The following is a 109660-nucleotide window of genomic DNA, read 5'->3' as shown; positions in this document are numbered from 1 at the left end:
GTAGAATACAAGGTCGGCATCTACTCCACGCGCAATGCCTGCTCGAGGATCTCGGAGATGGGCCTCGCTGAAGCCGTCTGGGTGAGCGGCATGTCGTCGGGCTACTCGGGGAATCTCGGGTTCCCCATGCCGAAGGGCTGGTGGTACAACCAGATCCTCGAGGTGAAGGCCTCGAACATCGACCGGAACGCCGTCTCCGTTCGCGCACGACCGACCACGCGGGACATGGTGATCCGCACACCTGATGCCACGGTTCGAAGTCGGTCACTGCATTGGAGCATCGTCAATCAGGAGGTGCTGGCAGAGCGCGCCATGGCAGCGCACATGACCGCCACGCCTCGAGGGGCGAGCACCCTGGTCCTCTTCTACCTCATGAGGACCAAGTACGCGTACGGCCCCTTCTTGAAGTACACGCCCTACTCGGAGTTCCTCGCTTACTCGTCTCCGACCATGCAGGCCCTGTACACCGCCGCGCGCACCGACTACTTCGCCGCTTCAGGCCTTCCGGCGACCATCGTCAGCGACTACGACGGCGACCTCGAGCACCTGGCAGTGGTCGCGCAGGGAGTCAACTACTGGGGCGCGTGCGCCGGGGATGGTGCGATCGGCATCGGAGACCTCGGCGGTTGGGCTCTGGACGTCGTGCAGCTGTGGGCCAACTTCAGGAAGTTCGCCGGCGGGTTGTCCATCGACGACTTCGTCTCCGCGAATCTGGGCGGGAGCGACGGCGAGACCTCGGAGTGGCAGCTACCCGATCTCATCTCGGACGCCGATGGGTGGCTCGTCGGGCGCGATGTCCTGGGCGGCATCTCCATGTCGGAATCGATGGCCCATTGGTTCGGGTCGAGGCCCGAATCCGTCGACAGGATCGCGGACTTCCTCCGCGCCAGATTCGCGCGGGCCGGCGTGGGTCTCGCAGATGCCATCGGCCAGAACATCGAGTCAATATTCGCGGGCGGCTGGCCATGGCCGTCTTACGCTCGGAGCGCATTCGGCGAAGGGCAGGCCGATCCCACGAAGGACGAGCTGACCCTATTCGTGAACGCATGCACCACGACCCTCCTGTCGCGCGCGGGACTGCCGGCGACATCGTGAGCAGGCTCGGGCGGCTCCTCCTTCCGCATCTCGTGGCGGCGGTCGTCACGGTCACAGCGGTCGCCGGTGCGCTCCTGGCGGGACGAGCGTCCTTCGCCTCCGCGAATGCCCTGCGGGCCGCGGACGCCTCCGGCCTGCTCGCCGCTTCCGCTCAGTACGGCATCATCACCGTCGTCGCGGCATCCGCGTCCGCGATCCTCGCCGCCCTGAGGCACCCGCGGGATGGCCGGAGGCTCTGCGCTGTCTGGGGCCCCGCCCTCGGGTTGGCCTGCCTCGGCTCCATCGCCCTCATCGTGCTCTGGTTCTTCGGACTGGGCGAGGGCCTGGACCATGGCACGGGAGAGGCCCGCCAGCTGGCGGTCATCGTCGCGTTCGCTCTCCCCTCCGTCACCCTGGTGATGATCGCGGCCGCGCTGGCATGGGGGCTCCTCGCGCCGAGGGCGCCGATGGACCTTCGGCGATCCGCTCGCCGGTGCGCTGGCACGGTCGCCGCCTTCGCCACCCCCGGCGCGGCGGTCGCCATCTGGCTCGCGTGCCAGGCGGATCGACTCTCGTGACATCCAGCGCATTCACGCGCACGACGACCGCGCCGCCCTCCGCCCCGAGGCGGATGCGATCGCATGTCGGCGTGATCGCGTCGAGGACGACGCTGCTGGAGCTGGAGGGGCGGTTCTGACCCGGCTCCGCCATCCGGCGGACGCGGCGGGCGCGGGCCCGCGCCTAGCGTGAGGGCATGGACGATGCGACGACACCCGGCGAGCGCGCGGCGACGGGCGGAGGCGCCGCCCGGCTGCGCGACACCGGGCTCGCCGTGCTCTTCGCGATCGGTCTCGTGCTGGCGCTCGCCCGCGACGACCTGCGGCCGCTCGGCCTGCTGCTGATGGTCGTGAGCGCCGTCGTGTTCCTGGCCGTCACGGTGGTCCGATGGCGTCGGCGGGGCGCGTCGCGCTGACCGTCGCTCGCGCCCGCGTCCCCCACGAGGCGGACGCGCCTGGCCAGCCCCGCTGCCTAGCGTGGGTGGATGACCGACCCGACGACACCCGGCGGCCCCGCGGACCCGCCCGCGGAGGACGACGACGACTCCTCGAGCACCAACGCGTCGCTCGGCATAGTGTTCGGGATGCTCGGCCTCGTGCTCATGCTCACCCTCGACGACACCCGCGTCGCCGGGCTGCCGTTCGTGATCCTCGGCATCACCTTCTTCGTGATGAGCGTGCGCCCCAAGAAGAAGGCGAGCGGCGAGGATCTGCCCGCCGCACCCGCACCACCTGAGGGCGACCCGCGCTAGAGCTCCACGCGATCGTGCGGCTCCACGGTCGACACGATCCCGGGGTGCCGCAGGGTCGCGAAGTACAGGTCCGTGTGGGCGACGATCTGCGCGGCGCCGACCGCCACGCCCTCGTGCAGCGCGTCCGCCGTCGTGTGGGCGTCGCCGACCAGCGTCACGTCGAACCCCCGTGCGGCGGCGCTCTGCAGCGTCGTGCGCACGCAGTAGTCGGTCTGGGCACCCGCGACCACGACCCGCGTGGTCCCGAGCCGCGCGAGCACCTCCGCGAGGTCGGTGTCGGCGAAGGAGTCGCGATGCGCCTTCCGCACCAGCGGCTCGTCGGCCGCCCGCGCGAGCGGCGGCACGAGCGCCCAGTCGGGATCGCCTTCCGCGAAGCCATGGTGGTCCTGGATCCAGACCACCGGCGTCCCGTCCGCACGGGCGCGCTCGACGAGCGCCGCCGTGCGCGCCACCACCCCCTCGGCGTCGAGGCAGCCGGGCAGCACGCCGGCCTGGAGGTCGATCACGAGGAGGGCGGTGGATGCGGTCATGCCGCGATCCTCCCGCACCGTCAGCTCCCGTCGTATGCCGTCGACCGGCTTCGCTCGGCCCACGCGTCGACGTCGGCGCGCAGGTCGTCGAGCGCGCCCGTGACGATCTCGACCGCGTCGCCGCCGAGCAGGAGATAGAAGGGAGCGCCCTCCTCGACCGCGTCCACGAGCACCTTCGCGCCGAGCGCCGGGTCGTTCGGCTGCGTGCCGTCGGTGGTGTCGTTCTTCTTGCGGCGCTTGCCGGCGGTCTCGGCGTAGTCGTCGATCACGGTGGACGACTGCGTGAGCGAGCGGCCGGAGAAGTCGGTGCGGAAGGATCCGGGCGCCACGACCGTCGCGACGATCCCGAGCGGCGCGAGCTCGGTGCGCAGCGCCATGGTCATCTGCTCGATCGCGGCCTTCACGGCGCCGTAGTAGCCGGATCCGGCGCCCGTGCGCGCGGCGCCGATGGAGGAGAGGTTCACGATGGTGCCGCTGCGACGCTCGCGCATGCCGGGCAGCACCGCCTTGATCATGCGGACGCTGCCGTGGAACTGGGTGTCGAACAGGCGCGCGACGTCCTCGTCGTCGCCCTCCTCGACGGCCGCGCGGTAGCCGTAGCCCGCGTTGTTGACGAGCACGTCGACGCAGCCGAACCGGGCCGTGGCCTCATCGACCGCGAGCGACACCTGCGCCTGATCCGTGACGTCGAGGTCGAGCGCGAGGGCGTGCTCGGGGTACGTGTCGGCGAGGTCCTGCACGTTCGCGGCGTCGCGCGCCGTGACGACGACGTCGTTCCCGCGCTCCAGCGCCTCGACGGCGAAGGCGCGCCCGAGTCCGGTGGAACATCCCGTGATCAGCCAGGTCGTCATGCGCGTTCCTCTTCCTCGTGGATGCGGTGGGCGGCCCGTGCGGCGCCCCCTCATCGAGGCTAGGCGCATCGCGCGGCGTCGTCCGAGCCTTGATGAGATGGGCTCCGATGCAGCTGCGATTACCAGCTTCCGCCAACGAAGTCAAAATTTCTGATTGGTTGCGAGAAGGCAACGAATCGCATGTACGTTGTCTCACGAAGCCGAGCCGGGGGCTCGCCACTCATTGGGGGATTTATGAACAAATCAGTTAGAACCAAGTTCCTGAGCGTCTTTGGCGTCCTGGCCGTGATGCTGAGCATGGCAGTCGGGACACAGGGTGCACAGGCAGTGCAGGGCCCGCCCACCCGTGATGCATCCATCCAGAGCGGTGTCATCCTCGGCATCTTTGGCACTGCATGCATCCCGAGCAGCAGCGTCTGCTGGCCGGGAGGAACGCTCTCCGTGAGCGTCTCTGGAGACAAGAAGAAGATCAACGGCCAGAGCGCTGACGTGGCGGACCTCATCGGTAGCCGCGGCTCAGGGGCCGTGCTCTGCAACTGGCACATCGACTTCTCGGACCACGACACGAACGGCAAGGACACGTACCGTTCGCAGGGCGTGAACCACAAGGCGTGCACCGGCAGCCGCATCGAGCGCATCGTGTCGTCACCGCGCACTGCGAGCTCGAAGGCCGTCCAGACGTGCTCCGAGCTGTGGAGCCAGGGAGCGTTGGTGAAGAAGGTCTGCATCAACCTCGGCTGATACTAGAACCATGACGATGCGACTTGCGGTCTCCTACTTGGCAGTGTTTGTCGTGACCGGCTCGATCGTGAGTCAAGTCCTGGCGTGGCTGAGCTGGTTCAGCCCGCTCGTGCTCTTCTTCGTCGCTCTCGTCGCCGCCCTGGCGGCCGCGCACTTTGCCGTCGTCAGACCGCGACGTCGCACAAAGGGAAGCGTCTAGTACCGACCAAACACCGCAGAGGGGGCCGTGGCATCAGCCACGGCCCCCTCTCGTCCTCTAGCCGTCAGCGCCTCCTCGGTTGTTCGACGTACAACAATCCGGCCGGCTCAGGCCACGTCTTCAGGCTGCGCGTGAGCATTGATGTCGGCCAGGATCTCCACGATGACGGTCACGTCAGACTCGTCGAAGAGATAGTCCACGCCGCTCGGTGCGCGGTCTGTGTAGGGCGATTCGTAGAGGCGTCCCGCGTCCATCACGCCGTTCGCCGTGAGCTCGTCGGCGATCAGATGGATGAATCGGATCTGATCGACCGAGAAGCGCGACCCGTCGAGGAAGCGCGCAAAGGACTCGAGCGCCGCTTCTCTATCCAATCCGACAAGAGATCGGATGAAGGTCCCGAGTCCGTGCGCTTGTTCGGTCGCGAGATCGATGTCGGCCTTCGAGCCCGCGCCGCTCGCGAGCAGCATCGACTCGAGGGCACTCAGGTCATCGGGCGTCAGCTGCCTGTTTCGACGCAGGCGCTGCAGCGCAAGGTGGTCCTCGTGCTGCCGCAGGTACACGGTCGCTTTCGCACGGAATCGTTCGAGGTCGGTGCCCGGAGTGGTCTGGCGGAGCTGGATCTCGGTGATCTCGCCGAGCTCATCGATGAAGTCGGTGTAGACGCGCGGTCGGGTGACGTTCGGCACGAAGCGCACGAGTGCACGGAAGCGGAGTCGCACGATCTCGAGCATGCCGAGCGTCACGTCTACCCACCACTCATCGCTGGCGACCTCCTCCAGCAGCACGAGCTGTTCGGCCACCGACGGGATCGCGGACTTCGCCAGCAGCGCCGTCGCGATCGACTGCACCTGCTGGCGGATGCGCTCGCAAGCGACCAGGTCGCCGTCGAGCTGCGCGAGCTGTCGCCGCAAGATCAGGAGGTCGAAGCGCTTGGCGTCGACATCGTCATCGGTGACGCTCGACGGCAGGCCGGCCAGGTGCGTGAGCACCTCGGCCGCGTCCTCGAGCGTCAGCTCATCCCACGCCGCCGCCTCCGCGAACCGCTCGACCCAGCGCCTCTTCGGGCGTACGAGGAAGTTGTCGAGGTTCATGCCCGCGACGATCCGGTGGAGGGTGTCGGCGGTCGACGAACGCAGTTCCCGATCCAGCTGTGCCCTGTCGAGCCCGGTGATCAGCCCGAGGCGGGCCTCGAACAGCCGCTGCGTGAGGGACTTCTGGATGGAGCCCTCGCTCCCGGGCAGATCCTGGTTGAAGAACTCGAGGTTGCCGCAGAAGTCGAAGACCAGGAAGTCCTGCTTGTCCTGGCCCTCGCCGAACAGATCCGGGCGCAGCCGGGTGCCGCGTCCGATCATCTGCCAGAACTTCGACTTCGACCGCACCGGCTTGAAGAACACGAGGTTGACGATCTCGGGCACGTCGATGCCCGTGTCGAGCATGTCGACGGAGATCGCGATGTGCGGCGCGTGGTCGGCGATCGAGAAGTCGTCGATCAAGCTCTGCGCGTACGGCGTGCTGTGGGTGATGGTCCGCGCGAAGTGCCCCGCATGCTCGGGGTACTGCTCGTCGAAGCGGCGCTGGATGAACTCGGCGTGCGCCTGGTTCTTGGCGAACACGATGGTCTTGCCGAGGCGGTCGCCGCCCGCGACCTTGTAGCCGCGCGTCATGAGGGTCGCCAGCGCCTTGTCGACGGTGTCCTCGTTGAAGAGGAACCGGTTCAGCTCGTCCGCCTCGACCGCGGTCGGCGTGCCATCTTCGCCCCAGTCGAGCGCGTCCCAGTCTTCCTTCTCCGCCGCGGTGAGCTCGTCGTATCGAATGCCCTGGCGCAGGAAACGAGTGCCGACGGAGATACCGCGCGGCGGCACGAGGAACCCTTCGTCGACCGCCTCGTCGAGCGCGTACGAATCCGTCGGCACCCCGTCCTCGAGGTGGAACAGCCGGTACGTGTTGTGGTCGACCTCGTCCTTCGGCGTCGCCGTCAACCCGACCAGAAGCGCATCGAACCACTCGAAGATGGCCCCGTACTTCTGGTAGACCGACCGGTGCGCCTCGTCGATCACGATGAGGTCGAAGAAACCCGGCCCGAATCGCCGCATCGAGCCGCTCTCGCCGTCGGAGGTCTCGTCGATCAGGTTCATCATCGTGGGATACGTCGACACGTAGACGCGTCCCTCGGCGTTCCGTTCGGTCACCAGGTTCACCGTCGTGGCTCCCGGCAGGTGGGCCTTGAACGCGTTCGTGGCCTGCTTCACGAGCGCGGTGCGATCCGCGAGGAACAGGATGCGCTTCGCCCACCTCGCCTTCATCAGCTGATCGGCCAGGGCGATGACCGTCCGCGTCTTGCCCGACCCGGTCGCCATGACCAGCAGCGCCTGCCGTTGCTTGCGGTCGAACGCGTCCCCCACCGCGCGGATCGCCTGCGCCTGGTAGTGGCGGCCCGCGATGGCCGCGTCGATCTCGGCCCCGGAAAGCGGCAGGCGGGTCGAACGGCGCTGGATCATCAGCTCGAGCTCGCTGCGCGTGTAGAACCCGGCGACCTGCCGCGGCGGATAGCCCGCCTCGTCATCCCATAGCCAGTGCTCGTATCCGTTCGTGAAGAACACGACAGGACGTCGCCCGTGGGTCGCCTCCAGGCTGTCGGCGTAGAGCTTCGCCTGCTGCTGTCCGACCTGCGCGCTCTTCCTCGTGCGCTTCGCCTCGACGACGGCCAGCGGCAGTCCGTCGGTGCCCCACAGCACGTAGTCGACGAATCCCATTCCGGGGCCGTTCGGCATGCCGGTGACCTGGAACTCACGATCACGCGCGTCAGCCAGCGGCCAGCCCGCTTCGGCCAGCAGCACGTCGATGAAGAGGTCCCGGGTCTCGGCCTCCGAGTAGTCGTGGTCGTCGGATCCGTGGTTCGTCGCCTGAGCCGCAGCGATCTGCTCGCGCAGCTGCTCGATCTCCGCGGCCTGCTGTGCGGCCAACTCGTCGCGGTCGGCGAGGGCCTTCGCGTGGGCTTGGTCCTGCGCGGCGAACCTGGCCGCCAGCCGCTGCACGTCGTCCCGCGTCAGCGGCGCCGCGCGGGCCGCGAGCTGCGGATCGAACCGCACGCCCGTCGGCACGCCCTCCGGATGCGCCGAGTGCCGGAACGTCGCCCACACCAGCACGTGGTGCAGCTCCCGCAACGCCGCGAGCGCGACGTCTGGCCGGATCGGCTGCTGCGCGTGCACCGCCTGGTTGCCCAGCTTGCGGATGAGGTTCAGCTTCTGCCCGATCCCCACCCCCGCGACCCGCGCGAAGCCAGCGTCGTTGATGCGCGCGGCGAGGTCGTCCTGGTACGGGACCGGCAGGTCGAGCACGTCGTAGAGGTGCCCCACGAGCTGTTCCACCGCGCGGCGGCTGTAGAAGCACGCCGACCGCGGGTCGGTGGAGAGGTAGGACTCTGCCCGGGACGCGTCCTCGAAGACATCCGGCCATGCGGCGCGAGCGAAGGCGAAGTTGGCGGTCACAGTTCACCTCGAAACATACTGTTCTGCAGCGACGCAAAGAGCTCATCCGCGATATTCGAGGCCTCCCTAAGTTGGGCCGCCCACTCGCGCAAAGATGCCAGCCGAGACAAAAAGAGGTCTTGCTTATCGAGAGGCGGCAGGGTGAGCTCGAGCGTCTCGATGCGAAATAGCGCAAGCTTCCCTATCGTCACTTGCCCGATAAGGCTGCGAATCTGAGCTTGCAGTTCGGGAGTGCGGAGTGCGAACGCAAGCCATTCCGACCTATATGTTTCCGGCTGACGCGGCACAATTCTCGCAGCATTCTCCGTTAGATTGGCTCCGATAAAAGCCGGGGGCACGGACGCGACTAAACCGATAGTACCCGCAATCGAGATGATAACATCGTCGGCATTCACGATGTATCGTGATATACCAGCATGAACTGCTTCATCGATGTAGCGGACGTTTTTATGGTCAACGACTCCGTCGACTAGGTCAGTGACTCTAATATACGGATGGCGCGTTGGCCCTGGAGAGTACGATTCACTTTTCCGCAATCGCTTCCCACCGCGGACGACAGCGATGCTTCCGAGGCTGACTTTTGCACCCCCAGCCCTGAACATGTCGGAATAAAGGGCCGTGCCCAGCGAGGAATGCAAGAGGAACATTTGGCGGCGCTTGACCCGTAATTCGTCGGCATGGTCGAGGATCGCGGCGATTCGGCGCTGCTCGTCGAGCGGCGGCAGGGGGATTTGAAACGCGCCGAGGGTCGTCGGACTCAATCTCGGCAAGCTAGCCCCGGAGGCCCGGGACGCGGCGAAGTCCACCATCGACGGCTGGGATAAGTAATGAGTGAGATAATCCCGGTCTATTTTTGCGCTCGGTAGTACAGGAAGAATATCCGTACTGCAGACGCCGCCGAAGGTCGGTCTGCTGATTTTACCTAAGTTTGGGCGAAGCTTGCCATAAAGAATATGTTGAGAAGAAAAGACATACTTGTTGCTCGCTAGTCCCGCGTTGCCAACCGTATCGTATCCAATTATCCTGCCGCCTCGTTCGAGGTGCTCAAGTCCGAGATAAATCGTGCTGGGATCAACCTGAGTCGGGTGAACTGATTCTCGCTGAATGAGCGCAACGTCACTGAGCCGTGCGGACTTCATGCGAGCATCGCCTTCAGCTCGGCGAGCCCATCCGCGATCTCGGTCTCAAGAGCTTCGATGTCGGCGATGATCTCCAAGGGCGGCCGGTGCTCGACCTCATCGTGCACGACCTCCTTGTAGCGGTTGAGCGACAGGTCGTAGCCCTGCGCGACTATGTCCGACTTGGGCACCGTAAACGACTGGTCGGTCCGGGCTCGTTCGCGTTCCGTGGTGCGTCGGTCTGCCCACCGCGCGAGCGCATCCGGCAGATCGTTCACCTCGATCGGCTTCCGCTTGTCATCGAGGGAGAATCCGTCGGCGCGCACGTCGTAGAACCAGACGTCGTCGGTGCCGCCGGAGTCCGTCTTCGTGAAGAACAGGATCGCGGTCGAGACACCCGCGTACGGGCGGAAGACACCAGAGGGGAGCTTGACGACCGCATCGAGCTTCTGGTCCTCCACGAGCATGCGCCGCAACGCCTTGTGCGCCGTCGACGAGCCGAAGAGCACACCGTCCGGCACGATCACGGCCGCGCGGCCACCCGGCTTCAGTAGCTTGAGGAACAGGGCCATGAAGAGCAGCTCGGTCTTCTTCGTCTTCACGACGCTCTGCAGGTCCTTCGACGTCGACTCGTAGTCGAGCGAACCGGCGAACGGCGGGTTCGCCAGGATCAGCGAGTAGCGCTCCGAGTCGGCGCTCACGCCCTCAGAGAGCGAGTCGCGATAGCGGATGTCGGGCGATTCGACACCGTGCAGCAGCATGTTCATGCTGCCGATGCGCAGCATCGTCGCGTCGAAGTCGAACCCGTGGAACATGCTCGAGTGGAAGTGCGAGCGCTGCGCGGCGTTCGTCATCACACCGGGGTGCTCGCGCCGAACGTACTCGGAGGCGGCGACGAGGAACCCTGCGGTACCGCACGCCGGGTCGCAGATCTCGTCCTCGGGCTGCGGCGCCGTCATGGCGACCATCAGCTCGATGATGTGGCGCGGCGTGCGGAACTGGCCGTTGACGCCGGCCGAGGCGATCTTCGACAGCAGGTACTCGTACAGGTCGCCGTTGGTGTCGCGCTCCGCCATGGGGATGTCGTCGAGCATGTCGACCACGCGCGACAGCAGCGCGGGGGTCGGGATGGTGAAGCGTGCGTCGCGCATGTGCTCGCCGTAGGTCGACCCGTCGCCGCCCAGGTCCTGCAAGAAGGGGAACACCTCCTCACCGACCACCTCGTGCATGATCTCGGGGTCCTCGTTCTTGAAGTGACTCCACCTCAGATGCTGCTGGCGCGGCCGGTAGATCGGCTTCACGATCGGATCTCCGGTGGTACGGGCCTTCTTCTCGGCGAGCTCCTGCAGGTCGTCGAGTCGCCGGAGGAACAGCAGGTAGGTGATCTGCTCGATCACCTCGAGCGGGTTCGAGATCCCCCCTGACCAGAACGCGTCCCAGACCCGGTCGATCTTGCTCTTGAGCTCTCCAGTGATCACGCACTGACGATATCCGCACCGCGGCCGCTGGACGTGGTGCCGCGACCTGCTGCGGTCGACGCCTCCGGGCGGCGACCGGGCTACCGTCGGGATGGATGAGCGACGACGCCCGAGACCCGGCCCCCGATCCCGACCCGCGCACGTCATGGACCGCGCGCCGCGGTCCCCTCCTCACCGTCGCCCTCATCGTCGGCATCTCGCCCTTCGCGACCGACCTCTACATCCCCGGCCTGCCAGCCATCGCCACCGACCTCGACGCGTCGACGGCATCGGTGCAGCTGACGTTGACCGCCTTCCTCGTCGCGTTCGCGGTCGGCCAGCTGGTCATCGGGCCGATCAGCGACGGCGTGGGCCGCCGCCGCATCCTCCTCGCCGGGACCGCCCTGTTCACCATCGCCAGCGTCGTCTGCGCGGTCTCGCCCGACGTGACGACGCTGATCCTCGCCCGCGTCGTGCAGGGCCTGGGCGGTGCCGCCGCCGCGGTCTCGGCCCGCGCCATGGTCGGCGACGCCGCCACGGGCACCCTCCGCAGCCGCCTCTTCGCGACGCTCGCGGTCGTCAACTCGGTCGGCCCGGTCGTCGCCCCGCTCGTCGGCGGGCTCGTGCTGACCTTCTCGTCGTGGCGCGCCGCGTTCCTCGTGCTGGCCGCGCTCGGCCTGGCCCTCACGCTCGCCGCGGCCCGGCTGCTGCCGGAGACGCTCGTCCGCGCGGATGCGGGCGGCACCTCCCTCCGCGCTGTGCTCGGCCGGATGGCGGAGCTGCTGCGCATCCCCCGCTTCCGCTGGTACCTGATCACCGGGTGCGCCGCGACCATCGGGTTCTTCTCCTACATCGCCACCTCGTCGTTCGTGTTCCAGGAGCAGTACGGCTTCGGCGAGGGCCTCTACACGCTGGTGTTCGCCTCCAACGCCTCCTGCATGATCGCGTCGACCCTCGTCTTCCGCCGCCTCATCGGCCGCTTCGACGAGGACCGCCTCTTCACCATCGGCCTCGCCACCTGCGCGCTCGGCTCGACCCTCGTGCTCGTCGGCGCCCTCGCGGGGACGGGCCCCGCGCTGGTCTGGCCGGCCCTCGCCCTCGTCACGGCGGGCTGGGGCTGGGTGATCCCCGGATCCATCACCCTCACCCAGGCGCTCGGCCATCGGCACCCCGGCACCGCCTCCGCGCTCGTGGGCGGCCTGCAGTTCGGCCTCGGCGGGCTGGCGACGCCGCTCGCGGGCGCCCTCGGGGGCACCGCGACCGCGATGGGGGCGCTGATGTGCGGCTTCATCGTGGTCGGTCTCGCCGCGCAGCTGTGGGCGTCCCGGGCTCGCAGCGGCGGATGACGACCGCTACGGGCGGATCCCCGATCGAGCGCGCGGGCACCTCACGCTGATGCGGCGGACCCTGACGCGGGAGGATCGCCCCATGGACACCGACGACGACCGCCGCCTGTTCCTCGAGCACCTGCGGCAGGAGGATCTGCCCTTCGCCGACGCGACATTCACGACAGCTTCCGTCGTCCTCGCCGATCGCGCCGACGGCCAACCCGCCGTGCGCTGGGACCTCCCGCGAGGATCCGTCACGCGAGCCATCGCCGTCCTCGGCCCGAGCGGCCGCGGCCTCTGGCGGCACGCGAGCCCGCGGACGGCCGCCTTCCGCCTGCTCGCCATCCACATGGAGGAGTGGATCAGCGTGCCCGACACGGATCCCGGCGCCGACCAGGAGCGTCGCTTCGTGCTCGTCGACGGCCGGTTCGATCCCGTGCCGCCGCGCTCCTGACCTCCCGGCGTCATCCGCGGAACGTCCCCCGCGTGACCGCACCCTGCACGCCCACCCGCCTCCCGCCCGGAAGTGGCACGATGGGCCGACGATGTTGCCGGGCCCGACCGTCGCATCCGCGAGACGGGGTCCCGGCGCCGCCTCAGGAGGATCACCCGTGCACTGCCCGGATCACGGTCAGATGACGTCCCCGCTCCGCTCCGCCACCGCGGCGGCCCGGTCGTGAGCGCGCCCGAGCTGCTGCGCGCGCCCGAGCAGCGGCGTGCCCGCGCGGGGATCACCGCCTGGCTCCTCGACGGCCTGCCCGGCGCGTCCGGCGCGCATCCCGGCCCGCACGCCGAGACCGTCGAGAAGACGCACTCGTGGTGGCGCGTCATGTGCCTGACGGGCGTCGACTACTTCTCCACGCTCGGCTACCAGCCCGCCATCGCGGCGGTCGCAGCCGGACTGCTGTCGCCGCTCGCGACGCTCGTCCTCATCCTCCTGACGCTGCTCGGCGCCCTCCCCGTCTACCGGCGGGTGGCGCGCGAGAGCCCGCGCGGCGAGGGATCCATCGCCATGCTCGAGCGCCTCCTCCCCTGGTGGGGCGGCAAGCTCTTCGTGCTCGTGCTGCTCGGGTTCGCGGCGACCGACTTCCTCATCACCATCACGCTGTCGGCCGCGGACGCGACCGCGCACGCCGTCGAGAACCCGTTCGCGCCGGACTGGTTCCAGGGCAACGAGGTGCTGCTGACCCTCGTGCTGCTGGCCGCGCTCGCGTTCGTGTTCCTGCGCGGCTTCACGGAGGCGATCTCCATCGCGGTCGTGCTCGTGGGCGTCTTCCTCGCGCTCAACGCCGTCGTGATCGTCGTCTCCCTCTTCCACGTGGCCGGGAACCTGCAGGTCATCGACGACTGGTGGCTCGCCCTCACGGCGCAGCACGGCAACCCGCTCGTGATGGTGGGCATCGCGCTCATCGTCTTCCCGAAGCTCGCGCTCGGCCTCTCCGGCTTCGAGACGGGCGTCGCGGTGATGCCGCAGGTGCGCGGCGAGGACGACGCCGACGGCGTGCCGCGGGCGCGGATCCACGGCACGAAGCGGCTGCTCGCGACGGCCGCGCTCATCATGAGCGCGTTCCTCATCACGTCGAGCTTCGTGACGACCCTGCTGATCCCGCAGGCCGAGTTCCAGGACGGCGGCAAGGCCAGCGGGCGGGCGCTCGCGTACCTCGCGCACCAGTTCCTCGGCGACGGGTTCGGCACGCTCTACGACATCAGCACGATCTGCATCCTCTGGTTCGCGGGCGCCTCCGCGATGGCCGGGCTCCTCAACATCGTGCCGCGCTACCTGCCGCGCTACGGCATGGCGCCGCACTGGGCCGCGGCCGTCCGTCCGCTCGTGCTCGTCTTCACGGCCATCGCCGTGATCGTGACGCTCGTGTTCCAGGCGGACGTGGACGCGCAGGCCGGCGCCTACGCGACCGGCGTGCTCGTGCTCATCACCTCGGCCTCGGTCGCGGTGACCCTGTCGGCGAAGAAGGCCGGGCAGCGCAAGCGCACGATCGGCTTCGCGGTCATCGCGGCGGTGTTCGCGTACACGACCGTGGTGAACGTGATCGAGCGGCCGGACGGCGTGCGCATCGCGGCGCTGTTCATCCTCGGGATCCTCGTGGTCTCGATCGTCAGCCGGATCCAGCGCTCGTTCCAGCTGCGCGCGACCTCGCTCACGATGGACGAGCAGGCCCGCGCCTTCGTCATCGAGGATGCGGAGGACTACGGCGCGGTGAGCATCATCGCCCACGAGCCGGACGAGCCCGACGAGGCGCTGACGGAGGCCGAGCGGATCGCCGAGTACCGCCGCAAGGCGAGCGACGAGCGGCGCGACAGCGGGATCCCGGCGCGCGCGCCCGTGATCTTCCTCGAGGTCACCCCGGGCGACTCCTCCGAGTTCGAGGAGGACCTCGTGGTGCGGGGCATCGTGCGCTGCGGCTTCCGCGTGCTCCAGGTCACGAGCGGCAACGTCCCCAACACGATCGCCGCCGTGCTCCTCGCCGTGCGCGACCTCACGGGCGTGAAGCCCGGCGTCTACTTCGAGTGGACGGAGGGGTCGCCCGTGGGCAACCTCCTCCGCTTCCTCGTGACCGGCACGGGCGAGGTCGCCCCGGTCACGCGCGAGGTGCTGCGGCGGGCCGAGCCGGTGCGGGCACGGCGGCCGGATGTGCACGTGAGCTGACGGCGGTGCCCCTGTGCAGGATCGCAGCGGGCGGGGTGGCAGGGCCCTACATTCGGCGCGACGCCGTTTGGCGTCGCCCATCGAATGGAATCTCGTGAATACTCACGCCCGGGGAGCGACGATGCTCCTCGCCTTGGCAGTCACCATCTCCCTGAACGGCCTCCTGGCAGAAGCCGCGTCCGCCGCGGACGACGCGGGGGACACGTCGACGCAGGCTCTCGTGGACCGGGCGCTCGTCGCAGTCGGCCAAAGCGACCGCGCCGACCTCACGTGGACCGCACCGGATGATCCGGCCGCTTCCGACAGGCTCTCCACGGCATCCGGAACGGTGAGCGTCACGCCTGTGACGTCGGACGACTCCCTCGTTCAGGCGAGCTCCAACCAGGTCCAGGCGGTGACGGTGCTCCGCGACGGAGCCGACACCACCTCCTTCTCCCTCGATCTCCCCTACGGCTTCCGGGCAGTGCCCCGCGGAGCGGGCTTCGACATCGTCGCCCTCGTACCGGACGCAGGGAGCATCACAGCCGGGCACATCGACGCTCCATGGGCCGTCGATGCACACGGCCGTGCGATCCCGACGCAGTTCTCGCTCGACGGGCAGACGCTCACGCAGACCATCGACCCCCGGGGAGCAGCGTTTCCCGTCGTCGTGGATCCGCTCGTCACCCTCGGGCTGGCCAACGCACCCCAGGGGGTCGGGTTCTACGTGAACCTGCTCGGTTCCCAGATGAGGGAGATCGCCGCGGCCTCGGCCGTGCTGTTGGGCCTCGGCGCGTACGCGATCTGCAAGACCAGTCGCATACCCACACCGGTCGCCCGCTTCATCCAGGTCGGGTGCGATCTCGTGGGTGCAACCAACCTGCTGGCGATAGTCGCCCTGGTCCAGCGCATCTACGCGTCCCACAGATTCGGTTACTACGCCTGTTACCAGACGCGGATCGGCAGTGGACGCGACTTCGTATGGACGGAGCACGCGAATTGCGCATGAACATGACGGCGAGCCGCTTTGCGTACCTGGCGACATTCAATGCGTCGTTGCTCACCGCATTGCTCGTCGCCTGGCTTGCTCCGGAACGAGGGGGACACCTCCTCGCCCTCGGGCTCTGCGCTGCGCTGCTCATGTGCAACGTCGATCTCCTCGAACGCCGCATGGCGCTCCAGGGCGAGGAACGCGACGACGCGACGACCGCGATCCGGCCCCGGTCCCGATCACTTGAGGCGCTGGACGCCGCACAGCCCACCGTGTTCGCGCTGTGCGCTGTCCTCGGAATGGTCGTCCGTGACTCTCCCGTGCTCGTCATGACCATCGCCGCGCTGACACTGGGCGTCGGGTTCCTGTCCGAGCGCGCGAATCGGAGCCACCGCCCCGGATCGAGGTCCGCGGGGACGCTGACCGAAACATGGCGCGGCAGGGGGGCAGCACGCAGATTCGACATCGCTTATGTGTTGTTCTTCATCACCATCGCTGCCCTGAGTCTGGGGCTGCCTGACGACCCCGCCTTCGTCGCGCCGGTCGCGGTCGCTGCCGTCGTCGTCCTGGGCGTGATCGCCTACGGCCAGAATCTGACCGAGCGACGCCATGCCCAGGTCTCGCCGCCGGGGAGTCCGAGCGCCCGCATCGACGCGGATTGATGCGAAGGACGGCAGCGTTCGGCGCTCCGCGCCTGGTCGACATCATCAGCTTCGTGACCCGCGCCTACAGGTCTGGCAGCTACGGCTTCTCCACGTGCTCTGAGACTCGCGTCGAAGCCAACCGGCCATGGGTCTCCACCGATCACTCGAATTGCGAATAACGGGGGACGGACGAAATGAAGCGGTTCACAGCCTTGGACATCGTCTACCTCGTCATATTGGCGGGTGTCGGCACGCTCAGCGTCGTCCTCCCGGGAGAACGCGCTCTCGTACAGAGGATGGCGATCGGTGCGACAGCGGTCTTGTTGATCGTGGCGTTCCTCGAGCACCGGGCCCGCAAGCGACGCGAGGAGCCGCGGGCCACCTCGCACGACCGTGGCGAAGACGACCGAGCGGACACACCCCCTGCGACGTGATGGGGCTACCTAGAGGGATGTCGGTCGACCTCATCGAGGAGAACACGGGCGATACGTGATGGTCGGGGCCGCCGCCGAAGCGGACACGGCGGCCGGATGTGCATGTGAGCTGAGGTGCGCGGGTCACGTGCGGGGGAGGACAGCTTGACTCCCTCCCGGCGTGGACGGGAGGCTCGGATGACCGAACGTCTCAGACGACCGGGAGGAGACTCCGTGACCATCCAGCACCGCGCACCCCGCGGACCGGCCCTGGCGGGTACCGCGATCGCCGCGCTCATCGCCCTCACCGCGTGCACCGGATCCCCAGCCGGGCCCGATCCGACGCCCGTCGGCGAGACGCCGGCCGCCACCGCCGAGCCGCAGGCGACGCCGGCTGACACCGAGCGGTTCGCGTCGCTCGACGACTTCATCTCCCGCCAACACGCGTCGTGGGAGCATGCGGGCGAGTTCACCGGGACGGCCGGCTCCCTCGCCGCGGTCGCCCGGGAGGGGACGGCACCGTCGGCCATCGCGGCGGGCAGCGCGGGCACGATCGACGTCACCCTGCCCGCGCCGAAGGATCCCGGCGCGGACGCGGTCGTGATCACCGCCGACTGCACGGGGACGGAGCCGTACTGGGTCCGCGTCGTGCAGGAGAACCCGAACCGGGTCGGGGCCAAGTGCGGCACGGACGGCCGGGGCTTGATGAGCGTCCCGCTCGACGATCCGACCGTTCCCACCGAGCTGGAGATCACGATCCCCGAGGGCACCCGGATCTGGCTGGCCACCTACTACGCGGCGGGGTGAGACGAGCGTCAGCACGCGACCCCCCGCGCCCCCGCATTAGCCAGCGGCGGACATCTCCCCTATCGTTCACCTGAACGATAACGAGGAGGGCCCGTCCCGATGCCATCGATCGTCCCCATCCGCAGCGCGCTCGTCGGCGCGAGCGCGCGCACCCTGCGCATCGCCGACCGGCCCGACCGGCCGAGCGCACCCAGCCGCCGCGCCGTCCTCGCGGGCACCGCCGGGATCGCCGGGCTCGGCCTGCTCGCCCTCACCGGGTGCAGCACCGGCGCGAGCAGCACGACCATCCCCGAGGCCGCCGCCACGGGAACGCCCGTGCCGGGCGGCCGCCTCCGGGTCGCGCGGCCGGCCGCATCCGCCGCCGAGACCCTCGACTCCGCCAGCTCGCTCTCGGCGTACGAGTACCTCGGCGCCCTCTACAACCGGCTCGTCAAGCTCGACGAGAAGGGCCAGACGATCCCCGACCTCGCCGAGGAGTGGTCGGCGAGCGCCGACGGCATCACCTGGACCTTCCGCATCCGCCGCGACGTGCGCTTCCACGACGGCACGCGCTTCACGGCCGACGACGCGATCGCCTCCATCCAGCACATCCTCGATCCGGCGACAGCCTCCCCGCAGGGCGGCGTCCTCGGCGACATGCTCGACCCGGCCAGCATGTCGGCGCCGGATCCGCACACCCTCGTCTTCCAGCTGAAGACCCCCAACGCCGAGTTCCCGTCGCTGCTCACGGCGTACCAGTGCTACATCGTGCCGGCCGACGCGATCGCCACCATCGGGCGCACCGGCATCGGCACGGGTCCGTTCCGGCTCTCGTCGTTCCACCCCGCGGGATCCGGGAGCGTCGAGGCCTTCGAGGACCACTTCGCCGGCCGGCCGGTGCTCGACGGCATCGACTTCTCCTCCATCCAGGACACGACCGCGCGCGTCAACGCCCTGCTCGCCGGGCAGATCGACCTCATCTCGCAGACCAACCTCGACTTCGCGACGGCCCGCGTCGTCTCCGCGTCGAGCCGCGCCACGGTCGCCCGCGTCACGAACGCGCAGTGGTACACGATCCCGATGCTCGCCACCAGCGCCGAGTTCCAGGATCCGCTCGTGCGCCAGGCGATGAAGCTCGCGTACGACCCCGAGCAGATCCTCGCGACCGCGCTGCAGGGCACCGGCACGGCCGGCTGGGACAACCCCGTGCCGCCGTCGCTCGCCGCGTTCGTCGACGTCGACCGCGCCTACGACCCCGACCAGGCGAAGGCGCTGCTGGCGAAGGCGGGCGTGCCCGGGCTGCGCACCACGATCCACACCTCGAGCTACGAGTCGGTGTTCACGCCCATGGCGGTCGCCTACCGCGACCAGGTCAAGGCCGCGGGCATCGACCTCACGGTCACGAACGCCTCGTCCGACTCCTACTACACGGAGATCTGGATGCAGAAGCCGCTCATGGTGAGCTACTGGTTCACCGGCCGGCCCATCGACCAGCTGCTCAACCAGATCTTCCGCACCGGCTCCTCCTACAACGAGAGCGCGTGGTCGAACCCGACCTTCGACGCCCTCCTCGACGACGCCCGCGCGGAGATGGACGACGACCGGCGGCGGATGCTCTACCAGGACGCCCAGCGGATCGTGGTGGAGGACAGCGCCGACATGACGCCCATGTTCGGCGACCGGCTCGTGGGCATCTCCCGCGACGTCGTGAACTACCGCGAGTTCGGCTTCGAGTTCGACCACCTCACGATCGGATTCCGCCGATGAACGTCCCCGCGCAGGTGCTGCGTCGCCTCGGCACCGCGATCCTCACGATCGTGCTCGCGTCGCTGTTCGTGTTCCTCGCGATCCAGCTACTGCCGGGCGACGTCGCGCAGCAGCTCCTCGGGCAGGACGCCACCCCGGAGGCCGTCGCGACGCTCCGCGAGTCGCTCGGCCTCGACCGGAACGTGTGGCTGCGCTACGGCGACTGGCTGCTCGGCGCCGCGCACGGCGACTTCGGCACCTCGCTCGTGAGCGGGGATCCGGTCGCGCCGACGCTCCTGGTCGCCTTCCGCAACAGCATGCTCATCGCGGTGCCGGCGATGCTCGTGGGCGTGACGCTGTCCCTCGTGCTCGGCGTCGTCGCGGGCGTCCGCCGGGGCCGCACGAGCGACTCGGTCATCAGCATCGTGAGCCTCGTCGTGATGAGCGTCCCCGAGTTCATGGTCGCCACCGTGCTCGTGCTGCTGTTCGCCATCACGATCCCCGTCTTCCCGGCCGTCGTCCTCCGCGGCAGCGACGCGACGGTCGCCGAGCTGCTGCCCTCGGTGTGGCTGCCGGTGATCGTGCTGACGCTCGCGATGGCCGCCTACATCGTGCGCACCATGCGCTCGGCGACCATCGACGTGATGGCCTCCGAGTTCGTCACCACGGCCGAGCTCAAGGGGCTCACGACCCGGCAGGTGGTGTGGCGGCACGCGGTGCCGAGCGCGCTGCTGCCGACGCTCAACGTGGTCGCGCTCAACGTCGCCTGGCTCCTCGGCGGCGTCGTCGTGGTCGAGAACGTCTTCAACTACCCCGGCATGGGCAAGCTCATGCTCGAGTCGGTGTTCACGCGCGACCTGCCGACGATCCAGGCCATCGCGCTCGTGAGCGCCGCGGTGTACGTGGTCTGCAACCTCGCGGCCGACCTCGTGGCCCTCGCGCTGGATCCGCGGCTCCGCACCCGCCAGAGCGCGCGCCGCACCCGGCCGTCCCGGCCCGCCCGATCCACCACCCGACGGAAGGCCCGCGCATGACCGCGACGCCCCTGCCCACCCGCCGAGGCGGCCGCCTGCGCGGATGGACGAGCCCGCTCCGGGCGTCGACCGCGCTCTCCGTGGGGCTCGCGATCATCGCGATCCACGTCGTGCTCGCGGTGCTCGCGCCGTGGATCGCCGGGCACGATCCCGTCGCCACCGACTCGACCGACGTGCTCTCCGGCACGACGTGGGCGCACTGGCTCGGCACCGACCAGTACGGCCGCGACGTGCTCTCCCGCACCCTCAACGGCGGCCGGTACGCGCTCGTCGTCACCTTCCTCGCGACGACCATCGCGGTCGCGATCGGCACGGTCGTCGGCTGCGTCACGGCGTACGCGGAGGGCTGGCTCGACGAGGTCGTGATGCGGATCGTGGACGCGCTGCTGAGCGTGCCGTCGATCCTCGCGCTGCTCGTGGTGGTGACGGTCTTCGGATCCGGCCTCGGGGTGATCGTGCTCGCCGTGACCGTCGTCTACGCGCCCGCCGTGACGCGCGTGGTGCGGGGAGCGGCGCGGACCGTGATCACGCAGGACTACGTCACGGCCGCGCGCGCCCGGGGCGAGCGGCCGCTGAGCATCGTGTTCCGCGAGATCCTCCCGAACGTGCTCGACGTCGTGCTCGTGGAGTACGCGATGCGGGCCTCGTGGATCGTGCTGCTGATCTCGTCGCTCTCCTTCCTCGGCTTCGGCGCGAACCCGCCGACGCCCGACTGGGGGCTCATGGTGCAGGAGAACCGCACCGCCCTCACGGTGGTGCCGCTCGGCACGCTCGCGCCGATCGTGGCGCTCGCGACCCTCGTGGTCGGCCTCAACCTCAGCGCCGACGGGCTCAGCAAGGCGCTCGGCGTCGACCGCGCCCAGAGGGGGATCGCATGATGCCCGGCAACGTCGAGGACACCCTCACCGGCCAGGTGCGGCTCGGCACCGTCGTCCGCGTCGCCGACCTCGCGATCTCCTACGCGGCCGGGCGCACCGACGTGCCCGTGGTGCGCGGCGTGAGCTTCGAGATCCGCGCCGGGCGCGCGCTCGGGCTCGTCGGGGAGTCGGGCAGCGGCAAGTCGACGGTCGCGCGGACGCTGCTCGCGCACCTGCGGCGGGGATCCCGCATCGTGGGCGGATCCGTCGAGGTCGCCGGCGACGACGTGTTCGCCCTCTCGCCCGCCGCGACGCGGGAGCTCCGCGGCGGCACCGCGGCGGTCGTCGCGCAGAACGCCGGCCAGGCGCTCACGCCGTCGATGCGCGTGGGCCGCCAGCTCCGCGAGGCGCTCGAGAGCCACGGGCTGCCGAGCGACGACGAGCGGGTCCAGGAGCTGATCCGGCTCGTGCGCCTCCCGGATCCCACGACCATCGCGCGGCGCTACCCGCACCAGCTGTCCGGCGGGCAGCAGCAGCGCATCGCGATCGCCATGGCCGTCGCCGCGCGCCCCCGGGTGCTCGTGCTCGACGAGCCGACGACCGCGCTCGACGTCGTGACGCAGGCGGCCGTGCTGACCCTGATCCGCGACCTCGCCCGCGAGCTCGGCATGGCCGTGCTGCTCGTCAGCCACGAACTCGGCGTCGTCTCGACGATGGTCGACGAGATCGCCGTGATGCGCGACGGCGTCATCGTGGAGCACCGGCCGACGGCGGATCTGTTCGCGTCGCCCGAGCACGCGTACACGCGGGAGCTGCTGGCGGCGATCCCCGGTGCCGCCGGCCCCATCGCCGCGGGCGCCGCCGCCGACGCGGAGACCCCGATGGTCGTCGCCGACGGCCTCGTCGTCCGGTACGCGCGCGGTCTGCCGCCCGCGGTCTCCGACGTGTCGTTCACCATCGCGCCGTGCGAGACCCTCGCGGTCGTCGGCGAGTCGGGCAGCGGCAAGACCACGCTCGCCACCGCCCTCGCCGGTCTCGTGCCCACCGAGTCCGGCACGTTCCGCTTCCAGGGCGACGGCGTCGCGGGCGACCTGACCTCCGCGGTCGCCGGCCGCGCGCCCGCGCTGCGCCGAGCGGTGCAGCTCGTGTTCCAGAACGCGGACACCTCGCTCAACCCGCGGCGGACCGTCGGCGCGGCGATCGCCCGGCCGCTCAAGCTCTTCACGGGCCGGGCGTCGGCCGAGCGCGTGGGCGAGATCCTCACCGAGGTGGGTCTGTCGCCGGACTTCGCGGCACGGCTGCCGAGCCAGCTCTCGGGCGGGCAGCGGCAGCGCGTCGGGATCGCCCGGGCGCTGGCCGCGGATCCGCAGCTCGTCATCGCGGACGAGATCACGACCGCGCTCGACGTGCGCGTGCAGGCCGAGATCCTGGATCTCCTCGCGGGCCTGCAGCGCGACAAGGGCCTCAGCTGCCTCTTCATCAGCCACGACCTCGCGGTCGTGCGCGGGGTCGCGGACCGCGTGGCCGTGATGACGGGCGGCCGCATCGTGGAGATCGGCCCGACCGAGCGCGTGTTCCGCGGGCCGAACCACCCGTACACGCGGCAGCTGCTCGCCGCGACCCTCGAGCCCGGCGCCACCGAGCTGCCGGCCGTCGAGGACGTGACGGCCACCTGGCGCGACGCCGCAGGCGGGGGCTGGCGGGAGCTCGGCGACGGGCACCGGATCCGGGACTGGGAGGACGCACGATGACCGACGCCGCGCACGAGACGACCGAGGCCGCACCCGGAGCCGATGACGGCGACGGCGTCACGCATCGCGACGTCTGGATCCCGATGCCCGACGGCACCCCGCTCCACGCCCGCGTCTGGGCGCCCTCGGGCGGCGAGCCCGTCCCCGCGCTCCTCGAGTACCTGCCCTACCGGCTCGACGACTGGACCGCCCCGCGCGACAGCGAGCGGCACCCCTGGTACGCGGCCCACGGCTACGCGTCCATCCGCGTCGACATCCGCGGCACCGGATCCTCCGACGGCCTGTTCGTCGACGAGTACTCCGCGCAGGAGCTCGACGACGGCGTCGCCGTGATCGAGTGGATCGCCGCGCAGGCCTGGTGCACGGGCGCCGTCGGCGTCTTCGGGATCTCGTGGGGCGGCTTCAACGGCCTGCAGCTGGCGGCCCGCGCGCCCGAGGCCCTCAAGGCCGTCGTCACGGTGTGCTCCACCGACGACCGGTTCGACAACGACGTGCACTACATGGGCGGCGCGGTGCTCGGCATCGACATGGCGGCGTGGGGCGCGACGATGTTCGCGTTCAACTCCCGGCCGCCGCGGCCCGAGGTCGTGGGCGACTGCTGGGTCGGACGCTGGCGCGAGCGCCTCGAGGCGAACCGGCCCATGACGCCGACCTGGCTCGCGCACCAGGAGCGCGACGACTACTGGCGGCACGGCAGCGTGTGCGAGGACTACTCCTCGATCGAGGCGGCCGTGCTCGCGGTCGGCGGCTGGGCGGATCCCTACCGCGACGCCGTCCTGCGCCTCGTGGAGAACCTGTCCTCTCCCGTGAAGGGCATCGTCGGCCCGTGGTCGCACCAGTACCCGGACCGCGGCCTCGCGCCGGGCCCGTCGATCGGCTTCCTGCAGGAGACGCTGCGCTGGTGGGACCGCTGGCTGAAGGGCGTCGACACCGGCGTCGAGGCGGATCCCGCGCTCCGCGCCTTCCTCAGCGACTCCGAGCCGCCCGCCACGAGCTACCCCGAGCGCACCGGGCGCTGGGTCGCCGCGGAGTCGTGGCCGCCGCCCGCGTCCGTCGCCGCCCAGCCCCTGCTGCCGCTGACCGCGTTCCACGGGCCGGCCGCTGCGGGCGACGCCGTCGTGGTCCGCTCCCCGCAGCGCACGGGCCTCGACGCCGGGCGCTTCTTCCCCTTCGGCAACGCGACCGACCTGCCGCCGGACCAGCGCGCGGAGGACGGCCTCTCCGTCTGCTTCGACCTGCTCCTCGACGAGCCGCTGGACGTGCTCGGCAACGTGCTCGTCGACCTCGCGGTCACGAGCGACCTGCCCGACGCGAACCTCGTGGTGCGGCTCTGCGACGTGGCGCCCGACGGCGCGTCCACCCTCGTGACGCGCGGCGCGCTCAACCTGAACACGCGGATCGACCGCGCCCGGATCGACCCGATGGTGCCGGGCGAGGAGGAGGTCGTGCGCGTGCCGCTCGTCTCCACCGGGCACGCGTTCCCCGCGGGGCACCGGCTGCGCATCGCGGTGTCGTCGGCGTACTGGCCGTGGATCTGGCCGCACGCCCGCGAGGCGACCCTCGTCGTCGCGCCCTCCCGCAGCGCCGTGACCCTCCCGGTCTGGACGCGCGCGGAGGACGACGGCGTGCGCTTCGCGGAGCCCGAGCAGTCCACGCCGATCGCCATCGAGCGGATCCCCGGCGACTCCGGCCTGCCCGAGCGCAGCGTCTCGCACGACGTGGCGACCGGCGAGTGGACGCTCGACGTCGACCCCGGCTACGGCGGATCCCGCATCTACCCCGACGGCCTCGTCTTCACCGAGGCGAGCCGCGAGACGTACCGGATCACCGACGGCGACCCGACGTCGGCCGTCGCCGAGTCGCGCTGGGCCATCGGCATGGAGCAGCCGGGCTGGCGCGCGCGCCTGGAGACGACCTCACGCGTCACGGCCGACGCGGACGCCTTCCGCATCGTCAACACGCTGCGGGCCTGGGCGCGCGACGGCGGCGACGGCACTCCCGAGGTGCTCGTCGCCGACCGCGTGTTCGACGACGTCGTGCCGCGGACGTCCGCGTGAGCGCCGGGACGACAGCGACCGCCGGCGCGCCCGGGACCGCCGGCCGCGGCAAGCGCGAGAAGCCCGAGGTGCGGCGGGCGATGATCGTCGAGGCGGCGCGCGCCGTGATCCTCCGCCAGGGCCTCACCGCCACCGGCCTCCGCGACATCGCGGCCGAGGGCGCCGTCTCGGTCGGCACCGTGACGTACCACTTCGCCAGCGTCGCGGAGATCCTCGACGAGGTCGTCGCGCTGGAGACCGACCGGTTCTACGCGGGGGCCGTCGCGGAGGTCGACGCGGACCCGGATCCCGTGCACGGCATCCGCCTGCTCGTCGCGCCGCTCTTCGACGGCACCGACGCCTCCGAGGCGCACTGGCGGCTCTGGTCGGACTACTGGACGGCCGTCGCCCGCAAGCCCGCCCTCACGCCCGAGCGCCTCGAGCGCCTCCGCGTGTGGGAGGCGTGCCTCGTCCGCACGATCCGGCGCGGCGTCGATGCCGGCGTCTTCCGGTCGGTGGACGCCCCCGAGGTCGGGCTCAAGCTCGCGGCCTACAGCGACGGGATCGCGACGCAGCTGTCCCAGAAGGTCCCCGGCCTCGACCACGCGCGCGCGCTCGCGTGGATCTGGACCTTCCTCGACGCCGAGCTCGCGGACGGGACGCCGCTCTTCCGCTGAGCCTCCCGGCGCCTCGACCGCGTCGCCGTGCCGCCGTGCCGCCCGACGCCGAGGCGGGCATGATGATCGAGGCGACGCGGCCCGACGGCGCGCGGGACGCCGACCGCCCGCCCACCGCCGAACGCCCGGAGGACCCATGCTCATCGAACCCGTCGACGCCGCCCGCGCGCACGTCAGCAGCCACGTCGACCCCGACGACTTCGACGCCTTCTGGGCCGACACCCTCGCCGAGGCGGCGCAGCACGACCTCGACGTGCGCCTCGCGCCGGTCGAGACCGACCTCGCGCTCGTCGACGTGCAGGACGTGACCTTCGCCGGATCCGGTGGCACCGACGTGCGCGCCTGGCTGCGCACCCCCGCGGGCGCGACCGGCCCGCTGCCCACCGTCGTCTCGTTCGTCGGCTACGGCGGCGGTCGCGGACGCGCCGAGGAGACGCTGATCTACGCGGCCGCCGGCTTCGCGCACCTCCAGATGGACACCCGCGGCCAGGGCTCGTACTGGAGCGCGGGCGACACGGCCGACCACGGCGAGGCCGGACCCGCGATCCCCGGCTTCATGACCCGCGGCATCGCCTCCCGCGAGACGTACTACTACCGCCGCCTCTTCACCGACGCGGTGCGCGCGGTCGACGTGGCCCGCTCGCTCCACGTGGTGGATCCGTCGCGCATCGCCGTGCAGGGCGGCAGCCAGGGCGGCGGCATGGCGCTCGCGGTCGCCGGCCTCCGGGACGACGTCGCGGCGGTCTCCGCGTACGTGCCGTTCCTCTGCGACATCGAGCGGGCCACCCACATCACCGACGCGTACCCGTACCACGAGGTCGTGGACTACCTGAAGACGCACCGGGGCCGCGGCGAGGACGTGCACGCCGTGCTGCGGTACTTCGACGGCGTCGCCTTCTCGCGCCGCGCGACCGCGCCGGCGCGCTTCTCGGTGGGCCTCATGGACGCGACCTGCCCGCCCTCCACCGTCTACGGCGCGTTCAACGCGTACGCGGGCGAGAAGGAGATCGCCGAGTGGGAGTACAACGGCCACGACGGCGGCGGCATCGACGACGAGCTCGGCACGCTCGCGTTCCTCCGGCGGCGGATGGGCTGACGGCGCCCAGCGGCGCCACGGATGACGCCCGCGGATCGGCACGGGGATGGGGGCGCGATCCACCCCGAGGTCGGCCGTTCCGCGTAATCTGGGAGCACCTCGCCGGTGGAGCGAGCGGACCGGGAGGACATCATGCCCCGGCCCCGCATCCGCCCCGCGAAGCCCTCCAAGCCGGGCGCCCCGCCGCCGTCCGTGGCTGCCCGCGTCGCCGCGGATCCGGCGCGGAAGGAGCTGCTCGTCGAGGAGGCGCTGCTGCTCGTGGGCGTCGCGCTCCGGATCCAGATGGTGAACCTGATCATCCTGCGCACGCTGCGGGAGCGCCGCCCGTACGACGAGGAGTCGCTCATCGAGGCGCTCCGCGGCGAGCTGGCCGAGCTCATCGGCGAGAAGCGCGGCGAGGCGGAGCGGCTGCGCATGGCCCGCGACCGCGCGGCGCTGCGCGACGGCAAGGGACGCCGGCCCGACGACTACCGCGAGGGCGACGTGCCGGGTCTGCGGCTGCGCGCCGAGATCGCGGAGGAGATCGTCGAGCGGCTCGGCGCCCTGTCGCGCGACCCGGATGCGCTCCGCGAGGTGCTGGTCATCGCGCGCGACTCGGCGCTCGAGCAGATCGTGCGCGCGCGGCTCGCCCCGCAGCTGCTGCCGGGCGCGTTCCCCGAGGAGGGACGCGACGACCGGGTCGGCGAGCTGCGCGACGAGCTGGCGCGGCTGGCGGCGGATCGGGAGCGGGCGGCCGAGCGGGCCGAGGCGCGGGATCCGGTCCGCACGCGTGTGCGCACCGGCGGCCGCGGGCGCCCGCAGAAGGTCTGACGCGCGACGGCTCCCTTCCTCAGGGCGCGAGCGCGAACCGCGGCTCGATGCGCTCGCCGGTCGCCGCATCCGCCGCGAGGCTGCCGATGAGCGGCGCGAACTTGGCGCCGTGGCCGGAGCAGGGCGAGACGATCGTGATCCCGTCGACCCGGTCGATCACGAAGTCCTCGGTGGGCGTGCTCGTGAACAGGCACGTCGCCTCCGCGTACGGCACGGGCTCGACGCCCGGCAGGTTGCGGCGCACCCAGTCGACGACGCGGGCGCGGTTGACCGGATCCACGACGCCATCCTGGTGCGCGGCCGACGGGATCACGCGCCCGCCGTCGAACTCGGCGACCTTGTGGCCGCGGCCCTCCACGTCGCGTCCGCCGGGGAGCGCGTAGACCTGCATGCGCTCGTCCATGTGGATCGAGGTCGGCACGGCCCGGGCCGGCGGCCCGTCCATGTAGGGGAAGTGGAACACCTGCTCCTGCCGCACGCGCAGCGGCGGGATGCGGTCGAGGGCCGCGCGCGGCAGCGGCAGCGCGCCCGCGAGCAGCTCGGGCAGCCAGGCGCCGGCGCCCACGACGACGCTGTCGCCCTCGATCCGGCGGCCGTCGTCGGACGTGACCGCGAAGCCCGCGCCGACCCGCTCGACGGACGCGGCCTCCCAGCCCTCGTGCACGACGGCGCCGTGCGCGACCGCGAGGTCGAGCATCGTGCGCACCGCGGCCTCCGCGTCGACGACGCCCGCGGCCGGGTGGAACAGCACGTCGGAGTCGAAGGACATCTCCGGCCAGCGGCCCTCGGCCTCGCGCGCGCCCATCAGCTCGTGCTCGACGCCGACGCGCTCGAGCACGCGCGCGAGCTCGGCGGGGCGGCGCACCAGGCCGGAGTCGACGGATCCGGTCGGGGTCACGAGCCCCGCGCCCGTGGTGCGCTCGAGGCGGTCCCAGAGCACGCGGGCGTCGCGCACGAGGCGCACGTAGAAGGGGTCGTCGTAGGCGTAGCGGAGGATGCGCGCGGAGCCGTGCGAGCTGCCGAGCATGCCCGCCGGCCGGTCGCGTTCCAGCACCGTGACCGCGTGCCCGCGGCTCGCGAGCTGCCAGGCGGTGGCCGCCCCCGCGAGCCCCGCGCCGATGACGACATGGTGCGATGCGCGCCCGCGCCCGGTGGATCCCGCCATGCCCCCAGGCTACGGCCGGCCCGCGGCGGCCGGCCGGGCCCGGCGGGAGCCGTAACCGGTGCGGGCGGGGAGGGGACAGCGGCGGGACTCCGACCCGTCGGGTCAGTCGGTGACGAACTGCGCGATCACCGCGACGATCCCGATCGCACCGAACACCGCTCCGGTCCGGTACATCGACAGGGGTGCGGGCTCGTTCGTCCGAGACGTGTGGTTCAAGGTGCGGAACGCGGAGATCCCCATGCCGATCAGGCACACGATGGTCACGATCTTGAGCGCCACCGCCAGCACGTCAGCCACGAGATCGCCTCCGGAGTCGGATCGCCCGCACAGCCGCCCAGCCGAGGCCCGCGAGGCCGGGCACCGCGAAGAGGCCCGCGCCGAACCACGCGGGGGTGCCCCCGGCCCGGCCGCCCTCGGTCGACAGATCCGGCACGAGCCCCACGATCAGCAGCCCCAGCGCCAGGGCGAAGGCCGCGATGCCCGCGAGCGTGCGGACCTTCCCGCTCTCCACCTCATGCGTGTCACCCGCGCCCATGTCGCCTCCGTCCGTCCCGCGTCGGATCGCGGCCTCCCCTCCATCGTGGCCGACGCGGCATCGCCCGGCCGCCACCCGTCCGGGAGACTGGACGCATGCCCTCCCCCGTCACGCTCACCGCCCGCGCGCTCCTCCTCGACATGGACGGGACGCTCGTCGACTCGACCGCGCTCGTCGAGGAGATCTGGACGATGCTCGCCGAGCGCTTCGGCCACGACCCGGCCGACCTCCTGCGGCGGATCCACGGCGTGCGCGCCGCCGACAGCATCGCCCGGTTCGCGCCCGCCGGCAGCGACGTGCCCGCGCTCCTCGCCGAGCTCGACCGGCTCGAGCTCGACGGCAGCCCCGCCACGGTCGAGATCCCCGGCGCCCGCGAGCTCGTGGCGGCGCTGCCCGCCGGATCCCACGCCCTCGTCACGAGCGCCGGCCGCGAGCTCGCGCGCGCCCGCCTCACGGGCGCCGGCGTCCGCGTGCCCGACCTGCTCGTCACCGCCGAGGACGTGGCGGCCGGCAAGCCGCACCCGGACGGTTACCTGCTCGCGGCGTCGCGCCTGGGCGTGGATCCCGCGGACGCGATCGTCTACGAGGACGCCGAGGCCGGGATCCGCGCGGGCCTCGCCGCGGGCATGCGCGTGGTCGTCGTGGGCGACCACGAGAGCGACGCGACCGTCGGCCTCCCCCGCGTCCGCGACCACCGCGGCACGACGGTCGCGGTGCGCGACGGGATCCTCACGCTCACGCTGCCGGGCGTCTGACGCCGGCCGCGCCCTGCGGATCCGCCGGGAGCCGCCTGCGCGGGAGATGAGATTGGGCCACCTGGCCGAATCACGCGATACGGTCTCCCCATGACCTCGACGCCCCGCATGCGCCCCCGCAGGCCCACCCCATGAGGTGGCTCCTCCTCGGCGCCGCCATCCTCTCCGAGGTGGCCGCCGCCCTCGCCCTGCAGGCCGCCGTGGACACGCCCGGCTGGTACGCGCTCGTGGTCGCCGGCTACCTCACGGCGTTCTGGTTCCTCACCCGCGTGCTGAAGGCCGGCATGGCCGTCGGTGTCGCCTACGGGATCTGGGGCGCGTCCGGCGTCGCGCTCACCGCGGTCGGCGCGACGGTCCTGTTCGGACAGCCGCTCACGGGCCCGATGATCCTCGGCCTCGTGCTCATCGTCGCGGGCGTCCTGCTCGTCGAGCTCGGCTCGCAGCGCGCGCACGCGGCTCGCGCGGCCACCGCATCCGCCGCGCCCGCCGCCCCGACCGGCGAGGCCCGCTGATGGCCGGGCTCCTGCTCGCGATCGCCATCGTCACCGAGGTCGCCGCGACCATCTCCCTCAAGCTCGCGACCGACGGCCGGAAGCGCTGGTACGCGGTCGTCGCGGTCGGCTACGTCACCGCGTTCTCGATGCTCGCGGGCGCGCTCTCGCTCGGCCTGCCGATCGGCGTCGCGTACGGCATCTGGGCGGCGACCGGCGTGGCCCTCACGGCGATCCTCGGGCGCGTCCTCTTCCGGGACCCGCTGACGCGCACGATGCTCGCGGGCATCGCCCTCATCATCGGCGGCGTGCTGCTCATCGAGCTCGGCCACTGACCCCGCGCGGACGCCTCTGGCACCATGTCCGCATGACGTGGACGGACGCGGGCGACCCGCAGCGGTACGGCGCGGGGATCCTGCAGGGCGAGCGGATCCGGCTGCGCGCGCTCGAGGAGGCCGACCTGCCCGACCTGGTGCGCTGGTGGCGGGATCCGGAGGGGGCGGTCCTGCAGCAGCTCACGGTGCGGCCGCGGCCCGAGGGCGACGTCGCGGAGATGTGGCGGAAGTGGAGCGACAACGAGCCGGCCGGCGCGGTGGGGTTCTGCGTCACCGACCGGATCTCCGGCCGGCTCGTCGGCCATGTGACGCTCTTCGGCGCGAAGCTCCTCACGCGCGCGGCCACCCTCACGGTGATGATCGGATCCGAGCACACGGGCTCCGGCTACGGCACCGACGCCGTCCGCACGCTCGTCGACTACGGCTTCCGCGAGATGGGCCTGAACCGGATCGAGCTGCACGTGTTCGCGTACAACGCCCGCGCCCGCGCGACCTACCGGAAGGTCGGCTTCGTCGAGGAGGGCGTGCTCCGCGAGACCGTCTTCCACGACGGCGCGTTCCACGACGAGGTCGTCATGTCGGTGCTCGCGCGGGACTGGTTCGCCACCGCCTCCTGAGCCACCGCCCGCTCACTGCGGGTGCGGCGTCTCCCCGCGCTCGAGCATCGCGACGAGCTTCGCGAGCCGGTTCGCCCGGACGGTCGCGTTCGGCGCGGTCGTCACCCGGTGGATCACGGCGTAGCGGTTGACCTTGGACAGCGTCGCGAAGGCGGCCTCGGCGGCGGGCGACGCGGCGAGCGCGGCCAGCAGGTCAGCGGGCTCGACCGCCGACGCCTGGCCCGCGTAGGCGCGCTCCCACCGACCGTCGGCCTGCGCGCGCTCGACCTCGCGGATCCCGGCCGGACGCATCCGCCCCTCCGCGGTGAGCGTCGCGACCAGGCCGATGTTGCGCTCCGACCACAGCGACGCCGTCCGCCTGGGGGTGAAGCGGCGCCGGAACACCCGCTCGTCGATGCTCGCGGTCTGCCCGTCGATCCACCCGCTGCACAGCGCCTCGTCGAGGGCCTCGGCGTAGGTGAGCGAGGTCGGATCCGTCGTGCCCTTCTTCGCGAGCACCAGCCAGACGCCGTCGGACGCCTCCCCATTCGCATCGAGCCAGGCGCGCCACGCGGCCCGGTCGGGGACGGTCAGGACTTCGTGCGCAGCAGCGGGCATGCCCCGATGCTACGGAGCGCCGCCGACGACGCGGACCGGCTCAGGCGCGGTCGACGGGATGCCCGGCGGAGATCCACGCGCTCGTGCCGCCCTCGACGTCGATCGCGTCGACTCCGCGGGCGGCGAGCGCCTCGGCGGCCCGCGCGCTGCGCCCGCCGGACTGGCAGATCACGTGCACGGGCGCGTCGGTCGGCAGCTCGTCGACGCGCGCGTCGAGCTGCGACATGGGCAGGTTCACGGCGCCGGGCGCGTGGCCCGCGGCGTACTCGTCGGGCTCGCGCACGTCGATGAGGACGGGCGAGTCGAGCGCGGCCAGCTGGTCGACGGTGATGCGGCTCATGCAGGCGCTCCTCGGTAGGTGGTGCTCCCCACGCTAGCCGCGCAGATCACGCCCGTTCGCCCAGCGCGACCACGAGCTTCGCCGAACCCGGTGCCTACCAGAATCATTCGCGTCACCGTATGATTCTGGTCACATAAGGGAGACGACATGGCGGAGATCAGCGCGGCGGAGTACGCGAAGGAGCAGGGCATCTCCGCGCGGAGGGTCCAGGCGGCGGCCTCCGCAGGCGTGCTGCCTGCGCGCAAGATCGCGGGCAGATGGGTCATCGACACAGCGGAGTCCCGGCATGACGAGGTCGGACGCCCGCTGTCGTCGCGCTCGGTGCACGCTCTTCTCGCGCGCCTCTCCGGGGATGACACCTGGCGTGCCGGATTGTCCGCGAGCGAGGCCGGCCGTGTGACCGGACGTCTCGCGAGGCTCCGGGATTCCCCGGACGCGGCGGAGGCACTGGCAGCCTGGATGCGCAGCGCTCGGCCCGCGGCCCGGCCCTTCCTCGTGGCGGACGAGGACCTGGAGGACCTGCGTGGAGATCCTCGAGTCGTCGCCGGCGGGATCAGCGACCCACGCTCGGGCATGTCGGACGCGGGAGAACTCGAGGCGCACCTGCAGGTGGACGATCTCGATCCCATCGTCCATGAGTACCTGCTCGTCCCGGCCGACCGGCCCAACGTCCTCTTGCACGTGCATGAGCGACCCGTCCAGCGCCCCCTGCCGCTCGGGGAGCTGATCGCCGATCTGGCCCAGCACCGGGGGCCGCGCGAACGCGCGGCGGCCGCGCATCTCCTCGGGGAGGTCGCCCACGATCCCGGTCGTCCGACCGATCGCGGTCGCTAGAGCGCGACCACGAGCTTCCGCGCCGAGACGCCCTGGCGGAGGCGGTCCATCGCGGGCTGGATCGCCTCGAGCCCGGTGCCGACCACCTCGGCCGCCGGCGCCGCGACGTAGCGGCCCTCGGCGAGCGCGGCCGGCAGGAAGCGCTCCCAGAGCATCGGGCCGACCTCGTCGTGCATGAGGGCGCTGCCCCAGATGAAGGACGCCCGGATGCCCCGGGCGCGCGCCCGCAGGATCAGGGCCGGGGTCGCGGTGCCCATGCGGATCCCGAGGCGCACCAGCGGCAGACCCACCCGGCCACCGCGCGGCAGCGTCTCGAACGACACCGGCGGGCTCGCCATGCTGACCCGCGTCGCACCCGTCGCGATGGCGATGTCGACGGCCGGGCCGCCGGATCCGGTGCCGATCGCGAGCACGCCCGCCACGGGTCGGCCGGCCAGGTGCCGCGTGATGTCCCGCACGACCGTCGGGCTCCGGTAGTCGAACGCGCGGCTCGCGCCGAGCCCCGTCACGAGCGCGTGGTTGCGCGGCGACGCGGTGGTCACGACGTCGTAGCCGGCCGCCACCGCGAGCTGGATCGCGTTCAGGCCGACGCTCGTGGATCCGCCCCACACCACCACGGTCTCGCCCGTCGGCGGGGCGCTCGCGTCGTGCATGTGCAGGCCGAGCTGGCCGGCGCCGAACAGGCCGGACGCGGCGGTCGAGATCCCGAGCGGGAGCACGGCGGCATCGGCGAAGTCGAGGGAGGCCGGGATCGGCGCGGCGAGGTCGGTGCGCACGATGACGCGGGTCTGGAACCCGCCCTCGGGCGCGTGCCGCCGCCCCTTCTCCATGCCCACCGCGTACGCGACGACCCGGTCGCCGACGGCGAAGCGCGTGACGCCGGGGCCGACCTCCTCGACCTCGCCCGCGACGTCCTCGCCGAGCACCGCGGGGTGCGGGAGCCAGCGGTACATGAGGTCGCCCATGTGCTGCTTCATGGTGTCGAGCGGGTTGATCGCGACGGCGCGGACGCGGATCGCGACCTCGCCCGCGCGGGGTTCGGTCCGCGGTGCGGGGCCGACGGTGAGGTCGGCGGCGGACGAGGCGAGCCAGGCGGCGGATTCGGTGGGCACGGCGGTCTCCGATCGAGAGTTCGCTCCGTCCGATGACATTGCGTGTCATCACCATACACAGTGATGACATGTCGTGTCATCGGCTCGATGCAGGGAGTCGGGAGATGCCGTCCCACCGGCGGGCACCGGTCGATAGATTCGTGTTCCCGTCCGGAAGGAAGCGCCATGACGACCACCCCCTCGGAACCGACCGCCCCGCTCGGCGAGGCGGAGCGGAGCTGGCGCCGACGGGTCGTCGACGAGACCCGCACGTCGACCGCCTTGGAGGGCGGCAGCTCGACGGCCGCCATGCGCGAGCTGCAGGAGCAGTGGGTCGACGGCCGCATCACCGCCGACGAGCTGCTCGCCGGAGCGCGCCGGCTCCACCCGACCACCACACCGCGCTGATCCTCATGTCGACGGACGACCGCCCCTGGGAGACGGCGATCAGCCCCGAGGGCCGCTGGGCCGGATACCTCGACCCGAGCACCGGACTGCTCCGCACCCTCTCGGCCGTGCCGCTGGAGACGCAGGCCGAGCTCCGGGCCTTCGAGGACGACCACGTGGAAGCACGCTCGATCGAGGCGCGCGTCCGCCCCATCGCCGGCTCGTACGGCATCGATCACCTCCAGGCCATCCACCGCCGCCTCTTCCAGGACGTCTACCCCTGGGCGGGGGAGATCCGGACGGTCAACATCTCCAAGGGCATTCCCCCCGAGCCGTTCCTGGCGCCGGAGCACGCCGCGTCCGCCGTGGACCGGACCGCCCGGCGCATGCACGAGGACGGCATGCTGCGCCCGGGCATGGACGACGAGCGCTTCGTCGACCTGCTCGCCCGGAGGTTCTCCGAGATCAACGAGGCGCATCCCTTCCGAGAGGGCAACGGGCGGACCCAGCGCCACTACTTCGACCTGGTGGCGCGTGACGCGGGCCGACGCATCGACTGGTCCCAGCTCACCTCGCTGCAGAACATCACCATCTCCGCGGAGGCCCGCGAGGGCCGTCTCGCCCCGCTGCGTGACGCCCTGCGCGGCATCGTCACGGTCGCGCCGGTGGGTGCACGACGCCCTACGAGCGATGGTGATCTGCGGATCCCGCAGGCGCGACTGGCCACTGCGCGGACCACCGATCCCCTCGGCCGCCCCTCGGCGCGACCGGGCCGCAGCGGTGGTCGCGGCTCCTGACAGGCGGCGGATCCGGCCACCCGAGAGCTGGCCCACCGAGCACGGTACGGCGATGGCACGGACTGTCATCACTAGGATCGACGCATGAGCAGATGGCAGCCGGACACGCGCGAGCGCCTGGCCGCCGCCGCCCTCGAGCTGTTCCGCGAGCGAGGCTTCGCGGAGACGACCGTGCCCGAGATCACGGCCCGCGCTGGGCTCACCACCCGCACCTTCTTCCGCCACTTCGCCGACAAGCGCGAGGTGCTCTTCGCCGAGGAGGACGAGCTGCCGGCGCTCGTCACGCGCATCATCCGCGAGGCGGCGCCCGACCGATCGCCGCTCCAGGTCGTCGAGGACGGCTTCCCGGAGGTCGTCGCGTCGCAGTTCGCCAAGGGGCGCGCGGCGATGCTCGCCCGGAAGCGCATCATCGTCGCGGACGCCGGGCTGCAGGAGCGCGAGATGCGCAAGGTGGCGGCGATGCTGGAGGCCGTGCGCGCGGGCTTCGTGGAGCGCGGGGTGGATCCGCTCACCGCCGTGCTCGTCGCGCACGCCACCGCGACGGTCTACGGGGTCTCCATCGGGCGGTGGCTGTCGGACGACGGCGACCGCGCCGACCTCGCCGAGGCGCTCCGCGAGACGCTCGGCGCGTTCCGTCGGGTGATGGGGGCGGGCGCGTGATGCGGGTCACGTACGACGCGGTCGCGGATGCCGCGTACATCGCGCTCGCGGGCCCGGTCGGCGACGGCGAGACGGCCACGACGATCCACTCGATCCTGACGCCCGGCGCCCGCGGCGAGATCGCCCTCGACTTCGACGCCGACGGTCGCCTCCTCGGCGTCGAGGTGCTGCGCGCGAGCGCGGTGCTGCCGGCGGCGGTGCTCGCGGAGGCGGAGCGGATCGGCTAGCTGCCGCGCAGCACCTTCTTGGGCCCGCCCACGAGTGGTACGCTTTCCGGTACCACATCGAGGAGTGCAGCATGTCCGCCATCACCGCATCCGACGCGCGTCGGAACCTGTTCGGCCTCATCCAGCAGGTCAACGACGACCACTCCCCGGTCGAGTTCGTCTCCAAGCACGGCAACGCCGTCCTGATCTCCAAGGACGACTACGACGCCATGACCGAGACGGCGTACCTGCTGCGCAACGCCAAGGGCGCCGAGCGGCTGCTGCGATCCCTCGACCGGGCTCGACGCGGCGAATTCGAGACGCACGAGCTGATCGAGGAGTGAATCGCCAGCTCGCCTTCGATGCCGATGGCTGGGAGGACTACACGTACTGGCAGAGCCAGGATCGCAAGACCCTCAAGCGGATCAACGCGCTCATCCGCGATGTGATGCGCGACCCGTTCGCCGGACCGGGCAAACCGGAGCCCCTCAAGCACATCCTCTCGGGAGCGTGGTCGCGGCGCATCGACGAAGCTAATCGTCTGGTGTACCTGGTCACTGATGCGCACATCGTGGTCTTGCAAGCGCGCGACCACTACTGATCACGCGCCGCCTTCAGCCGCGGAGAACCTTCGCCATCGGGCGACCGCGGGCGATCTCGTCGACGAGCTTGTCGAGGATCCGGATGCGCTTCATGAGCGGGTCCTCGATCTCCTCGATGCGGACGCCGCAGATCACGCCGCGCACCTCGTCGGCGAGGGGGTTGAGGCGGGCGGCGGCGAAGAAGTCCTCGAAGGTGGTCTCCGCGTCCAGATGGTGCTGGAGCTCCGCGACGTCGAAGCCGGTGAGCCAGGTGATCACCTGGTCGACCTCCGCGCGCGTGTGACCCTTGCGCTCGACCTTCTTCACGTAGAGCGGGTACACCGCGGCGAACGGCGTAGTGAAGATGCGGTGCATGGTCGGAGCGTAGGCCGGTGCGGTCGCGCAGTCGAGGCCGGGAATAGGCGGGCGCCTCGCCGCGGTTCGACTCCATGCAGACGCATCCACCCGGATCCGTCGCCGTCGAGCACCGAGGAGCGCCCCATGGCCACGAAGATCGGCTTCCTGTCGTTCAACCACTGGCAGGACGTGCGCGGATCCCGCGTGCGCACCGCCCAGGACTCGCTGCTCCAGTCGATCGACCTCGCGGTCGCGGCCGAGGAGATCGGCATCGACGGCGCGTACTTCCGCGTGCACCACTTCGCGCCGCAGCAGGCGTCGCCGTTCCCGCTGCTGGCCGCGATCGCGAGCCGCACGAGCCGGATCGAGATCGGCACCGGCGTCGTCGACATGCGCTACGAGAACCCCCTCTACATGGCGGAGGAGGCGGCCATGACCGACCTCATCTCCAACCGCCGGGTGCAGCTCGGCATCAGCCGCGGGTCGCCCGAGCAGGTCGAGGCCGGCTACGAGTCGTTCGGCTACGTGCCGCGCGACGGCGAGACCGACGCCGACATGGCCCGCCGCCACACCGGCCTCTTCCTCCGCGCGCTCGAGGGCGAGGAGCTCGCGACCGCGGCGCCGCAGCGCGGCATGATCGCGGGCGGCGTCGCCATCACGCCGCAGTCGCCGGGCCTCCGCGAGCGGATCTGGTGGGGTGCCGGCACGCGCGCGACCGGCCAGTGGGCGGCCGAGCAGGGGATGAACCTCATGTCGTCGACGCTCCTCTCGGAGGACACCGGCGTGCCGCTCGACGTGCTGCAGACCGAGCAGATCCAGCTGTTCCGCGACGGCTGGGCGGCCGCCGGACACGCGTGGGAGCCGCGCGTGAGCGTCAGCCGCAGCATCATCCCGATCGTCGACGACGAGTCGGAAGCCTTCTTCGGCGTCCGCTCGCAGATCGAGGGCCGCGACCAGGTGGGCGAGGTCGGCGGCGAGAAGTGGCGCTTCGGCCGCTCCTACATCGGCACCCCGGAGCGCCTCATCGAGGAGCTCGGCGCCGACCAGGCGATCGCCGCGGCCGACACCCTCCTCGTCACGATCCCCAACCAGCTCGGCGTGGACTTCAACCTGCGGTCGCTCGCGGCGATCAAGGAGATCGGCGAGGCGCTGGGGTGGGACCGGGCTGACGTCGCGGTTGGGGCCTTCGCCTGATCCGCTGACGCAAGGCCGCCTGCCCTCTCAGTCGCCGGTCGGCCGCTTGCGCTGCTGCTTCGTCGCGGAGCGCTGCGTCTTGGCCGCGAGGCGGCGGCGCTGCGATCCCTTCGTGGGGCGGGTCGGCCGTCGAGGGGCGGCGTCGGGCGCGAGCGCATCCGCCACGATCTCGCGCAGCGCGTCGAGCGCGCCCACCCGGTTCCGCAGCTGCGACCGCTGCTCGGAGACCGTCACGGTGATCGCGCCGCCGACCAGCCGCCGGCCGAGCCGCTCGAGGATCCGCGCCCGCTGCTGATCGGTGAGCACCAGCGACTCGGCCGGGCTCCATGTGAGCTGCACCCGGCTGTCGGACGTGTTGACGTGCTGCCCGCCGGGCCCGGACGACCGGGAGAACCGCCACCGCAGCTCGGCCGCGGGGATGGTCAGCGCGGGGCCGACCTCGAGATCCATTCGGCAAGGGTCGCACGGAGCGGTGCCACTGCGTGCGGGCTAGCGGTTCCGGCGGCGGTTGCTGCGGCGGACGATGACCCGGCCGATCAGCATGAGCACCAGCATCACGACCGCCATCAGGACGATCCGCAGGACGAACTCGAGCTCGACGAAGGCGAGGGCGGACGCGGACATGAAAGCGGTCACCGCGATCAGCACGAGGATCTGACGAGCCGACGGCTCACCCGTCAGGCGCTGGTGTGCCGCGGAGTCGTGCTCGAACATGCGCTTGTCGTCCATGGATCCACCGTCGCACACGCGTGGGCTCCTAGCGCAGCGACGGGACGACGCGCAACGTTCTCGTGTCCGTTGACACCCGCGTCGGCATCGCCCCAGGCTTCTCGCGTCGCCGGCGTCCGTCCGGCTCGCATCCGAGAGACGGGACCCGCAATGGGACAGCACGATGACGTCGCGGTACTGGTCGGGAACGGGCTGTCCATCGCCTTCAACCCCGAGCTGGAGCTCCGCAGCATCACCGAGGAGGTCATGAGGCGCATAGAGACGGCGGACGGAGACGACGTCGTCGCAGCGATGAAGGAGATCGCCGAGAACGCCCTCCCCGACGGGGTGACGAGCGCGGAGGACTTCGAGCACCTGGTCGGTGCCTTCGGCACGGAGTCCCGCACGCTCGGCACGCTGGAGACCCTCGCCACGCTGACGAGCCCGATGGACGAGGAGCTGCGCGACGCCATCCGTCGGGTCGCCTCCTTCGCCGGGCAGGTGCGCGACAACGGTGTATCGCACGTGCTGGAGGTGATCTGCGAACGGACTCACGCGGAATTCGAGAAGGCAGCGGAGTTGCACGCCCTGGTCACCGCGATCCTGAAGGCGTTCCCGGGCAAGGTCGCCTTCGGGAACCTGAACTACGACACACTGCTGCTCGCCGCGCTGCTGCACGTGTGCCAGGACCGCCAAGTCGCCGACCTCGCGGACGGTCGCAAGTCGGTGCGCGTCGCCTTCGACGACAACAGGACGCGCGAGGTGAAGGCGCTGCGCCGCACCGCCGCGGACTTCCCGATCGACTGGCGCGTAAACCTGCTGCACCTGCATGGATCCCTCACGTACTGGGAGAACAAGCAGGAGAACATCTACGCGAAAATCCCGAAGGAGATCCTGGACGACGAGGAGCAGTGGCGAGCCGTCCGCGAGCGCACCACGAACGTCCGACCGACAGTCGTGCTGGCGAACCCCCGTGACAAGGCCCAGCATGTGAGGGAGTATCCCTACAACCTCGCCTACGAGGTGTTCGGGGCGGGGCTCGACTCGGCCACGCACTGGATTGTCATCGGCTACTCGTTCCGCGACGAGCCGATCAACCGGATGTTGAGTGCCCGCTTCCTCGATCTGCAGGAGAAAGCCACCGTCCTCGTAGTCACCCATGGTCCGGTCCCCACGGACGTCGAGATCCATCGCGCGTTCGGGTGGGGTGCTGACGACGGCGATCCCTCGAGCTGGCTGACGGTCTGCAGGACCGGCGCGAACGGCCTCCAGGACACGCCCGAATGGCGGGCCTACCTGGCCTAGTCCGCGTGATCCCCTAGCGGGCCCCGCCTCAATCACCGCAGGCCGGCTGGTCGTCAGTTACAGCCACGATGGTGACGGCGAAGAGTACGGCCACGTCCACAACAGTCGAGATGTGCGGGAGGAGGAGCTACGCGAGGAGCCCGGTGATCGCAACAGCGTTCAACGCTTGGGCGCTCGGGAATCACCGTGACGGCTCCTCCAGTCGCACTGCACCGCAAGGACCAGCATCATCACCACAGCAATGATTGAAACACCGACAACGTCAGATCAACTTTGCTAGGGAGACCGGAACTCTTTGTCGCGCTTGCGCAACGCAAGACACGTTTTTGCACTCATTGCCATAAGTCCGCAGATAAGTATCCATACAACTATGAACAGCGCCTCATCAGCCCGGTATTCTAAAAAACTAGCCCACCCCAGCCGCAGTACATTATGGAAGCCGCCAACGACAACCATTGCCACGGGCGGGAGAAGAATAACGGCAACCACAAAGTTCGCGAGGGCAAGGGGTAGTGCGCGAGATCGCAGAGCCAAACGGATCCGCGCGATCTCCTTGCCCCTGTCCTTTACGTGTTGCGCCCTGACGAGCGTCAGAGTATTCGCTAACTCTGGACCCCACAGACCGTAAAATACGGCTAAGGCCGCCAATGCAAGGGCCGCTGCACTTAAGAGATCGCTATTTAAGATCATTCTTGTGTAAGCCCATCGTATGCGCTTTCCGCTATTTCGTAAGTCGTGACAGTGTTCTTCGCGCGAACAATCTGAGGGAGGGTCCCGTCGACCGAGGCGATGCGTCGATTTAGAGCCTCTACCACGCTTTCCGAATCAATCGTAATAGTGCGCTTTCCCGAGTAGTCGTCATACTGGGCATCATCGAGCACTGCGCGGAGCGTCATTTCGATTGACGACTGAAGCTCATATTGATACTTCGACATCACCGCCCGAAGAAGTGAGCGACTCTGAGTGGTGGTGGTCTGGAAAAGGCTACTGATCTCTTGTTCGGTCGGGAGCCTGTCGCCGAACACGTGACGAATCATCAGGAATAAGCGGTATTCTCGAACATCTTGGCCTCGGGTAAATATTCTTTGGCCGAGGATCATCCTCACGTACTCTTCTTCGGCTGCAGCAGAAAACTTTTGTAGCTCTCGCTTGAGTTCCGTAGCCGTGCAATCTAACGTCTTTGTCAGTTGCTCTTTTTCGGCCTTAGTTAGCTTCAAGCGCGCCTCCTCGGTGCTTTTGATAACCACGGGGGTGGCGGTCGTGGCAAGACGACGCCTAGGTATGGCTGTCAAGCTACTAGCCGATTGAATGTCACGCTACCAAACGCACGCCGAAGCACCGCCCACTTCTGGGGCTATGCAAACTTCGGGAAAACTATTATCAGCAGTTTGCGCTCTCCGGCCGCCGCGCCGACAGATACAGCCGATGCGCCGTGATCACCAGCGCCAGCCACGCGCCGCCGAGGAAGAAGGCGGCCAGCACGTCCGTGAACCAGTGGTGGCCGAGGTACACGCGGGTGGCGCCGATGGTGACGGCGAAGACCACAGCCACCGTGATCGAGAGGACGCGGGTCGCGCGGCGGTGCTGGCGGAGGAGGAGCAGGTAGGCGAGGATCCCGGCGATCGCGACCGCGTTCAGCGTGTGGCCGCTCGGGAACGACGGCGAGGTCTCGTAGGGCGGCACCGCGTCGGCGAGGGCGGGGCGGGCGCGGTCGATGATGTCCTTGCCCGCGATCGTGAGCAGCAGGGATCCGCCGCCGGCCGCGAGCACGAGGATGACCGGCGTCCACGAGCGCCGCCGGAGGCACAAGAACAGCATCGTCACCACCGCGATGATCGGCATGACCACGACGCCCGCGACGTCGGTGTACGCGGTGGCCGCGTCGTTCAGCCACGGCGTGCGGATGCTGATCATGAACGCGAGCAGCGGCTTGTCGAGGCCGGCGACCCCGTCGGCGTCGGTGACGTTGTCGTAGACCTGCGCGGCGATCGCGGAGAGGCCGAACGCGAGCACGAGGCCCACCAGCAGGGTGATCACGAGGGCGGCGTACGGCCCGAGCGCCCGCACGATCCGCTGCACGAGCCGCACCAGCGCGCGGCCGACCGGCGTCGCCCAGCGGGTGAGGTCGCGGGCGCCGAGGTAGCGGTCGCGGCGGAGCTCGCCCTCGACGCCCTGGTCGGCGGGGTCGAGGGGGTCGAACGGCGTGTGCCGGGGGGTGTCGCTCATACGGGATCCTCGCGCTCGGCGGAAGGTCCCGCCCGTCGAACCTACCGATGCGACTCGGGAGACGGCCGGGTCGGATCGGGGCGAGACGGATCGGGCCGGCCGGCATGTCCGCTCCCCGCACGGGCCGGCCGCCGCGCTGCGCCCGGTGCTTCGCTGAGAGGGCCGGCGCCGGGATCCACCCGCCGCCGGGAAGCGCCGACGAAGGAGTCACCCATGCCCGCATTCGCGAACGTCACCGTCCTCGGCGCGGGGGTGCTCGGCGCGCAGATCGCGTTCCAGGCAGCGAACCACGGGAAGACCGTGACCAGCTACGACGTGGACGACGCCGCGCTCGAGGCCGCGCGCGGACGGCTCGATGCGATCGTCGCGCAGTTCGTGTCCGAGTCCGGCGAGGAGACGCGGGAGTCCGCGACCGCCGCGGCCGCGGGGATCACGCTCACGAGTGATCTCGCCGCCTCCGTCGCCGCCGCCGACCTCGTGATCGAGGCCGTCCCCGAGCGCCTCGACCTCAAGCAGGACGTCTACCGCCGCATCGCCGAGGCCGCCCCGGAGCGCACGGTCTTCGCCACCAACTCGTCGACGCTCCTGCCGAGCGCGATCGCCGACTCCACCGGCCGCCCCGACCGCTTCCTCGCGCTGCACTTCGCGAACCACGTGTGGCGGCAGAACACGGCCGAGATCATGGGAACGGAGCGCACGTCGCCCGAGGTGTTCGACCGGGTCGTCGCGTTCGCGGAGGAGATCGGCATGGTCCCGATCCCGCTGAAGAAGGAGCAGCCGGGCTACGTGCTCAACTCGCTCCTCGTGCCCCTGCTCGGGGCGGCCGCGGGCCTCGTGCTCACGGAGGTCGCGGAGCCGGAGACGGTCGACACCACCTGGCGCATCGCCACCGGCGCGCCCCTCGGCCCGTTCCAGCTCTTCGACGTCATCGGCCTCCGCACCGCATACGCGATCTCCGCGGCGAGCGACGACCCGGGCGCGCAGGCGTGGGCGGCGCACCTCAAGAGCGAGTACATCGAGAAGGGCAAGCTCGGCGTGGAGTCGGGCGAGGGGTTCTACACGTACGGGTGAGGACCGGGCGCGCGCCAGACCCCGCTCCGCGCTCCGCGCATGCGGCAAGCTGGTGCTCCCGGCCGCGGACGACCCGCCGCCCACCCGCGAGGAGGACACCTGGATGATCACCCTGACCGCCGCATCCGCCATGGTGTTCGTCACCCTCGGCATGGTCCTCACGCCGGGTCCGAACATGATGTACCTCGTCTCGCGCAGCATCAGCCAGGGCCGTCGCGCGGGGCTCGTCTCGCTGGCCGGCACCGGGGTGGGCTTCGTCGTCTACATGACCATGGCGAACGTCAGACTCGCCGCGGTCTTCGTCGTGGTGCCGTGGCTCTACACGGGGCTCAAGGTGGCCGGCGCGGCCTACCTGCTGTGGCTCGCGTACTCGACGCTGCGCCCGGGCGGCGCGTCCGTCTTCGACACGCGCGACCTGCCGCGCGACTCCACCGCGAAGCTCTTCCGCATGGGCCTCGTGACGAACCTGCTCAACCCGAAGGCCGCGATCATGTACCTCGCGCTCATCCCCCAGTTCGTCGACCGGAGCGCCGGCGACGTCGTCGCGCAGGGCTTCCAGCTCGGGGCGGTGCAGATCCTGGTGAGCCTCGCGGTGAACTCCGGGCTCGTGCTCGCGGCGGGCTCGATCGCCGTGTTCCTGCGGGGCCGACCCCGTTGGATGCGCTGGCAGCGCTGGGCCACCGGCGGGCTCCTCGGGGCGGTCGGCGTGAAGCTCGCGGTCGAGGCGCCGGCGCCGGCCTAGGCGCGGCGGGATCCCAGCACGAACCGCACCAGCCGCGTCACGCTCTCCGCGTGGTCGCCCTGCCGGCCGAGCACGCGCAGCACGATGACGCCGAGGATCGCCTGGCCGAGCTCGTCGACGGGCGCGTCGGCGGGGAGCTGGCCCGCGCGGATCCCCGAGGCCAGGCGCTCGGACAGGTCGCGGTCGACGCCGAGGCTCGCGCTCAGGCTGTCGCCGACGGCGGCGTCCTCGGCGGCGGCCGACACGAGCGAGCGGACGAGCGGGCCGCCGGTCGGCGCGTCGAGCACGGCCAGCACGCCGGTGAGCCAGCGCTCGATGTCGGCGAGGAGGTCGCCCGTGTCGGGCACGGCGAACTCCACCGGGATCAGCCGCCCCTCGGTCATGCACTCGGCGATGAGGGCGCCGCGCGACGGCCACCACCGGTAGATCGTCTGCTTGCCGACGCCGGCCTCCTTGGCGACGCCCTCGATCGTGAGGCGGTCGTAGCCGACGGCGTGGATGAGGCGCACGGTCGCGCCGAGGATCGCCTCGCGGGCCGCCTCGCTGCGGATCCGCCCGGACCTGTGCTCGTTCATCCGGTCAGGGTAGCTCCCGACACTAGACGAGACGTAGCGTATCGTCGAAGAGTCTGAGGGAGATGACATGGCGTCTGTGCTGTACCGGCTCGGTTCGATGGCCGCGCGTCGCGCGTGGCTCGTGATCGTCTCGTGGGTGGTGATCCTCGGGATCGGCGTGGGCGCGTTCCTCGCGTTCGCCGGCACCCTCGGCAACAGCTTCGACATCCCCGGCACCGCGTCCGGCGCCGTCACCGACGAGCTCGCCCAGACGCTGCCCGACACCGCGGGCGGCACCGGCACGGTCGTCTACCGGACCACCGACGGGTCGGCCTTCACCGACCAGCAGAAGCAGGACATCTCGGCCCTCGCCACGAGCGCGGGCGACCTCCCGGGCGTCGCGCGCGTGGTGGATCCGTTCGCCGTCACCCAGCAGCGCGCCGACCAGGCCGCGCAGCTCGCCAGCGGCGACGCGCAGATCACCGCGGGCCGCACGCAGCTCGACCAGGCGCAACAGCAGCTCGACGCCGGGAAGGCGCAGCTCGACGCCGGCCAGCAGCAGCTCACGGCCGCGCGCCAGCAGGCCGTGACCGCGGGCGCGCCCGCCGCGCAGATCGCCGCGCTCGACGCGCAGCAGGCGCAGCTCGACCAGCAGACCCAGGCGCTCCAGCAGCAGCAGTCCACGGTCGACTCGTCGCGCACGCAGCTCGAGTCGGGCGCCGAGCAGGCCGAGCTCGGCCGCACGCTCCTCGGCCTCACGGACGGCATCGGCGTCGTCTCGGCGGACGGCTCGACGGCCATCGTCAACGTGTCGTTCACGGATCCGCGCCTCCAGCTCTCCGAGGAGACCAAGCAGGACGCCATCTCCCACTTCCAGGACGCGCCCGTCGCCGGCACGAGCGTCGACTTCGCGACCGACCTCGCGCAGGGCGTGCCCGAGATCTTCGGCGTCGGCGAGGTCGTCGGCCTCGTGTTCGCGGCCATCGTGCTCATCGTGATGCTCGGCACGCTCATCGCCGCGTCGCTGCCCATCGTCACCGCGGTGGTGGGCGTGGGCGTCGGCGTCACCGCCTCTCTCGCCTTCTCCGGCGTCGTCGACATGGCGTCGGTGACCCCGGTGCTCGGCGTGATGCTCGGCCTCGCGGTCGGCATCGACTACTCCCTCTTCATCGTGAACCGGCACCGCAAGCAGCTCCTCGCGGGCACCGGCGTGCGCGAGTCGATCGGGCTCGCGAACGGCACGTCGGGCACGGCGGTCGTGTTCGCGGGATCCACCGTGATCGTCGCGCTCCTCGCCCTCAACATCACGGGCGTGCCGTTCCTCGCCCTGATGGGCACGGTCGGCGCGGTCTGCGTGCTCGTCGCCGTGCTGGTCGCCATCACGCTGACGCCCGCGGTGCTCGGCCTCGCCGGCAGGCGCGTGCTCCGGAAGCGCGACCGCGCCCGGGCGTCGGCCGCCGACCCGTCCCGACCGCAGGAGGCCGGCACGGCCCCGAAGCCCATGTCGAACGCGCGCGCCGTGCTCACGGTCGTGGGCACGATCGTCGCCCTGCTCGTCGTCGCGATCCCGAGCCTGTCGATGCGGCTGGGCCTGCCCGACGGATCCAGCGAGCCGGCCGGATCCACCAGCCAGCGCGCCTTCACCACGGTCGCCGACGAGTTCGGCGAGGGTGCGAACGGCCCGCTGCTCGTGGTCGCCGACGTGCCCGCGGGCCTCCCCGACGGCGACCTCCTCGCCACCCAGGTCGAGGTCGCGCAGGCGCTGCACGACCTCGACGACGTGGTGGCCGTCGCCCCGGTCGCGAACACCGACGACAACACCGTGCTCGCGTTCCAGGTGCTCCCGCAGGAGGGGCCGAACAGCGCGTCGACCGAGCAGCTGGTGCAGGACATCCGCGCGCTGCCCGAGCTCGATGGCGGCATCTCGCTCGGGGTCGCCGGGCAGGCGGCCACGAACATCGACATCTCGGAGGCGCTGGCCGCGGTGCTGCCGCTCTACCTGCTCGTGGTCGTGGGGCTGTCGCTGCTGATCCTCATCGTGGTGTTCCGCTCGATCCTCCTGCCGCTGATCGCGACCGGCGGGTTCGTGCTGTCGCTGTTCGCGACCTACGGCCTCATCGTCGCGGTGTTCCAGTTCGGCTGGGGCGCGAGCCTCATCGGCCTCGAGAGCTCGGGCCCGATCCTGAGCTTCCTGCCGGTGATCCTCGTCGGGATCCTGTTCGGCCTCGCCATGGACTACCAGCTGTTCCTCGCCAGCGGCATGCGGGAGGCGTACGTGCACGGAGCCGAGGCGCGGCTCGCGGTGGTGCAGGGCTTCCGCGCGGGGCGCGCGGTCGTCACGGCGGCGGCGCTCATCATGGTGTCGGTGTTCGGCGGGTTCGTCTTCTCGGAGTCGACCATCATCCGGTCCATCGGCTTCGGCCTCGCGTTCGGCGTGCTGCTCGACGCGTTCGTGGTGCGGATGCTGCTGATGCCCGCGCTCATGCACCTGCTCGGCCGCTCGGCCTGGTGGCTGCCGCGCTGGCTCGACCGGATCCTGCCGGACGTCGACATCGAGGGCGCGGCGCTGGAGCGCACGCACCCGCACGCATCGGCGGGCGCGGATCTCCCGGCCGGCCTCCCGTCGGACGGCGGTCACGGCGCGCACGCGGCTCCGCCCACCGCGTCCACCATCCGGGCGGAGACGGCGGCCGCCCCGCGCGACTGAGCGGACGCCCGGTATCGTCGGAGCGGGCTCGCCGTCGTGCCCGGGAGGCGAGCACCATGACCACGTCCGATCGCCGACCGGGAGCCGCCGACGCACCCGCATCCGACCGCCTGCCCGTCGTCGTGGTGGGCGCCGGCGTCATGGGCGCGCTGTGGATCCGCATGCTCGCCGACTCCCCGCACGCCGCGCTCGTGGGGGTCGTCGACCTCGATGTCCCGCTCGCGGAGGCCGCCGTGCGCGCCGCGGGGCTCGACGGGATCGCCGTGGGCGCGTCCGTCGCCGAGGTCGCCGCGCGATCCGGCGCCCGGGCCGTGGTGAACGTGACCGTGCCGCAGGCGCACCGGGTCGTGAACGAGCAGGCGCTCCGCGCGGGCCTCCCGGTGCTGTGCGAGAAGCCGCTCGCGCCGACCGTCGCCGAGGCGCTCCGCCAGGTCGCGCTCGCCGACATCACGGGCGGGCTCCTCATGGTCAGCCAGTCGCGCCGGTACTTCACGCACCTCACGGCGTTCCGCGAGGGCGTCGCGCAGCTCGGGCCGCTCGCGGTCGTGCACGCGCAGTTCCTGCACGAGGACCACGAGCCGGGCTTCCGCGAGCAGATGGCGCACCCGCTGCTCGTCGACATGTCCATCCACCACTTCGACCAGCTGCGGTACGCGACGGGCGAGGAGCCCGTGGCCGTGCGCTGCAGCTCGTGGAACCCGCCGTGGAGCTGGTTCGCGGGCGACGCCGCGGCCACCGCCGACTTCGAGCTCGCGTCCGGCGCCCGGTTCGCCTACGTCGGCAGCCGCTGCACGCCCGGCATGCCGACGTCGTGGAACGCCGACTGGCGCGCGTACGGCGAGCGCGGCGCCGCGCGCTGGGACGGCGACGATGTGGTCGGCCTCGACGTCCCGGGCGGCCGGTTCGACGTGCCCGAGCACCCCGAGGGCATCGCCGCGTCGCTCGAGGAGTTCGTCGGATCCCTCCGCGCCGGCACGACGCCGCCGACGGAGGTGCGGCACAACGTGCTCAGCCTCGCGATGGTGGAGGGCGCGATCCGCAGCAGCGAGCGGGGCGGCGCGCGCGTCGTCATCGCCGACCTGCTCGAGGACGCGCTCGCCCAGGCGACCGCCGACGAGCGGAGCGCGGACGTCGCCGACCGGCTGCGCTCGTGGACGAGCGCGGCCGACGGCATCCGCAGCCCGGCGTGGGGATCCGCACCCGCCGCCCCGACCACCACGCGCGACGCCCGCTGACCGACGCGCCCGCCACGCGTGCGGCGCCGTCCCATCCGACCGCGGCAGGCTGGCATCGACCGCACCTCCCCTCCGTCTCGACAGAAGGAAGCCCGATCATGACCGACGGCACCGCCCGCATCCCCAAGCCCGAGCACCCGCGCCCGCAGTCCACGCGCCCCGACTGGCTGAACCTCAACGGGCCGTGGCAGTTCGAGCGCGACCGCGGCGACAGCGGGCTCGAGCGCGGGCTGCTCGAGCGGGATCTCGCGGAGGAGATCCTCGTGCCGTTCGCGCCGGAGTCCACGGCGTCGGGCATCGGCGACGTCGACTTCCTCACGGCGGTCTGGTACCGCCGCACCGTGCGGATCCCCGCGGGCTGGAGCGGCCGCCGCGTCCTCCTCCACTTCGGCGCCGTCGACCACGACGCGACCGTGTGGGTGGACGGCGAGGAGGTCGCCCGGCACCGCGGCGGCTTCACGTCGTTCACGGCGGATCTCGGCGTGCGGGCCGACGAGGAGGAGCTGACCATCGTGGTCCGCGCCCGCGACACCCGCGACGAGCCGCAGGCCCGCGGCAAGCAGGCGACCTGGTTCGAGAACACGTCCTGCTTCTACACGCGCACCACCGGGATCTGGCAGACGGTGTGGCTGGAGCCCGTGCCGGAGGCGCACATCCGCTCCGCGCACATCGAGCCGCAGCGCGCGGACCCCTCCTTCACCATCACGCCCGAGCTCTCGCACCGGACGGCGGGCCTGTCCTTCGAGGCGGTGCTCGCCGACGCCGCCGGCGAGATCACGCGGTCGCGGATCCCCGCGGGTGACATGGGCGCGCGCGTCACCCTCCGCATCCCCGAGGATCGCGTTCGCCTGTGGTCGCCCGAGGACCCGCACCTCTACGACATCACGCTCCGCCTGGTCGACGGCTCGGGCGACGAAGCCCGCGTGGTCGACGAGGTCGCGTCCTACGGCGGCCTCCGCTCCATCGCGATCGACGGCCGCGACGTGCTCCTCAACGGCCGTCGCGTCTTCCAGCGGCTCGTGCTCGACCAGGGCTACTGGCCGGACACCCTGATGACCTCGCCCGACGACGGGGCGCTCGTCCGCGACATCGAGCTGTCGATGGCCGCGGGCTTCAACGGCGCGCGCCTGCACCAGAAGGTGTTCGAGGAGCGCTTCCTCTTCCACGCCGACCGGCTCGGCTACCTCGTGTGGGGCGAGTTCGGCGACTGGGGCGCGGGCGGCGGCCTCGGCACGGACGCGCAGCAGCCGACGGCGTCGTTCATCACCCAGTGGATCGAGGCGGTGACGCGCGACCGCTCCCACCCGTCGATCGTCGGCTGGTGCCCGCTGAACGAGACGTACCAGGCGATCCACGACCGCATCACGCAGCTCGACGACGTGACCGCCGGCATGTACCAGGCGACGAAGGCGGCGGATCCGAGCCGTCCCGTCCTCGACGCCTCCGGCTACTCGCACCGCGTGCGCGCCTCCGACGTCTACGACTCCCACTCCTACGAGCAGGACCCGGAGGCGTTCCGCCGCGAGCAGGCGGGCCTCGCCGACGGTCGCCCGTTCGTCAACGACCTCGACGGCCGCGCGATCTCCGTGCCCTACGCGGGCCAGCCCTTCTTCGTCTCCGAGTACGGCGGCATCTGGTGGAACCCCGACGAGATCGACCGCCCGCAGGCCGACGCGAGCGACCCGGCCCGCGCGGTCTCATGGGGCTACGGCGAGCGCGTCGCGAGCGTCGAGGAGTGGCACGCCCGGTTCCGCGGCCTCACCGAGGTGCTGCTCGAGGATCCGCTGATGTTCGGCTACTGCTTCACGCAGCTCACCGACACGTTCCAGGAGCAGAACGGCATCTACGACTTCCACCGCCGCCCGAAGTTCGACATCGCCCGGATCCGCGAGGTGCAGGAGCAGCGGGCGGCGTACGAGGCGCGCGATGACGACGTGGACTTCCGAATGCGTTCCGAATAAACTGGCGTCATGGCTCTCCTCCATGACGCACGCACGACGATCCGTCGCTCGTCCGACCTGAGCAAGCACTCGGCGGACGTGTTCGCCGAGGCGGAGGATCACCCGGTCCAGGTCACCCGTCGGGACGGCGAGACGCTGGTGCTCATGTCCCAGACCGCGGCGGATGCGCAGGCGCAGCTCCTCCAGCTCGCGGCCGACCTCATCACCGTCACGCTCGATGACGAGGGCTCCCTGGCCTCGCGCATGACCCAGCGGTTCCCGTGGATGCTCGCCCTGTCCGCTGCGGACCGCGACACCTGCTCGCGCGAGCTCGTCGACGCCGCGCGCGCCTCCTTCTCCACCGGCCAGCCCCACCTCGCGATCGCCGAGCTCACCTCCTGGCGCGAGAGCGCCACGGCCATCGCCGCGGGTCTCGCCTCCTCCCCGGTCGAGTGGCTCGCCCACCCGACGCCGGTCGAGCGCCCCTGACCGTGGCGAAGGATCCTCAGGTACCGAGGCCGACGAAGAGGTCCGAGTACGCGATCGTCTTCGCCACCGAGAGCGCGCGGAAGGGGTGGCAGGATCTGGCCGCGACGATCCGCGGGCCGCTGGCCGACACGTGGGACTTCCTCACCCGGACGCCGACGGAGCGCACTCCGACGAACTACCCGCTCAAGGGCGAGGAGCTCGGCGTCATCACGCGCGCCGGCGAGCGCCACGTGCGCTGGCAGCACAAGCCCACCAAGTAGAGCCCGCACGACGAGAGCCCGCCCCCGCGATCCATCAGGACCACGGGGGCGGGCTCTCGTCTGGGGCGAGGCCGCCTCACCTCCCGGCGAGCGACCCGCCGATCCCGCCGACGCTGAAGTACTTGTTCAGCAGGGCGAAGATCAGCACGGGCGGCAGCATCATGATGACCGCGACCGCCATCACCGAGCCCCAGTCGGCCGCGTTCTGCTGGAAGAACGTGTTGAGGCCGATGGGGAGGGTGTACTTCGTGAAGTCCTGCAGGAACAGGAGCGCGATCAGGTAGTCGTTCCAGGCCAGCAGGAACGAGAAGATCGCGGTCGAGAGGATGCCCGGCAGGGAATTGCGCAGCACGACGCGCACGAAGCCGCCGAACACGCTCGCGCCGTCCATCCACGCCGCCTCCTCCAGGGTGATGGGGATGGAGTCGATGTACGCCGCCATCATCCAGATCGCGACCGACATGGTCGAGCCGATGTAGATGATCGCCACGCCCTGCAGCGTGTTGATGAGGCCCATCGCCGAGAACGTGATGAACAGCGGGATCGCCGCCGTCACCACCGGCAGCGCCTGCACCACGAACAGCACGAGCGAGTACCCGGAGACGAGCCGCGACCGCGAGCGGCTGAGCACGTACCCGGCGGGCGCCGCGATCACGACCGACACGAGCACGGTCACGAGCGCGACCACGAGGCTGTTGCCGAGCCAGATCATCACGTCGGTGCCGCCGAGCACGCGCTCGAAGTTCTCGAGCGTGAACCCGGTCGCCGTCGAGTTCTGCCCCGGCTGCGTGGAGAGGAACAGCACAGCGAGGATCGGCGTGATCACCACGAGCGTGATGACCGCGATGAGCAGGAAGCGCCACCACTGGCCCTTCTGCTCGCGCTGCTTCGCGGAGGTCCGCTTGACGTCGCCGACGGTCGCCGACGTGGCGCCGCCGACGGCGAGTGCCTGGCTCATTCGATGTCCGCCTTCTTGATCTGCCGGTACAGCAGCGTCGACACGAGGACGAGCACGGCCGTCATCATGAAGGCCACCGCCGTCGCCGGGCCGGTCTGCAGGTTCTGGAACGCCTGCTGGTACGCCAGCACGATCAGCGACGTCGTCGCGTTCACGGGACCGCCCTGCGTGAGCAGGAAGATCGTCGGGAAGTCGTTGACGCAGAAGATCGTCATCAGCACCCAGCTGATGTAGGTGGTGCGGGAGATGATCGGGAGGGTCACGCCGCGGAACGCCTGCCAGGCGCTCGCGCCGTCCATCTTCGCCGCCTCGTAGACGTTGGTGTCCACCGACGCGAGCGCCGAGGACATCATCATCAGCATGAACGGGAAGCTGATCCACACCTTGAAGACGCAGACCACGACCTGCGCCAGCACCGGATCCCCGAGGAAGTTCGCGTCGGGGAACCCGAGCCGCTCGAGGATGATCGGCACCGGGCTCTGCGGCGTCGCCACCAGCCAGTTCCAGGAGGTCGCCGAGACGACCACCGGGACGATCCACGGCAGGAGCAGCAGCACCTTGAAGAACCCGTTGCCGGGGATCCGGGTGCGCAGCAGCAGCGCGAGCGCGAGCCCCACGATCCACGACCCGAACACACCCACGACCGTGAAGACGATCGTGAACGTGGTCGCGTTGCGGAACGACTCCGAGGTGAGCACGTTCGCGTAGTTCTCGAACCCGACGAACGGCGTCTGCCACGGCAGCGTCGACGGCGTGCCCTTCTGCAGGGACTGGAGGAACGAGTACACGACCGGGTAGACGTTGAGGAGCACGAGCAGGAGGAGGGACGGCAGCGCGAACAGCGCCAGCGTCTTCCCCGCCCGGCCGAGCGGCGTCTTCCCGCGGCCCGTCCGCGGCGCGCTCGGCGGCCGACCGGGGCCGGCCACGCCGACGCCGCGGCGGGCCAGCCCGATCTTGTCCGCGACGCGGGTGTCGCGGGTGTCGACGGCCATCAGATCATCCCGTCCACGTCATGGCCCGGGGGACGACGCGGGTCACGCGCCGGCCTCCAGCTCCTTCTGCAGGGTCTCGAGGGAGGCCTTCGCCGTGACCGTGCCGCCGAGGACCGCCTGCGCGAACGAGATCGTCGGCTGCGTGCCGTCGACCTTGGTCACGTTCTGGAAGACCGTGTTCGAGCCGGGGGCGCCCCAGGTCTTCGAGATGGGCTGCCAGTCGTTGAGGATCTTCGTGGTGTTCGGGTCGTCCGCGTACGCCTCGTCGGCGATGGACTTCAGCGGGGGCAGGCCGATGCCGGTCTGCTTCGTCCAGAGCGACTTCATGTTCTGGTAGTAGTACGTGAGGAACGCCTCGCTGTTCTCCTGGCTGGGCGTCGACTTGTACATCATGATGTTGTTCGGGAAGTAGAGCGCGCCCTTCTCGCCGCCGGGGCCCACGAGCGGGTCGCCCACCACCATCTGCGCCGCGGTCTCGGGCGTCACGTTGGCCGTGGCCCCCGCGCCGTCCCAGAACATGCCGAAGGTGCCGGCGTCCATCTGCTGGTACGCGTTGTCGGAGGTGTAGGTGGCGCTGCGGGGATCCACGTAGCCGTTCTTCACCATGCCGAGCACCCACTCGACGGCCTCGATGTTCTTGTCCGTGACGACGTCCGGGTTCTGGTCGGCGTCGAAGAGGCCGCCGCCGTTGTTGATCATGTGGGCGACGATCTGGTGGAAGCCGGTGAAGGCGCCCGCGCCCGAGCGGGTGCCGTAGCCGTAGACGCCGATCTTCTTGAGGGCGGCGCACGCGGCCTCGTAGGAGTCCCAGTCGGTCGGCACGTCGGCGCCGGCCTTCTCGAGCAGGTCCTTCCGGTACCAGTACATGCGCATGTCGAGGTTGTACGGGACGGCCGCGTAGCCGTTGGCCGTCTTGAGGGTGTCGACGAGGCCCGGGAGGAAGTCGTCGTAGATCCCGTTGCCCTTCCACGTCTCGATGAGGTCGTCGGCGTACGCGATCTTCCCCTGCGACTCGAAGAGGAACGCCGTCGTCCCGCCGCCCGAGCTCACGGCCGGTCCGTTGTTGGCGGCGACCGCGGTCGAGAAGGTCTGCGTGAAGTTGGCCCACTGGACCTGCTGGTAGCTCACGCCGCCCATGCCGCTCGCGGGCTTGTAGGCCGCGGAGATCACCTTGTCCTCGGTGAGGAAGGCGGGCGCGCCCCAGGGCATGTTCCAGAACTTGAGGGGTGCGCCGGCGCCCGATGCGCCTCCGCCGCCGCCGCTGCAGGCGGCGAGGAGGCCGACCGCCGCGGCGCCGACGCCCGCGCTCAGGAGGGATCGTCGGGTGAGGCCGTTGCCGAAGGCGCTGGATGACTGCTGTGGCATTTCTGACTCCGTTGTCCGGTGGTGCTGTGTGTGGTGGAAGGGAAGGGGCTGGGTCTAGGGGCGCGCGTCGGCCGCGAGCGCGGGCCCTGCGGCGAGGAGGGAGCGCAGGTCGGCGACGTCGTCGGGGACGCATCGACCGTGGGCGGCATCGCGGGCCAGGCGCATCGCCGTGCGGTGACCGGACTCGAAGACGACGGGGAGGTCCTCGCGGCCGGCGGCGTCCGTGACGCTCGCGCGCCCGGGGGCGGCCGTGCCCGGCGCGGGCAGGACGACGTGCGCGGCGCGGTCGCCGACGACGAGCCGGAAGGTCGCGCACGCGTGGGCGTGGGCGGTGACGACCGCGCTGACGATCACGTGCACGCCGGACGCGGTGATGCCGGAGAGCATGAGGTGGTCGGGCGTCTCCGCGAGGGGCGCCAGCTCCGTCAGCGGCGAGCCGACGAGCGTCTGCGCCGTGAGCGCGAGGGCGCGGGCTGCGCCGGCGAGGTCGTCGGTGGACGCGACGGTGGCGCGGGCCTCGAACAGGGCGCCGGGGGCGACGAGCCGGTGGATCCGCGGGGCGACCCGGCGGACGGCCTCGTCGTGCCGCCACGGCACGTCGAGCACCACGGGGACGCCCGCCGCGGCGAGGTCCGCGAGGTCGGCGTCGGCGGCGGGACCGGGGTCGAGCACGAGGAGCGCGCGGGCGCCGGAGCGGGCCGCGTCCGTCGCGCGTCCGGCCCAGCCGTCGCCGCCCGCGACCACGACCACGTCGCCCGCGTCGTCGGTGCGGCGGAACGACTCGGGCAGCGAGGCGAGGGTCGCGACGGCCGCGTGGGCGTGGGTCGCCGACGCCGCGGGATCGATGCGGAGGGTGAGGGCGGTCATGCGGCGACCTCCGTCCGGGCGGCGTGCACGTCGGATCCGGCCTCGGTCGCCGCGGGGACGGCGCCGCCCGCGCGGACGATCGCGGCGCTCTGCTCCGCGATGTCGGTCGCGAGGTCGAGGTCGGCGAGCTGCGCGTCCATCTCCACCGGTGCGGCGCGGCCCGTGATCACGTCGTGCACGTGCTCCCACTCGCCGAGGTAGCCGTTGTCGGCGTAGGGGCCCCAGCCGGTGGTGCCGCGGGCGTCGGTGAGGGTGGCGGTGCTGGATCCGGCGTGCACGTAGGAGAGGGAGAAGTCGAGGTGGAGGGAGCCGTCGCGCGCGACGGCGTCGAGCGTCCACTCGGGATCCCACGATGCGCCGCCGATGCCGTGGATCTCGAGCACGCTCTCCCCCACCATCGCGACGATCTCATAGCCCCACGGCCGGAGGGCGCGCGCGCTGATCACGCGCGGGCGGGCGTCGGGCAGGAGGCGGCGCGCGAGCGGGAGGTCGTGGATCGCGAGGCCGAGCACGCCGCCAGTGACCGCGAGCGCCTGCGCCTCGACGTCCGGCTCGCCCGCGACGCGGGGTGCGGGGCGGCCGACGATCTCGGTGGCGGAGTCCTCGGAGTCGGGGTTCGGCGGGATCACGGCCGAGATGCGGACGGTGTGCGGCGCGCGGCCGGAGGCGTCCCAGGCGTCGGCCGCGGCGATCCACGCGGGGTCGAACGCGTGCATGGTGCCGACGATCACGGGCACGCCGTGCTCGGCGGATGCGCGGGCGATGGCCCGGCCCTCCTCCGCGGAGACGGCGAGCGGCTTCTCGCAGAGCACGGCGCGCTTGCCGGCGCGGCACGCGGCGACGACCTGCTCGGCGTGGAAGCGGTTCGGGCTGCCGATGACGACGACGTCGACGTCGGGATCCTGGATGAGCGCGTCCGCGTCCGTCGAGTGCCGGGCTGCCGCGCGGGCGGCGACGCGCTCGGCGACCTCGGCGTCGACGTCCATGACGTGGACGACCCGGAAGCGGTCGGCCATGCGCGCCAACGTCGGCAGGTGGATGGCCTGCCCGACCGGCCCGGCCCCGACCAGGCCCACACCGAACACCTCTTCGCCCACGACGCCCTCGTCCCTAGCACTGATCACCGCGGAACGAATACTGACGCTTCGTTTACGATTGAGTCACTGTACGTCCGGGTCCACGCAGGCACAAGAGGGAGGATCCGCATCGTGACCGAGTCGAGGAGCGCCACCCCGAAGCGCCGGGCATCCCCCGCTCCGGTGGAAAACTTTCCGCGTGCTGACGGGGATCCGAGCCCGCATCGAGGGGCGGACGCGACCGGCGGATCGACGCCGCGCGGCCTCTACTCGGCGGGCATCCGACGGCGCGCGGAGATCGTCGCCGCGGCCGTCCGCGTGTTCGGGGTCCGCGGCTACGGCGCCGCCACGATCAAGGAGATCGCCGACGAGGTGGGAGTATCGCCCGCGGCCGTGCTCCGCTACTTCCGCAAGGAGGAGCTGCTGACGGAGGTGCTGCGGCAGTGGGACCGGCAGCAGCCGTTCGTCTCCGAGGCCGCCCCTGGCCTGCCCGCGCTCCGCGCTTTCGTCGACCTGATGCGGTACCACGTGGAGCACCGCGGCTTCCTCGAGCTGTACCTGACCTTCGCGACCGAGACCAGCGACGCGACGCATCCGGCGCACGCGTACATGCGCGGCCGGTACTCGCGCACCATCGCGCAGATCCGCCGCCGCATCGGCGAGGCCGTGGCGCTCGGCCAGGTGCCGCCGATGGACGACGCGACGCTCGACTACGAGGCCGCGTGCTTCCTCGCGATCCTCGACGGGCTCGAGATCCAGTGGATCCACAATCCGACGCTCGACCTGCCGGCCCTCGTCGGCGAGTACGTGGAGCAGTCGATCGCGCGATGGCGCGGGGGCGCGCGGGCATCGGTCCCGCCGGGCTCCGCGAGCTGGGGCTGAGGTGGGCGACGTGCGCCGCCGCGATCCCGAGCGCGGGCCGCGGGTCGTCCGGATCCTCTGGATCGCGGGCTTCGGCATCGGCACCACCACCCACGTCCTCGACATCGTGATCGGCGGGGCGGACGTCTACGCCGGCTTCCCGCTCGCGCTCCGCGCCTTCTGGCTGTCGCTCACGGTGCTGGATCCGCTCGTCATCGCCCTGCTGGCCCGACGGCGCCGCACCGGGGTCGCGCTCGGCATCGCCGTGATCGTCGCCGACATCGCGGTCAACTGGACGGTGTTCGCGACGATCGGCGGCCTCTCGGTGTGGGGCGTGGCGAACCAGACCCTGTTCGCGATCCTCGTGCTGACCACCGCGCCCGCGCTGCTCCGGCGGTGGCGACGACCGGAGGCTGCGGCCCGCTAGCGCCGGCGATCGGCGGCGACGCCCGGTCGGCGACGCCGCGTCAGCGCCCGCCAGCGCGGCTGCTCGGTGACCACCACCGCGACGCACAGCGCCGTGACGGCCACCGCGATCCACGTCGGCCAGATCGCCCACGCGGCCAGCGACGCCGCGACCAGCTGCAGCAGCACGAGCAGGATCGTCACGATGCCGGGCGCCTGGACCGGGCCGTCGCCGCCGGGCCGGTCGCCGGGGGTGCTGAGGATCGCGGGCAGGGCGATCAGCAGCACGACCGCGCCGATGGCGAGCGGGATCGAGTGCGGCCACAGCGCCCACGGCGTCGCGACCCACGCGATCAGCTCGGCGAGGAACCGCAGGCCGCCGGCGAGCGTGTCGTGCCCGGGCGGCCGCGTGCCGGACCGCGCCGCCGGGACAGCCCGCGCGCGCCCGCCGCTCACGACGCGCGCCCTCCGCCGGCCGTCGCCCGCAGACCGCCGTCGAGGAACGCGACGATCCAGCCGAAGCTCACGTCGATGTCGGTCGCCATCTGGAAGTCGTCGGCGACCTCCAGGGTCGCGAAGCCGTGCAGCACGCTCCGCAGCATCCGGAGCGCGTGGATCCGGTCGGCCTCGCCCAGCCGGTAGCCGTGCAGCACGGCGGAGAGCGCGTCGAGGGCGCGCTCGCGGGCGGGATCGAGCGGATCCCCGTCGCCCCGCGACCGCGCGCCGACCGTCGCGGCGTAGCGCCCCGGATGCGACGTCACGTAGTCGCGCAGCGCGTGGGCGGCGCCGGTCAGCGCCTCCTGGCCCGCCCGGCCCTGCGTGGCGTCGCGCATCGCGTCGCCCGCCTCGGCGGTGGCGAGCACGGCGATCCGGTGCTGGAGGTCGGCGAGCGAGGCGACGTGCTTGTAGAGCGACGGCGTCTTGACGCCGAGCCGCTCGGCGACCGCGCCCATGCTGAGGCCCGCGATGCCGATCTCGTCGGCGAGCGCGGCGCCCGCCTCGGTGACCGTCGCGGCGTCGAGCCCGGCCCTAGGCACGGGCGCCCGGGGTCGTCGCGGCGAGGGTCCGGCCGAGGAACGGCAGCAGCAGCGCCAGCACCGCATCCGGCGTCTCGGCGTGCGGGTAGTGCCCGGCGCCGTCGATCACCGCGAGCTCGCCGAGCCCGGCGGGGAGATCCGCGATGATGCGCTCGCCCTCGGCCCGCGGGTCGGCCCAGTCGGGATCCGCGCCGCCCTCGATCACGAGCACCGGGCACCGCACGTCGGCGAGCCGCGCGCCCGCGTCCGCCGGGCTCGTCTTCGCCATCGCCCGCAGCACGTCCATGCGCTCCGGTCGCTCGAGGGTCGCGCGGATGCGGGCGCTCTCGGCAGCCCAGTCGGCGGGCGTGGTGGGGAACGCGAGGTCGAGGTAGCGCATCCACCCGGCGAGGCTCCCGAAGAGGAGGACGCGGGCGAGCTGCACGGTCGCCGCCCGGTGGGCCTTCGCGCGCAGGAGGCCGCCGAGGTCCGCCGACTGCGCGCGGGTGAACGGCGCGAGCTCGACGACGCCGGAGATGACGTCGGGGGCGTCGGCCGCCGCGATGGTGGCCGCGCCGCCGCTGATCGACTGGCCGACGACGACCGCCGGGCCGCCGAGGTGCCGCACCAGCGCGACGAGGTCGCCCGCGATGTCGGTGCGGCTGTATCCGCTCCAGCCGGTGCTCGACTCGCCGCAGCCGCGGATGTCGACGTTCGCCACCCGGTAGCCGGCGGCCACGAGCCCCGGCACGAGGAAGCGGTACGAGTGGCGGCTGTCGCCCATCCCGTGCGCGAGCACGACGAGCGGGCCGTCGCCGGCCAGGTCGTAGGCGAGGGTCTCCGCGCCGATGGAAAGGGTCTCGCTCATCGTGTCCTCCCGGGCAGCTAATCGTTGTAGCTACAAGCTAACACAATTAGCCGCGAGGCAGAACAGCGCCGCCGCCCCTATCGCTCGAGCACCCGACCCACGGCCGCGACCGCGGCATCGATGCGGGAACCCATCGTCTCGATCGTGAAAGCGTCGGCGCCGTGGGCGGAGGCTCGCCTCGGAAGTCGCGGCAACGCTGACCGCAGCCGCTCGAGGTGGTCCCGTGCCGGTGACGGACGGACACCGAACAGATCGAGCGCGTCCTCGGCGGCGAACGCCTCGAGCCTCGCCTCGCGATCGCCGAGGAGCGCCAACTGGTGCAGCTCCCCGTTGCCGAGCGGCTCCGGGTTCACGTCGAACACGGGAGCGAGGGCCCAGGCTGTCCCCCGACGGAGGAAGCCGTGGTTGCGCAGATGGTCGTCGAGGTTGCCGATGAGCGCCCCGAAGACGGACCGCCGCCACAGCTCCGTCGTGTCGGCGCCGGCCACGCGAGCGAAGTCGACGAGATCGACCCAGTCGCCTCCGTCCCCGTCGGTGGCCTCGAGAGCGGTCATCGCCGAGATGTACGGGACGCGGACGCCATCGGCGGTGCGGTCGAAGCGCCTCAGGAACAGCACCGTACGTCGGGTGCCCTCCACCGTGATCGCCTTCGTGATGTGCTGCGGGACGTCGATCCCCACCTCGCCCATCACGTCGAGCGTCGCCGCTTCCCACGCCATCACGTTCCACTCGTCGCCGGTGGGCTTGGGGAACTTCGCCAGCCACAGGTCGGTGCCGATCCGCACGTTCGCCTTGGGGCGGGCACCACCCAGCGAGCCGGTCGCCCGGAAGAGACGACGGACCGCGGCGTCATCGATCTCCGTCTCGCCACGCTCGATCTGGTCGGCGACATGGATGATCTGGGACAGGTCGGCTTCGACGGGGACCCCGGCGCCGGGCGCCATCGCGACACCGCCATCCCAGAAGCGGGTCGCCCCCTGTCGCCCCTCGTCGTTGACGCCGAACATCAACGTGAGCTCATCGAGGGTGCGGCCGGCGGCACGGTTCTGCACCTTCCGACCCCAGGTGTCCGGCGCCGAGTCGCTGAAGGGGTTGATGGGAGAGAGCGATTGGGCGCCGGGGAACAGACCCAGGGCAGGTACGAGTGCGAACGCGTCCCGTCGTCGCAAGTAGTCCGAGTCGTACTCGAACGAACCGGAGGTCCTCGTACGGTAGATCCTGCCCGCCCGCACCTCCTCGCGACCGAGCACCGTCGTCACCTCGTAGACGTCAGCCATGCTTGCGCACCCGGACCCGTTCCGGCAGCTTCTCCTCGACCATCAGCCGGCCTCGCTCGGTCCCGAAGGGATCGGTCGCGAGAACGACGGCGTCCATGAGCCCCAGGACGCGAAGCACTCGGAGCGTGATCTCCAGGCTGGTGCCCTGGCCGTTCTCGAGCTTGCTGATGGTCTGCTGCGTCGTCCCGGCGCGCTCTGCGACCATCTTCGCCGTCAGACCGAGCAGCTTCCGCTGGGTGGCGAGGTTGCGACCGACGGTGCGCATCGCTCTCGTGACGGGGGGAGGCGTGGGAGGCATGCCCTCACTTTAGATCAAGCACGCTTCAACTAGAAGAATTTTCCATCATGCACGGTGGAAGCTATGGATCGCACATCCGCTTCGAACCTCGGAGGCGCCCCATGCCCGCGCGTCGCCGCTAGTGCGCCCCGACGCCCTCCGGCAGCGGCTCCGCCGGACGCCGCACGAAGAACGACGCGACGATCGCAGCCAGCGAGATGAACCCGCCGATCATGAAGGCCGCCTGCACGCCGGCCGCGGTGGCCGTGACCTCCGACTGCCCGTCGGCGAGGCCCGCGACCGTCGTGGTCGTGAGCACCGTGACGAACAGCGCGGTGCCGGCCGCACCCGCGAGCTGCTGCATCGTCGACACCGTCGCGCTGCCGTGCGAGTAGAGGCGCGGCGGCAGGGATCCGAGCGCCGACGTCAGCAGCGGCGTGAACATGAACGCGAGCCCGGCGTTGAGCACCAGGTGCACCGCGATGACCCAGCCGATGGACGTGCCCTCGTGGAGCATCGTGGTCATGCCCCAGAGGGCGATGCTCACGACGATGGCGCCGGGGATCACGAGCGGGCGCGGCCCGACGCGGTCGAACAGGCGACCGACGATGGGCGACAGGATCGCCATCAGCGCGCCGCCGGGGAGCAGGAGCAGGCCGGTCTCGAGCGTGCCGAGCTGCAGCACGTTCTGCAGGTAGAGCGGCAGCACGATGAGGCTGCCGAACAGCGCCATCATGCTGACGCTCACCATGATGATCGCGACCACGAACGGGCGGCTGCGGAAGGTGCGCAGGTCCATGAGGGCGCGGTCCTGGCGCTGCAGCGCGATCTGGCGGGTGATGAACGCGGCGAGCGCGAGCACGCCGACCGTGATGGGGATCCACAGCGGCAGCGGCGCGTCGCCCTCCGCCGACTCACCGAGGCTCGAGAGGCCGAAGATCAGGCCGCCGAACGCGAGCGTGGAGAGCACGACGGAGAGGATGTCGAACGGCAGCTTCCGCGGGGTCGTGAGGTTCGTGATCTTCCAGAGGCCGAGCGCGAGCGCGATGAGCGCGATGGGCAGCACGATCCAGAACATCCAGCGCCACGAGAGCGAGCTGAGGATGAGGCCGGAGACCGTCGGGCCGATCGCCGGGGCGACCGCGATCACGATGGAGATGACTCCCATGAGGCGGCCGCGGCGCGCGGCGGGCACGAGGTTGAGGACGGTCGTGAACAGCAGCGGCATCATGATCGCCGTGCCGCTCGCCTGCACGATGCGGCCGACGAGCAGCACGCCGAAGCCGGGCGCGATCGCGGCGACGAGCGTGCCGAGCGAGAACAGCGTCATGGCGGCGCCGAAGACCTGGCGCGTGGAGAAGCGCTGGAGGATGAAGCCGGTCGCGGGGATCACGACGGCCATCGTCAGCATGAAGCCGGTGGTGAGCCACTGCGCGGTGGCGGTGGTGATGTCGAGATCGGCCATGAGGCTCGGCAGCGCCACGCTCATGATCGTCTCGTTGAGGATCACGACGAAGGCGGCGACGACGAGCAGGCCGATGACGAGCGGGGCGCCGTGCGGCAGGCGCTCGTCCTCCGGGGTGGCGGCGCGGTCGGATGCCGCGCGGCCGGGGGTGGGGAGGGTCGCCTCGGCGGGCGGGGTGGCGTCGCGCCGGGTGTCGGCGGCGGGCGGCGTGCTCATGGGGGATCTCCGGGAGTGGAAGGCGGGGCGCGCGCGACGGTGCGGGGCCGGGGAGGTCCGGATGTCAGACTGGGACCATGTGGCAGTCTATGACACGAACGGCGGATCCGGCAGGTCGGATCCGCGGAAGGCGGATGACGGCATGAGCGCAGCGAGCGACCCGGTGGACGCGGCAGGCACCGGCGCGACCGGCCTCCGCGAGCGGCGGCGCATGGCGACCACCACCGAGATCAGCGAGGCGGCGCTCGCGCTCTTCGAGCAGCGCGGCATGGCGGCCACGACGATCCACGACATCGCGCAGGCCGCGGGCGTCTCCGACCGCACGTGCTTCCGCTACTTCCCGAGCAAGGAGGAGTCGGTCCTCACGCTCCACCCCGTCTTCGACGCGCCGCTCGACGCCTGGCTCGCCGAGGTCGACCGCGGATCCGCGCCGCTCCCCCAGCTCGAGGCCGTCTACGAGCGCGTGCTCGCGAGCCTCGACGGCGACCTCTCCGCCATCGCCCACCAGCAGCTCCGCGTGCGCCGGCTCATGGCCGCGGAGCCGCAGCTGCGGTCGACCGCGGTCTCCCTCGACGCGACGCGCTCGTGGGAGCTGGCCGAGCGGATCACGACGGCGTTCGGCGGCCGCATCACGGCCCAGGAGGCGCGGCTCGTGACGGAGCTCGCCGGCGTCGCGGTGCGCGCGGCCTTCGACGAGTGGGCGGATGCGCGCACGGCCGGCCTCGATGCCACGCTCGTCGCCTCCCACGCCGCCGTGCGCCGCCGGCTGCGCGACATCGCGGGCACGGGCGCGGCCTGAGGCGCGGGCGGCACTCACTCGCGACACCCGTCAACCCTCCGAAGGGCCCGTTCCCCAGAGGCGCCCGACCGCCGACACCTCGGGAGCCGGCGGACCCTGGCGGGGTCGCCTCGCGGCCGTGTCCCCGCCCCCGACCCTGTTGCTCCGCTCGCCGAGGGCGACGAGCCCGAGATGATCGTCCGCCGTCCAGCAGACAAGGCGCCCCTTCTGGTCCTTGTTGCGCGCGAGGACACCCGCGTCGGCCAGCTGGGTGAGCGCCCGGTGCGCGGCAACTCGTGACACACCATGGGTGCGTGCGGCGCTCTCCTCCGTGAGGACCGGGTCGGTGGCCAGCCGACCGAGGATGCGCAGGACGACCGCGTCCGCTCGAGGTCGCGCAGGGGCCCGGCCCTCCTGGCGCCGATGCTCCACGAGTCGCTCCACGCTCTCCTGGTCGAGCCGGGCGACGTCCTCCGCGAGGCGCACCGCCGTGCCGGCGGCCAGCTCCGCAGCCTCGGCGAAGGCACGCACCCACTCGTCGACGCGGCCCGCCCGGAAGGCGGTGAGCCCCGCGATGTACGCGTCCGCATCCGCGGAGAGGACCGTCGAGATGGGGATCAGGATGTCGCGCACCGCGTCGCCCCGACGCAGGACCGTGTGGATGAGCGCGCGACCCGTGCGGCCGTTCCCGTCGATGAAGGGGTGGATCGTCTCGAACTGGGCGTGCGCGATGGCCGCCCGCACGACAGGGTTCCCCTCCGTGTCCGTGCAGAATCGGGCGAGATCCTCGAGGAGCCGACGCACCTCGCCCTCCGGGGGCGGCACGAAGTCCGCCCGGAGCGGCGACCAACCGGATCCCCCGACCCAGTTCTGCTCGGTGCGGATCCCCTCGTCCAGCGAGGGCTCGATGACGTGCTGGAGCGCCTCGAAGTCCGGGACGGTGATCCGGCGCTCCCGGTCCGCCAAGGTGTCGATGGCGTCCTCGGTGGCCCGCACGTTGCCGATGACGTCGAGGGCGACGCGCGTGCCCTGCTGCAGGAGCTCGGCGATCGCGAGGCGCTTCGGCGTGACGCGGTTGCCCTCGATCCACGAGGAGGAGATGCTCTCCGATCGGATGAGCAGGTGGTTCAGGTACCCGGCCCGGCGGCCGATCCTCTCGTCCGCCCGCGCCAGCACCGCAAGGGCGTCGGTCGCGGCATCTTCCGCCTCGCGCCCGAGCTGCGGGAGGGTGGTCGGCAGCTCGTCGGGGACGAATGCCCGATAGATGCCCCGCGCGCGATCACGGCGGCTGAGGTGGGCAGAGTCCTGCGGATCCCAGACGAGCTCGACGTACGACAACTTCGGCTCCTCTCGGCCTCCCCCTCGTCGTGATCATTAACTTTAGTACTAATAGAGGTATTAATGTCCGACGCGATGCATGCCTAGCAGCTCACCCGAACAGGTTCGCCCGCAGCCCACCGGGCGCCAGCGCGTCGCGGAGGATCCCGCGGCGGCGGAGCACGGGCACGAGGTCGTCGAGCATGCGGTGCAGCGTGACCGGGTGCAGGTCGCCCGAGAGGAGCAGGCCGTCGTTGTCGGCGTCGTCGCCCAGCTCCTCGACGAAGTCGGCGAACGCCTCGGCCGTCCCGACGAAGCCGGCGCGCTCGGACACGAGGCCCTTGCGCGCCTTGCGGGTGAGCAGCTCGCGGAGCGGCGCATCCTCGGTGCCGCCGTAGAGGCCGGCGATGGTGCCGTGGGAGACGTGCTCGCCGAAGACGCTGCGGTCCACCGGGCGGTCGAGGTCGAGTCCGGTGAGGTCGGTCTCGAGGTCGCTCGACCAGCCGAGCGCGATCGCCTGCAGCTGCGCGTCGGTCGGGTGGCGCGACGCATCCACGACCCGGCGCGCCTCCTCCTCGCTCGCCACGATCTCGGGCTTCACGACGAACAGGATCCGGATGTCGTCCGGCCCCCGGCCGTGCGCGGCCGCCGCGTCGAGCACCTTCGCGCGGTAGGCCAGCAGCTTCGCGGGCTCGAGGGGCGCGAGGCCGAGCTGCACGTCGGACTGGGTGCCGGCGAAGGAGAGGCCGCGCGGGGATCCGCCTGGCGAGACGATCACGGGGTCGCCGAACGCGGAGGGCACGGCGTTGAGCGGCCCGTCGACCGAGAAGTGGGCGCCGCGGTGCTGGAACGCGTCGAGCCGGGATCCGTCGGCGAAGCGGTCGGTGGCCGGATCCTCGACGAGCGCGCCGCCGTCCCAGCTGTGCCAGAGGCGGCGGACCACCTCCATCCACTCGTCGGCGCGGTCGTACGCGCCGTCGTGCGGGAGCGGCGCGAGGCCCACGTGCCGGGCGCTGCCGACGTCGGTGACGAGGTTGATCCCGAACCGGCCCGCGCTCAGGTGCTGCAGCGTCTGCGCCTGCCTTGCCGCGAGGTACGGAGGCGTGATCCCGGCGTTGATCGTGGGCACGAGACCGATGCGCGAGGTCGCCGCGAAGAGCCACGGCGCGAGCAGCAGCGGGTCGTGCTTGGGGCCGCCGTACGCGCCGCGGACGCGGAGGTCGAGCGTCTCGGGCGAGCCGAGGGAGACGGCGTCCTCCATCACGATGAGCTCGAACCCGGCCTGCTCCAGCTCGCGCGCGGACTGCTGGTAGAGGTCGGGGCGGGTCCAGTCGTGGTTCCACCCGCGGTACGGGTGGCCCCAGCCCTGCGGGCCGAAGCCGCGGGAGAGGAACCAGCCGAGGTGCTGGCGGCGGGCCACCCTCAGGTTCCGATCGCGCGCGCCGCGTCGAGGCCGCGCTCGAGGTCGCGCAGGATGTCGGCGATGTCCTCGATCCCGATGGAGACGCGCAGGAGCCCCGGCCAGATGCCCGCGGCGTCGCGCTCCTCGGGCGTGCGGCCCGCGTGCGTGGTGGACGCCGGGTGCAGCACGAGCGAGCGCACGTCGCCGAGGTGGGTCATGCGGCTGAACAGCCGCACCGCGTCGGTGAACGCCTCCGCGGCGGGCTCGCCGCCCGCGAGCGTGAACGAGAACACGGATCCCTGGCCGTCCGGCAGGTACCTCAGCGCCAGGTCGTGCGAAGGGCTCGACTCCAGCCCCGCGTAGTCGACCGACGACACCTCGGGCCGCGCCTCGAGGAAGCGCGCGACCGCGAGCGCGTTCGCCGAGTGGCGCTCGACGCGCAGCGAGAGCGTCTCGATGCCCTGCCGCAGCAGGAACGCGTTGAAGGGCGCGGGCGTCGGGCCGAAGCGGGAGGCCACGATCTCGCGGGCGTACGCGACGAGCGCGCCACGACCGAACCGGTCGGCCCAGCTCGCGCCGCCGAAGGAGCGCTCGGGCTGGTTCAGGTGCGGGAAGAGGTCGGGCCGGGCGGCCCAGTCGAATGACCCGCCGTCGACCACCACCCCGCCGAGCACCGCGCCGTGGCCCGCGAGGAACTTGCTCGTCGAGTGCACGACGACGTCGGCGCCGTGCTCGATGGGCCGCAGCAGGTACGGGGTCGCGAGCGTGTCGTCGACCACGAACGGCAGGCCGTGGCGGTGGGCGACCTCGGCGACGCCCACGAGGTCGAGCAGGTCGTTCTTGGGGTTCGGGATGGGCTCGCCGAACAGCACGCGCGTCTCCGACGTGATCCGGCGCTCCCACTCGTCGAGGTCGCGGTGGTCGTCCACGAAGTCGACGCCGATGCCGAGCCGGCCGAGGTTCTGGCGGAAGAGGCCGCGGTTGCCCTCGTAGACGCTGCTCGAGGAGAGGATCCGGTCGCCGGCCTGGAGGATCGACAGCAGCGCCGTGGTGGTCGCCGCCTGGCCGCTCGCGAGGAGGATCGCCTCGGTGCCGCCCTCCAGCTCGGCCAGCCGCCTCTCGACCTCGTCGGTGGTCGGGTTGCCGTTGCGCGTGTAGAGGTAGCCCTCGTCGACCCCGGCGAAGCGGTCGCGTGCCTCGGCGAAGCTGTCGAAGACGAAGCCGGCACTGAGGTGCACGGGCGAGACGCGGGCGCCGTGATCGCGGTCGATGGACGATCCGGCGTGCACCTGGCGCGTGGTGAAGCCGGCGGGCACCGGGGGCTCGGGGACCGATGCCGGGTCCTCGCGCGGGGCGGCGGCGCGGATCCCGTCGAGCACGCTCACGCGCCGAACGCCCGACGCGAGGCGATGGCCGCGCCCTCGACGAGCGCGCCGAGCTTCGCCCACGCCACGTCGGTGGCGACGAACTCGTAGCTCGCGAAGGTGGAGAGGCCGCAGTCGGTGCCGGCGATCACGCGGGTCGGGTCGCCCACGGCGTCGACGACCTCGAGGATCCGGTTGGCGATCACCTGCGGGTGCTCCAGGTAGTTGGTGGTCACGTCCACCACGCCCGGGATGAGGACCGCGCCCTCCGGCAGCGGGTGGGCGCGGAACGACGGCGCCTCGTGCTGGTGCGCGGGGTTGCCCAGCGGGATGCTGAACGCGCCGACGTTCGCCCGGTAGAGGTGCGGGAGCAGCACGTCGACGGGGACGTCGTCCTGGTGCGGGCCCTGCCAGTTGCCCCAGCACACGTGCAGCCGGACCTTCTCGCGCGGGATGTCGCGGATCGCGTGGTTGAGCGCGTCCACGTGCAGGTCGACCGCGGCGAGGAACTCCTCGAGCGTGGCGTCGCCGAACTGGATCACCCGCTCCATCGCGAGGTCGGGCGCGTCGAGCTGCAGGGTGTGGCCGCGCGCGACGATGGCGTCGTACTCGAGCTTCAGCTGGTCGGCGAGCGCGAAGACGTAGGCGCGGTCGTCGCCGTAGTGCGGGTTCGCGGCGTCGAGCAGCAGCGTCGTCGAGACGATGCCCGGGGTCGCCGCGGAGAAGAACGTGCCCGCGGGCGCGAGGCCGCGGGCGGCCTGCACGGCGAGCTCGCGGTCGAAGCCGTCGAGGTCCTCCGTGATCCCGGCGAGCGCGGGGTCGTACTCCAGCAGGCCCTGCGCGACCGGCGGATCCCAGACCCGGGCCACGTCCGCGCCCTCCACGATCTGCTTCGCCTGGAACGCGGCGTACTCGGGGAACTTGATCGAGTCGAGCGTGGGCTTCCGGTGCCCGGCGCCGCCGAACCCGTCGATGCGCTCGAGCACGTAGGTCGAGAAGCCGACGCGCGGCACCTCGCCGTCGTTGACGACGTCGAGGCCGGTCTCGAGCTGGCGGCGCACGGTGTCGGCGACCGACGACGCGGTGACCTCCGCGAGCTCGTCCGCGTCGAACGCGCGCCGCTGGTCGCGGGCGACGAGCAGGCGGGTCAGCTCCGGCGTGCGCGGGAGGCTGCCGGCGTGCGTGGTCAGGATGCGGTCGGTCATGCGGGGGCTCCTCGGTGGATGGCGGCGCGGGCGGGGGCGGAAGGGGAGGCGGAGGCGGCGGATCCGACGGCGGCCGCGATCCGCCGCACGGCCTCCCGCAGCACGTCGGGATCGCAGGCGAGGTTGAGGCGGGCGTGGCCGGCGCCCCCGGTGCCGTAGCAGTGGCCGGCGTTGAGGGCGACTCGAGCCCGCTCGAGCAGCACCGCGGCGGGATCGGCACCGAGGCCGAGCGGGCGGAGGTCGAGCCAGGCGAGGTAGCCGGCGGCGGGGCGGTGGTGGACGACGCCGGGCAGGTGCTCGGCGAGGAGGGAGGCGAGGAGCTGGTCGTTCGCGACGATTCGGGCGATGGCATCGTCGAGCCAGTCGGTACAGGAGAACGCGACGACGTTCGCGTGCAGCCCGAGGATGCTCGTGCGACAGGCCACCTCCTCGACGAGGCCGTCGAGGAGGGCGTGGGTGCGCGGATCCCCCGCGATGACGAGCGAGCACTTGGCGCCCGCGAGGTTCCAGCCCTTGCTCGCCGAGGTGACGCAGACCGAGCTCGCGCCGAGCGACTCGGCGAGCGGCGCGAACGGCGTGAAGGTCGCGCCGGGGAGGGTGAGCGGCGCGTGCACCTCGTCGCTGATCACGAGCACGTCGTGGCGGGCGGCCAGCCGGGCGACGGCCGCGAGGGTCACCGCGTCGTGCACGAGCCCCATCGGGTTGTGCGGGTTGCAGAGGAGGAACGCGTCGACCCCGGACGCGAACGCGCGCTCGAGCCCCGCGAGGTCGAGCGACGCGCGGCCGTCGGACACCAGGAGCGGCACCTCCTCCACGCGCGCGCCCGCCTCCTCCACCAGCTCGAAGAACGGCGGGTACACGGGCGGCGTCACGACCACGCGCCCGCCGCGCGGCACCGCGAGCCGCAGCGTCTCGACGATGCCGACGCTCACGTCGGTGGCGATGCGCACGCGCGACTCGTCGACGATCCAGCCCCAGCGCTCGCGGGCGAATCGCGCGAACGCGGGCGCGAGCGGGCCGGGCCCGTCGAGGTAGCCGACGTCGGACGCGCGCACGCGCCGCACCAGCTCCTCGACGACGGGCTCGGCGATCGCGTAGTCCATCTCGGCCACGAACAGGGGCAGCACGTCCGCGGGGAACCGCGTCCACTTGATGCTCGTGCGCTGGCCGCGGATCTGCTCGATCGGCGCCGTCGTGACCTCCACCATGGCGGCCATGGTGCCGCCCGCGGGGCCGCGGCCGCGAGCGCGCGCGTCACACGGCGACACGCGCGACCATCGGCGCCCGCCGGTGACGCCGCGGAGCGCTTCGTGTGGACAGATCCGCTGACATCCCGGGACCGCTCGCTACGGTGCACCACTTGACCGCGGGACCCCGCGCACCCGAACGAGGAGTCCCCGCATGCGTCGTCCCCTGCACCGCCGGCTGCCCCTCGTCTGCGCGGTCGCCGCCCTCGGCACCGGATGCGTGGCCGCCCTCGTCGTCGGGACGTCCCTCGTGTCGGGCACGATCGGGCTGCATCGGCTCCTGCTCGCGGATCCGGTCGACCCCGAGCCCGTCCTCGCCGCCTGCACCTGAGTCGCGGTCCCGCTCACCTCCCCCGCCCCGCCCCGCCCCGGCGACGTGCTCGACCGGCGTGCGCCACCTTCGAACGGAAGCCGCGACATGCCCTCGTACCTCCTCTGCGCCCCGCCCATCTACGGCCACGTGGCGCCGCTCATCGCCGTCGGACGGGGCCTCGTCGCCCGCGGGGCCGACGTCACGCTGCTGACGGGCGCGAAGTACCGCGAGCCGGTCACCGACGCCGGGCTCACCTTCGCCCCGCTGCCCGCCGACGTCGACTTCGACGACGCGCAGCTCGACGGCCTGCTCGGCGAGGCCAACGCCGCGCGCGGCGTCGCCGCGATCCGCACGGGCATGATCGCGATGTTCGTCCGCGTGATCCCCGGGCAGCACCGCGCGCTCCGCGAGCTCCTGGAGCGGGGCCGGTTCGACGCGGTGCTCAGCGAGTCGGCGTTCACCGGGGTCGCGCCCTACGTCGAGCTCCCCCGAGCCGACCGCCTCCCCGTCCTCGGGCTGGCGACCACCCCCGTGACGCTCACGAGCGTCGACGCGGCGCCGTTCGGCGCGGCCCTCCCGCCCGGTCGCGGACCGCTCGGCCATCTCCGCGACCGTGCGCTGACGGCGGCGATCCGTCCCGGGCTCACCCGCCCGCTCCGGCGCGCGGTCGACGCCGTGCTGGCCGAGATCGGCGCGGCGCCCTCGCGCACGGACACCTTCGACTTCCCCTACCTCTCCTTCGACGAGCTCTTCCAGCTGAGCGTCCCCGCCCTCGAGTACCCGCGCCGCGAGCTGCCCGACACGGTGCGCTTCGTGGGGCCGCTCCGCCCGACGACGGGCGGCGCGCACGACACGGAGCTGCCGGACTGGTGGCCCGACCTGGCCGGCGACCGCCCGGTCGTGCACGTCACCCAGGGCACCATCGACAACGTCGACCTCGGCCGGCTCGTCGTCCCGACGCTGCGCGCGCTCGCCGACGAGGACGTGCTCGTCATCGCCTCCACGGGTGGGCGCCCGCTCGCCGAGCTGGAGCGCGCGCTCGACGGGCCGCTCCCCGCGAATGCCCGCGTGGCGGAGTTCCTCCCCCACGACCTGCTCCTGCCGCTCTGCAGCGCCGTCGTCACCAACGGCGGCTTCGGCGGCGTGCAGCGGATGCTGGCGAACGGCGTGCCGCTGGTGGTCGCCGGATCCACGGAGGACAAGCCCGAGGTCGCCGCCCGCGTCGCGTGGGCCGGGTGCGGGAAGGACCTGCGGACGGGGAAGCCGCGGCAGAGCGCCATCCGGAGCGCGGTGCGCGACGTCCTCGGCACGCCGTCGTACCGCGCGCGCAGCCGGGAGCTCGCCACCGTGATCGCGGCGCTCCCGGATCCGCTCGACGTCATCGCCGCCGGGCTGGACGCGGCCGTGTCGGCGCGGCGGGGCCCGTCGGCGACGCACGACGCCTGAGCGCGCCGGGCTCGGCCGGGCTGGGCCGCTAGTACGGGCGGTACTGCGAGAGCGCGTAGAGGATCCCGCCGATCGCGAGCACCACGGCACCGGAGGCGAGCAGCCCCACGGAGGACACCGCGATGCCGCCCCCGACGAGGCGCGGCCGCTCCGCCGGGTGCCGCCGCGCGTCGCCGATCCCCCGCCGGACGCCGACGATCCCGACCACGAACGTGGCGATCGACACGGCGGCGAAGAGCACCGCCCCGATCAGGAGCTGCGGTTGGGGGACCAGCCAGGCGGCCGCGATCGAGGCGACGACCCCCGCCGGCCCGATGAGGCTGAGCCAGCCGAGCCGCCAGGCCCTGGACCGCGGGCGGAGGGCGGCGTCGTGCGGATCCGTCATGGGTGCAGGGTATTCGCCGGCCGCGCCTCAGCGACGGCTGCGCGCCCCCGTCGCGGCCCGTGCGCCGACGATCGCGCGCGTCACGCGATGCGGATCAGCTTCCGGTTCGCGAACTCGTCGACCGCGTGGCGGCCGAGCTCGCGGCCCGAGCCCGAGCGCTTCACGCCGCCGAAGGGCAGCTCGGCCGCGTCGCCCAGCACGAGGTTGACCCAGACCATACCTGCATCGATGCCGTCCGCCACCCGCAGCGCCTGCTCCGGATCCGTCGTGTAGACGTACGAGCCGAGGCCGAAGGGGGTGTCGTTGGCGAGCGCGACCGCCTCCTCCTCGGAGTGCACGCGGTAGAGCGCGGCGACCGGGCCGAAGAACTCCTCACGGTAGGCGTCCATCTCGGGGGTCACGTCGGCGAGCACGGCCGGCGGGAACATGTTGCCGACGGGCTCGCCGCTCGCGAGCACGGTCGCGCCCTGATCCACCGCGCGGGCCAGCTGCTCCGTGAGGCGCTCGGTCGCGGCGCGCGACGAGAGCGGGCCGAGCAGGGTGCCGTCGGCCATCGGATCCGCGGGCTGGGCCGCCGTGAGCTGCGCGGTGAAGCGGGCGGCGAAGTCGTCGTAGAGGTGGTCGATCACGAGGAAGCGCTTGGCGCCGTTGCAGGACTGGCCGTTGTTGTCGAGGCGCGCGTTGACGGCGTCGGTGACGGCGGCGTCGAGGTCGTCGGTCGACAGCAGGATGAAGGGGTCGGATCCGCCGAGCTCCAGCACGACCTTCTTGAGGTGCCGGCCGGCGATCTCCGCGACGGCGGCGCCCGCGCGCTCGGATCCCGTGACGGAGACGCCCTGCACGCGCGGGTCGGCGATGACGCCCTCGATCTGCGCGTTCGACGCGAGCACGCTCACGTAGACGCCCGGGTCGGCGCCGAGCTCGGCGGCCGCGTCGCGGTACATCTCCTGGATCGCCGCGGCCGACTCCGGGCACTGCGGCGCGTGCTTCAGCAGGATCGTGTTGCCGGTCACGATCGCGGGTCCGGCGAACCGGGCCACCTGGTAGTACGGGAAGTTCCACGGCATGATCCCGAGCAGCACGCCGAGGCCCGAGCGGCGCACGAACGCGGATCCGGTGCCGTCGGCGAGCTCGATGGCCTCGTCCGCGAGGAACCCCTCCGCGTTGCGCGCGTAGTAGCCGAGGATGTCGGCGGCGAAGTCGACCTCGCCGAGCGCCTGGTCGAGCGGCTTGCCCATCTCGCGCACGATGATGCGGGCGAGCTCGTCCCGGCGCTCCACGTGCAGCTCGGCGACGCGGGCGACGAGGGCGGCGCGCTCGGCGATCGTGGTGCGGCGCGACCAGCCGCGGTACGCGCCCTCGGCGGCGGTGATCGCCTCCTGCAGCTCCTGGTCGGTGATCTCGGGATGCTCGGCGACGGTCTCGCCGGTGGTCGGATCGGTGACGGCGTAGCTGCTCATGGGGGCTCCTCCTCGTGCTGCCGCGCGGGTCACGCGGGTGGGCCCACGATATCGAGCGGCCCCGGTTCCGCCGGGGTCACGCCGGTACGATCGGACATCGAGGATCGGAGTGCGGATGCCGGAGGATCGGGATGGCGCCGGGCGCGAGGAGCGTCGCCGCCGCGTCGAGGACGCCGCGCACAGCGGCGAGATGGAGGGGCTGCACCTCACCCCCGGCACGTCGGAGGACGCCGGCGAGTACGTCGCGGGGCGCATCGACGCGGCGGAGCTGCGCGAGCGCGTCCGCGCCCGATACGGCATCGGCTGAGCCACACGCGATGGACGGGCTCCTGACCCGGCGCTAGCGGGTGCATCGGGGCCAGCCGGGGTCAGTGACCCGCGCCGAGCTCCCCCGCGAGGCGGCCGTGCATCGCGGCGGACGAGGCGTTCATCCCGCTGATGACGGCCCGCTTGCCGTGGCGCTCGTACTTGTACGTGATGGCGTCGAGCGCCGCGACGGTCGAGGCGTCCCAGACGTGGGATCCGGACATGTCGATGACGACGCGCTCCGGGTCGCCCGCGTAGTCGAACTGCGTGGTGAGGTCGTTGCTGGAGGCGAAGAACAGCTCGCCGACGACGGCGTAGTGCGCGACCGGGGTGCCGTCCTCGTCGGCGCGCTCCGTGCGCTCGACGGTGGCGAAGTGGGCGACGCGGCGGGCGAAGACGATCATCGCGGCGATCACGCCGACGATGACGCCGATCGCGAGGTTGTCGGTGAGGACCACGACGATCACCGTGAGCACCATCACGAGCGTCTCGCCGACGGGCATGCGGCGCAGCGTCGACGGCCGGATGCTGTGCCAGTCGAACGTGCCGACCGAGACCATGATCATCACGGCCACGAGCGCGGCCATCGGGATGATCGCGACGACGTCGCCGAGGCCGACCACGAGGATCAGCAGGAAGACGCCGGCGAGGAACGTGGAGATGCGCGTGCGGGCGCCCGAGGCCTTCACGTTGATCATCGTCTGGCCGATCATCGCGCAGCCGCCCATGCCGCCGAACAGGCCCGAGAGGATGTTGGCGCCGCCCTGGCCGAGCGTCTCGCGGGTCTTGCGCGACGGGGTGTCGGTGATGTCGTCGACGAGCTTGGCGGTCATCAGCGACTCGAGGATCCCGACGAGCGCGAGGGCGAGCGCGTACGGCGCGATGATCCGGAGCGTGTCGAAGGTGAGCGGCACGTCCGGGATGAACAGGGTCGGCAGGCTGTCGGGCAGCGCGCCCTGGTCGCCGACGGTCGGCACGGCGAGCGCGGTGACGACCACCGCGACCGTGATCACGACGATCGCGACGAGCGGCGCGGGGATGACCTTCGTGATCCGCGGCATCAGAACGATGATCGCGATGCCCCCGGCCACCAGCGGGTACACGAGCCACGGCACGCCCACGAGGTTCGGGATCTGCGCGGAGAAGATGAGGATCGCGAGCGCGTTGACGAAGCCGACCATGACCGACCGCGGGATGAAGCGCATGAGCTTCGCGACCCCGAGCAGGCCGAGCACGATCTGCAGGATCCCGCCGAGGATCACGGTGGCGATGAGGTAGTCGAGCCCGTGGTCGCGGACGACCGGCGCGACGACGAGCGCGATGGCGCCCGTGGCCGCGGTGATCATGGCGGGCCGGCCGCCGAGGAACGCGATCGCCACGGCCATCACGAACGAGGAGAACAGGCCGACGCGCGGATCCACGCCCGCGATGATCGAGAACGAGATCGCCTCGGGGATGAGCGCGAGCGCGACGACCAGGCCCGCGAGCACCTCGCGGCTGAGGAGGCGCGGGCTCCGCAGCGCCTGGAGGACGGTGGGGCTGGGGTGTCGCACGGGCGGCGCGGGGACGGTGGGGGTGGCTGTTCCTGAGGCCATGGAGGGGCTCCGTTCTGTCGCGGGCTCCGGGCCCGCTCTGATGAGGTCGTGGGCGCGTCGTCGCGCGGGTGATGGGCCGCCGTTCGGGCTGCCGGGAGGGGAAGGGGATCGGAGCGGGGCTCCTGCGACCAACCCTAACGTGAAGGGAGGGTTGGCGTCATCTCCGCTCGTCGAGCGGGCGCGTGCGGAGCGCCCCGGCGGACTCCCCGGCGCGGGCATGGGAGACTCGACCCTGACCGCGCATCGCGCGCCGCCGCTCCCCACCGTGACACCGACCCCAGCCGACACCGTCTGGTCCCTGATCCGACCGGGCGCGAGACGGCACCAGCACGACGCGCATCGCCCCCGTCGCCCGCGACCCGGCGCCGCACCACCCGTCCTCGCGGACGGCCCCTGAACATCACCGGAGGCACCGTCTCCACGCACGAACCGCGCGAGCACGATCCGCGCACCTCGGCATCACCCGCACGACCTGACCAGAAAGGCACCATGCCTCCCACGTCCCACGCCCACGCCCTCGACATCGCCAAGCCCGGGCGCCTGCCCCGCGGCGGACTGCGCGTCACGCCCCTCGGCGGCCTCGGCGACGTCGGCCGCAACATGACGCTGTTCGAGTACGAGGGCGAGCTGCTCATCGTCGACTGCGGCGTGCTCTTCCCCGAGGAGAGCCAGCCCGGCATCAACGTGATCCTCCCCGACTTCAGCACCCTCCGCGGGCGCCTCGACAAGATCACCGGCATCGTCCTCACGCACGGCCACGAGGACCACATCGGCGGCGTCCCCTACCTCCTGCAGGAGCGGCCCGACATCCCCGTCATCGGATCCCGCCTCACGCTCGCGTTCATCAGCGCGAAGCTCGAGGAGCACAAGATCAAGCCCGTCACCCGCCAGGTGAAGGAGGGCGACCGCATCACCGCGGGCAAGTTCGACCTCGAGTTCGTCGCCGTGAACCACTCCATCCCGGACGGCCTCGCCGTCGCGATCCGCACGGGCGCCGGCATGGTCCTGCACACGGGCGACTTCAAGATGGACCAGTTCCCGATGGACCGCCGCCTCACCGACCTCGGCGCGTTCGCCCGCCTCGGCGAGGAGGGCGTGGACCTCTTCCTCACCGACTCGACCAACGCGGAGGTCCCCGGCTTCACCACCGCCGAGAAGGACCTCACGCCCGCCATCGAGAAGGTGTTCCGCACGGCGCCCAAGCGCATCGTCGTCTCCAGCTTCGCGAGCCACGTGCACCGGATCCAGCAGGTGCTCGACTCCGCCGAGCAGTACGGCCGCAAGGTCTCGTTCGTCGGCCGCTCCATGGTCCGCAACATGAAGATCGCGTCCGACCTCGGCTACCTCCGCATCCCCAAGGGCCTCGTCATCGACCTCAAGGCGCTGAACAAGCTGCCGGACGACAAGGTCACGCTCATCTGCACGGGTTCGCAGGGCGAGCCGATGGCGGCGCTCAGCCGCATGGCGCGCCGCGAGCACATCATCGAGGTGGGCGAGGGCGACACGATCCTCCTGGCCAGCTCGCTCATCCCCGGCAACGAGAACGCCATCTACGGCGTGATCAACGGCCTCATCCGCTGGGGCGCCGACGTCGTTCACAAGGGCAACGCCAAGGTGCACGTCTCCGGCCACGCCAGCGCCGGTGAGCTCGTCTACTGCTACAACCTCGTCAAGCCCCGCAACGTGCTGCCCGTGCACGGCGAGTGGCGCCACCTCGTCGCCAACGCCGCCCTGGCGGAGAGCACGGGCGTGAAGAACGCGCTCGTCATCGAGGACGGCGTGAGCGTCGACCTCGTCAACGGCCGCGCGTCGATCTCCGGCCGCGTGCCGGCGCCCTACGTCTTCGTCGACGGCATGACCATCGGCGTCGCCACCGAGGAGGCCCTCGAGGAGCGCCGCACGCTCGCCGCCGAGGGGCAGATCACCGTGCTCGGCATCTTCGACGAGAAGGAGCAGAAGCTCATCCACCCGGCCGAGCTCATCACGCGCGGCTTCGTGGAGCACGACGGCTGGATCCCGGAGGCCGAGGCCGCCATCAGCACCGCCCTGAAGAACGCGGCCGCCAAGCGCCACCTCGACGGCGTCGCCGCCGAGCGCGCCATGAGCGACGGCCTGCAGCGCTGGCTCCAGCGCCGCCACCGCCGCACGCCGGTGGTCACGGTGATCGTGGTGGACGCGGACTAGCAGCGTCCGGAACGTCCGAGGGGCGCGTTCGGGGCTGAGGCCCGGTACGCGCCCCTCGTACGATGCAGGGTGACCACCCGCATCCGCCTCGCCACCGCCGGCGACCTCGACGCCCTGCAGGGGATCGAGGACGCGGCCGACCGACTGCTCGTCGACCTGCTGGAGCCGGAGGACTGGCCGGCCGCGCCGACCGGGGCGGTGCGCGCCGCGGAGCCGGGGTTCCTGCTGGTCGCGGAGGAAACGGCCGACGGATCCGAGAAGGCGCTCGTCGGCTTCGCGCACGTCCTCGAGGTCGACGGCCTCGCGCACCTCGAGCAGGTCTCGGTGCCACCGGAGCACGGCCGCCGCGGCCACGGGCGCGCCCTCGTCGAGGCGTCCGCGGATGAGGCGCGGCGGCGCGGGCACCGGCGGATCACGCTGCGCACCTTCGCCGACGTGCCGTGGAACGCGCCCTCCTACACCCGCATGGGGTTCGCGGAGGAGCCGCCCGCGACGCCGTTCCACGCGGCGCTCGTGGAGACGGAGGCGCGGCTCGGCCTCGACGGGCTCGGGCGGAGGATCCAGATGGGGCGCGAGCTGGACGCATGATCGACCCGACCGACCGGACGCTCGCCGAGGGGGACCGCAGGCGGCTCGTCGCGTGGGCAGCGGCGTGCGTGGAGCGGCTCCTCCCGGTCTTCTCCGCCGAGCGCCCGGACGACGGCCGGCTGCGCGACGCCATAGCCGGGGCAGCGGCGTTCGCGGACGGAGACGTGGGCGTCGGCGCGATGCGCACCCTCGCCTTCGCGTGCCATGCCGCCGCCCGTGACGCCGGATCACCGGAGGCGACAGCGGTCGCGCGAGCCGTCGGCCAGGCCGCGGCCGTCGCCCACATGGCGGCCCACAGCCGCGAGATCCCGCGGTACACGCGGAAGGCGCTGGCGGGTGAGGCGCTCGTCGCGGACCTGGCCTGGCAGCGGGAGCAGGTGCCCGCGGACCTCGCGTCGTACGTCTTCGGCTGAGCCCCGCGGATCCGCCGCGGGCCTTGCGGGGGATCGCCGCGTCCGCCACGGTGGACGCATGTCGTCGAGATGAGCGCCCGCCCCGCTCCCCCACCACCCGCGCCCGGCCGCTCCGCCCGGCGCGCCTCGACGACAGGACCCCGCATGCCCGCGCACCCCGCGCCCACCATCCGTCCCTATTCCCCCGCCGACGAGCCCGGCTGGATCCGCTGCCGCGCGCTCTCCTTCCTCGGCTCGCAGTACTTCGACGACGTGCAGCCGCGCCGGCCGGAACCGGCCGAGCCGTCCGTCGCGCTCGTCGCCGAGGATCCGGACGGCACCATCGTCGGGATCCTCGACATCGGCGTCGAGGGCGCCCTCGCCACCATCGACACCGTCGCCGTCCACCCCGATCACCAGGGACGCCGCATCGCCACGAGCCTGCTCGAGGCCGCCGTGCCGCTCCTCGCAGGCACCGGCGCGACCGAGCTCGACGCGTGGACCCGCGAGGATCCCGCCGCGAACGCCGGGTACCGCCGCGTCGGCTTCGTCGAGGGGACCAGCTACCTGCACGTCTTCGTGGGCGAGGGCGACGACACGAGCGGCTTCACCACGCCCGAGGGCCTCGGCCGGCCGGTGCTCGCGTTCCTGCACGCGGCCGTGGAGCGCGAGGAGGAGGTGCGCGCCCGGTTCCGGCGCGTGCACGTGTGCCGGAGGTACGTGCAGCTACTGGAATGAGTTCAGGTGGGCTACCAAGGCACAGCGCCGTCGACGATGCAGGCCTCGATCGTCTCTCCGCACGGCGCGCGATACCACATCTGCCACATGCGCCGTACGCGGTTGACCCGGGCAATCGGCGCCCTTAGCGTGATCTATAGATCGATATCTGATTGCGGTCGAACGATGGCGTGGAACTGGCGAGGGGCCCCCTGCCGCGCAAATGGTCGCGCGGCCGGGACGCAGCCAGAAGAGTAATGAGCTCAAAGGATGAGGGGCATCATGGGGAATAACACGAATCGCATGTCACGAACTGTTCGAGCAGCAGCGATGACGGCGGGCCTCATCGGTCTGTTGAGTGGATCCGGGCTCGTGGTCGCCACATCAGCCTCTGCGGCGGATGGGGCGACGATTGTGGGAACCGAGACCGATGCCGCTGGTCGGACCATCATCCTCCGCCAAGGCACTTACGACGGCGTCGCCGGCTTCGGTTGGACCAAAATCCAAAAGCGTCACGCGATCTTCAGCAAGAACTCCATCGGCTTTGTCTTGAAGAATCCGGATGGCGGGGTCGACGAGGGCGAAGATAGGCGCTACACAGCGTACGCGAACGAAATCACGTGCACTGACGAAGAGAGCTGCACGGTTACGGATTCCCGAGAAGTCAGAGTGGTCAACAAAGCCGTCGGAAAGAGCGATTGGTATGGCGTCGCTCTAGGCGGTGAAGAGGTCGGCATAATCACGGCGTACTGCCTGAACCCGGACGGAGCGCTTGCCTGCCCCTCCTGGGTCGACCTCGCGATCGGAGTGAAGAAGCCGTCTGCGACTCGCCTCTCCGAGGAATCGCCCACTTCCACCTCCACCTCGTGGTCGTATGAGCCGATGTCCATCGGGCAGGACGTCCCGTGACGGTCGACGGAGACGTGTTCGTCGACTCGATCCGCGCGCGCTTCTCGGCGAACCCGGGTCTGGTCCCGCGGAAGTCATGGGTGGCCGGCCAGGCTCGCGCGGACGGCTCCGCCGTGATCCTGTACCGGGCGTCCTACTCCCCTCAGGTCGTCGGTCGACGCTGGATGCTCGAGGACCTCGCCAAGTGCTTCTCGCCGAACGACGCGCAGAGCCTGGCATCTGCGGTATTCGCCAACGAGATCGGCGACCCCGACGGCCCGACCGTCTCGCTGGCCGTCGACTGGGCGGACGGACTCGTCGACGAGCCCTCGGCCGTGGGGTGGGTCGTGAACAGGTGGACCGGCACCGCCGGGTGATCCCTCGCGCGATCCCGGCGTTCGTCGAGACGACGGCCGCCCTCTCGTCCGGCAGGAGACGTCATGAGATTGGCGAGGCGAGCTGACGGCTAGCGCGAGCGGCGCAAGCCGACCGCGAACAGCGCCGACATGGTCGCGGAGACGGCGGCGCCCACGAGCATCGCGACGCCCATGGCCCGGATGCCCTCCGCGCCGTCCGTCACGGTGAAGGCCAGGACGCCGACCACCGCCTGGCCCACCGCGAGGAGGGCGAAGACGACGACGAGGACCCGTCGAGTCGTGCGGATGCGGGCGGCGGGATCGGTCACGGGACGGGTCATGCCTCGACCGTAGGGGAGCGCGTCACCCGAGGTACGCGAGCACGGCGAGGACCCGGCGGTGGTCCTCGCCCGTGTCCTCCAGGCCGAGCTTCACGAAGATGCTCGTCACGTGCTTCTCGACCGCGCCCGTGCCGATCACCAGCGCCCGCGCGATCGCCGCGTTGGTGCGGCCCTCGGCCATGAGCGCGAGCACCTCGCGCTCGCGCGGCGTGAGCGCGCTGAGGGGATCGCGGCGTCGGGCCATGAGCTGCGTCACCACCTCCGGGTCGAGCACGGTGCCGCCGGACGCGATGCGGCGCACGGCGTCGTCGATCTCCTCGAGCCGGGTCACCCGGTCCTTGAGCAGGTAGCCGATGCCGGCCGTCCCGCTGCGGAAGACCTCCTCGGCGTAGGCGGCCTCGACGTACTGGGAGAGCAGCAGCACGCCGATCCCCGGCACGCGCCGCCGGGCCTCGACCGTGGCGCGGATCCCCTCGTCGGAGAAGGTCGGCGGCATGCGGACGTCCATCACCACGACGTCGGGGGCGTCGGCGGCGAGCGCCGCGAGGAAGCTGGCGGCGTCCGCGTGCTGGGCGACGACGTCGATGCCGGCCTCGACGAGCACGCGCGCGAGCCCCTCGCGGAGGAGCACGGCGTCGTCGACCACGACGGCCCGGATGCGCGCTGCATCCGGGCCGTCGTCCATGGTCCCGAGCGTAGTCACGCGGTGGGGTCGGGCGAGGCGCCGACCGGGCCGCCCGCGCCGGTGCCGGTGCCGGTGCGGTCGGATCCGTCGGTCGGCACGCCGTTCAGCGTCACGAGCGGGACACGCGCGGTGATCCGCGTGGGTCCGCCCTGCGGGCTGGAGATGCTCACGTCGCCGTCGAGCGCGCCGATGCGGCCGAGGAGCCCCTCGAGGCCGTGGCCCTCCTGCACGGACGCGCCGCCCTGGCCGTCGTCCGTCACCCGCGCGGCGAGCACCCGGGTGTCGTCGAAGTCGCGCATCAGCATCAGCGTGACGTCCGCCCGGGTCGCCCCGGAGTGCTTGGCGACGTTGGTGAGGAGCTCGCTGACGGTGAAGTAGACGTTGCGCTCGACCTCGGTCGGGAGCACCAGGGCCTCCGGCAGGTGGATCTGGAGCTCCACGGGCACCGGCGACCGGGACGCGAGCGCCTCGAGGGCCGCGACGAGCCCGCGGTCGAGGAGGATCGGCGGGGCGAACCCGCGGGACAGCGCGCGCAGCTCCTCCAGGGTGTCGTGCGCGTGCTCGGAGGCCTCGGCGATGAGCGTGCGGGCGCGCTCCGGATCCGTGTCCAGCGCGCGCTCGGCGGCCGCGAGGTCCATGCGGAGGCGCACCAGGCGCTGCTGCGGTCCGTCGTGCAGGTCGCGCTCGATCTGTCGGAGCGTCTGGCCCTCGGCCGTCACGGCTCCGGCGCGGGACTGCTCGAGGCCCTGCACGCGGCGCTCGAGGACGTCGGACTTGAACCCGCCGAGCAGCGCGTGGTCGGTCCAATAGTGGGCGAGCACGGCGCCGCGCGCCCAGAGCGGGAGCAGCACGACGGACAGGATCATGGCCGTCACGCCGAGGACGCCGGCGAGGGCGAAGGTGCGTCCCGCGTCGTAGCCGTGATCCGTGAGGGCCTGCTCGAAGCGCCAGCCGTAGCCGAGGATCGCGATGCCGCTGGCGATCGGCCCGAGGAACCCGGCGATCAGCAGGGCGCCCGCGCCGAGCGTCACGAACGACACCAGCGGATAGACGACGACCGCGTGCAGCAGGTGCAGCCAGTAGTGCGGGTTCGCGACGGCCGAGAGGATCCGCATGGCGCGGTTCTGCTGCCACCTGGGCGTCCAGTCGACCGGGCGGATCGACCGCGGCTCAGCCCACCCGATCCGCACCCGCTCGACCGCGCCCAGCCCGCGCGCCGCGAACAGCGCGACGAGGAGCGCGACGGCCGCGAACAGCCCGGACGCGGACCACAGGAGCGAGTCGAAGAGGCTGTAGACCGCGGTGGGGAGCGCGAAGTAGACGGTGGCGAGCAGCAGCGCGGTGAGGGCGAGGTACCCGAGGTCGCGCGGGAGGTGGCGCCAGGCGTCGGCGTAGAAGGAGCGGCGGCGGACGGCGGGCGGCGGTGTGCCGGCGCCCTCATCCGTGTCGGCTCGGTCGTCGGCGTCCGCGGGTGCGGCGGGGAGGTCTTCGGGTGGCACGGGCGTCGATTCGGCCTCGGTGGTGGGCGATGTCTCGTTCATGATCCCAGCCTCGCGAGGCGCCGGTGCGGCTCCCATCCTGCCCGCTCCCGGATCCGAGGTGGGGTCAGCCCCACCCCCGGCGGCGACGGAGCGGGCGACGAGTAGTTCAGCCGATCACGGTGCGGCCGAGCCGACCCGGCGACCGAGTAGGGACAGGGCATCGGTTTCGCGTGCGGGGCACGCGCTCCCCATCCATCGAGCTCGGCACGCATTCGACAGCATCGGCGCAACCCACCTCCGGGAGCACCTCACATCGGACGCATCAACATTCGTAGTACCACTCCTCACAGTGCGCCGCCGAGCAGTAATTGCACCAGATGGCAACGCAGGCTATGAAGACCGGGATCTCGGGAAAAGTGAAACCACAGGGGCCGCAGCATTCGAACAGCCCTTGGAAGTCATATCGGCAACACGTGCCGATCGCATTTCCGAGCACGGTACAGCAGCTCGAAGCCGCATCCGCCGCCTCTATGCTGCCCGATTCGCCAGAAGCCATCATCTTGGCGTGAGCAGCCGGCACGAGATCTCGAACGAGGCTGTCACCGCCCGCCCAGAGAGTCTGCACAGCCTGACGATTCAGATGCCCCGTTCCGAACTCCTTCGTCAGCACGAATACGGACTGCGCATCCAAGATCAGGGAGCACTTGCCGACCCTGTTGCCGCGGGTGTTGACCGACATGGTGGCCTGTGCGACCGCCGAGGATACGACGTCCGGCGCATACCCCTCTTGGACGGCCGCCGCCACCGCTGCCCGATGGAGGACCGCCAGATCATCGGCGCCCGCGCTGGCAGTCGCCGCGAGCGGCTGCAGGTACCACGGATGGTCGGATTCACGGATGGGCGTCGCCGAAGCCGATGAGGCGAACGCCGTGAATGGTCCGCCCTGTCCGGTTGCCGTGAGCGCGGCGGCCCCGATGAGGCCCCTCAAGATGCTGCGTCGAGTCGACATGCGCATGCCTTTCGATTTGAATGGTGATCATCTTCCTATTGCACGATACGAATGGGAGCTGATTACGACGACAAGGAGGCACCCGCATGCCACGACGATGATCTCGCCGGAATAAGCCGGCGCCGCGGATGACATTCCGGCGACCGCTAGCGAGGCGAGCATGACGTTGCGGACGATGAGGAGCGGTGAGACGCGATCGCTCCCCGCGCAGCCGCAATCGTTCTCGAGGCCGCGGAGCAGAGAGGATGCGATGGCGGCAGTGAATGCGGCGAGCAGCAGAAGCAGGACGCACCCCGTCACGGCGGGCCATAGCCCAGCGGCGAAGAACAAGCCGGCGACGAACTCGACGGGAGGCAGCGCGGCAGCGAGCAATCTGGCTTGACGGGGTCCGACGATCTTGTAACCCATGATCTGGGACCAGAAGTGTCGAGACCGGCTCAGTTTCGCGCTGCCCGTCCAGACGAAGAATCCACCTGCGCACATGCGGGCAATGACCAGCAGCGTCCCCAACATGAGTGTCCCCACAACACGGGCGTGGTAGGCGAAGAGGCCCGCGCACGAGAAGCTAGGTGATCCCCCGTCGCCGTGACGTCTTCATGCACACCATCGCGGTCGGCCGGACCACGGACGCCCCTAACGCCCCCGCGCCGCCCGCCCGCGCCACAGCAGCCACACGAAGTACGGCGTGCCGACGAGCGCGGTCACGAGGCCGGCGCCGAGCTGGCCCGGGGCGATCACGGTGCGGCCGAGCAGGTCGGCGAGGGTCACGAGGGCGGCGCCCAGCAGGATCGCGACGGGGACGACGCGCGCGTGGCGGGATCCGACGAGCGCGCGGGCGGCGTGCGGCGCGACCAGGCCGACGAAGCCGATCACGCCGACCGCCGCGACCGCCGTCGCCGTGAGCACCACCGCGATCGAGAGGGCCAGCAGGCGCGAGCGGCCGAGCGAGACGCCGAGGAGGCGCGGGGTGTCGTCGTCGAGGGCGACGAGGTCCAGCATCCGGTGCCGCGGAGCAGCGACCGCCACGGTGAGCGCGAGGGCGACCAGCACCGGCAGGGCGTCGTCGAACCCGCGGCCGTAGGTGGATCCGGAGAGCCAGGTGAGCGCCTTCGCGCCGTTGAACGGGTCGGTGAGCACGATGATCATGCTGATGGCCGCGGCCGTGCCCGCCGAGACGCCGACGCCGATGAGCACGAGCCGGTTCTGCGGGAAGCCGCCGCGCGCGGCGAGGCCGAAGACGACGGCCGCCGCGGCGAGCGCCCCGAGCCCGGCCGCGCCCGCGATGCCCCAGCCGGATGCGAGCGGCGCGGTGGTCACGAAGAGCACGGCGCCGAGGCCCGCGCCGCCGGAGACGCCGAGGATCGCGGGATCCGCGAGAGGGTTCCGGGTCACCGCCTGCACGAGCACGCCCGCCAGCGCGAGCGCCGCACCGGCGAGCACGGCCGCGAGCACGCGCGGCACGCGGGTGTCGAGCACGTAGCTGACGACGGGGCCGGCCGTGCCGCGGATCCCGTTCACGAGGTCGCCGAGGAGCAGCTTCGCGTCGCCGAGCAGCACGGAGGCGATCAGCAGCCCGACGAGCACCGCGATCAGCGCGCCGACCACGAGCGCGGCGCGACGGCGGGTGATCACGCCGTGGCGCTCGGTGGGCGCGGGCGTCGCGCTGTCGCGGGTGCGCACGGCCAGCACCACGAGCACGACCGCGCCGATGAGGGAGGTGACGAGCCCGGTCGGCACGGCGACGGACGCCTCGGCGCCGACGACCGCGCGCAGCAGCACGTCGGCGAGCAGCACGACGGCCGCGCCCATCAAGCCGGCGACGGGGACGAAGACCCACGAGCGCCGGACGCCCGGCACGAGCCGGCGCAGCGGCCGCACGAACGCGGGCGCGTACAGGCCCACGAAGCCGATGGGGCCGGCGACCGTCACGGCCGCGGCGGCGAGCAGCACCGAGGCGAGCACGGCGATCACGCGGGTCGCCCGCACGTCGACGCCGAGGCTGCGGGCGGCGTCGTCGCCGAGCCCGAGCGCGTCGAGCCGTCGGGTGAGGAGGAGCAGGATGCCGAGCGCGATCGCCACGACGGGTGCCATCTGCGCGACCGCGTCGAACCCGTTCTGGCCGATGCCGCCCTGGCCCCAGCGGTAGAGGCCGGAGGTCTGCTGCGGGAAGAGGAGGAGGAGCGCGCTGGTCACGGATCCGAGGCCGAGCGCGAGCGCGCTGCCCGCGAGCACGAGGCGCACGGTGCCGGATCCGAGGCCCGAGACCGCGAGCACGATCGCCGCCGCGACGAGCCCGCCCACGAACGCGACGCCCGCGCCCGCGAGCACCGGCAGCGTGAGCCCGGTGACCGCCGCGACCGCGAGGGCCGCGTAGGCGCCCGCGTTCACCGCGAGCGTGTCGGGCGAGGCGAGCACGTTGCGGCTCACGGTCTGGAGGGCGGCGCCGGCCGCGCCGAGGGCGAGGCCCACGAGGATCCCCGCCGCCATGCGCGGCAGCCGCGACGCGACCACGACGGATGCGTCGCCCGGCGTCGCGCGCCCGGTGAGCGCCTGCCACACCTCGCGCGGGCCGACCGCGGCGGTGCCCTGGGTGACGTCGATCACCGCGAGCACCGCCACGACCAGCGCGAGGAGGGCGACGACCGCGACCGCCCGCACCGGGATCCGGCCGGCCCCGTCGGCGCGCGCGACCGCGGCGAGCGACGGGGCGGGGTCCGGGATCGACGCCGCGGCGGCGGACGCGGGAGGCGCGTCGGCCGACGGGGGCGCGGTGCGGACGGGAGCGGTCATCGGTTCAGCGGGATGCGGGTCGGCGGGCCGCCGGATCAGCCGGCCAGCAGGTCGGAGACGGCCTTCGCGTACGCCGTCATCGACGCGGGACCGCCGAACGCCCAGATGCCGTCGGGCATGCGGTGCACGTCGCCGGCCGTGACGAACGGGAGCGACTTCCACACGGCGTTGGATGCCAGCGTGGAGGCGAACGGGTCGTCGCCCTGCGTGGAGTTGGAGTTGTAGAGGAACTGCACGTCGCCGACGGTCGTGAGGCCCTCGACGTCGGTGGATCCGAGGCCGTAGGCCGGGTCGACCTCGCCGGTCCACGCGTTCTCGAGGCCGAGCTCGGTGGTGACGTCGCCGATCAGCGAGCCCGTGCCGAACGGGCGGATGGTGACGGCGCCGGCGTCCACGTACGCGTCGGCGAACAGGAACTTCGAGCCCGCGAGCCCGGCCGCGTCGAGCTTCGCCTTCGCGTCGGTCACGGCCTGGTCGTAGGCGCCGATGACCTTCGTCGCCTGGTCCTCGGTGCCCGTCGCCTTCGCGATGAGCTCGAGGTTGTCCTCGCTCTGCTGGATCTGCTTGCTGCCGTCGGCCGAGTTCACCTGCAGCACGGGCGCGATGGCCTTGAGCTGCGTGATCGCGTCGGCCGGCAGGTCGGTGGTCGCGACGATGAGGTCGGGCGCGAGCGACGCGATGGTCTCCACGCTCGGCTCGCCGCGCGTGCCGATGTCGGCGGGCTCGTTGACGAGCGGCACGGCGGACGACCAGGCGCTGTAGCCCGCGACGTCGGCGACGCCCACGGGATCCACGCCCAGCGACACGAGGTTCTCCACGACGTTCCACTCGGTGCCGACGACCTTGGTCGCGGGCCCGTCGAGCGTGACCTCCGCGCCGGTGCCGTCGGTGAGCGTGATCTGCTCGCCGGCCGGCGTCGTGCCGGCGCCCGTCGACGCCTCCTCGGTGGTGCCGCATGCGGTCAGCGTGAGCGCTGTCGCGGCGGCGAGGGCGGTCATCGCCAGGGTTCGTCGTCTCGTGATCACGGGTGGAGCCTCTCGTTCCTGTGGTGGTGGCGGGCGACCGCGCGGGTGCGCAGGCTGCCCGTCGTCGGATCCGCGTGGACCTCGACGGGGATGCCGTAGACCTCGGTGAGGAGGTCGGGGGTCAGCACCTCGGATGGGGTGCCGGTCGTGACGATCCGGCCGTCGGAGAGCAGCGCGACGGTGTCGGCCAGCGCGGCGGCCTGATCGAGGTCGTGGAGGACGACGCCGACGGCGATCGACGCGTCGTCGGCGAGGTCGCGCACCAGGTCGAGGAGCTCGACCTGGTAGCGGAGGTCGAGGTACGTGGTGGGCTCGTCGAGGAGCAGCACGCCCGTCTCCTGGGCGAGGCAGCTGGCGAGCCAGACCCGCTGGAGCTGGCCGCCGGAGAGCTGGTCGACGCCGCGGTCGGCGAGGGCGACGAGGCCCGTGAGGTCGAGCGCGCGATCCACGGCCGCCCGGCCGTCGGGATCCGCCCCGCCGAACCGGCCGCGATGCGGGTAGCGGCCGAACTCGACGACGTCGCGGACGCTGAGGCCGCCCGGCGTCGGCCGGCCCTGCGTGAGGAGCGCGACGCGGCGGGCGAAGCGGCGGAGGGAGAGGTCGAGGGCGTCGGACTCGCGGGCGTCGGCGGCGCCCGCGCCCGCGTCCTCGTCGCGCAGCACGAGCGATCCGGAGCGCGCCGCCTGCAGCCGCGCCATGGTCCGCAGCAGCGTGGACTTCCCGCTGCCGTTCGGCCCGACGAGCGCGGTGACGCAGCCCGGCCGGATCTCGAGCCCCGCGGCGTGCACGACCTCCGTGTCGCCGTACGCGACCGTGATCCCGCGGGCCTCGAGAGCGGAGGCGGCGGGTGTCGCGGGTGACGGATCCGGGTGCGCGGCGCGCGCGATCGGAGTGGTCGATGCGGGGGAGGTCACGATAGGTGAGGTTAGCCTAACCTCACGTCGGGGGACAACCCGTGGTCGGCGGAAGGGTACGGTCGGCCCATGACAGAGCCGGCGGGACGTGACCGCGATGGACGCCGCGGACCCGTCGTGACCGTGCACCCGGGATTCCCGCTGCGTCGATCCGACTACGCCGAGCTCGAGGCGCTGCTCACGGCGGCGCTCGACGGAACCGCCAGGGTGGTCATCGCGCACTCCCGCGGCGCCCTGGACGCGCTGCAGCCGGGCGCCGCGTCCTCTGAACCGCTGATCCTCCTCGCGCCCAGCTCCCCCGGGCGTCGACCCCTCTCACCGGCGATCCGCGTCTCACTTCGGTTCGTCGGCAGGATCCCCGTGGTGCGCGACGCGGCCGCGCGAGCGCTCCGCGAGCTCTCCTTCCACCGATACGGATCCCGAGCCCCCGAAGGGCCGCCCCTCGACCTCCTCACCGCGGCGGAACGGCTCGACCCGGCACCGGGGACGGGTGCGCAGCCCGCGGATCGGCGCATCCTGGTCGTCGTCTCCTCGGAGGACCCGCGACGCGACGCGCAGCTGGCGCTCGCCCGCCGGCTCGGGGCGACGATCCTGAACGCCCCCGGCGGACACCTCTTCCCCCTCACCCATCCCCGGGAGACGGCATCGCTCCTGTCGGCCGCGCTCTGATCACGCGGAGCGGTGCGAAGCCGATCCGCGCGCCCAGATCGTGCGCGTTCGCCGCGGATAGCAGCCGACGCGCGAGGCGGTCCGGCGATGTCACCCCCTGTTGAGCAGGTCCCCCGCGCCCAGCCGATGCGCCCCGCGCAGCCACGCCACCAGCTCCTCAGCGGTGGCGTCGGCGGACGACGGCAGCGGATCCGCGCTCGCCAGCGCGTGCGCGATGCCGCCGGGCGCGCTGCCCAGCACGGCGTCGAGCAGCGCCGCGCCCCGCAGCCCGACCTCGCCGAGCAGCTCGACCTCCCGCGCGTTCAGGCCCACCGGGAGGTCGCCGTTGCCGAGGTCGGTGCCGTACGCGATCCGGCCGCCGAGCGCGACGTACCGCCGGGCGTTCTCGAGGGCCGTCGCGAGGTCGGCGCCGTCGTGGATCGCGAGGGTCGAGATCCAGAGCACGTCCCGCGTCGCGGACTCGCGCAGCGTGGCGTCGTCGAGCCGCTCGGTCCACGGCACGTGCACGAGCACGTCGGCGCCCGCCCGGATCGCGCGCGCCGCCTGTCCCGCGCCCTCCGCGTGCACGACTGCCGGCAGCCCGGCCTCGTGCGCGGCGTCGACGAGCGCGGCCAGCACGTCGTCGGCGAGGAGCGGTCCGCCGTCGTGCAGCACGATCTTCACCGCGCCGGATCCGCCCGCCCTGGCCTGCACGACGGCTACCGCCGCATCCTCGGCGCGCGCCACCTCGCGCACCGCGGCCGCCGGCGCCCACGCGCGATCCGAGGGGTAACCGCCCAGGGAGGTGTGGAACGGACCCGCGTAGCGGACGGCGACACCGGCGGGCGGGCGGGCGGCGATGCGGGCGATCTCCGCCGGATCCCACCCGAGGTCGACCACCGCCGTGACGGGTGATCCGGCGAGCGCCGCGTGCTCCACGAGCCCGAGGTGCACGTGCCGGTCGACCACGCCGTCGCTGATCGCGAGGTCGAGCCGGCCGAGCACCGCGTCGGCCGGGTCGGCGAGCGCCACGCGACCGCCGGCGATCCGCACGGCGACCTCGCGGTGGATCCGGTCGAGCCGCAGCTCCCGCACGCGCCAGACGCCGCCCGGCAGCGCACCGCCCTCCGTCATCGCGTCAGCGGATCCGACAGCCCGAGCGACCACACGGCGACGCCGCCCAGCCCCAGCTGCTTCGCGAGCGCGACGCGCGCGTCGTAGGAGCGCGCATCCGACCACCACACGACCGTGCCGTCGCGCAGGGTCGCCCGCCACTCCTGCTGGGGCACGCTCCAGACGGCGGTGCGCCGCTCGGATGCCACGAGATCGCGCGCGCCCTGGTCGGAGAGCTGCCGCCCCTCGCCCGTGCGCGGCCAGGTGTATCCGTAGCCCGCGATGCCGAGCTGGATCCTCGCGGCCGGCACCGCCTCCCGCACCGGCCGCAGCGCCGCCTTCACCCACGGCATCCCGCCGACGGGCCCGGCGCCGGACCACGTGGGCCCGTGCTGGTCGTACGCCATGAGCACCACGTGGTCGGCGGCGCGACCGAGCGCCGGGAGGTCGTAGCCGAGCGGGCGGTAGTCGTCCGTGGTGGCCGTGAGGCACACGGAGACGCTGCGCGCGGATCCGAGGGCCGCCTTCAGCCCCGACACGAGCCGGGTGAGGCCGGCCGGATGCGCACCCGAGAGGCTCTCGAGATCGACGGTGACGCCGTCCCAGCCGCGCTTCCGGACCTCGGCGGCGAGCTGCTCCACCACGCGGTCGACGTTCGCCGGGGATCCCAGCAGCGCATCGGCGATGCCCGGCGAGAAGTCGCCGAGGGCCTCGTCGTAGTTGCCCACCAGCAGCTCGACCCGCTCGCCGCGCGCGTGCGCCTCACGGAGGAGGGTGATCGCCTCGGGCGACGGCGCAGCGACGCTCCGGCCGTCCGACGTGACGTTCACCCCGTCGACCACCACGGAGGTGAGGGCAGCGGCGCTCGCGTCGAGGGGCGCCACCGGGGTGGATCCGCCCTCCGCGTACCCGACGACCTGGAAGGGCGCCGCCGCGGCGGCGGGCAGGGTCCCGACGACGACGGCCAGCACGGCGGCCGCGCCCACCGCCACCTGGACGAGGCGGCGGGCGCGCCGCCGCGGACGCGAGGAACGGGTCGGGCGCGACGGACGGGTCGGACGGGTCGCGCGGGGCGGGGTCATGGGCCGAGCGTAGGACGCGCCGACCGCGGGAGCCGGGCGGCGCGGCCGTCCCGCCGGACCCCGCCCGCGCGGGGGCATGTGCAGGGGCCGCGCCGCGGGATCCGCGCGGCCCGTAGCCTCATGGGCCTCCCGTCCGAGCCCAGCCCGAGGTCCCATGCCGCACGCACCGCACCCGCGCACGCCGTCGGTCGCCGGGCCGTCGCCCGCCCGCTGGCCGCGCCACAGCCGTTCGCGCCGCATCGCCCCGGGAGCCCGCGCGTGCTGAGCAGCCCCGATCGCGACGACGACCTCCTGCAGGAGCGGCTCCGCGCGCTGCACGACGTGTGGCCAGGGGATCCGGCCGACGACGACCCGCTCCGCGCGACCCGCCGCGCGACGGGAGCCCTCGAGGCCGACGACGCCCGCATCCCGCGGCCGCCCGGCCTCCTCCGATCCGCCACCCGGGCGGTCCTCCGCCGCCTCGGCGCCAGCGCGGCCGGCCTGCCCCTCCCGCCCGCCGCGGATCCCCCGCCCACCGACGACCCGCCGGCCGCGCACCCCTGACCCTGCCGCGCGCGACGCCCCCGCATCGCTACCGTGGACCCGTGCCCACCGCCGCCGCCCCGCACCCCGCGCCGATCCCCGACCCCGCCGCCTACCGCGGGCTGCCCGCCCCGCGGACCCGGGCATGAGCCGCCCCGGCGCCGCCCCCACCATCCACGACGTGGCCGCGCGTGCCGGCGTCTCCAAGTCGGTCGTCTCGCGCGCGCTCTCCGGCGCGACGGGCGTGGCCCCTGCCACGCTGCAGGCCGTCCGCGACGCCGCCGCCGCGCTCGGCTATGTCGCCAACGCGCACGCGCGCGGGATGTCCGCGCATCGCACCCACACGCTCGGCGTGCTCGTGCGCGACGCGTCCACGCCCTTCTACGGGCACCTCCTCACGGCGCTGCAGCAGCGGGCGTCGGAGCGCGGGTACCGGGTCGTCACGGCGACGGGGTTCGGCGCGTTCGACGTCGACGAGGAGCGCAAGGCCCTCGAGACGCTCGTCTCCCTGCAGGTCGAGGGGCTCGTGGTGTGCAGCGGCGCGCTCCCGGTCGCCGACATCCTCCCGTCCGCGCGACGGATCCCCACGGTCGTCGCCGGCCGCCCCGAGGTGGACGCGTCGCTCAGCAGCGTCTACTGCGACGAGACCACGGGCGGCCGCGGCCTCGCCGACCACGTGGCGTCGCTCGGCCACCGCCGCATCGCCGTCGTCACGCTCGCGCCCGTCCTCTCCCTGACGATGTCCGCCCGCACGTTCGCGATGCTCGACCGCCTCACCGAGCTCGGCCTCGACGTCCTGCACGTGCGCGGCGAGGAGCACGCGGGCGGGCGCCTCGAGGGCGCGGACGGCATCGCGCAGGCGATCGTCGACGCGGGCGGCGTGACCGCGGTCATGGCGCCGAGCGACGGGTGGGCCCTCGCGATCCTCGACGGCCTCGGCCGTCGGGGCATCACCGCCCCCGCGGACGTCTCCATCACCGGCTACGACGGCCTGCCGCCCTTCACGAGCGCGCTCCTCGGCTTCACCACGTGGAGCCAGCCGGTCCCCGTCATCGGCGCCCTCGCGGTCGACGCCGTGGTGGACCGCATCGACGGCACCGTCACGACCACGTGCCACACCGCGGTCGACGGCGAGCTGATCCCGGGCCGCACGGCCGTCCCCCTCCGCGCCTGACGCACTCCGGACGGACGACCGGCGGACGCCGCACCTCCCCGCCCGCACCGCCCGTCCACCCGCCGTTCACCCCGCGGCCTCCCTCGTCCGCCCGCGGTGTGCCACGGTGGTCGTCGCACCGTAGGGAACGTTCCCTGCGCTCGCTCGACGCCTGGAGGATCCCCCATGGACCACGACGACCCGACCGCCTACGACATCGCCGCGCCCGACATCGTCCCCGCGGCGGCGAGCCGCGTCGACATGCGCCCGTCACTGCTCCCCCGCGACGACAGCGACCCCTACCGCTACGGGATCTTCCTCCGCCCCGACCCGCGCACCTGCCGCGCCGTGACCGTCGTCACCGACCAGATCCGCGCGCAGTACGGCCTCGTGTCCGCGGGCGCCTTCCCCCCGCACGCGACCCTCATCGGGAGCCAGCCGTTCGGGCACGACGAGGCCCGGGTGATCGAGGCGGTCACCGAGCTCCTCGCCGACCGTCCCGCCTTCGACGTGCACAACGCGGGCGTCCGCGAGCAGGGGTTCGGCTTCGTCTACGACGTCGACGAGCGACCCGACGGCAGCCAGAACGCCGAGCTGCTCGCGCTCGCGGCGGACATCGACCGCGTCGTGGCCCCGTTCCGCCGGCCCATGCAGTCCCCCGAGCACCACACGTTCGATCCCGCTCGCTTCCGCGCCCACCTGTCGCTCGCCTCGCACGACCTCCTCGTGCGCCCCGACCTGCACGACGAGGTCGGCGACTTCATCCGCGGGCTCGAGCAGCCCGTGCCCGAGGGCTTCCGCGGCGACACGGTCGTGATGTACCGCACGGCGAGCCCGGACTGGTCCGGCCGCTGGTGGAACACCCTCACATGGGAGCACGTGCGCACCTGGACCCTCGGCGGCGCCTCCCGCTGAGACCGGATCCGCGGCGGGCGGGGCCTCTCACCCTCGCCTCACCCTCGGATCACCCGCACTTCGTGCACGACATGTCCCCCTAAATGAGGACCGCCGTCGTAGAGTCTTCTCAGCACAGCGGGTTCCCCCGATGCCGCGGTGCGAATGGATGCCCGACGAGCGCCCCGCCGCGTCCCCCGCCCGGCGGGGCAGCTCATCAGATCCCTCCGCGATCCGACCCGAACGGACGCGGCAGCAGCAGGAGCCCGGCGCGCCCCGTACCCGCGGACGCGCCGGGCTCTTGTTGGCGGCCGAGTGCGCGGATCACGCTGGGAGGGCCGGGCGATGTCCGACCCGCGCGCCCCGTCCCCCGTCGGCGCACCGGACGCGCCAGGATGGGGGGACGGCCTGAGGGGGAACCATGCGCACGACCGTCTACACGAGCACCGCCACGCGACCCATGAGCGACGACGACCTCGCCGAGCTCCTGGGCGAGTGATCCGGAACAACGAGGAGGCCGGCCTCACGGGGCTGCTCCTGCACCGCGACGGCCGCTTCATGCAGGTCCTCGAGGGCCCGCACGACGCGGTGGAGGCGGTGTACGCGACCATCGAGGCCGATCCGCGCCACACCGACGTGCGCCTGCTGCTCGACGAGGAGATCCCCGCCCGGCAGTTCCCCCAGTGGTCCATGGGCTTCCGCACGGTCGACGACGCGACGCTCCGCCAGGTCCGCGGCTACGACGACTTCCTCGACAAGCCGGTGTCCGCCGCGGCCCGCCCCGACGCGCCCTCCCGCGCCCGGTGGCTCCTGGAGTGGTTCCGCACGCATCCGGTGTGATCCGCGCGGGTCTGGACACGAGGCCGGCGCGCGTGCGACCATATCGACATTCGTTGTAACGATGATCGATGGGACATGACATGGGACGCTCGCCCCTCGCCGGCACCGGGTCCGGAGCCCGGCTCACGCGCGGCGTCCTGTGGACGGCCCTCGCGATCGCCGTGCTCGTGCTGCTGGTGGTCGCCGCCGCGGCCGTCGCGAGCGCGGTGGAGACCCTGCGGACCGGCGTGGTCCACACGTCCCTCGAGATGCGCGGATCCCTGCCCGCCGAGGCCGACGCCGGCCCCGCCGACCTCCGATCGGGCGCGTACCGCACGGCCGAGGTCGCCGTGGGCGAGCTGCCGGGCGGGATCGTCGCGCTGCACGTCGCCCGGATCGCGCTCGACGCCTCCGTGGGCATCGCGCTCGCGGGCACCGTCGCGGTCCTCGCCCGGCGGCTGCTCCGGCCGGATCCGCTCGCCCGCCGCCTCAGCCTCGTGGTCACGCTCGCGGGCGGCACCGTGATGATCGCCGCGCTGCTCTCGCTCGCCGCGCGCACGGGCGTCGCGTGGATGGTCGGCGACGCGCTCAACGACCCGGACGTGGGGCTCGACGGCTTCTGGCCCGTCATCGCGGAGGTCGACGCGTCCACCATCGCGCTCGGCTTCGCCCTGATGATCGTGGGCCTCGTGGTCGAGCACGGCGAGACCCTGCAGCGCGACACCCGCGGCCTCGTCTGATGGGCGCAGACGACGACGGCCCCACCGGCGTCCACTGCCGCCTCGACGAGCTGCTCGCCGCGCGCGGCATGACGCTCACGCGCCTGAGCGCGATGGTGGGCGTGAGCCAGGTCAACCTGTCGGTGCTGAAGAACGACCGCGCCCGGGCGATCCGCTACTCGACCCTCGTCGCGGTCTGCCGCGCGCTCGAGTGCGAGATCGGCGACCTGCTCGTGCTGGATCCGCCGGCGGCCTGACGCGCGCGGCCCGCGGTGACCGGCGGGTCAGTCGCGGAGCGCCGCCAGCGCCTTCTCCACGCGACGCGCGCGGGTCTCATCCGTCTTCGCCTCGGCGATCGGATCCACGAGAGCGCGCTGGCGGCTCGACGAGAGCGCGCGGAACGCCTCGGCGAGGGCGGGCTCCGCGGCGAAGGCGGCAGCCACCTCCTCGGGGACGACGGCCTCGCGCGGCGCGGCGTCGAGCTCGATGGTCACCTCGACCTCATCGTCGGCGGCGACGCCCGACGCGGCCCGGTGCGCGGCGGCGAGCGGGATCAGGGCCTGCCCGCCCATCGCGCCGACGCTCGTGCGGTACGTGTAGCCCGCGACGGTCACGACGACCGCGGGCCGCTTCCCGGCACCCAGCTCGTCGAGCGCCTCCGGCGGCACGGGCAGCCCGGTCGCGTTGACGCGGGCCTGCATGACGCGGGTGCGGAAGGTGGGCATGCGGGCTCCTCGGCGAGCGGCGCGGCTCGGGCGGCCGCGGTGGATCCGAGGCTAGGCCCGCGGCTCGGGCTTCGTCGAGACGGCGACCGTGAACTTCGCGTTCCGACCCGCCTCGCGCGTGGGCCCGACGATGCGCGTCAGCTGCGGCCGGTAGCCGAGCGGGCTGTTGTAGACGGTCCAGAGCTGGCCGCCGGGGCGCAGCATGCGCGCGGCCGCCGCGAACAGGCGCGGCGCGAGGCCCGCGTGCACGGTCGCTCCCGTGTGGAACGGCGGGTTCAGGAGCACGAGGTCGGCGGATCCGCCGGGCACGGTGGATCCCGCGTCGTCGCGCACCACGGTCACCCGCTCGGCGACCCCGTTCGCGGCGACGGTCGCGCGCGCCGAGTCGACGGCCGCCCACGACTGGTCGGTCGCGACGACGCGGATGCCCGGACGCGCGAGCGCGACGGCCGACGCGAGGACGCCCGTGCCGCAGCCGAGGTCGACCGCGACGCGGGCGTCGGTAGGCAGGTCGGCGAGGAAGGAGAGGAGGAAGCGCGTGCCGATGTCGATCTTGGATCCGGCGAAGGCGGCGCCGTGCGCGCGGACCTCGAGGCCGAGGTCGGGGTGCGACTCGCGGCGCGGGTAGGGGTCGACCGCGTCGACGGGCGGGCGGAGCGGCTCGCGCGCCACGAGGATCCGCGACTTCTGCCGGGCGAGCGTCGCGTGGACGGCGCCGAAGCGGCGGGCGAGCACCTCGGTCATCGCGGGCGTCATGTGCTTGACGCGGCCGCCCGCGAGCACGGTCACGTCGTCGGCGGCGGCCCGCGCGACCACGCCGGCCCACTCGTCGAGGGCGTCGAGGCTCCGCGGCAGGCGCGCGATCACGACGCGGGCGCCTGCGGCCAGCGCGTCGCCGAGGCCGTGACGGTGGAGGCCGGCGGTCTCGCCGACCAGCTCCGCGTTGAGGTCGAGCGCGGTCTCGGAGGCGAGGGCGTCCTGGTGCACGCGGATGCGGAGGGGATCCGCCGCCCCGGCCCGCCGCAGGGCCGCCGCGGCGCCGAGCGCGAGGGCGCCGTACTGGTCGCCGATCACGACGAGCTCGTCGGGCCGCACCGGCCGGCCGGCGTCGGCCGCGGACGCGAGCAGCGCGATGAGCTCGTCGAGGAGCAGCCTGTCGGCCGCGTCCACCGCGAAGAGGTTCTCGGCCTCGACGTCGGGCCGGCGGCGCAGCGCGCCGAGGTCGAGCAGGTCGTCGGATGCGGATGCGGGAGCGGGAGCGTCGCTCACCGCGCGTCGCGCCCGGAGCCGTCGCGGTCGTCGCCCGGCATGGCGAGCGCCGCCCGGTACAGCACGACCTCGGTCTGCCGCGAGGGCCGCACGCCCGCGCGCAGCGACACCACGTCGCCGTCGCCGCGGGCCGCGAACACGCGGCGGCCGGGACGGGACAGCAGCTCGTCGGCGAGCGCCGACTCCAGCTGGCGCACGCGCCCGCGGAGCTCGGACACCTGGTTCTCGAGCTCGAGGATCCGCGCGATGCCCTCCAGGCTCACGCCCTCCGCACCCAGCCGGGCGACCTCCCGCAGCTGCACGATGTCGCGCATCGAGTAGCGGCGGCTTCTCCCGGCCGTGCGGGTGGGCGACACGAGCCCGAGGCGGTCGTACTGCCGGAGCGTCTGCGGGTGCATGCCCGACAGCTCGGCCGCCACGGAGATCACGAAGACGGGGGCGTCCTCGTCCATCGTGTCGCGGGGATCCACGTCAGCTCCTGGCCCGCTCGATGAGCTCGCGGCGCGGGTCCTCCTCGGGTCCCGAGCTCGCGAACGCGTCGAGCGCCACGCGCTGGGCGTCGGTGAGCCGGGACGGCACCGCCACCTCGATGCGCGCGAGCAGATCGCCCGTGCCCTTCGGGGTCGTGGCGCCGCGGCCCTTGACGCGCAGCACCTTGCCGCTGGACGTGCCGGGCGCGACCTTGAGCCGCACCGGGTCGCCGCCGAGCGTGGGCACCTCGATGGTCGCGCCGAGCGCGGCCTCCGGGAACGTGACGGGCACGTTCACCCGGAGGTTCAGCCCGTCCCGCTCGAACACGGGGTGCGGTCGCACGTGCACCGTGAGGATGATGTCCCCCGACGCGCCGCCGTCGCCCGACGGCTCGCCCTTGCCGGCGAGCCGGATCTTCTGCCCGTCGGAGACCCCGGCCGGCACGCGCACCGTGAGGGGCCGGCCGTCGGAGTCCTGCAGGCGCACGACGTCGCCCTGCACCGCGGTGAGGAAGTCGATCGTGGTGGACGCGGTGACGTCGCGCCCCTTGGTGGGCGCGCCGTAGCCCCGGTAGCCGCCGGTCGACTGGCCGAAGCCGCCGTTGCCGAACATGCCGCCGAGGATGTCCTCGAACCCGCCCTGGCTGTACTGCGGCTGGCCGGATCCGAACCCGGCCGTGCGACGCCCGCGGCCGCCGGCCTGCTGGCCGAACATGCCGCCGAACACGTCCTCGAACCCGCCGCCCGGCGCGCCGGCACCGGGAGCGCTGAAGCGCGCACCCGAACCCATCGCGCGGATCTGGTCGTACTCCTTGCGCTGCTCCTTGTCGGCCAGCACGGCGTGCGCCTCGCTGATCTCCTTGAAGCGCGACTCGGCCGACGGATCCGGATTGCTGTCCGGGTGGTACTGCCGCGCGAGCTTGCGGTAGGCCTTCTTCAGGTCGGCCTCCGAGACGTCCTTGGACACTCCGAGGACCTTGTAGAAGTCCTTGTCGAACCAGTCCTGGCTGGCCATCAGACGCCTCCCTTCTTCGTCGTCTCGTGGTGGGGGCCGCACGACCCGGTCCGGGCGCCCGCGCGTGCGGACGCCCGGACCGGGATGGGTGCAGCCGGATCGATGCTGCGGTTGATGGCGCTACTCCGGCTTGTCGACGACGACCTTCGCGGCCCGCAGCAGCGTCTCGCCGATGTAGTAGCCACTCTCGACGACGTCCGCGACGGTGTCCACCTGGACCTCGGGGTTCGGCTTCTGGAAGATCGCCTCGTGCACCTGCGGGTCGAAGGCGTCGCCGACGGCGCCCACCTTGACCAGCCCGATGCGCTCCACGTTCGTCCGCAGCTTGGCGACGATCGCGGTGAGCGGTCCGCCCTCCGCCAGGTCGCCGTGCTTCTCGGCCCGGTCGAGGTCGTCGAGCACCGGGAGGATGCCCTTGACCACGTCGCCGATCGCGCGCTGCCGCTCGATCTCGCGGTTGGCCTCGGTGCGCTTGCGGTAGTTGGCGTACTCGGCGCTGACGCGCTTCAGGTCCGCGAGGTGCTCGGAGTCGCCCTCGGCGGGCTCGTTCCGGGTCTGCTCGATGAGGTCCTGGAGCTCGTCGTCCATGGCGTCGGTCGTCTCGACGTCGGGGCCCTCGGCCTCGACGAACGCGCCGTCCGCGCCGGGGACGGAGGCCGCGTCGGCCGCCTGATCCGCCGTGGCGTCAGGCCCGGCCGGGGCCGGGGAGGCCGACTGCTCGGCCCCCTCGTCCTCGGGCGTCGTGCCCTCGCCGTTCGCGGTGTCCTCGGTCATCGGTCGGTCTTCTTGTCCTCGTCCTCGTCCACGACCTCGGCGTCGACGATGTCCTCGTCGTCCTTCTTCGCCTCGGGCGCGCCCTCAGGGGTCTCCGCGGCGGCCTGCTCCTGCTGGCCCTGCGCGTAGATGGCCTCGCCGAGCTTGGTCTGGCTCGCGGACAGCTTGTCGAACGCGGTCTTGACCGCGGCCTCGTCGTCGCCGGCGAGGGCGCTCTTCAGGCCGTCGACGTCGCCCTGGACCTCGGACTTGACGTCCTCGGGGAGCTTGTCGTCGTTCTCCTTGATGAGCTTGTCGATCGAGTAGGCGAGCTGCTCCGCGTTGTTGCGGACCTCGGCCTGCTCGCGACGCGTCTTGTCCTCCGCCGCGTGCTCCTCGGCCTCGCGCACCATGCGCTCGATGTCCTCCTTCGCGAGCGAGGATCCGCCCGTGATGGTCATCGACTGCTCCTTGCCGGTGCCCTTGTCCTTCGCGGACACGTGCACGATGCCGTTGGCGTCGATGTCGAAGGTGACCTCGACCTGCGGGATCCCGCGGGGCGCCGGCGCGATGCCGGTGAGCTCGAAGGTGCCCAGGTTCTTGTTGTCGCGGGTGAACTCGCGCTCGCCCTGGAAGACCTGGATCGCGACGGACGGCTGGTTGTCGTCTGCCGTGGTGAAGGTCTCGCTGCGCTTGGTCGGGATGGCCGTGTTGCGCTCGATGAGCTTGGTCATGATGCCGCCCTTGGTCTCGATGCCGAGGCTCAGGGGGGTGACGTCGATGAGCAGGACGTCCTTGCGCTCGCCCTTCAGCACGCCGGCCTGGAGCGCGGCGCCGACGGCGACGACCTCGTCCGGGTTGACGCCCTTGTTGGGCTCCTTGCCGCCCGTGAGCTTCTTCACGAGATCGACGACGGCGGGCATGCGGGTGGATCCGCCGACGAGGACCACGTGGGCCACGTCGCCGACCGAGACGCCGGCCTCGCGGATGACGTCCTCGAAGGGCTTGCGGGTGCGCTCGAGCAGGTCGTTCGTGAGCTCCTCGAACTTGGCGCGGGTCAGCGTCTCGTCGAGGTTGGCCGGGCCGTTCTCCGTGAGGGAGAGGTACGGCAGCTGGATGCTCGTGCTGGTGGAGGAGCTGAGCTCCTTCTTCGCCTGCTCAGCGGCCTCCTTGAGGCGCTGCTTGGCGATCTTGTCGTTCGAGACGTCGACGCCCGTCGACTCCTTGAAGCGCTTGACGAGGTGGTCGACGATGCGCTGGTCCCAGTCGTCGCCGCCGAGGCGGTTGTCGCCCGCGGTGGAGCGGACCTGGATGGTGCTGAAGTCGTCGTCCTTGCCCACCTCGAGGAGGGAGACGTCGAACGTGCCGCCGCCGAGGTCGAAGACGAGGATGAGCTCGTCCTCCTTGCCCCGGTCGAGGCCGTAGGCGAGCGCCGCGGCGGTGGGCTCGTTGATGATGCGGAGCACGTTGAGGCCCGCGATCTCGCCGGCCTCCTTCGTGGCCTGGCGCTCGGCGTCGTTGAAGTACGCGGGGACGGTGATGACCGCGTCGGTGACCGAGTCGCCCAGGTACTGCTCGGCGTCGCGCTTGAGCTTGCCGAGGATGCGGGCGGACAGCTCCTGCGACGTGTACTTCTTGTCGTCGATGCCGACGGTCCAGTCGGTGCCCATGTGGCGCTTGACCGACGAGATGGTGCGGTCGACGTTGGTGACGTTCTGGCGCTTGGCGGTCTCGCCGACCAGCACCTCGCCGTCCTTGGTGAACGCGACGACGGACGGCGTGGTGCGCGCGCCCTCGGCGTTGGCGATGACGGTGGGCTCCCCGCCCTCCAGGACCGAGACCACCGAGTTGGTGGTACCCAGGTCGATTCCTACTGCACGAGCCATGGGGTGTTCTCCTTCTGTTGCCGCGGCGCCCGGATCACGGGGGTCGCTTCGTGTGGTGACGCGGGTGTCCCGCGGAGTCTCGCTCGCGGTGCCGCTTCGTCAGCGGCGTGCTACTTGAGCCGCGATGACTCAACTCTACCCACGGCTCGGCGAGCGTCAAGTCGGAGCCGGGGAAGTTGAGCGATGTCGGCTCAACTCACAGGATCCGGGGCCGCCGATCCGACCGCGCGAGCGCGATGTGCCCCGCCCGGGGGGCCGGAGGGGCGAGACGGGGGCTACTGGTTTACCTAGATCGCTACTGGGCCCCTTTTCCCGGGTCGACCGGCGGATTTAGCGTTGCCGACGCAGGGGCCGGGGGGCCTCCCGGCGTCCCGGACGGGGACGCGATCTCCAGGGGGTGGTCGAGGTGGTGGGTACGCGTGCGCGTCATGCCGCCGGACCGGGGCCGGTCGTCACCGGCGCGCGCTCCCGCCCCGGGATCCGCCGGCTGGCCGCGCTCGCCGCCGTCGCCGTCGGCGCCGCGGTCCTCGTGGCCCTGCCCGCCCAGACCGCGACCGCGGCATCGCAGCTGGTCGCCGAGTCGTTCAGCGGGACGCGCGTGGCCGACGCCGCGTGGAAGCCGCTCGGCAGCGCGTGCCTCACCCGCGCGACCTCCGCCCCGACGAGCGGCTCGACCCTCGGCGTGTGCTCGAGCAGGAACCAGTCGCTGCCCGCGAGCGCGAACCCCGGCGCCCTCCAGCTCACCGACAACCGTGCCAGCGCGGTCGGCGGCGTCGTCTACGACAACGCGATCCCCGCCACCGGCGGCCTCGACATCAAGTTCGACCAGTACCAGTACGGCACCTCGTCCGGCGGCGCCGACGGCATCGGGTTCTTCCTCACCGACGGATCCGTGCCCCTGACCGCGGCGGGCCCCTCCGGCGGGTCCCTCGGCTACGCCCAGACCACGACCGCGCCGGGCGTCGCGGGCGGCTACCTCGGCATCGGACTCGACGCGTTCGGCAACTACTCGAGCCCCACCGAGGGTCGCGGCACCGGCTGCACCACCCCGGGCGCCGGCGTCGGCCAGCGCCCCAACGCGATCGCGCTGCGCGGACCCGGCACGGGCCTCGCGGGCTACTGCTACCTGACGGGCGTCACACCCGCGACGAGCCTGCGCGCGACCACCACCCTGAGCACGCCCACCACGGACCTCGGCCGGACCATCCGCATCACGGTCTCGTCCGCGCGGCTCCCCGTGGTCACCGTCTACATGGGCGCGGCGGCAGGCGCATCCACCGCCTCCCTCACGCAGGTGCTGCGGTACACGATGACGACCCCCGCGCCCTCCTCCTACAAGCTCGGCTACCTGGCATCCACGGGCACCTTCACGGACACGCACCTGATCCGCGAGGTGAGCGTCTCGAGCCTCGTCGACCTCTCCGCCCTCACCCTCGTGAAGCAGATCGACCGGACCACCGCGCAGCCGGCGGCCTACGCCGAGGGGCAGACGATCCCGTACCAGTTCGTGGTCTCCAACACCGGCGGGCTCACGCTCTCGAACCTCGCCGTGAACGATCCCCTGATCTCGTCCGTCTCCTGCCCCGGCGGCCTGCTCGGGTTGGGCCTGTTCCTCGGCGGCAGGTCGGTCACCTGCACGGGCGTCCACGTGGTGACGCCCGCGGAGGCCGTGAACGCCACGCTCACGAACACCGCGACCGCGACCGGCATCAACACGCTGCTCGCCGGGGTGACGAGCAACACGAGCTCCGTCACGGTGCCGATCGTGGCCCCCGCCCCCGCTCTCGCGCTCACGAAGACCGGCGTGCTCACGGACACGAACGGCAACGGCAAGGCCGACGTCGGCGAGCGGATCGCCTACTCGTTCGTCGCGCGGAACGCCGGGAACGTGTCGCTGCGGCAGGTGGCGGTGGCGGATCCGCGCGTCACCGGGATCAGCCCCGCCTCCGTGACCCTGGCGCCCGGCGCGTCCCAGACCTTCACCTCCACCGCGTACACGGTGACCCAGGCCGACGTCGACGCGGCGGTGCCGCTCGTGAACACCGCCACCGTCTCCGGCCAGACCTTCGCCAGCGTGGCCGCCCCGACCGCGAGCTCCTCGACGAGCACGCCCGTCAACGGCTCCGCGGCCCTCACGCTCACGAAGGGCGCCACGCTCACGGGCGGGTCCCGGGCGGGCGCCACGGTCGCGTACTCCTTCTCCTTCAGGAACACCGGCACCGTGCCGCTGACCGGGGTGGCGCTCACGGATCCGCTGCCCGGGCTGTCGGCCGTGACGTACGCGTGGCCGGGCACCGCGGGCACCCTCGCGCCCGGGGCGACCGCCACCGCGAGCGCCGGCTACACGGTGCGGCAGTCCGACGTCGACGCGGGGCAGATCGCGAACACCGCGACCGTGCGCGGCGCGAGCTCCGGGGGCGTGCCGGCGCAGGCGACCGCGACCCGCACCGTGACCCTCGACCGCGCATCGACCATGACCCTCACCAAGACGGCGACCCCCGGCAACGTGCCGGCGGCGGGCGGCGTCGTGACGTACGCGTTCCGGCTGGAGAACACCGGGTCGACCACGCTCACGAGCGTCTCCATCGCGGATCCGCGCACCGGCGTCTCCGCCCTCGCGTACACGTGGCCCGGGACCGCCGGCACGCTCCTGCCCGGCCAGGTCGTGACCGCGGCCGCCACGTACACGGCCACGACCGCGGACGTGGCGGCCGGATCCATCGTCAACACCGCGACCGCGACGGCGACCGCGCCGACCGGCACGATCAGCAGCACCGCGACGGCGACCGTGCTCGCCGTGGCCGACCCGCTGCCCGACGCCGCGACGACGCCGCAGGGCGTGCCCGTGGTGATCGACGTGCTCGCCAACGACGGGCGCGCCGCGACGGGCGCGACCCTCAGCCGCGCGCAGCTCTCGGCGACGCCGTCGCTCGTGGGCGGCGCGGCGGGTCCCGTGCCCGCGTCGCCGACCTCCGGCAGCGCCACGTGCGTCGCGAGCGGCACCGACCGCGGGCGGTGCACGTACCGGTCGATCGACGGCTTCACGGGCGTGGACGTCTTCGACTACGCGCTGCAGAGCGGCGCGGGCACCTGGAACGTGCGGGTCACGGTCACGGTCACCGCCGTCAACCGCACCGCCGTCGCGCGGGCCGACCGCCTGGTCGCGACCGTCGGCGGGCCGGACGTGACGATCGACCCGCGGGCGAACGACACCGACGTGGACGGCGACTCCCTCGCGATCACGGGCGCCACCCCGCCCGCCGCGCTGCCCGGCTCCTTCAGCTGCACGGCCGTCCTGTGCACGTACCGGCCGCCGGCCACCGGCACGCCGGGATCCACCGCCGTCGCGTACGCGATCACCGACCGCCCTTCGGCGCCCGGCACCGGGCTCGCCGCGTCGTCCACCGTCACGGTCTTCCTGGATCCCGCGCCGCTCGTGCCCCGCGGCTTCACGCACCGGGACGAGACGGCCCTCGGCGCGTCCACCGGCATCTGGACGAGCACGACGACCGTCACCGCGGCGACCGCGAGCTGCGTCGCCGGCCGCCCGGTCACCGCGGTCGCGTGGAGCGCGGTCCCCGGCGCCACCGACCAGCTCGTCGAGCGCCGCCTCGCGGGCACGACGCCCGGCGCGTGGATCACGGTCGCCCGGCTCTCCGGCTCCGTCACGTCGTTCTCGGACGACCGGGTCGGCGAGGCCCGCTCCTACCAGTGGCGCGTCCGCCCCGACCTGCAGCGCTGGGTCGGCGTCGCGAGCGCCCCGTCCGCCGCCGTCGCCCAGCCGGCGGCCGTCTCCGCGGTGGGCTGCTGATGCCCGCCCCGCGCCCGCCCCGGCCGCATCCGCCGCCCGGCACCGGGCCCTCCGACCAGACCTGCCGACAGCACCGCACCACCGACACCACCACAGCACGCATCGCATCGCACGACCCATCGAGAGGAACGACCATCATGAGCACCACCACAGCACCCGAGACCCGCCGCCCCTGGAAGAAGATCGTCGCCACCGGCGCGATCATCGCGGGAGGCGGAGCCCTCATCGCCGGCGGGGCGTTCGCCATCTTCACCGACTCGGCCTCGACGCTGCTCGGCGTCGACGCGGGCCAGCTCGACATCGCCGCGACGGGCAGCTACACCGTCGCGGACATCGCGCCGGGCGACACCGTGCAGCGCCCGATCCTGATCGAGCTGCCGAACGCCACGAACGACGGCAACCTGGTGCAGTCGATCCAGCTGTCGTACGCCGTGACCGGGGAGACGGTCGGGACGGACGACCCCAACGTCCCCGGTGCGGGCGAGTCGATCGTCACGGGCACGGACGGGCTCACCTACAGCCTGCTGACCTGCGTCGGCGGCACCTGGACGGCCGGCCCGACGACCACGCCGACCGGCCCGTACACGTGCGGCGGGACGGTCCAGACGACGGGCAGCGGCACGCTCAACTCCATCACGGGGACGGGCAACTCCACCACGCTCCTGCCGGCGGCCTTCGGCCTCACGCCCACGGCCGACGGCACGTTCCCGAGCGACACGGCCGACGTGACGCTCAACACGCTGATGGTGATGCAGCTGCCGGCCGGTGCCGACAGCGACTACGAGAACGCGTCCGCGCAGCTCACCTTCACGGCGGCGGCGATCCAGCGCGACGGCCTGCAGCGCTGACCCGGTCCGATCGGGCCCCGGCACCCGCCGGGGCCCGATCGGCCCGCTCGACCCCGCATCCACGCACCGCAGCACCCGAGGACACGCCCATGCGCGCACGCACCGGAACCGGCATCGCCGCCGTCGCGCTGTGCCTGGCGCTCGGTGCCGCGGCGCCCGCATCCGGATCCGTCGCCACCGCGACGGACGCGCCCACCGCGACGGCGGCCCCGGCCCCATCCCCCTTCCCGTCGTCCCCCTGGGACGGCATGCCCCCTCTCGCCCCGGCCGACGGCTCCCTCGAGGTCGTGGAGAGGACCGGCCCCGACATCCCGCTCGACGGGCTCGCCCCCGGCGACACCGTCGACTGGGCCGCCGACGTGACCAACCGCTCCGGCGGCGGGTCCCCGCTCTCCGTGCGCCTCGACTCCATGCGGTCGATGGCCCTCACGGGCGATGCCCTCGGCGGCATCCAGCTCGACGTGCGCCTCTGCGCCGGCGGCTTCGACCTCACGACCTCGTGGATGAGCTGCCCCGGCTCCCTCGACCCCCTCGGTTCCGGCCCCGCCGCCATGCTCGACCACGTCGACACGACCACCGCCCTCGCGCCCGGGGAGACCGTCGGGATCCTCGTGCGCATCCGCTTCCCCGCCGAGGCGGACAACGGCATGGAGCGCACCGCCGGCATGCTGCGGGTGAGCTTCGCGCTCACCGACGACACGGGCGCCGTCCCCACCCCGGGCACCGGCGGCACCCCGGGCTCCGGGGCCGGCTCCCCGGCGGCCTCGGGCGGCGGATCCGCGACCGCGTCCGGTCGCGTCCCCCACGACCTCCTCCCCGTCACAGGCCGCGACATCGCCGCCGCGCTCGCGGGCGCCCTGCTCGCGCTCCTCGGCGGCGGGATCCTCTTCCTCGCCGCCCGCAGGGACCGCACCGACCCGGAGGCCGCCTCGTGACCCGCGGGCGCGGGGCGCGGCGCGGCCCCCTCCGCCACGCGGCCGGCATCCTGGGCGGGATCGCGACCGTGGGCCTCGTGCTCGCCGTCGTCGGGGTCGTCGCGCTCTCCGCGCTCGGCATCACGCGGTTCGTGCCCGTGCTCTCGAACTCGATGGCGCCCGGCATGCCCGTCGGCTCGCTGGCGATCACGGAGCCGACACCGCGCGCGGACGTCGCGGTCGGCGACGTGGTCGTCTTCACCGCGCCGCTCGGCCCGCGCGTGCGGGTGATCCACCGCGTGACGCGCGTGTTCGGCCCCGACGACGCGGATCAGCTCGAGGACTGGTCCGCCGACCGCCTCGCCATCCAGACCAAGGGCGACAACAACCCCGCGGGCGATCCCTGGATCGTCACCATCGGCGACGACTCCGTCTGGCGTCGCAGCGCCGTCCTGCCCGTGCTGGGGTGGCCGTTCGTCTGGCTGGGCGACCCCACCATCCGGCTGCTCGCCTTCGGCGTCGCGGGCGCGGGGGCGATGGCCTGGGCGCTCAGCGCCGTGTGGCGCCGTCCCGCGCGCGCCGTCTCCGTGGACGGCGGCGGCGCATGAGCGGCCGCGCCCGCCACCGCGGGGGCAGGGGACGCCACGTGCGCGGCACCGGGGCTCGCCTGCGTCCGCTGCTCGTCCCGGCGATCACCGCGGCCCTGGTCCTCGCCGGTGCCGGCACCGCGTACGCCGTGTTCACCGATCGCGCCTCGACGACCGTGTCGGTCATGGCCGGTGCCGTGGCGCTCGGCTGGGGCGGAGGCGGAGCGGATCAGCTCGCCGTCCCGATCACCGGGCTGCGGCCGGGCGACGCCCAGGTGCGGCTCGTGGACCTCGCCAACACCGGCACCGTCCGGGCGTCGGAGCTCATGGTCACGCTCGGCGGCACAGCCGTCGCGAGCACGTCCGACGGCCTCCAGGTGGCGTTCGACCGCTGCCCGGTCGCGTGGACCGGCGCGCCCGGCACCGCCACCTGCTCGGGCACGATCACCTCGGTGGTGGCCGACCGCCCCGCCGTCGGACGCGTCGCGCTGCCCGGATCCCCCGCCCGCGCGGCCGGCGGCCGGGACCACCTGCGCCTCACCGTGCGGCTGCCCGCGTCGGCGCCCACGACCGCCCAGGGCGCGACCGGATCCGTGACCCTCCGCGTCGACGGCAACCAGCGCCCGGGGCTGCAGCGGTGACCCCGATCAGGACGCCCAGGGTCACGAAAGCATCACGGGACCCATCGCCCTGGCGAGGGGCGCCGAATGACCCTGCGACTCCAACCGGCGACCACGTCGGCCGCCTCAAAAGACAGGGATCCATCATGCGCAATCTCACCAAGTCCGTCTTCGGCCTCGCTACCGCGGGCTTCCTCGTCGTCGGCCTCGCGGCCTGCTCGA

The 109660-nt window shown here is 72.3% G+C and carries 117 protein-coding genes (1 of these 117 cut by a window edge); 65 read left to right on the top strand and 52 right to left on the bottom strand.

Features of this window, described 5'->3' with window-relative positions; translation table 11 throughout:
- The 4 genes from ITJ40_RS00585 to ITJ40_RS00570 all read left to right on the top strand — a co-directional run.
- Nucleotides 1–1095: the 3' end of a glycoside hydrolase domain-containing protein gene (locus tag ITJ40_RS00585; RefSeq protein WP_194665049.1), read on the top strand. 1248 nt of this gene lie to the left of the window's left edge; the window shows 1095 of its 2343 coding nt (coding positions 1249–2343); its start codon lies off the left edge, out of view; the stop codon is at nucleotides 1093–1095.
- A complete protein-coding gene (locus ITJ40_RS00580) occupies nucleotides 1092–1652 on the top strand; it encodes a hypothetical protein (RefSeq protein WP_194665047.1) in 561 nt (186 codons plus the stop codon). Before ITJ40_RS00585 ends, ITJ40_RS00580 begins: the two co-directional genes overlap by 4 nt.
- 176 nt (nucleotides 1653–1828) lie before the next feature.
- A complete protein-coding gene (locus ITJ40_RS00575) occupies nucleotides 1829–2047 on the top strand; it encodes a hypothetical protein (protein ID WP_194665045.1) in 219 nt (72 codons plus the stop codon).
- Between the two features lie 69 nt (nucleotides 2048–2116).
- Nucleotides 2117–2383 (top strand): hypothetical protein, encoded by a 267-nt coding sequence (locus tag ITJ40_RS00570; protein WP_194665043.1) that lies wholly within the window; start codon nucleotides 2117–2119, stop codon nucleotides 2381–2383.
- Here the strand turns inward: ITJ40_RS00570 and ITJ40_RS00565 are convergent.
- Together ITJ40_RS00565 and ITJ40_RS00560 are read right to left on the bottom strand one after the other, a co-directional pair.
- Nucleotides 2380–2913 (bottom strand): isochorismatase family protein, encoded by a 534-nt coding sequence (locus ITJ40_RS00565; RefSeq protein ID WP_194665041.1) that lies wholly within the window; start codon nucleotides 2911–2913, stop codon nucleotides 2380–2382. The two genes, ITJ40_RS00570 and ITJ40_RS00565, sit on opposite strands and share 4 nt — an antisense overlap.
- A 20-nt stretch (nucleotides 2914–2933) precedes the next feature.
- Entirely contained in the window at nucleotides 2934–3764 is an 831-nt protein-coding gene (locus ITJ40_RS00560) for an oxidoreductase (protein ID WP_194665039.1), read from the bottom strand.
- 441 nt (nucleotides 3765–4205) lie between these two features.
- Between ITJ40_RS00560 and ITJ40_RS00555 the strand changes: the two genes are divergently transcribed.
- Together ITJ40_RS00555 and ITJ40_RS00550 are read left to right on the top strand one after the other, a co-directional pair.
- Entirely contained in the window at nucleotides 4206–4505 is a 300-nt protein-coding gene (locus ITJ40_RS00555; RefSeq protein WP_194665037.1) for a hypothetical protein, read from the top strand.
- A 10-nt stretch (nucleotides 4506–4515) separates the two neighbouring features.
- A complete protein-coding gene (locus tag ITJ40_RS00550) occupies nucleotides 4516–4704 on the top strand; it encodes a hypothetical protein (RefSeq protein WP_194665035.1) in 189 nt (62 codons plus the stop codon).
- Between the two features lie 107 nt (nucleotides 4705–4811).
- On the opposite strand, the gene ITJ40_RS17345 is transcribed toward ITJ40_RS00550, so the two are convergent.
- The 3 genes from ITJ40_RS17345 to ITJ40_RS00535 are packed head-to-tail and all read right to left on the bottom strand — an operon-like array spanning nucleotide 4812 to nucleotide 10788.
- Nucleotides 4812–8192 carry a DEAD/DEAH box helicase family protein gene (locus ITJ40_RS17345; RefSeq protein WP_194665033.1) on the bottom strand — a complete coding sequence of 1127 codons (3381 nt, stop codon included), beginning with the start codon at nucleotides 8190–8192 and terminating at the stop codon, nucleotides 4812–4814.
- Nucleotides 8189–9331: a restriction endonuclease subunit S gene (locus ITJ40_RS00540; protein WP_194665031.1), complete on the bottom strand. Its 1143-nt coding sequence runs from the start codon at nucleotides 9329–9331 to the stop codon at nucleotides 8189–8191. The genes ITJ40_RS17345 and ITJ40_RS00540 overlap by 4 nt, the downstream gene beginning before the upstream one ends.
- Entirely contained in the window at nucleotides 9328–10788 is a 1461-nt protein-coding gene (locus ITJ40_RS00535; protein WP_194665029.1) for a class I SAM-dependent DNA methyltransferase, read from the bottom strand. Before ITJ40_RS00535 ends, ITJ40_RS00540 begins: the two co-directional genes overlap by 4 nt.
- 95 nt (nucleotides 10789–10883) lie before the next feature.
- Here ITJ40_RS00535 and ITJ40_RS00530 point away from each other — a divergent pair, with 95 nt between their 5' ends.
- The 15 genes from ITJ40_RS00530 (at nucleotide 10884) to ITJ40_RS00460 (ending at nucleotide 27580) form a co-directional block, all read left to right on the top strand.
- A complete protein-coding gene (locus tag ITJ40_RS00530) occupies nucleotides 10884–12113 on the top strand; it encodes a multidrug effflux MFS transporter (RefSeq protein ID WP_194665027.1) in 1230 nt (409 codons plus the stop codon).
- Between the two features lie 82 nt (nucleotides 12114–12195).
- Nucleotides 12196–12549, top strand: a complete 354-nt coding sequence (locus tag ITJ40_RS00525) for a hypothetical protein (RefSeq protein ID WP_194665025.1) — start codon at nucleotides 12196–12198, stop codon at nucleotides 12547–12549.
- A gap of 222 nt (nucleotides 12550–12771) precedes the next feature.
- Nucleotides 12772–14760, top strand: a complete 1989-nt coding sequence (locus ITJ40_RS00520) for an amino acid transporter (RefSeq protein WP_194665023.1) — start codon at nucleotides 12772–12774, stop codon at nucleotides 14758–14760.
- Nucleotides 14761–14893: 133 nt separating this feature from the next.
- The gene (locus ITJ40_RS00515) at nucleotides 14894–15748 is read left to right on the top strand and encodes a hypothetical protein (RefSeq protein WP_228511690.1); all 855 of its coding nucleotides are present in this window, start codon (nucleotides 14894–14896) and stop codon (nucleotides 15746–15748) included.
- Nucleotides 15745–16392 carry a hypothetical protein gene (locus ITJ40_RS00510; protein ID WP_194665019.1) on the top strand — a complete coding sequence of 216 codons (648 nt, stop codon included), beginning with the start codon at nucleotides 15745–15747 and terminating at the stop codon, nucleotides 16390–16392. The genes ITJ40_RS00515 and ITJ40_RS00510 overlap by 4 nt, the downstream gene beginning before the upstream one ends.
- Nucleotides 16393–16568: 176 nt before the next feature.
- On the top strand, nucleotides 16569–16808 hold the full coding sequence (locus ITJ40_RS00505) for a hypothetical protein (protein ID WP_194665017.1): 240 nt from the start codon (nucleotides 16569–16571) through the stop codon (nucleotides 16806–16808).
- 213 nt (nucleotides 16809–17021) lie between these two features.
- On the top strand, nucleotides 17022–17594 hold the full coding sequence (locus ITJ40_RS00500) for a hypothetical protein (protein ID WP_194665015.1): 573 nt from the start codon (nucleotides 17022–17024) through the stop codon (nucleotides 17592–17594).
- A gap of 99 nt (nucleotides 17595–17693) precedes the next feature.
- Entirely contained in the window at nucleotides 17694–19340 is a 1647-nt protein-coding gene (locus tag ITJ40_RS00495; RefSeq protein WP_194665013.1) for an ABC transporter substrate-binding protein, read from the top strand.
- Nucleotides 19337–20353: an ABC transporter permease gene (locus ITJ40_RS00490; RefSeq protein ID WP_194665011.1), complete on the top strand. Its 1017-nt coding sequence runs from the start codon at nucleotides 19337–19339 to the stop codon at nucleotides 20351–20353. Before ITJ40_RS00495 ends, ITJ40_RS00490 begins: the two co-directional genes overlap by 4 nt.
- Nucleotides 20350–21231, top strand: coding sequence for an ABC transporter permease (locus ITJ40_RS00485; protein ID WP_194665009.1), 882 nt, complete (start codon nucleotides 20350–20352; stop codon nucleotides 21229–21231). Before ITJ40_RS00490 ends, ITJ40_RS00485 begins: the two co-directional genes overlap by 4 nt.
- Entirely contained in the window at nucleotides 21228–22961 is a 1734-nt protein-coding gene (locus tag ITJ40_RS00480) for an ABC transporter ATP-binding protein (RefSeq protein WP_194665007.1), read from the top strand. The genes ITJ40_RS00485 and ITJ40_RS00480 overlap by 4 nt, the downstream gene beginning before the upstream one ends.
- Nucleotides 22958–25018, top strand: a complete 2061-nt coding sequence (locus ITJ40_RS00475; protein WP_194665005.1) for a CocE/NonD family hydrolase — start codon at nucleotides 22958–22960, stop codon at nucleotides 25016–25018. Before ITJ40_RS00480 ends, ITJ40_RS00475 begins: the two co-directional genes overlap by 4 nt.
- On the top strand, nucleotides 25015–25674 hold the full coding sequence (locus tag ITJ40_RS00470; protein ID WP_194665003.1) for a TetR family transcriptional regulator C-terminal domain-containing protein: 660 nt from the start codon (nucleotides 25015–25017) through the stop codon (nucleotides 25672–25674). Before ITJ40_RS00475 ends, ITJ40_RS00470 begins: the two co-directional genes overlap by 4 nt.
- A gap of 136 nt (nucleotides 25675–25810) precedes the next feature.
- Nucleotides 25811–26770 (top strand): acetylxylan esterase, encoded by a 960-nt coding sequence (locus ITJ40_RS00465; protein ID WP_194665001.1) that lies wholly within the window; start codon nucleotides 25811–25813, stop codon nucleotides 26768–26770.
- 132 nt (nucleotides 26771–26902) lie between these two features.
- Nucleotides 26903–27580 (top strand): hypothetical protein, encoded by a 678-nt coding sequence (locus ITJ40_RS00460; RefSeq protein ID WP_228511688.1) that lies wholly within the window; start codon nucleotides 26903–26905, stop codon nucleotides 27578–27580.
- A 19-nt stretch (nucleotides 27581–27599) separates the two neighbouring features.
- Here the strand turns inward: ITJ40_RS00460 and ITJ40_RS00455 are convergent, their stop codons facing one another.
- From ITJ40_RS00455 to ITJ40_RS00445, 3 genes are all read right to left on the bottom strand, one after another.
- On the bottom strand, nucleotides 27600–28745 hold the full coding sequence (locus ITJ40_RS00455) for an FAD-dependent oxidoreductase (RefSeq protein ID WP_194664997.1): 1146 nt from the start codon (nucleotides 28743–28745) through the stop codon (nucleotides 27600–27602).
- Between the two features lie 102 nt (nucleotides 28746–28847).
- Entirely contained in the window at nucleotides 28848–29042 is a 195-nt protein-coding gene (locus ITJ40_RS00450; RefSeq protein ID WP_194664995.1) for a hypothetical protein, read from the bottom strand.
- A complete protein-coding gene (locus ITJ40_RS00445) occupies nucleotides 29035–29280 on the bottom strand; it encodes a hypothetical protein (RefSeq protein ID WP_194664993.1) in 246 nt (81 codons plus the stop codon). The genes ITJ40_RS00450 and ITJ40_RS00445 overlap by 8 nt, the downstream gene beginning before the upstream one ends.
- A 95-nt stretch (nucleotides 29281–29375) precedes the next feature.
- On the opposite strand from ITJ40_RS00445, the gene ITJ40_RS00440 reads away from it, so the two are divergent.
- The 4 genes from ITJ40_RS00440 (at nucleotide 29376) to ITJ40_RS00425 (ending at nucleotide 31478) form a co-directional block, all read left to right on the top strand.
- On the top strand, nucleotides 29376–30035 hold the full coding sequence (locus tag ITJ40_RS00440) for an HAD-IA family hydrolase (protein ID WP_194664991.1): 660 nt from the start codon (nucleotides 29376–29378) through the stop codon (nucleotides 30033–30035).
- Nucleotides 30036–30166: 131 nt separating this feature from the next.
- Nucleotides 30167–30547 carry a multidrug efflux SMR transporter gene (locus ITJ40_RS00435; protein ID WP_194664989.1) on the top strand — a complete coding sequence of 127 codons (381 nt, stop codon included), beginning with the start codon at nucleotides 30167–30169 and terminating at the stop codon, nucleotides 30545–30547.
- The gene (locus ITJ40_RS00430; protein ID WP_194664987.1) at nucleotides 30547–30861 is read left to right on the top strand and encodes a multidrug efflux SMR transporter; all 315 of its coding nucleotides are present in this window, start codon (nucleotides 30547–30549) and stop codon (nucleotides 30859–30861) included. Before ITJ40_RS00435 ends, ITJ40_RS00430 begins: the two co-directional genes overlap by 1 nt.
- Nucleotides 30862–30893: 32 nt before the next feature.
- Nucleotides 30894–31478 (top strand): GNAT family N-acetyltransferase, encoded by a 585-nt coding sequence (locus tag ITJ40_RS00425; RefSeq protein WP_194664985.1) that lies wholly within the window; start codon nucleotides 30894–30896, stop codon nucleotides 31476–31478.
- 12 nt (nucleotides 31479–31490) lie between these two features.
- Here the strand turns inward: ITJ40_RS00425 and ITJ40_RS00420 are convergent, their stop codons facing one another.
- The gene (locus ITJ40_RS00420) at nucleotides 31491–32075 is read right to left on the bottom strand and encodes a YdeI family protein (RefSeq protein ID WP_194664983.1); all 585 of its coding nucleotides are present in this window, start codon (nucleotides 32073–32075) and stop codon (nucleotides 31491–31493) included.
- A gap of 40 nt (nucleotides 32076–32115) precedes the next feature.
- Nucleotides 32116–32415 carry a rhodanese-like domain-containing protein gene (locus ITJ40_RS00415; protein WP_194664981.1) on the bottom strand — a complete coding sequence of 100 codons (300 nt, stop codon included), beginning with the start codon at nucleotides 32413–32415 and terminating at the stop codon, nucleotides 32116–32118.
- A 147-nt stretch (nucleotides 32416–32562) separates the two neighbouring features.
- Between ITJ40_RS00415 and ITJ40_RS00410 the strand changes: the two genes are divergently transcribed.
- Entirely contained in the window at nucleotides 32563–33249 is a 687-nt protein-coding gene (locus ITJ40_RS00410; protein ID WP_194664979.1) for a hypothetical protein, read from the top strand.
- Here ITJ40_RS00410 and ITJ40_RS00405 read toward each other — a convergent pair.
- Nucleotides 33246–34361, bottom strand: a complete 1116-nt coding sequence (locus tag ITJ40_RS00405) for a zinc-binding alcohol dehydrogenase family protein (RefSeq protein WP_194664977.1) — start codon at nucleotides 34359–34361, stop codon at nucleotides 33246–33248. The two genes, ITJ40_RS00410 and ITJ40_RS00405, sit on opposite strands and share 4 nt — an antisense overlap.
- Nucleotides 34362–34526: 165 nt before the next feature.
- Between ITJ40_RS00405 and ITJ40_RS00400 the strand changes: the two genes are divergently transcribed.
- The 6 genes from ITJ40_RS00400 (at nucleotide 34527) to ITJ40_RS00375 (ending at nucleotide 36991) form a co-directional block, all read left to right on the top strand.
- Nucleotides 34527–34748 carry an antitoxin VbhA family protein gene (locus ITJ40_RS00400; protein WP_194664975.1) on the top strand — a complete coding sequence of 74 codons (222 nt, stop codon included), beginning with the start codon at nucleotides 34527–34529 and terminating at the stop codon, nucleotides 34746–34748.
- A 5-nt stretch (nucleotides 34749–34753) separates the two neighbouring features.
- Complete coding sequence (locus ITJ40_RS00395; RefSeq protein ID WP_194664973.1) at nucleotides 34754–35524, top strand: Fic family protein; 771 nt, start codon at nucleotides 34754–34756, stop codon at nucleotides 35522–35524.
- Nucleotides 35525–35608: 84 nt separating this feature from the next.
- A complete protein-coding gene (locus ITJ40_RS00390) occupies nucleotides 35609–36184 on the top strand; it encodes a TetR family transcriptional regulator (RefSeq protein WP_194664971.1) in 576 nt (191 codons plus the stop codon).
- Nucleotides 36184–36411 carry a DUF2283 domain-containing protein gene (locus ITJ40_RS00385; protein WP_194666891.1) on the top strand — a complete coding sequence of 76 codons (228 nt, stop codon included), beginning with the start codon at nucleotides 36184–36186 and terminating at the stop codon, nucleotides 36409–36411. Before ITJ40_RS00390 ends, ITJ40_RS00385 begins: the two co-directional genes overlap by 1 nt.
- Nucleotides 36412–36482: 71 nt before the next feature.
- Complete coding sequence (locus ITJ40_RS00380) at nucleotides 36483–36734, top strand: type II toxin-antitoxin system Phd/YefM family antitoxin (RefSeq protein ID WP_194664969.1); 252 nt, start codon at nucleotides 36483–36485, stop codon at nucleotides 36732–36734.
- Nucleotides 36731–36991 carry a Txe/YoeB family addiction module toxin gene (locus ITJ40_RS00375; protein ID WP_194664967.1) on the top strand — a complete coding sequence of 87 codons (261 nt, stop codon included), beginning with the start codon at nucleotides 36731–36733 and terminating at the stop codon, nucleotides 36989–36991. The genes ITJ40_RS00380 and ITJ40_RS00375 overlap by 4 nt, the downstream gene beginning before the upstream one ends.
- Nucleotides 36992–37004: 13 nt before the next feature.
- On the opposite strand, the gene ITJ40_RS00370 is transcribed toward ITJ40_RS00375, so the two are convergent.
- A complete protein-coding gene (locus ITJ40_RS00370) occupies nucleotides 37005–37346 on the bottom strand; it encodes a DUF2200 domain-containing protein (RefSeq protein WP_194664965.1) in 342 nt (113 codons plus the stop codon).
- 126 nt (nucleotides 37347–37472) lie between these two features.
- On the opposite strand from ITJ40_RS00370, the gene ITJ40_RS00365 reads away from it, so the two are divergent.
- Nucleotides 37473–38522, top strand: a complete 1050-nt coding sequence (locus ITJ40_RS00365) for an LLM class flavin-dependent oxidoreductase (protein ID WP_194664963.1) — start codon at nucleotides 37473–37475, stop codon at nucleotides 38520–38522.
- 27 nt (nucleotides 38523–38549) lie between these two features.
- Here the strand turns inward: ITJ40_RS00365 and arfB are convergent, their stop codons facing one another.
- Both arfB and ITJ40_RS00355 read right to left on the bottom strand, forming a co-directional pair.
- Complete coding sequence (arfB, locus tag ITJ40_RS00360) at nucleotides 38550–38972, bottom strand: alternative ribosome rescue aminoacyl-tRNA hydrolase ArfB (protein WP_194664961.1); 423 nt, start codon at nucleotides 38970–38972, stop codon at nucleotides 38550–38552.
- Nucleotides 38973–39011: 39 nt separating this feature from the next.
- Nucleotides 39012–39251: a hypothetical protein gene (locus ITJ40_RS00355; protein ID WP_194664959.1), complete on the bottom strand. Its 240-nt coding sequence runs from the start codon at nucleotides 39249–39251 to the stop codon at nucleotides 39012–39014.
- 150 nt (nucleotides 39252–39401) lie between these two features.
- Here ITJ40_RS00355 and ITJ40_RS00350 point away from each other — a divergent pair, with 150 nt between their 5' ends.
- Nucleotides 39402–40535: an SIR2 family protein gene (locus tag ITJ40_RS00350; protein WP_194664958.1), complete on the top strand. Its 1134-nt coding sequence runs from the start codon at nucleotides 39402–39404 to the stop codon at nucleotides 40533–40535.
- Between the two features lie 686 nt (nucleotides 40536–41221).
- Here the strand turns inward: ITJ40_RS00350 and ITJ40_RS00345 are convergent.
- Both ITJ40_RS00345 and ITJ40_RS00340 read right to left on the bottom strand, forming a co-directional pair.
- A complete protein-coding gene (locus tag ITJ40_RS00345) occupies nucleotides 41222–41782 on the bottom strand; it encodes a hypothetical protein (RefSeq protein ID WP_194664956.1) in 561 nt (186 codons plus the stop codon).
- A gap of 133 nt (nucleotides 41783–41915) precedes the next feature.
- Nucleotides 41916–42761 carry a phosphatase PAP2 family protein gene (locus ITJ40_RS00340; protein WP_194664954.1) on the bottom strand — a complete coding sequence of 282 codons (846 nt, stop codon included), beginning with the start codon at nucleotides 42759–42761 and terminating at the stop codon, nucleotides 41916–41918.
- 213 nt (nucleotides 42762–42974) lie between these two features.
- Here ITJ40_RS00340 and ITJ40_RS00335 point away from each other — a divergent pair, with 213 nt between their 5' ends.
- Both ITJ40_RS00335 and ITJ40_RS00330 read left to right on the top strand, forming a co-directional pair.
- On the top strand, nucleotides 42975–43832 hold the full coding sequence (locus ITJ40_RS00335; RefSeq protein WP_194664952.1) for a 3-hydroxyacyl-CoA dehydrogenase: 858 nt from the start codon (nucleotides 42975–42977) through the stop codon (nucleotides 43830–43832).
- A gap of 103 nt (nucleotides 43833–43935) precedes the next feature.
- Nucleotides 43936–44574, top strand: coding sequence for a LysE family translocator (locus ITJ40_RS00330; RefSeq protein WP_194664950.1), 639 nt, complete (start codon nucleotides 43936–43938; stop codon nucleotides 44572–44574).
- Here ITJ40_RS00330 and ITJ40_RS00325 read toward each other — a convergent pair.
- Nucleotides 44571–45149, bottom strand: coding sequence for a TetR/AcrR family transcriptional regulator (locus ITJ40_RS00325; RefSeq protein WP_194664948.1), 579 nt, complete (start codon nucleotides 45147–45149; stop codon nucleotides 44571–44573). The genes ITJ40_RS00330 and ITJ40_RS00325 overlap by 4 nt on opposite strands.
- A gap of 67 nt (nucleotides 45150–45216) precedes the next feature.
- Here ITJ40_RS00325 and ITJ40_RS00320 point away from each other — a divergent pair, with 67 nt between their 5' ends.
- From ITJ40_RS00320 to ITJ40_RS00300, 5 genes are all read left to right on the top strand, one after another.
- The gene (locus ITJ40_RS00320; RefSeq protein WP_194664946.1) at nucleotides 45217–47835 is read left to right on the top strand and encodes an MMPL family transporter; all 2619 of its coding nucleotides are present in this window, start codon (nucleotides 45217–45219) and stop codon (nucleotides 47833–47835) included.
- A gap of 56 nt (nucleotides 47836–47891) precedes the next feature.
- Nucleotides 47892–49070 carry a Gfo/Idh/MocA family protein gene (locus ITJ40_RS00315; protein WP_194664944.1) on the top strand — a complete coding sequence of 393 codons (1179 nt, stop codon included), beginning with the start codon at nucleotides 47892–47894 and terminating at the stop codon, nucleotides 49068–49070.
- A gap of 98 nt (nucleotides 49071–49168) precedes the next feature.
- Nucleotides 49169–51031: a glycoside hydrolase family 2 protein gene (locus ITJ40_RS00310; protein ID WP_194664942.1), complete on the top strand. Its 1863-nt coding sequence runs from the start codon at nucleotides 49169–49171 to the stop codon at nucleotides 51029–51031.
- Between the two features lie 9 nt (nucleotides 51032–51040).
- On the top strand, nucleotides 51041–51499 hold the full coding sequence (locus ITJ40_RS00305; RefSeq protein WP_194664940.1) for a prevent-host-death protein: 459 nt from the start codon (nucleotides 51041–51043) through the stop codon (nucleotides 51497–51499).
- A 2-nt stretch (nucleotides 51500–51501) separates the two neighbouring features.
- On the top strand, nucleotides 51502–51759 hold the full coding sequence (locus ITJ40_RS00300; protein WP_228511684.1) for a hypothetical protein: 258 nt from the start codon (nucleotides 51502–51504) through the stop codon (nucleotides 51757–51759).
- Between the two features lie 76 nt (nucleotides 51760–51835).
- Here the strand turns inward: ITJ40_RS00300 and ITJ40_RS00295 are convergent, their stop codons facing one another.
- From ITJ40_RS00295 to ITJ40_RS00275, 5 genes are read right to left on the bottom strand one after another with little or no spacing between them, the layout of a single operon-like run.
- Nucleotides 51836–52717 (bottom strand): carbohydrate ABC transporter permease, encoded by an 882-nt coding sequence (locus ITJ40_RS00295; protein ID WP_194664939.1) that lies wholly within the window; start codon nucleotides 52715–52717, stop codon nucleotides 51836–51838.
- Nucleotides 52714–53709: a carbohydrate ABC transporter permease gene (locus ITJ40_RS00290; protein ID WP_194664937.1), complete on the bottom strand. Its 996-nt coding sequence runs from the start codon at nucleotides 53707–53709 to the stop codon at nucleotides 52714–52716. Before ITJ40_RS00290 ends, ITJ40_RS00295 begins: the two co-directional genes overlap by 4 nt.
- A 42-nt stretch (nucleotides 53710–53751) precedes the next feature.
- Nucleotides 53752–55074, bottom strand: a complete 1323-nt coding sequence (locus ITJ40_RS00285) for an ABC transporter substrate-binding protein (RefSeq protein ID WP_194664936.1) — start codon at nucleotides 55072–55074, stop codon at nucleotides 53752–53754.
- A gap of 54 nt (nucleotides 55075–55128) precedes the next feature.
- Nucleotides 55129–55941, bottom strand: a complete 813-nt coding sequence (locus tag ITJ40_RS00280; protein WP_194664935.1) for a hypothetical protein — start codon at nucleotides 55939–55941, stop codon at nucleotides 55129–55131.
- Nucleotides 55938–57038, bottom strand: coding sequence for a Gfo/Idh/MocA family protein (locus ITJ40_RS00275; RefSeq protein WP_194664934.1), 1101 nt, complete (start codon nucleotides 57036–57038; stop codon nucleotides 55938–55940). The genes ITJ40_RS00280 and ITJ40_RS00275 overlap by 4 nt, the downstream gene beginning before the upstream one ends.
- A 111-nt stretch (nucleotides 57039–57149) precedes the next feature.
- On the opposite strand from ITJ40_RS00275, the gene ITJ40_RS00270 reads away from it, so the two are divergent.
- Together ITJ40_RS00270 and ITJ40_RS00265 are read left to right on the top strand one after the other, a co-directional pair.
- Nucleotides 57150–57899, top strand: a complete 750-nt coding sequence (locus tag ITJ40_RS00270; protein ID WP_370531954.1) for a TetR/AcrR family transcriptional regulator — start codon at nucleotides 57150–57152, stop codon at nucleotides 57897–57899.
- 10 nt (nucleotides 57900–57909) lie between these two features.
- Complete coding sequence (locus ITJ40_RS00265; protein ID WP_194664933.1) at nucleotides 57910–58305, top strand: hypothetical protein; 396 nt, start codon at nucleotides 57910–57912, stop codon at nucleotides 58303–58305.
- Here ITJ40_RS00265 and ITJ40_RS00260 read toward each other — a convergent pair.
- The 6 genes from ITJ40_RS00260 to ITJ40_RS00235 all read right to left on the bottom strand — a co-directional run bounded on the left by ITJ40_RS00260 (nucleotide 58302) and on the right by ITJ40_RS00235 (nucleotide 63402).
- A complete protein-coding gene (locus tag ITJ40_RS00260) occupies nucleotides 58302–58739 on the bottom strand; it encodes a hypothetical protein (protein ID WP_194664932.1) in 438 nt (145 codons plus the stop codon). The two genes, ITJ40_RS00265 and ITJ40_RS00260, sit on opposite strands and share 4 nt — an antisense overlap.
- Nucleotides 58736–59320 (bottom strand): TetR/AcrR family transcriptional regulator, encoded by a 585-nt coding sequence (locus tag ITJ40_RS00255; protein ID WP_194664931.1) that lies wholly within the window; start codon nucleotides 59318–59320, stop codon nucleotides 58736–58738. Before ITJ40_RS00255 ends, ITJ40_RS00260 begins: the two co-directional genes overlap by 4 nt.
- Nucleotides 59313–60167 carry an alpha/beta fold hydrolase gene (locus tag ITJ40_RS00250; protein ID WP_194664930.1) on the bottom strand — a complete coding sequence of 285 codons (855 nt, stop codon included), beginning with the start codon at nucleotides 60165–60167 and terminating at the stop codon, nucleotides 59313–59315. The genes ITJ40_RS00255 and ITJ40_RS00250 overlap by 8 nt, the downstream gene beginning before the upstream one ends.
- A gap of 77 nt (nucleotides 60168–60244) precedes the next feature.
- Entirely contained in the window at nucleotides 60245–61444 is a 1200-nt protein-coding gene (locus ITJ40_RS00245; protein WP_194664929.1) for a type II toxin-antitoxin system HipA family toxin, read from the bottom strand.
- Nucleotides 61437–61709, bottom strand: coding sequence for a helix-turn-helix domain-containing protein (locus ITJ40_RS00240; protein ID WP_228511682.1), 273 nt, complete (start codon nucleotides 61707–61709; stop codon nucleotides 61437–61439). Before ITJ40_RS00240 ends, ITJ40_RS00245 begins: the two co-directional genes overlap by 8 nt.
- A gap of 151 nt (nucleotides 61710–61860) precedes the next feature.
- Entirely contained in the window at nucleotides 61861–63402 is a 1542-nt protein-coding gene (locus tag ITJ40_RS00235; protein WP_194664925.1) for a DHA2 family efflux MFS transporter permease subunit, read from the bottom strand.
- A 142-nt stretch (nucleotides 63403–63544) separates the two neighbouring features.
- Here ITJ40_RS00235 and ITJ40_RS00230 point away from each other — a divergent pair, with 142 nt between their 5' ends.
- A complete protein-coding gene (locus ITJ40_RS00230; protein ID WP_194664923.1) occupies nucleotides 63545–64201 on the top strand; it encodes a TetR/AcrR family transcriptional regulator in 657 nt (218 codons plus the stop codon).
- 30 nt (nucleotides 64202–64231) lie between these two features.
- Here the strand turns inward: ITJ40_RS00230 and ITJ40_RS00225 are convergent, their stop codons facing one another.
- From ITJ40_RS00225 to ITJ40_RS00205, 5 genes are all read right to left on the bottom strand, one after another.
- Nucleotides 64232–65518, bottom strand: coding sequence for a Fic family protein (locus tag ITJ40_RS00225; RefSeq protein WP_194664921.1), 1287 nt, complete (start codon nucleotides 65516–65518; stop codon nucleotides 64232–64234).
- A 91-nt stretch (nucleotides 65519–65609) separates the two neighbouring features.
- Nucleotides 65610–66917 (bottom strand): LLM class flavin-dependent oxidoreductase, encoded by a 1308-nt coding sequence (locus ITJ40_RS00220; protein ID WP_194664920.1) that lies wholly within the window; start codon nucleotides 66915–66917, stop codon nucleotides 65610–65612.
- A gap of 2 nt (nucleotides 66918–66919) precedes the next feature.
- The gene (locus ITJ40_RS00215; protein ID WP_194666889.1) at nucleotides 66920–68188 is read right to left on the bottom strand and encodes an aminotransferase class I/II-fold pyridoxal phosphate-dependent enzyme; all 1269 of its coding nucleotides are present in this window, start codon (nucleotides 68186–68188) and stop codon (nucleotides 66920–66922) included.
- A gap of 92 nt (nucleotides 68189–68280) precedes the next feature.
- Complete coding sequence (locus tag ITJ40_RS00210; RefSeq protein WP_194664918.1) at nucleotides 68281–69468, bottom strand: cobalamin-independent methionine synthase II family protein; 1188 nt, start codon at nucleotides 69466–69468, stop codon at nucleotides 68281–68283.
- The gene (locus ITJ40_RS00205; protein WP_194666888.1) at nucleotides 69465–70685 is read right to left on the bottom strand and encodes a MalY/PatB family protein; all 1221 of its coding nucleotides are present in this window, start codon (nucleotides 70683–70685) and stop codon (nucleotides 69465–69467) included. Before ITJ40_RS00205 ends, ITJ40_RS00210 begins: the two co-directional genes overlap by 4 nt.
- A gap of 184 nt (nucleotides 70686–70869) precedes the next feature.
- On the opposite strand from ITJ40_RS00205, the gene ITJ40_RS00200 reads away from it, so the two are divergent.
- Entirely contained in the window at nucleotides 70870–71046 is a 177-nt protein-coding gene (locus ITJ40_RS00200) for a hypothetical protein (RefSeq protein ID WP_194664916.1), read from the top strand.
- An 87-nt stretch (nucleotides 71047–71133) separates the two neighbouring features.
- Complete coding sequence (locus ITJ40_RS00195) at nucleotides 71134–72474, top strand: nucleotide disphospho-sugar-binding domain-containing protein (protein ID WP_194664914.1); 1341 nt, start codon at nucleotides 71134–71136, stop codon at nucleotides 72472–72474.
- A gap of 28 nt (nucleotides 72475–72502) precedes the next feature.
- Here ITJ40_RS00195 and ITJ40_RS00190 read toward each other — a convergent pair whose 3' ends face one another.
- Entirely contained in the window at nucleotides 72503–72859 is a 357-nt protein-coding gene (locus tag ITJ40_RS00190; RefSeq protein WP_194664912.1) for a hypothetical protein, read from the bottom strand.
- Nucleotides 72860–72939: 80 nt separating this feature from the next.
- Nucleotides 72940–74319, bottom strand: coding sequence for an NAD-dependent succinate-semialdehyde dehydrogenase (locus ITJ40_RS00185; RefSeq protein ID WP_194664910.1), 1380 nt, complete (start codon nucleotides 74317–74319; stop codon nucleotides 72940–72942).
- Between the two features lie 115 nt (nucleotides 74320–74434).
- On the opposite strand from ITJ40_RS00185, the gene ITJ40_RS00180 reads away from it, so the two are divergent.
- Complete coding sequence (locus tag ITJ40_RS00180; RefSeq protein WP_043582883.1) at nucleotides 74435–74626, top strand: antitoxin VbhA family protein; 192 nt, start codon at nucleotides 74435–74437, stop codon at nucleotides 74624–74626.
- 61 nt (nucleotides 74627–74687) lie between these two features.
- Here ITJ40_RS00180 and ITJ40_RS00175 read toward each other — a convergent pair whose 3' ends face one another.
- The gene (locus tag ITJ40_RS00175; protein WP_194664909.1) at nucleotides 74688–76220 is read right to left on the bottom strand and encodes a SulP family inorganic anion transporter; all 1533 of its coding nucleotides are present in this window, start codon (nucleotides 76218–76220) and stop codon (nucleotides 74688–74690) included.
- A gap of 489 nt (nucleotides 76221–76709) precedes the next feature.
- On the opposite strand from ITJ40_RS00175, the gene ITJ40_RS00170 reads away from it, so the two are divergent.
- The 6 genes from ITJ40_RS00170 (at nucleotide 76710) to ITJ40_RS00145 (ending at nucleotide 81366) form a co-directional block, all read left to right on the top strand.
- The gene (locus ITJ40_RS00170; RefSeq protein ID WP_051629155.1) at nucleotides 76710–78404 is read left to right on the top strand and encodes a ribonuclease J; all 1695 of its coding nucleotides are present in this window, start codon (nucleotides 76710–76712) and stop codon (nucleotides 78402–78404) included.
- Between the two features lie 69 nt (nucleotides 78405–78473).
- The gene (locus ITJ40_RS00165; protein ID WP_194664908.1) at nucleotides 78474–78992 is read left to right on the top strand and encodes a GNAT family N-acetyltransferase; all 519 of its coding nucleotides are present in this window, start codon (nucleotides 78474–78476) and stop codon (nucleotides 78990–78992) included.
- Nucleotides 78989–79405, top strand: a complete 417-nt coding sequence (locus ITJ40_RS00160) for a putative immunity protein (RefSeq protein ID WP_194664907.1) — start codon at nucleotides 78989–78991, stop codon at nucleotides 79403–79405. The genes ITJ40_RS00165 and ITJ40_RS00160 overlap by 4 nt, the downstream gene beginning before the upstream one ends.
- 144 nt (nucleotides 79406–79549) lie before the next feature.
- Nucleotides 79550–80122 (top strand): GNAT family N-acetyltransferase, encoded by a 573-nt coding sequence (locus tag ITJ40_RS00155; RefSeq protein ID WP_194664906.1) that lies wholly within the window; start codon nucleotides 79550–79552, stop codon nucleotides 80120–80122.
- Nucleotides 80123–80431: 309 nt separating this feature from the next.
- A complete protein-coding gene (locus ITJ40_RS00150) occupies nucleotides 80432–81010 on the top strand; it encodes a hypothetical protein (protein WP_194664905.1) in 579 nt (192 codons plus the stop codon).
- Nucleotides 81007–81366, top strand: coding sequence for a hypothetical protein (locus ITJ40_RS00145; RefSeq protein WP_194664904.1), 360 nt, complete (start codon nucleotides 81007–81009; stop codon nucleotides 81364–81366). The genes ITJ40_RS00150 and ITJ40_RS00145 overlap by 4 nt, the downstream gene beginning before the upstream one ends.
- An 89-nt stretch (nucleotides 81367–81455) precedes the next feature.
- On the opposite strand, the gene ITJ40_RS00140 is transcribed toward ITJ40_RS00145, so the two are convergent.
- The 8 genes from ITJ40_RS00140 to ITJ40_RS00105 all read right to left on the bottom strand — a co-directional run bounded on the left by ITJ40_RS00140 (nucleotide 81456) and on the right by ITJ40_RS00105 (nucleotide 89590).
- Nucleotides 81456–81686 (bottom strand): hypothetical protein, encoded by a 231-nt coding sequence (locus ITJ40_RS00140; RefSeq protein ID WP_194664903.1) that lies wholly within the window; start codon nucleotides 81684–81686, stop codon nucleotides 81456–81458.
- A 22-nt stretch (nucleotides 81687–81708) separates the two neighbouring features.
- Nucleotides 81709–82371 carry a response regulator transcription factor gene (locus ITJ40_RS00135; protein WP_194664902.1) on the bottom strand — a complete coding sequence of 221 codons (663 nt, stop codon included), beginning with the start codon at nucleotides 82369–82371 and terminating at the stop codon, nucleotides 81709–81711.
- Between the two features lie 14 nt (nucleotides 82372–82385).
- Complete coding sequence (locus ITJ40_RS00130) at nucleotides 82386–83912, bottom strand: sensor histidine kinase (protein WP_194664901.1); 1527 nt, start codon at nucleotides 83910–83912, stop codon at nucleotides 82386–82388.
- Between the two features lie 262 nt (nucleotides 83913–84174).
- Nucleotides 84175–84861: a hypothetical protein gene (locus tag ITJ40_RS00125; protein ID WP_194664900.1), complete on the bottom strand. Its 687-nt coding sequence runs from the start codon at nucleotides 84859–84861 to the stop codon at nucleotides 84175–84177.
- A 27-nt stretch (nucleotides 84862–84888) separates the two neighbouring features.
- On the bottom strand, nucleotides 84889–85374 hold the full coding sequence (locus tag ITJ40_RS00120) for a MauE/DoxX family redox-associated membrane protein (RefSeq protein WP_194664899.1): 486 nt from the start codon (nucleotides 85372–85374) through the stop codon (nucleotides 84889–84891).
- A gap of 120 nt (nucleotides 85375–85494) precedes the next feature.
- Nucleotides 85495–87651 (bottom strand): iron ABC transporter permease, encoded by a 2157-nt coding sequence (locus ITJ40_RS00115; protein ID WP_194664897.1) that lies wholly within the window; start codon nucleotides 87649–87651, stop codon nucleotides 85495–85497.
- Between the two features lie 35 nt (nucleotides 87652–87686).
- Complete coding sequence (locus ITJ40_RS00110; RefSeq protein ID WP_370531953.1) at nucleotides 87687–88676, bottom strand: iron-siderophore ABC transporter substrate-binding protein; 990 nt, start codon at nucleotides 88674–88676, stop codon at nucleotides 87687–87689.
- Nucleotides 88673–89590 carry an ABC transporter ATP-binding protein gene (locus ITJ40_RS00105; protein WP_370531952.1) on the bottom strand — a complete coding sequence of 306 codons (918 nt, stop codon included), beginning with the start codon at nucleotides 89588–89590 and terminating at the stop codon, nucleotides 88673–88675. The genes ITJ40_RS00110 and ITJ40_RS00105 overlap by 4 nt, the downstream gene beginning before the upstream one ends.
- A gap of 69 nt (nucleotides 89591–89659) precedes the next feature.
- On the opposite strand from ITJ40_RS00105, the gene ITJ40_RS00100 reads away from it, so the two are divergent.
- Nucleotides 89660–90259: an alpha/beta hydrolase gene (locus ITJ40_RS00100; protein ID WP_194664895.1), complete on the top strand. Its 600-nt coding sequence runs from the start codon at nucleotides 89660–89662 to the stop codon at nucleotides 90257–90259.
- A 90-nt stretch (nucleotides 90260–90349) separates the two neighbouring features.
- Here ITJ40_RS00100 and ITJ40_RS00095 read toward each other — a convergent pair whose 3' ends face one another.
- A complete protein-coding gene (locus tag ITJ40_RS00095; RefSeq protein WP_194664893.1) occupies nucleotides 90350–91372 on the bottom strand; it encodes a hydrolase in 1023 nt (340 codons plus the stop codon).
- Nucleotides 91369–92433: a glycosyl hydrolase family 18 protein gene (locus ITJ40_RS00090; RefSeq protein WP_228511680.1), complete on the bottom strand. Its 1065-nt coding sequence runs from the start codon at nucleotides 92431–92433 to the stop codon at nucleotides 91369–91371. Before ITJ40_RS00090 ends, ITJ40_RS00095 begins: the two co-directional genes overlap by 4 nt.
- Nucleotides 92434–92691: 258 nt before the next feature.
- Here ITJ40_RS00090 and ITJ40_RS00085 point away from each other — a divergent pair, with 258 nt between their 5' ends.
- From ITJ40_RS00085 to ITJ40_RS00060, 6 genes are all read left to right on the top strand, one after another.
- On the top strand, nucleotides 92692–92976 hold the full coding sequence (locus ITJ40_RS00085; protein WP_194664891.1) for a hypothetical protein: 285 nt from the start codon (nucleotides 92692–92694) through the stop codon (nucleotides 92974–92976).
- Nucleotides 92977–93100: 124 nt separating this feature from the next.
- Nucleotides 93101–94129, top strand: coding sequence for a LacI family DNA-binding transcriptional regulator (locus tag ITJ40_RS00080; RefSeq protein ID WP_194664889.1), 1029 nt, complete (start codon nucleotides 93101–93103; stop codon nucleotides 94127–94129).
- Between the two features lie 165 nt (nucleotides 94130–94294).
- A complete protein-coding gene (locus ITJ40_RS00075) occupies nucleotides 94295–95023 on the top strand; it encodes a 2'-5' RNA ligase family protein (RefSeq protein WP_194664888.1) in 729 nt (242 codons plus the stop codon).
- A gap of 474 nt (nucleotides 95024–95497) precedes the next feature.
- On the top strand, nucleotides 95498–95842 hold the full coding sequence (locus ITJ40_RS17185) for a BLUF domain-containing protein (RefSeq protein ID WP_370531951.1): 345 nt from the start codon (nucleotides 95498–95500) through the stop codon (nucleotides 95840–95842).
- Nucleotides 95843–95922: 80 nt separating this feature from the next.
- A complete protein-coding gene (locus ITJ40_RS00065) occupies nucleotides 95923–96561 on the top strand; it encodes a hypothetical protein (protein WP_194664886.1) in 639 nt (212 codons plus the stop codon).
- Nucleotides 96561–96797 carry a helix-turn-helix transcriptional regulator gene (locus ITJ40_RS00060; protein ID WP_194664885.1) on the top strand — a complete coding sequence of 79 codons (237 nt, stop codon included), beginning with the start codon at nucleotides 96561–96563 and terminating at the stop codon, nucleotides 96795–96797. Before ITJ40_RS00065 ends, ITJ40_RS00060 begins: the two co-directional genes overlap by 1 nt.
- Nucleotides 96798–96824: 27 nt before the next feature.
- Here ITJ40_RS00060 and ITJ40_RS00055 read toward each other — a convergent pair whose 3' ends face one another.
- The 6 genes from ITJ40_RS00055 to dnaK form a co-directional block, all read right to left on the bottom strand.
- Complete coding sequence (locus tag ITJ40_RS00055) at nucleotides 96825–97265, bottom strand: YdeI/OmpD-associated family protein (protein WP_194664882.1); 441 nt, start codon at nucleotides 97263–97265, stop codon at nucleotides 96825–96827.
- 51 nt (nucleotides 97266–97316) lie between these two features.
- Entirely contained in the window at nucleotides 97317–98534 is a 1218-nt protein-coding gene (locus ITJ40_RS00050) for a class I SAM-dependent methyltransferase (RefSeq protein ID WP_194664881.1), read from the bottom strand.
- A complete protein-coding gene (locus ITJ40_RS00045) occupies nucleotides 98531–98986 on the bottom strand; it encodes a heat shock protein transcriptional repressor HspR (RefSeq protein ID WP_041465342.1) in 456 nt (151 codons plus the stop codon). The genes ITJ40_RS00050 and ITJ40_RS00045 overlap by 4 nt, the downstream gene beginning before the upstream one ends.
- A 19-nt stretch (nucleotides 98987–99005) precedes the next feature.
- Entirely contained in the window at nucleotides 99006–100019 is a 1014-nt protein-coding gene (locus ITJ40_RS00040) for a DnaJ C-terminal domain-containing protein (protein WP_194664879.1), read from the bottom strand.
- A gap of 120 nt (nucleotides 100020–100139) precedes the next feature.
- Nucleotides 100140–100793: a nucleotide exchange factor GrpE gene (locus tag ITJ40_RS00035; RefSeq protein WP_194664877.1), complete on the bottom strand. Its 654-nt coding sequence runs from the start codon at nucleotides 100791–100793 to the stop codon at nucleotides 100140–100142.
- Nucleotides 100790–102658, bottom strand: a complete 1869-nt coding sequence (gene dnaK, locus ITJ40_RS00030; RefSeq protein ID WP_194664875.1) for a molecular chaperone DnaK — start codon at nucleotides 102656–102658, stop codon at nucleotides 100790–100792. The genes ITJ40_RS00035 and dnaK overlap by 4 nt, the downstream gene beginning before the upstream one ends.
- A gap of 406 nt (nucleotides 102659–103064) precedes the next feature.
- On the opposite strand from dnaK, the gene ITJ40_RS00025 reads away from it, so the two are divergent.
- From ITJ40_RS00025 to ITJ40_RS00005, 5 genes are all read left to right on the top strand, one after another.
- A complete protein-coding gene (locus ITJ40_RS00025) occupies nucleotides 103065–106469 on the top strand; it encodes an Ig-like domain-containing protein (RefSeq protein WP_194664869.1) in 3405 nt (1134 codons plus the stop codon).
- 137 nt (nucleotides 106470–106606) lie between these two features.
- Complete coding sequence (locus ITJ40_RS00020; RefSeq protein WP_194664867.1) at nucleotides 106607–107317, top strand: TasA family protein; 711 nt, start codon at nucleotides 106607–106609, stop codon at nucleotides 107315–107317.
- Between the two features lie 89 nt (nucleotides 107318–107406).
- Nucleotides 107407–108252, top strand: a complete 846-nt coding sequence (locus tag ITJ40_RS00015) for a sortase (protein ID WP_194664865.1) — start codon at nucleotides 107407–107409, stop codon at nucleotides 108250–108252.
- Nucleotides 108249–108839, top strand: coding sequence for a signal peptidase I (locus ITJ40_RS00010; RefSeq protein WP_194664863.1), 591 nt, complete (start codon nucleotides 108249–108251; stop codon nucleotides 108837–108839). Before ITJ40_RS00015 ends, ITJ40_RS00010 begins: the two co-directional genes overlap by 4 nt.
- A gap of 38 nt (nucleotides 108840–108877) precedes the next feature.
- Nucleotides 108878–109459, top strand: coding sequence for a TasA family protein (locus tag ITJ40_RS00005; protein WP_370531950.1), 582 nt, complete (start codon nucleotides 108878–108880; stop codon nucleotides 109457–109459).
- Nucleotides 109460–109660 lie beyond the last annotated feature (201 nt).

This window comes from Clavibacter sp. VKM Ac-2872, from assembly GCF_015351105.1.
Classification (GTDB): Bacteria; Actinomycetota; Actinomycetes; order Actinomycetales; family Microbacteriaceae; genus Clavibacter.
The sequence above is the reverse complement of the archived record's forward strand: the minus strand, read 5'-3'. Positions and strand labels throughout refer to the sequence as shown.

What these genes read in the sequence shown, in the direction of transcription:
- ITJ40_RS00575 (WP_194665045.1), top strand. Translation starts at nt 1,829, where the DNA reads ATGGACGATGCGACGACACCCGGCGAGCGCGCGGCGACGGGCGGAGGC.
- ITJ40_RS00570 (WP_194665043.1), top strand. Translation starts at nt 2,117, where the DNA reads ATGACCGACCCGACGACACCCGGCGGCCCCGCGGACCCGCCCGCGGAG.
- ITJ40_RS00565 (WP_194665041.1), bottom strand. Translation starts at nt 2,913, where the DNA reads ATGACCGCATCCACCGCCCTCCTCGTGATCGACCTCCAGGCCGGCGTG.
- ITJ40_RS00560 (WP_194665039.1), bottom strand. Translation starts at nt 3,764, where the DNA reads ATGACGACCTGGCTGATCACGGGATGTTCCACCGGACTCGGGCGCGCC.
- ITJ40_RS00550 (WP_194665035.1), top strand. Translation starts at nt 4,516, where the DNA reads ATGACGATGCGACTTGCGGTCTCCTACTTGGCAGTGTTTGTCGTGACC.
- ITJ40_RS00540 (WP_194665031.1), bottom strand. Translation starts at nt 9,331, where the DNA reads ATGAAGTCCGCACGGCTCAGTGACGTTGCGCTCATTCAGCGAGAATCA.
- ITJ40_RS00530 (WP_194665027.1), top strand. Translation starts at nt 10,884, where the DNA reads ATGAGCGACGACGCCCGAGACCCGGCCCCCGATCCCGACCCGCGCACG.
- ITJ40_RS00525 (WP_194665025.1), top strand. Translation starts at nt 12,196, where the DNA reads ATGGACACCGACGACGACCGCCGCCTGTTCCTCGAGCACCTGCGGCAG.
- ITJ40_RS00510 (WP_194665019.1), top strand. Translation starts at nt 15,745, where the DNA reads ATGAACATGACGGCGAGCCGCTTTGCGTACCTGGCGACATTCAATGCG.
- ITJ40_RS00505 (WP_194665017.1), top strand. Translation starts at nt 16,569, where the DNA reads ATGAAGCGGTTCACAGCCTTGGACATCGTCTACCTCGTCATATTGGCG.
- ITJ40_RS00495 (WP_194665013.1), top strand. Translation starts at nt 17,694, where the DNA reads ATGCCATCGATCGTCCCCATCCGCAGCGCGCTCGTCGGCGCGAGCGCG.
- ITJ40_RS00490 (WP_194665011.1), top strand. Translation starts at nt 19,337, where the DNA reads ATGAACGTCCCCGCGCAGGTGCTGCGTCGCCTCGGCACCGCGATCCTC.
- ITJ40_RS00485 (WP_194665009.1), top strand. Translation starts at nt 20,350, where the DNA reads ATGACCGCGACGCCCCTGCCCACCCGCCGAGGCGGCCGCCTGCGCGGA.
- ITJ40_RS00480 (WP_194665007.1), top strand. Translation starts at nt 21,228, where the DNA reads ATGATGCCCGGCAACGTCGAGGACACCCTCACCGGCCAGGTGCGGCTC.
- ITJ40_RS00475 (WP_194665005.1), top strand. Translation starts at nt 22,958, where the DNA reads ATGACCGACGCCGCGCACGAGACGACCGAGGCCGCACCCGGAGCCGAT.
- ITJ40_RS00465 (WP_194665001.1), top strand. Translation starts at nt 25,811, where the DNA reads ATGCTCATCGAACCCGTCGACGCCGCCCGCGCGCACGTCAGCAGCCAC.
- ITJ40_RS00460 (WP_228511688.1), top strand. Translation starts at nt 26,903, where the DNA reads ATGCCCCGGCCCCGCATCCGCCCCGCGAAGCCCTCCAAGCCGGGCGCC.
- ITJ40_RS00455 (WP_194664997.1), bottom strand. Translation starts at nt 28,745, where the DNA reads ATGGCGGGATCCACCGGGCGCGGGCGCGCATCGCACCATGTCGTCATC.
- ITJ40_RS00445 (WP_194664993.1), bottom strand. Translation starts at nt 29,280, where the DNA reads ATGGGCGCGGGTGACACGCATGAGGTGGAGAGCGGGAAGGTCCGCACG.
- ITJ40_RS00440 (WP_194664991.1), top strand. Translation starts at nt 29,376, where the DNA reads ATGCCCTCCCCCGTCACGCTCACCGCCCGCGCGCTCCTCCTCGACATG.
- ITJ40_RS00435 (WP_194664989.1), top strand. Translation starts at nt 30,167, where the DNA reads ATGAGGTGGCTCCTCCTCGGCGCCGCCATCCTCTCCGAGGTGGCCGCC.
- ITJ40_RS00430 (WP_194664987.1), top strand. Translation starts at nt 30,547, where the DNA reads ATGGCCGGGCTCCTGCTCGCGATCGCCATCGTCACCGAGGTCGCCGCG.
- ITJ40_RS00425 (WP_194664985.1), top strand. Translation starts at nt 30,894, where the DNA reads ATGACGTGGACGGACGCGGGCGACCCGCAGCGGTACGGCGCGGGGATC.
- ITJ40_RS00420 (WP_194664983.1), bottom strand. Translation starts at nt 32,075, where the DNA reads ATGCCCGCTGCTGCGCACGAAGTCCTGACCGTCCCCGACCGGGCCGCG.
- ITJ40_RS00415 (WP_194664981.1), bottom strand. Translation starts at nt 32,415, where the DNA reads ATGAGCCGCATCACCGTCGACCAGCTGGCCGCGCTCGACTCGCCCGTC.
- ITJ40_RS00410 (WP_194664979.1), top strand. Translation starts at nt 32,563, where the DNA reads ATGGCGGAGATCAGCGCGGCGGAGTACGCGAAGGAGCAGGGCATCTCC.
- ITJ40_RS00400 (WP_194664975.1), top strand. Translation starts at nt 34,527, where the DNA reads ATGACGACCACCCCCTCGGAACCGACCGCCCCGCTCGGCGAGGCGGAG.
- ITJ40_RS00395 (WP_194664973.1), top strand. Translation starts at nt 34,754, where the DNA reads ATGTCGACGGACGACCGCCCCTGGGAGACGGCGATCAGCCCCGAGGGC.
- ITJ40_RS00390 (WP_194664971.1), top strand. Translation starts at nt 35,609, where the DNA reads ATGAGCAGATGGCAGCCGGACACGCGCGAGCGCCTGGCCGCCGCCGCC.
- ITJ40_RS00385 (WP_194666891.1), top strand. Translation starts at nt 36,184, where the DNA reads ATGCGGGTCACGTACGACGCGGTCGCGGATGCCGCGTACATCGCGCTC.
- ITJ40_RS00380 (WP_194664969.1), top strand. Translation starts at nt 36,483, where the DNA reads ATGTCCGCCATCACCGCATCCGACGCGCGTCGGAACCTGTTCGGCCTC.
- ITJ40_RS00370 (WP_194664965.1), bottom strand. Translation starts at nt 37,346, where the DNA reads ATGCACCGCATCTTCACTACGCCGTTCGCCGCGGTGTACCCGCTCTAC.
- ITJ40_RS00365 (WP_194664963.1), top strand. Translation starts at nt 37,473, where the DNA reads ATGGCCACGAAGATCGGCTTCCTGTCGTTCAACCACTGGCAGGACGTG.
- arfB (WP_194664961.1), bottom strand. Translation starts at nt 38,972, where the DNA reads ATGGATCTCGAGGTCGGCCCCGCGCTGACCATCCCCGCGGCCGAGCTG.
- ITJ40_RS00355 (WP_194664959.1), bottom strand. Translation starts at nt 39,251, where the DNA reads ATGGACGACAAGCGCATGTTCGAGCACGACTCCGCGGCACACCAGCGC.
- ITJ40_RS00350 (WP_194664958.1), top strand. Translation starts at nt 39,402, where the DNA reads ATGGGACAGCACGATGACGTCGCGGTACTGGTCGGGAACGGGCTGTCC.
- ITJ40_RS00340 (WP_194664954.1), bottom strand. Translation starts at nt 42,761, where the DNA reads ATGAGCGACACCCCCCGGCACACGCCGTTCGACCCCCTCGACCCCGCC.
- ITJ40_RS00335 (WP_194664952.1), top strand. Translation starts at nt 42,975, where the DNA reads ATGCCCGCATTCGCGAACGTCACCGTCCTCGGCGCGGGGGTGCTCGGC.
- ITJ40_RS00330 (WP_194664950.1), top strand. Translation starts at nt 43,936, where the DNA reads ATGATCACCCTGACCGCCGCATCCGCCATGGTGTTCGTCACCCTCGGC.
- ITJ40_RS00325 (WP_194664948.1), bottom strand. Translation starts at nt 45,149, where the DNA reads ATGAACGAGCACAGGTCCGGGCGGATCCGCAGCGAGGCGGCCCGCGAG.
- ITJ40_RS00320 (WP_194664946.1), top strand. Translation starts at nt 45,217, where the DNA reads ATGGCGTCTGTGCTGTACCGGCTCGGTTCGATGGCCGCGCGTCGCGCG.
- ITJ40_RS00315 (WP_194664944.1), top strand. Translation starts at nt 47,892, where the DNA reads ATGACCACGTCCGATCGCCGACCGGGAGCCGCCGACGCACCCGCATCC.
- ITJ40_RS00310 (WP_194664942.1), top strand. Translation starts at nt 49,169, where the DNA reads ATGACCGACGGCACCGCCCGCATCCCCAAGCCCGAGCACCCGCGCCCG.
- ITJ40_RS00305 (WP_194664940.1), top strand. Translation starts at nt 51,041, where the DNA reads ATGGCTCTCCTCCATGACGCACGCACGACGATCCGTCGCTCGTCCGAC.
- ITJ40_RS00295 (WP_194664939.1), bottom strand. Translation starts at nt 52,717, where the DNA reads ATGAGCCAGGCACTCGCCGTCGGCGGCGCCACGTCGGCGACCGTCGGC.
- ITJ40_RS00290 (WP_194664937.1), bottom strand. Translation starts at nt 53,709, where the DNA reads ATGGCCGTCGACACCCGCGACACCCGCGTCGCGGACAAGATCGGGCTG.
- ITJ40_RS00285 (WP_194664936.1), bottom strand. Translation starts at nt 55,074, where the DNA reads ATGCCACAGCAGTCATCCAGCGCCTTCGGCAACGGCCTCACCCGACGA.
- ITJ40_RS00280 (WP_194664935.1), bottom strand. Translation starts at nt 55,941, where the DNA reads ATGACCGCCCTCACCCTCCGCATCGATCCCGCGGCGTCGGCGACCCAC.
- ITJ40_RS00250 (WP_194664930.1), bottom strand. Translation starts at nt 60,167, where the DNA reads ATGAGCGAGACCCTTTCCATCGGCGCGGAGACCCTCGCCTACGACCTG.
- ITJ40_RS00245 (WP_194664929.1), bottom strand. Translation starts at nt 61,444, where the DNA reads ATGGCTGACGTCTACGAGGTGACGACGGTGCTCGGTCGCGAGGAGGTG.
- ITJ40_RS00240 (WP_228511682.1), bottom strand. Translation starts at nt 61,709, where the DNA reads ATGCGCACCGTCGGTCGCAACCTCGCCACCCAGCGGAAGCTGCTCGGT.
- ITJ40_RS00235 (WP_194664925.1), bottom strand. Translation starts at nt 63,402, where the DNA reads ATGAGCACGCCGCCCGCCGCCGACACCCGGCGCGACGCCACCCCGCCC.
- ITJ40_RS00230 (WP_194664923.1), top strand. Translation starts at nt 63,545, where the DNA reads ATGAGCGCAGCGAGCGACCCGGTGGACGCGGCAGGCACCGGCGCGACC.
- ITJ40_RS00210 (WP_194664918.1), bottom strand. Translation starts at nt 69,468, where the DNA reads ATGACCGACCGCATCCTGACCACGCACGCCGGCAGCCTCCCGCGCACG.
- ITJ40_RS00205 (WP_194666888.1), bottom strand. Translation starts at nt 70,685, where the DNA reads ATGGCCGCCATGGTGGAGGTCACGACGGCGCCGATCGAGCAGATCCGC.
- ITJ40_RS00200 (WP_194664916.1), top strand. Translation starts at nt 70,870, where the DNA reads ATGCGTCGTCCCCTGCACCGCCGGCTGCCCCTCGTCTGCGCGGTCGCC.
- ITJ40_RS00195 (WP_194664914.1), top strand. Translation starts at nt 71,134, where the DNA reads ATGCCCTCGTACCTCCTCTGCGCCCCGCCCATCTACGGCCACGTGGCG.
- ITJ40_RS00190 (WP_194664912.1), bottom strand. Translation starts at nt 72,859, where the DNA reads ATGACGGATCCGCACGACGCCGCCCTCCGCCCGCGGTCCAGGGCCTGG.
- ITJ40_RS00185 (WP_194664910.1), bottom strand. Translation starts at nt 74,319, where the DNA reads ATGAGCAGCTACGCCGTCACCGATCCGACCACCGGCGAGACCGTCGCC.
- ITJ40_RS00180 (WP_043582883.1), top strand. Translation starts at nt 74,435, where the DNA reads ATGCCGGAGGATCGGGATGGCGCCGGGCGCGAGGAGCGTCGCCGCCGC.
- ITJ40_RS00175 (WP_194664909.1), bottom strand. Translation starts at nt 76,220, where the DNA reads ATGGCCTCAGGAACAGCCACCCCCACCGTCCCCGCGCCGCCCGTGCGA.
- ITJ40_RS00170 (WP_051629155.1), top strand. Translation starts at nt 76,710, where the DNA reads ATGCCTCCCACGTCCCACGCCCACGCCCTCGACATCGCCAAGCCCGGG.
- ITJ40_RS00160 (WP_194664907.1), top strand. Translation starts at nt 78,989, where the DNA reads ATGATCGACCCGACCGACCGGACGCTCGCCGAGGGGGACCGCAGGCGG.
- ITJ40_RS00155 (WP_194664906.1), top strand. Translation starts at nt 79,550, where the DNA reads ATGCCCGCGCACCCCGCGCCCACCATCCGTCCCTATTCCCCCGCCGAC.
- ITJ40_RS00150 (WP_194664905.1), top strand. Translation starts at nt 80,432, where the DNA reads ATGACGGCGGGCCTCATCGGTCTGTTGAGTGGATCCGGGCTCGTGGTC.
- ITJ40_RS00140 (WP_194664903.1), bottom strand. Translation starts at nt 81,686, where the DNA reads ATGACCCGTCCCGTGACCGATCCCGCCGCCCGCATCCGCACGACTCGA.
- ITJ40_RS00135 (WP_194664902.1), bottom strand. Translation starts at nt 82,371, where the DNA reads ATGGACGACGGCCCGGATGCAGCGCGCATCCGGGCCGTCGTGGTCGAC.
- ITJ40_RS00130 (WP_194664901.1), bottom strand. Translation starts at nt 83,912, where the DNA reads ATGAACGAGACATCGCCCACCACCGAGGCCGAATCGACGCCCGTGCCA.
- ITJ40_RS00125 (WP_194664900.1), bottom strand. Translation starts at nt 84,861, where the DNA reads ATGTCGACTCGACGCAGCATCTTGAGGGGCCTCATCGGGGCCGCCGCG.
- ITJ40_RS00120 (WP_194664899.1), bottom strand. Translation starts at nt 85,374, where the DNA reads ATGTTGGGGACGCTGCTGGTCATTGCCCGCATGTGCGCAGGTGGATTC.
- ITJ40_RS00115 (WP_194664897.1), bottom strand. Translation starts at nt 87,651, where the DNA reads ATGACCGCTCCCGTCCGCACCGCGCCCCCGTCGGCCGACGCGCCTCCC.
- ITJ40_RS00100 (WP_194664895.1), top strand. Translation starts at nt 89,660, where the DNA reads ATGACAGAGCCGGCGGGACGTGACCGCGATGGACGCCGCGGACCCGTC.
- ITJ40_RS00095 (WP_194664893.1), bottom strand. Translation starts at nt 91,372, where the DNA reads ATGACGGAGGGCGGTGCGCTGCCGGGCGGCGTCTGGCGCGTGCGGGAG.
- ITJ40_RS00090 (WP_228511680.1), bottom strand. Translation starts at nt 92,433, where the DNA reads ATGACCCCGCCCCGCGCGACCCGTCCGACCCGTCCGTCGCGCCCGACC.
- ITJ40_RS00080 (WP_194664889.1), top strand. Translation starts at nt 93,101, where the DNA reads ATGAGCCGCCCCGGCGCCGCCCCCACCATCCACGACGTGGCCGCGCGT.
- ITJ40_RS00075 (WP_194664888.1), top strand. Translation starts at nt 94,295, where the DNA reads ATGGACCACGACGACCCGACCGCCTACGACATCGCCGCGCCCGACATC.
- ITJ40_RS00065 (WP_194664886.1), top strand. Translation starts at nt 95,923, where the DNA reads ATGGGACGCTCGCCCCTCGCCGGCACCGGGTCCGGAGCCCGGCTCACG.
- ITJ40_RS00060 (WP_194664885.1), top strand. Translation starts at nt 96,561, where the DNA reads ATGGGCGCAGACGACGACGGCCCCACCGGCGTCCACTGCCGCCTCGAC.
- ITJ40_RS00055 (WP_194664882.1), bottom strand. Translation starts at nt 97,265, where the DNA reads ATGCCCACCTTCCGCACCCGCGTCATGCAGGCCCGCGTCAACGCGACC.
- ITJ40_RS00045 (WP_041465342.1), bottom strand. Translation starts at nt 98,986, where the DNA reads ATGGACGAGGACGCCCCCGTCTTCGTGATCTCCGTGGCGGCCGAGCTG.
- ITJ40_RS00040 (WP_194664879.1), bottom strand. Translation starts at nt 100,019, where the DNA reads ATGGCCAGCCAGGACTGGTTCGACAAGGACTTCTACAAGGTCCTCGGA.
- ITJ40_RS00035 (WP_194664877.1), bottom strand. Translation starts at nt 100,793, where the DNA reads ATGACCGAGGACACCGCGAACGGCGAGGGCACGACGCCCGAGGACGAG.
- dnaK (WP_194664875.1), bottom strand. Translation starts at nt 102,658, where the DNA reads ATGGCTCGTGCAGTAGGAATCGACCTGGGTACCACCAACTCGGTGGTC.
- ITJ40_RS00020 (WP_194664867.1), top strand. Translation starts at nt 106,607, where the DNA reads ATGAGCACCACCACAGCACCCGAGACCCGCCGCCCCTGGAAGAAGATC.
- ITJ40_RS00015 (WP_194664865.1), top strand. Translation starts at nt 107,407, where the DNA reads ATGCGCGCACGCACCGGAACCGGCATCGCCGCCGTCGCGCTGTGCCTG.